The sequence below is a fragment of the Lysinibacillus cavernae genome (assembly GCF_009724685.1).
Taxonomy (GTDB): Bacteria; Bacillota; Bacilli; order Bacillales_A; family Planococcaceae; genus Lysinibacillus; species Lysinibacillus cavernae.
Genome location: NZ_WMEF01000001.1, coordinates 461372 through 576714 on the forward strand (window position 1 = coordinate 461372; position 115343 = coordinate 576714).

A 115343-nucleotide genomic window follows, 5' to 3' on the forward strand; every position below is an offset into this window, starting at 1 on the left:
TTGAAGAGAATAGAAATTTGAGGGAAGAGCTGGGAATACAAGCTGAAGATTTAGTGTTAGGACATATTGGCCGCTTTGTGCCAGTAAAAAACCATCCCTTTTTAATTGAACTTGCCGTAAATTTAAAACAACAAGGTATTCCATTTAAATTGTTTTTAATAGGGGATGGCCCTTTAGAGCAGGATATTCGCCTACTCGTCAAACAAAGAAACGTAGAGGACTGTGTTCGATTTTTAGGACAGCGTGCAGATATCATCAAGCTCCTTCAACTTTTTGATAAATTTCTTTTACCATCACAATACGAGGGTTTTGGGATTGTCCTTTTAGAGGCACAAGTCTGTGGAACACCTGCCATTGTCTCTTCAACTCTACCAAGAGAAGTAGATCTAAATATTGATTTAGTGCATTATTTAGATTTGCATGGGGATATAGATAGCTGGCTTCAGGCGATTGTTACCGAAAATGTGAAATTAGACCAACAAATCATTCGTAACAGTATCAAAAATAAAGGACTTGATGCAGAAGAAATTACACGCAGGTTGTGCGCACTCTACATATAACGAAGTCAAAGGATGAGACTATTCAAAAGAAGATAAAAATTACTCATATCATTACCACCATTGGTCTCGGTGGAGCGGAAGCAATGCTTTATCGCCTATTACAAAACATGGATCGGGATGTTTATGAGGTAGAAGTCATCTGTTTAACAGAGATGGGAACGTATGGTGAATTAATAGAACAGCAATTAAATATTAAGGTATCGATATGTAATATGCGTAGCAATAGTGTAAGTGCATTAATGAGCTGTTATAAATTATGTCGAGATAGTGATATTATTCAAACTTGGATGTATCATGCTAATTTTCTAGGTTATATCCTATCTTTTTTGCTAAAAAAGAAATTAATTTGGGGTATTCACCATAGTAATTTAACTAAACAGGATAATAAACGTAGGACTATTTTTATCGCAAAGCTTTGTGCAAGACTATCCAAACGTGTAGATGCCATTATTTCGTGTGGTCCAAAGGTAAAAGAAATCCATGAAGCGATTGGCTACGCCAGTGAGCAGCATCGAGTTATAGTGAATGGTATTAATACTGAGTTATATAAGCCGAGTAAGAAGAGACACTATTATATTGAACAATTTGGCATCCTGAATCAACCGATTTTATTGCATGTTGGCAGGTGGGATCCATTAAAGGATTATGCAAATTTGATAGCTAGTTTGAAACTGTTAAGACAGATAAGGCAAGATTTTTATCTATTTTTAGTTGGTTTTGAGATTGACGCCTCAAATAGGGATTTACTACAAATGATTGAAGATGCCCAGTTAGAGCGGGTGACATTCTTATTAGGTAGCAGAGAGGATATTCCACAATTAATGGCAGCAGCTGATCTCTTTGTTTTATCCTCAGCAGGAGAAGGGCTACCTAATGTGTTAGTAGAGGCTCTCGCTAGTGGAACATGCTGTGTGACAACAAATGTAGGGGATTGTGAATATTTAATAGGTAATTGTGGAGAAGTTGTAGCAGCCAAAGATGCAAAGGCTTTAGCAAAGGCGATTAATACGGCATTAAATTACAGTTCACAGCAATATGTACAAAAAGCAAGCCTTGGTCGTGAACATGTGTTAGCAAACTTTCAAATTCAACAGGTCGTTGCACAATATCAATCATTATATCCAGCTATTCTAAATATGAAAGCTCATCCTAGCTCATAGAAAGGTGTGCTCATGAAGGAAATTAAAATTGGGGCCATTCTTTCATATGTAACCATAGGCTGCACGATTATCTCTTCGCTCATTTTCACCCCTATTATGATTTCACTCCTTGGTCAGAAAGAATTTGGTTTATATTCCTTAATGATAGTACTTGTCGGGTATCTGTCCATTTTAGATTTAGGATTAGGCAATGCCATTGTACGCTATATTGCTAGAAATCGAGCAACGGCGGATAAGGTATTGGAAGCGTCATTAAATGGATTTTTTTTGAAATTATTTATCGGTATTGGCTGTCTTACTTTATTGATAGGCTTCTTACTATTTTCACAGGTGGATATTATTTTTGGACAAAGTTTAACGGGGGAACAATTAGAAAAGGCAAAAATCATGGGGTTTATTATGACCATTAGTTTAGCGATGCAATTTCCATTAGGTGTCTTTACTTCCATCTTACAAGCATATGAAAAATTTATTTTTATTAAATTGACAACATTATTACAGGTGATTGTACAACCTCTGACAATGTTGTTTTTTCTTTTACAGGGAACAGATGCGGTAACATTGATTTATATAATCGCTATTTATAACATACTTTTTTTAGCAGTGGATGCCATTTATTGTATAAAGGTACTCTCCATTAAATTTACATTTACCCTAAAGAATACAGCGCTTATAAAGGAAATTTTCATCTATTCTTTTTTTATTTTTATAACAGTTATCGTTGATAAAATCTATTGGCAAACCGATCAAGTGCTGTTAGGCATTTTAAAGGGAACAGAAGATGTTGCCATTTATGCAGTGGCTATTCAAATTGTGTTGATATTTATGTCATTGGCTTTAGCTATTAGTGGTTTGTTTTTACCTCGTATTTCTATGCTTGTTACAAAAGAAGAGGGGCTAGTAGAAATTAATCAGCTCTTCATTAAAGTTGGCGCGATTCAATTTTTAGTAGTTGGCTATATACTGGGTGGCTTTTTTCTTTATGGCCAAGAGTTTCTATTGTTGTGGCTAGGGAAAGATTTTATGGCCATTTATTCGATTGTACTCATTATAATGGCGCCATTTACTATTGATCTCATTCAAAATTTAGGTCTTAATGTGTTGAAAGCGAAAAATTTGTTTAAATTTAGAACCATTTTATTAATCATTGTAGCTGTCACAAATATTTGCGTATCTATACCAGCCATCTACTTTTATGGAAAAATTGGCACAGCGGTTATTACGGCGTGTTCATTATTTATAGGAAATGTAGTCATTATGAATATTTACTACCATAAAAAAATCGGTTTGGATATCTTTGGATTTTGGCGAACTATTAGCAAGCTAGTTCTCGCTTTTGTCATCGCTATTTGCTGTAGTCAGCTATTATGGAATGTGACAAAACCACCCATTACTTGGATGACCATTATTTTATCAATTTTTTATTATACGGTTCTGGCAGGAGTCAGCCTTTTCTACATAGGTCTGACGAAAGATCAGAGAACAAAGTGGATAGAGCTTTTCTGTAAAGGAGGCGCAAAGTTTTGGCGTCCAAAATCTTAGTGAGTGTTATTGTGCCAGTCTACAATGCGGAGAAATATTTGAATAAATGTCTTATGAGCATTTGTCAGCAAACATTAAAGGATATTGAGATTATTGCTATTAATGATGGTAGTCAGGATCAATCATTGTCCATTTTACAAAACTTCGCACAGATTGATGCACGCATAACCATTTTGAATATCGAGAATAGTGGTGTTAGTAACGCAAGAAATTTAGGAATTGAACATGCCAAAGGCCAATATGTCACCTTTGTTGATGCGGATGATTGGCTTGAGCTAACGATGCTTGAAGAATTATTTCAAGCATGTAGGCTGACAGGTTCTAATATTGCAAAATGCGATTTATTTTGGCAAGAGGCAGATGGTAGTAGGCAATTACATTACCCTTCAGATGCATACTGTACCTACAGTGCAATAGATTGTTTAAGTGAATTATTTACAGAAATAGGGGAAAAACATTTTGGGTTCGCAACCTGCAAATTATATGAGAAGTCCTTTTTAAATCTGCATAGACTACGATTTGATGTATCGATGAGCTTTGCAGAAGATACAGTTTTTCTGACGAGAGCCGTTATAAAAAATCAGTCTATTTGCTATGTGCCAAGACAACTTTATTATTATAATGTTACCAATCAAAGCTCCTTAACAACGAGAGCTATGATTAATTTACGTCATAATTATGATCTGTTGTATAAAAAGCTGCTAAAGGAATTACAAAATGGAAATGTATATGAAGAAGTAAGAAATAGCTTTCTAAATTACCAGTTTGAGGGGCTGCTGATTATCCTTCATCATTGTCCTGCTAAACCGCTGGCGATTAAGGTTGCGATTCAATCCTTTTTAGAAGCCTATCCGGATATACTAAAGGTTAAATTAATTAATCGTAATAGGAAACAGTTTGTTTTCTTAAAGCTCATTAAAATGAATTGGCTTACTTTATGCTCAGCACTAATCTACATGAATGTGAAAAAGCCTAAAGTGATATGGCCGCTGTAAGATTTATATTTTTTTTGCTTAATCATCCTCCTAGCGTTACAATTAATGATGTTATTCAAGGTGCGTTATGAAGTAAAGTCTCAGAAGAACAATGACATAGAGACGTAATGGAAAGAAAGAGTGGTTGAAAAAATGAAAGTTTTATTTATTGGCGATATTGTTGGTTCAATTGGTCGAGATGCGGTGGAAAAATACTTACCTCGCTTAAAAAAGAAATTTAGTCCTGATGTTGTGATTGCGAATGGTGAAAATGCTGCGGCAGGACGAGGAATTACTCGTACTATTTATAATAGCTTGTTACAAATGGGTGTAGATGTTATTACAATGGGCAATCACACATGGGACAATAAAGATATATTTGATTTTATTGATGATGCTGATTATTTAATTCGACCAGCCAACTTTTCAAGTGAGGCACCAGGCAAAGGCATGGTGCAAATTTCTAAAAATGGTGTGACACTATCTGTCATTAATTTACATGGACGTGTATTTTTACCTCCGCATGAGGACCCGTTCGCAATGGCAGAAAAATTGATTGAAGAGGCCCGTCAAATATCACCACTTGTTTTCGTGGATTTTCATGCTGAAGCGACAAGTGAAAAAATTGCCCTTGGCTGGCATTTAGATGGCAAGGCTTCAGCCGTTGTAGGGACGCATACCCATGTGCAGACAGCTGATGCAAGAATTTACCCGAATGGCACAGCTTATATTACGGATGTAGGAATGACGGGCCCATACGATGAAATTTTGGGCATGATGAAGGAAAGTGTTATTTATAAATTCCAAACAAATATGCCATCACGTTTTGAAGTACCGAAAAATGGGCGAGAGGTTTTAAGTGGCTTCTTTGTAGATATGGATGATAAAACAGGGAAAGCTATTTCCTGTGAACGTATTTATATCAATGAAGATTATCCATTTCAAGGATAAATAAGTCGAAGTATGTTTGTTTACGAAGGTATACAGGTTTCTTTGTGGAACTAGTCTATTCTCTTCTTGCGGAGCATAAAATGTGCTACGGACAATAACTTGAGGTCCAAAAAGGGGGACATGAGTTGTTGAGCGTAAACACTATTCGCGAAACGGGGAGGAATAATTGTGGATTCATTAAAAGTATCATCACGCTCTAATCCAAATTCAGTTGCAGGTGCATTAGTCGCGGTAATCAGAGAAAAAGGGCAAGCAGAAATGCAAGCAGTTGGGGCAGGTGCACTTAACCAAGCCGTGAAAGCAGTGGCCATTGCACGCGGATTTGTAGCGCCAAGTGGCACAGATTTAATTTGCGCACCGGCGTTTGCCGATATTTTAATTGCTGGTGAAGAACGTACAGCCTTAAAGCTGTTAGTGGAAAAACGTACTCGATAAAAAAGTAATGAAGTAAAATGTCTTGTCACATAATAAAGTGGCGGGGCATTTTTTTCTTGTGCCTTGAGGCTTTACATATGATAGATGTCACTTGAAATAGGAGAGCTATTTTGCTTAGATTTGAAAATTACAACTTTTTGAACAAGATTTTCAGTCAAAGGTCTGATTTTAGCCCAAATCGTTGAGAAACAATAGTGCAGACGGTTTCTTCGTGTTAAACTTATGAAGGAAAAATAATAGTACACATTGGATTTAAGGAGTTGTTGACATGTTACATCAGCTTTCATGGAAAGTCGGTGGGCAACAGGGTGAAGGGATTGAGAGTACAGGTGAGATTTTCTCAATGGCAATGAATCGTCTAGGTTATTTCCTATACGGTTATCGTCACTTCTCTTCTCGAATTAAAGGTGGCCATACGAATAATAAAATTACAGTTCGTCCAACAGAGGTACGTTCCATTGCGGATGATTTAGATATTTTAGTGGCATTCGATCAAGAAACAATCGATGTCAATTATAAAGAGCTTACTGAAAACGGTATTATTTTAGCGGATGCAAAATTTGATCCTGTTAAACCAGAAGATTCAAAAGCACCATTATTTGCGGTACCGTTTACAGAAGTAGCTGCAGAGCTTGGTACGTCATTGATGAAAAACATGGTGGCAATCGGATCAACGGCGTCATTGTTAAATTTAGATGATGCAGTGTTTCAAAATGTAGTTGATGATATTTTTGGTAGAAAAGGCGAAGAGGTCGTTCAGAAAAATATGGAAGCCATTACACGTGGCCGTCATATCATGAATGAGCTTTTAGGTGATCGTGTAGGCGAATGGGAACTTGCACCTGCTGATGGAAAACGCCGTATGTTTATGATTGGAAACGATGCTGTGGCACTTGGCGCCCTAGCAGCTGGGACACGCTTTATGGCAGCATACCCAATTACGCCAGCTTCTGAAATTATGGAATACTTGATTAAAAAATTACCGAAATTCGGTGGTACTGTCATTCAAACAGAAGATGAGATTGCTGCTGCAACAATGGCTATTGGAGCTAACTTTGGTGGGGTTCGTTCCTTTACAGCTTCAGCAGGACCAGGTCTTTCATTAATGATGGAAGCAATCGGTCTTTCAGGTATGACAGAGCAACCATTAGTTGTAGTGGATACACAACGTGGTGGCCCATCTACTGGATTACCAACAAAGCAAGAACAATCAGATTTAATGGCAATGCTTTATGGTACACATGGTGAAATCCCTAAAGTTGTCATTGCACCTTCTACAATGGAAGAAGCATTCTTTGATACAATTCAAGCATTTAATATTGCTGAGGAACTGCAATTACCTGTTATCTTAATGACAGATTTACAATTGTCTCTAGGGAAACAATCTGTAGAACCGTTTGATTACAATAAAATTGAAATTCGTCGCGGTAAAATTGTGATTGATGATCTTGAAGAAGCAGCAGATAAAGCATATTTCAAACGCTATGAAGATACAGAAGATGGTATTTCACCTCGTGTATTCCCAGGTAAACTACATGGTATTCACCATGTTACTGGTGTTGAACATGATGAAACAGGGAAGCCTTCTGAAGCAACTGGCAACCGTCAAGCACAAATGGATAAACGTTTCCGTAAATTAGATAATTTGAAATTTGATAACCCAGTGTTTGTCAATGCACCTCATGAAGCAGCTGATATTTTATTAGTAGGCTTTAACTCAACAAGAGGAGCTATTGAGGAAGTACAAGAACGATTAAACGCGCAAGGCATGAAGGTTAATCATGCACATGTTCGCTTAATTCACCCATTCCCAATCGCGGAGATGGCACCCCTTGTAGCACAAGCGAAAAAAGTAATTGTTGTGGAAAATAACTATACTGGGCAATTAGCCAATATTATGAAGATGAATGTTGGTGGTCACGATAAAATCGAGACAATCACTAAATATAATGGTACACCATTCTTGCCAGGTGAATTAGAAAATCGTGTGAAGGAGTTGACTCGCTAATGGCAACATTTAAGGATTTTCGTAATGCAGTGAAACCAAACTGGTGCCCAGGCTGTGGAGACTTCTCTGTGCAAGCAGCAATTCAGCGTGCTGCTGCAAACGTTGGAATTGAGCCGAATGAGCTTGCCGTCATTTCGGGAATTGGTTGTTCAGGTCGTATCTCAGGTTATATCAATTCTTATGGTTTCCATGGTATTCATGGTCGTGCACTTCCAATTGCACAAGGATTAAAAATGGCAAATCGTGATTTACATGTTATCGCTTCGGGTGGTGATGGTGATGGATTTGCTATCGGTATGGGGCATACAATTCATGCCATTCGCCGTAATATTGATGTTACTTATATAGTTATGGATAACCAAATTTATGGCTTAACAAAAGGTCAAACATCTCCACGTTCTGCTGCTGGATTTATTACTAAATCTACACCAGGTGGAGCAATTGAGCCATCATTGAAACCATTAGAGGTAGCCTTAACAAGTGGTGCTACATTTGTGGCACAAGGCTTCTCTACGGATATTAAAGAGTTAACAGCTTTAATTGAAGCAGGTATCAATCATAAAGGTTTCTCTTTCATCAATGTCTTTTCACCTTGTGTGACATATAACAAAGTGAACACATACGATTGGTTTAAAGAGAACTTAACAAAACTGGCGGATATTGAAGGCTATGATAACGCCGATCGAGGCAATGCGATGCGGACTGTGATGGAGCATGAGGGCTTAGTAACAGGAATTATTTATCATGATACAGAAACAACTTCGTATCAACAAAAAGTACCTGGCTACTCCGAGTTACCATTAACAGATATCGATATCAAAATGAGTGAAACAGACTTTAATGAATTAGTGAAAGAATTTATGTAAAAATGAAAGAAACGAAGCATTTGGGATGATGTCATTCCAAATGCTTTTTTATGCTTAAGTATGGAATCGCGAGTAAAAGTACAGCTTTCGCGGGTATTTAGTGATCAAACGCGGGTAAATGCATAGCTACAGCGAGTATTTAGTGACCAACCGCGGGTATTTGATTTTGAATCCTTATAAAATCCTTATAATTATTTTTTACACTAAGGTCATCGAAAGGATGATGACTATTATGAAAGATTTGATTTTGAAGACAGAACATCTTAATAAAGCGTTTAAAGGACAAAAAATAGTAGACAATGTATCATTAGAAATCCAACGTAATACGGTTTATGGTTTGCTGGGGCCAAACGGTGCAGGGAAATCTACAACATTAAAGATGATTACCGGCATGTTACGGCCAAATGCTGGGGACATCATTTTTGATGGGCATACCTGGAATCGAAATGATTTACGAGACATTGGTGTCTTAATCGAAACACCACCATTATATGAAAATTTAACAGCAATAGAGAATTTAAAGGTTCGAACGATCGCGTTAAATCTACCACCAAATCGTATCGAAGAAGTATTAGAAATTGTAGATTTAAAGAATACAGGGAAAAAACGAGCTGGTCAATTTTCTTTAGGTATGAAACAAAGATTAGGTATTGCGATTGCGCTGTTAAACAAGCCAAAGCTGTTAATTTTAGATGAACCTACAAATGGACTAGATCCAATTGGTATACAGGAGCTTCGTCAACTTATTCGTTCTTTTCCAAAGCAAGGCATCACTGTTATTTTATCTAGTCATATTTTGTCTGAGGTGGAACAAGTCGTGGATGACATTGGCATTATTGCTGATGGTAAGCTTGGCTATCAAGGATCGGCACCACAAGGTAAGGAATTAGAATCACTTTTCATGCAGGTTGTCTCTGCTAACAGAAAGGCAGGTCACTAGTATGATAGAAATAATGAAAGCGGAGCAATTAAAATGGAAGCGGACTTTTATCTTAAAATTACTATGGCTTACGCCCCTTGTGACATTGCTTTTAAGTGCCGTACTTATGGGTGGTACTTACTTTCAAACGGGTGCTTATAACTGGTGGTACACAATGCTGTTACCAGGAGCACTGACGATTTGCTGTGCCTTAGTAGTCGAAAACGATAAGAAAATGAAATACCAAAGTATACTTGCACTACCGGTTGATCTAAAAAAAATTTGGCTAGGAAAAATACTTGCATCAAGTGTTTGGTTACTCCTTATTACAGTTATATTCTTTATAGGAATCACGGTAGGAGGCTGGTTATTTGGTTTTAGTTTGCACATATCAAGTAGTTTATTAAGTACTGTGGTTATTTACCTGACGTTTTTGTGGCAAATACCTTTATGCCTTTTCCTAGCAGCCAAATTCGGCACCTATTTGGCCATTTTAATTAATTTAGTAGCCAATATTATAGGGATTGTTGCATTTGCAGACGGAGAATTATGGTATAGCTATCCATTTGCGATTGGCGCACGTTTGTTATGCGCAACAATTGGCATATTACCAAATGGTCTACCAGTACCTGAAGGAAGCACCTTATTCGATAAAGGTGTTATACTTCCAGGCTTACTGATTGCATTAACTTGGTTTATTATAGTTAGCTTCCTAACTGCAAAGTGGTTTCAAAAAAGGCAGGCGAAATAGGGGATGGACATGTTACGATTATTGAGAGTGGAATGTCTTAAAATAAAACGAACACCATTTCTGTTCACACATCTACTCGTACCTATTGCTATTTCCGGGTTGTTTTTAGCGTATTACTCCTATTCACCGTGGGATTTTCAAGGGAAAGTAACTGCCTATTTTCAGGGGTTAGCGTGTGGGCTACCTATTATTATAGGATTAGTGTGTGCAATGGCATCCGAGCAGGAGGCAAACGCAGGTCATTTTCAAGTAATGCTAGCCACAACGAACATAAAAATAAAGTCATTTATGAGTAAGCTATTATTGTTATTGTTGTTTAGCTTTGGTGCCATCTTCCTGTCTATTGCCATCTTTAGTATTGGCTTTAGAGAACTATTACATGAAGTAGATTTTGACTATTCATTTTATAGTACCGCCGCATGTATCCTATTTGGCAGTCATGTTATTTTATATATTTTCCATTTATTTGTGAGCTTACAATTTGGAAAAGGTGCTTCTATTGGATTAGGTGTTGTAGAATCCCTTGTGGTCGCCTTATTGCTTACAGGCTTAGGTGATAGTATTTGGCCATTTTTACCTTATGGTTGGAGCGGGCACTTCGTATCATTATGGATTTTAAAGTCAGTAGGAACAGACGTAACATTGCTTGAAACAAGTATCCATATTGGTATGATGGCGTGTTTAGGGGGTATAATGTTGGCCTTTGCACTTTCTTGTTTATGGTTTTGGAGATGGGAAGGTAGAGCATCGGAACAGTAGGAATGGATTGTTGGGAGATGAATTATGGCAAATATATTAGTAGTTGATGATGAAGTAGATATTTTAATGCTGATTAAAAATGCGCTTCGTAAAGAGGATCATTTAGTAACCATTGTATCCGAACCGATCAAAGTAGGAAAGATGGATCTAGGTTCCTTTGATTTAATTTTGCTTGATGTGATGATGCCTACTATTGATGGCTTTACATTATGTGGGCAAATTCGTCATGCTGTGGATTGTCCAATTCTTTTTCTTACGGCTAAATCCTTAGAGGAGGATGTTATGTATGGTCTAGGCTTAGGTGCAGATGATTATTTGATCAAACCATTTGGAATTGGGGAGCTACGTGCAAGGGTTAACGCCCATCTTCGACGTGAAAGAAGAGAGAGACGGAGCATCCTTTATATCGATAAAGTTCATTTTAATCTTTCTGGTAAAGAGCTTTTTGTTCATAATGAACGAGTCATGCTAACTAAAAGTGAGTATGAGATATGTGAATTTCTAGCACGTAATCGAGGGCAGGTTTTTTCAAAGGAACAAATATACGAAACGATTTTTGGCTTTGATGGTAAAAGTGACAGTACAGCGATAACGGAGCATATAAAAAACATTCGCTCAAAGCTGCATTCTTTTGACATAGATGTCATTGATACGGTTTGGGGGATCGGCTATAAATGGAGACCATAAAACCGAGGAAAGGAACACGACTCCACACATTTTTCCTGAGGTATTTAGTCTTTCTTTGCATAGGAATCATTTTATTAGTGGCACTAGTATTGGGTCTATTTATGTTTGCCTTTTCAGCTAATATTATTTTGCCAGCAAATTATGCAGAAACACAAATTACTTTAGCTAAAGATCGCATTGCTTCAAGCATGTCGGTTACAGCTGATATGATTCCAGATCTTGTAGACTACGCGGTGATTTCTAATCAAGGGGAATTCATATCAGGAAATTTAACAGAAAAGGAGGCTTTCCATGCATGGTATTTGATGCAAAAGGGTGAGACGCAAGGTAGCACTCGGTTTTATGCATTTATCGAGCGAGAACAGGAAGTGTGTATTTTAAGCTATCATTTAGTTCCTGAGTATCGCTCTGCTGTCATGAGAAAGTACTTGCCCAACCCACAATTAATGATTTTACTGTTATTTATAATAGGGGTAATTGTACAAGTAACAGTACTTGCTGTTCATTTCGGTAGAAGTCTCAAACGAAAAATGATGGGCTTACAAGAAGCCATTGAAAAAATCCAAAATCAGAATTTGGATTTTCAATTAAATCCTTCTGGTATTCGAGAAATAGATGATATTGCGCTCTCCTTCGAGCATATGAAGGAAGCATTAAATACTTCATTGAAACAACAATGGGAGGCTGAGAGGTCACGGAGAGAACAAATATCTGCACTTGCCCATGATTTGAAAACCCCACTTACCATTATCCGTGGAAATGCAGAACTTTTACTGGATACTGTTCAAGATGAAACGCAAAGAGAATATAACGAATATATAGTGAAAAATACCATTGAAATTGAAAAATTTACAAAGCAATTAATGGACATATCGAAGGTAGAACAAAGTGTTGTCAGTGCAAAAACGAATGTAGATATGGATTCTTTTATTCAACAGCTAGAACAACAAATGAAGGCTCTTGCATTAGAAAAAAGTCTTGAAGTAAGTGTAGAAAGTGATAAACTACCTGTTTCTTTTATGATAGAGGAGGAGCTTTTTTATCGAGCTCTGTTAAACCTGATTGTCAATGCTGTAGAGCATACACCAACTAAAGGAAAAGTCACTTTGTCCATTCAGGGAGAGACGAATTTCGTTCATTTTACCGTGATAGATAGTGGCGCTGGTTTTTCATCGAAAGATTTAAAGGAAGCAACCAAGCAATTTTATCGGGGAGATCCAAGTAGAAACGCAGCAAATCATCATGGCATGGGACTTTATATTGCTGAATCCATCATTCAAAAACAAGGTGGAACATTGTCGTTGGCTAATGATTTGATAACGGGAGGAGGAAAAGTGACAATTACTATTGCGACATCTTAATTATAAGATGTCCTTTTTTAATTGTATTCGAAAGTAAAAGAACAGCTTTCGCGTGTATTTAGTGATCAACCGCGGGTAAAAGAACAGCTACCGCGTGTATTTAGTGACCAACAGCGAGTAAAGGTATCGCGTTTCCGCGAGCATTCTATATCCAGTCGCGAGTAAATACACATGTAAAGGCTTCATGTAAAAATAGGAGGGGTCATTACAGGCATTGTTCCTTAAAAAAATGCTACAATAAAAGAAAAAAAGAGGCGATGACCGTGAATAACGTCATTGATTTTATTGCAAAGAAAAAGGAACGTGAAGAAAGAAAACGTGCTCAGGATTTAGAACGTTATGTAGCTACACACTGTAATTTTCAGCAACCTGAAAATATTGATGCTCTTGTAGATGACAAATTAATTGAAGTCAAGGATCATACGTTATTTCTTGGCTTTTTGTCCATTTTAAAGGATGAGCAAATAGAGCCGCTCACTATTTTTCAAGATGTCTTTGCATTAGATCCTTCTCGTTTTGAGATGACTTACAATATGAGATGGTGGTCAGTTGTGCAGCTAGCATTTACATTTTTAACAATTCTAAAGGAAAATGAGCCGCATACATATGCTGATTTCTTAGGTTTCTCCAAATAATCTAAGTATGCGTACGTCCATAAAGCTAACGTGCGCATACAAAACTAGATTTCTCCTCATTTCTAACACGCCTATTTACAATTCTTCTTCATTTAGTATGTACTTCATAGATTTTTATAATTCCTCAATAATTTTTACCAAATATTTTAAAGACCTCCATACTTGCTTAATGTTTGTTTTATAACATTACGAATGTAAGCAAATAAAAATAAACAAAAACAAATGGAGGGTCCAACACATGGCAATTCAAAAGTTATGGAAAAAAGGTTTAATCGGTGCATTAACCATTTCCATGTTGGCAGCTTGTTCTGACAGTTCATCTAGTGCAAATGAGGTAAACAAAGATTTATCGCTTGAAGAAATTACAGAAAAAGCAAAGGAAGAGGGCACTGTTAATTCCGTTGGTATGCCAGATACATGGGCAAATTGGGTGGAAACTTGGGAAGAGCTAGGAACCGAATATACGATTAAACATAAGGATACGGATATGTCGAGTGCGGAGGAGTTAGCAAAGTTTGAAGCAGAGAAAGATGATGCTACAGCAGATATTGGTGATGTGGGAATTGCTTTTGGACCAATTGCCAAAGGCAAGGGACTAACATTACCGTACAAAACTTCTTATTGGGATGACATACCTGATTGGGCTAAAGATGACGAAGGACACTGGATTGTAGGCTATACAGGGACTATTTCATTTTTAACAGATAAAAATAATGTAAAAAATGCCCCGACATCGTGGGAAGATTTGAAAAATGGAGATTACACGGTTAGCATTGGGGATGCATTAACAGCTAACCAAGCGCAGTTTGCTATTTTAGCAGCTGCTATGGCATTTGGCGGTGATGAATCGAATATCAAGCCTGGCATAGATTTTTTTGCTGAATTAGCAAAGCAAGGTCGTTTACAGGGAGATCCATCCGTAGCGAACTTAGAAAAAGGTGAAATTGATGTTGCTATCTTATGGGATTTTAATGCATTAGGCTATCGTCACCAAATAGATGAGAACCGTTTCGATGTAGTGATTCCATCAGAAGGATCTGTTACTTCTGGCTATGCGACAATTATTAATAAGTATGCGAAAAATCCACATGCTGCCATGCTAGCACGTGAATACATTTTATCTGATGCTGGTCAAGAGAATTTAGCAAAAGGCTATGCTCGTCCGATTCGAGATAAGGTGGAACTACCGCAGGAAGTGAAAGATTTACTATTACCAGCAGATATGTATACGAATGCACAGCCCGTAAAAGACCAAAAGAAATGGGAAGAAACAACGAAGCAAATCCCTCAATATTATCAAGAGCAGGTGTTAATCCATGCAAAATAACAAAGTGGTTCTCATTGTCATTGATGCATTGCGCTTTGATACGGCCTGTACACATATGGGGTTCTTACACCATTTAGTCGAACGCCAAGTAGCGGCTCGCTATAAAATTTGTTCAGAGGTTCCTTCATTATCCAGACCTTTATATGAGACGATTTTAACGGGGACACCACCGATTGTGCATGGTGTTACAAGCAATATGACTGTGCGGTTATCGAATCAAACAAGTGTTTTTCACGTCGCGAAAGAACATGGTTTGTCCACTGCCGCCTCCGCCTATTATTGGGTGAGTGAGCTTTATAATAGAGCACCATTTAACTATATGGAAGACAGATTACAGCTCGATACACAATGTCCAATTGAAAATGGTCTGTTTTATTTTGAGGATCATTATCCAGATAGTCATGTGTTTGCAGATGCAGCATGGTTAATGGATAAAAAGCAGCCGGATTTCCTTTATATTCATCCGATGAATGTTGATGATGATGGTCATAAGTTTACGGCGGATTCTGCACAATATCGTAATCGAGTTTTAGCGATGGATGCATTACTATCATTATTTATTCCTAAATGTATGGCACAGGGCTATGAAGTAATTGTTACGGCTGACCATGGCATGACAAGTGATGGCAATCATGGAGGAACAACTCATGAGGATCGTCATGTTCCATTGTTCGTTATTTCAGATTCCGTAAAGGCTGGCATTAAAGAGGGCATTATTTCACAACTACAAATTGCACCGCTGTGCTGTCACTTATTAAATATTGAACCTGCGGATGATATGGTGCCACTTTTGCTAGAAGGTATGTTTGTAGCAAAAGAGGTGTAACTATGAATAGTCGTTCCTTTTAGCATGGAGCGACTATTATCCCCCTTGAACCGCAAGTAACTATAGAAAGAAGTGGTTGTGTTGATATCGAAGCGGCAATCCATAGCCTGGCTTTCGCCTTTTCTGGTACTACTATTATTATTTTTCCTAGTCCCTTTATTGTATATGCTTATTACCAGCTTTCAAAACAGTGAAGGCTTTACACTGACGCAATATGAATCTATCTTTACGAATGATTATATATTACAAGGTTTTAAAAATAGTATTACATTGTCCATGATTTCGGCTGTCATCGCATTAATTGTCACATTGTTCGCTGCTTATGCCATGATGAAGTTTTCTGAGCCAGTTAGGGAGAAAATTTTAATCCTAACAAATTTAACATCTAATTTTTCGGGAATTCCGCTGGCATTTGCTTTTATCGTTTTACTTGGCAATAGTGGTCTATTCACACTGTTATTTGAAAAATGGGACATCGATGTATTGTCATCGTTTTCTCTTTATAGTTGGGGTGGATTATTACTCATTTACATTTACTTTCAATTGCCATTATCGCTCATGCTGTTATACCCCATCTATGATGGCATACAGCAACAGTGGAAGGAAGCAGCAGCACTTCTTGGGGCAACGAGCTGGCAATTTTGGAGGAAGATTGGTTTACCTGTCATGCTACCTGGAATTGTTGGAACTTTTAGTGTATTGTTCGCCAATGCAATGGGGGCGTATGCCTCTGCCTATGCATTGACAAGCAGTAATTATAATTTAGTGGCGATTCGAATTGGTTCATTAATAAAAGGTGACATTTTTGCTCAACCAGAGCTAGCCAGTGCGATTGCGGTCATTTTAGCGGTGACAATGGTGACGGCCATGCTTATAAGTGAGTGGAGCATCTCTAAAACAAGGAGGAAAGTAAAATGAAAAAGCGTGGCTTGGCCGATTTCTTTTTCCTTCTGTTAGTGGGGTATTTACTTTTGCCAGTGCTGGCAACGATGCTCTATGCTTTTGCATCAAAATGGAATAAAACCATCTTACCAGAAGGTCTTACATTAAAATGGCTCTCCACATTGTTTCAAGATACCGATTTTATTCAAGCATTTGGGCGCTCTGTTTTATTAGCAAGTGGAGCTGTTAGTATCGCACTCCTTGTTATTGTGCCAGCCATCTTCGTGATTGTCTTGTATTTTCCTACATACGAAAAATGGATACAGATGGCGGTTGTCATGGTCTATTCTTTCCCAGGAATTATTTTAGCAGTGGGGCTCATTCGTGTTTATAGCCAAATAGGTATACCAATGATTTTAGTTGTTTTAGGAGCCTATGTTGTAGGAATTCTTCCTTACATCTATCAAGGAACACGTAATAGTTTGCGAAATATAGATGCAAGGCAGTTACTTGATGCGGCTCAATTACTGGGTGCCTCTAAAAGACAAGCATTCAAAAAAATTTTACTGCCTACCGTATATCCAGGCTTATTTGCAGGAGCATTGCTCTCCTTCTCTGTACTATTTGGAGAATTTGTCTTGATAAATCTTGTGGTTGGTTCTCGCTTTGAAACAGTTCAAATTTATTTAATGAAAAAGCTAAGCACAAGTGGACATATTGCTAGTGCAGTCGTTTTCATTTATATCGTGCTAATGGGTCTTTTAACATTTGTCATTGCAATAGTAACGAAACGATCGAAAGGTGCTACAAATCTATGAGTTATCTTGTTATTGAAGGGCTTCATAAAAAATATGGACAATCAACGGTTTTAACAAATATTAATATGGACATTCAGAAGGGTGAATTTATCACACTGTTAGGTCCTAGTGGCTGTGGAAAGAGTACCATTTTGCGGATTGTCGCAGGATTAACAGATGCATCGGCTGGTAAGATTACGATTGAAGGAAAAGATATGAGTGGCGTGCAACCAAAGGATCGACAAGTTGGTATGGTCTTCCAATCCTATGCCCTCTTTCCAAATATGACTGTGCAAGAAAATGTTGCCTTTGGTTTGCGCATGCAAAAAGTCAATGCCACTGACATAGAGCAACGTGTTCAAGAAATGCTAGCGCTCGTGCATTTAAGTGAAAAAGCAAATGCATACCCGAAAGAATTATCTGGTGGTCAACAGCAGCGTGTTGCCCTGGCGCGTGCTTTAATTGTTCGCCCAAAAGTGCTTCTATTAGATGAACCGCTTAGTGCGTTAGATGCTCAAATTCGTAAGAAGCTGCAAGCAGATTTACGAGCCATTCAACGTAAATTAAATATGACCATGATTTTAGTAACACATGATCAAGAGGAAGCGATGGCTGTGTCAGACAGAATATTCGTGATGAATAATGGTAGTATTGCCCAAAATGGTACACCAACAGAGATATATACAAGACCTGATAATGAATTTATTGCCAACTTTATAGGGCATTATAATGTCTTTACGCGCCAAGCTTTAGAGCAAATGCTTGGGGTAACGTTGTTGGAGCATTGCTCTAAATTCGCCATTCGACCTGAAGCACTGCATCTCGATCAAAGAGATGGAGATATGTGTATTGCAGGGATAGCAAAACAATCATTAATGAATGGCAATATTATTCGTACTACGTTTGACGGTGAAACCATGTTTACAATGGAACAACTACATCAACAACAAGGATACTCGATTGAAATGGGAAAATCCTATAAGTGTTATGTCGCAAAAGAAGATGTGATTGCACTCTCATGACATACGCAAAAATAGAAAGATTTGAATTTATATTAAAACAATTGGATGTAGAAGGAAAAATTATTGTTGCTAATATTGCTGATGCTCTGCAAGTGGCACCAGAAACAATCCGCCGAGATTTTGATGAATTAGAGCAACAACATTTACTAACAAGAGTTCATGGTGGGGCTATTAACTATACGAACGTTCGCAACGAGCCTGTTTTTTTGCGCAAGCTACAAATGCAAAAAGAGGCAAAGCGTCAAATTGCTCGTATCGCTGCAAAACGTATTTGTGATGGAGACACCATTGCAGTTGATACAGGTACCACAACGGTTCATATAGCAGACTTTTTACTAGCTGTCGATGATATAACGGTTGTGACGAACTCTATTGCAGCAGCGATTCAGTTTAATTTAGCCATCGAAGAAAGACGCATGACAGGCAAGGTAATATTACTAGGAGGTACCGCGAATCCAAAACAATCTTCTGTCGCAGGCGCCATGACTTTAGAAATGCTAGATAATATGAATTTTGATAAAGCATTTTTATCTTGTGGTGGCATTAGTGAGGGCATTGTTTATGATTACGATTTGGATGAATCTCTTATTTCGAAGAAGATGCTAAAGCATAGTAAAGTGAGTTATTTATTAGCCGATGCATCCAAAATAAATGGGAAATCGTTTTTTCAAATCTGTCATCTTGACGAATGTACAGAAATTCTTTGTGAAAGCACTTGTCCATTAGAATGGCAGACTTATGAGGAAAAATGGCAGGTATGTAATGGAGGGAAGAGCTAATGACAATTGATTATCATGTACATTTAGAAGAAGGACCTTATTCATTTCGCTGGCTGGAGCGGACATCACAGGCACTTGAGTTTTTTCATCAGAATGATGCTACAGAAAAAGGTTCAAAAGAACAAATGACACGTCAGTTACAGCGGCTAGCAAATCGAGTGCAAAGTGGCTGTTATAGTGAAGAATGGTTGGATTTATATCTTGAACAGGCAAAGCAACTTGGATTGCGTGAGGTAGGCATTGTTGATCATTTATATCGTTTTAAGGAAACAAGAGCCTATTTCGAGCGCTTTATGAAGTTAGATGATAGTGAAATCGGTCAGATACAACGCTATTGGCTGGATCGTGTTATGACAGAAAATATAGATGTTTTTGTGTCTACGATCCAGCAGGCGAAGGAAAAATGGCATCAACATGGTATTGCCTTGAGGCTCGGTATCGAGGCAGATTATTTTAGCGGTGGGGAGGAGGAACTATCCTTTTTATTAGCTGACTACCCATGGGATTATGTTATCGGTTCTGTCCATTTTGTTGATGGCTGGGGCTTTGATAATCCACAAACACAACACCTTTTTGAGCAAATGGACCAGCCAGCTTTACAACAAAGCTATGAGCAATTTTTTAAGGTTGTTGAGACAATGATTCTTTCCAATATGTTTGATTTTGTTGCCCATTTAGACAACTTTAAAGTATTTAATTATCAGGTAGAGGATCAGGCTTTTCTTGAAGCTTGGTATAAACGTATAGCACAGGCACTGACATCAACACAAACTGCCACTGAAATTAACGCTGGGCTACATTATCGTTACCCTGTAAAGGAAATGTGCCCTGGACCCCGTTTTTTACAAACATTACTTGCACATGGAGTCGCTTTTACAGTATCCTCAGATGCCCATTTTCCTGATGATTTAGGTAAATACACCTTTGCCAATACAGAACTGCTAAAGCGTCATAGTATTCAATCCATTGTCGCCTTTGAACAGCGAGTCAAAAAATTTATAGAATTATAGTTATAGAAAAAAGGCACTAATGTTTCATTGTAGTGCCTTTTATCGTGTTACATAAGTACAAGTTAGCTTGCATACACATGATTAAATTCAATTCGTTTCATTGTTAATAAATAGTAGGGGATCTTTGTGAATCATTTAGCAAAATGTATATCTTCTCAGTCTACACCTTCCCGCTGAAGTAGTCGGAACGGAAATCAATCTAGTTTTGCCAAATAGCCATACTTTTGATTTAAGACCTTGATTTCATCTACAGTTTTCTAACAATATGAAATGATTAAATTCATTTTAAAATGTGAGGCGAGTCAACTTGACGTTAAAAAATGAACAACCTATTTTACCTATTATTATACAATCGGGTCAGCATGCTTACGGAGTAGCTCGCTCTTTTTATGAGGCGTATCGTATAAAAAGCCTTGTCATTGAGCCGGCTATAAAAGTGAGAACTATTCGCTCACTCTTTTTGAGCGGTACGCAAGGGATTGCCACACAAAATAGTGGCATTCTGGATTTTCAATATGTAGAGCATTTAAATGAACCTGCCTATTTTGTACAAGCTTTAATCGGAGTTGCCATGCAGTTCCAACATCAAAAATTGATTTTGTTAGTTTGTGACTGCTACTATGCGGAGCTTATTATTGAAAATAAAGAGGTGCTTGAAAAGTATTTTATTTTACCTTATATCGATCAGGTTTTACTAAAGAAGGTTCAAACGAAGGAAAAATTTTATCAGCTTTGTGATATGTATCAGTTAAAATATCCTAAGACGATGATCTTAACAAAGGAACATCAAGCAACCAGTGAACTCCCATTCCAGTTTCCCATCATCATTAAACCTTCCAATGCAGTGACGTATACGAGCTGTTCATTTCCTGAGAAGAAAAAAATATTTTTAGTTAATGATGCCAACGAGATGCAGCATATCGTGCGTTGTATTTATCGGTCTAGCTATCAAGATGCTTTAATTCTTCAAGAATTTATCCCTGGTGATGATTCTTATATTCGGGTACTAGATGTTTATGTGGGAAGGGATAACAAAGTAAAATTGATGTGTGTAAGCAACAAATTGCTTGAAGATCCATCCCCGCAAAACAAAGGTATTTCTTTAGCTGTTATGACTGATTACGATGAACAGCTAATGGATTCAATACGGTATTTATTAGAGGATATTGGCTATACAGGCTTTGCCAATTTCGATATGAAGTATGATGTCCGGGATGGGGAATATAAGCTATTTGAAATGAATTTGCGATCAGGTGCTTCTAGCTACTATGTGACAGCAAGTGGTCATAATCTAATGCAATATATGGTGGATGATTATTTATTCCATGTCAATCATGAACGAACGTATGTCCAGACTAAGCATTTATGGACACTACTCCCTTCAAAAACTTTATATAAATACATGCAGAATGAAAAATTAAAAATAGAAGCAAAGCGTTTAATTAGAGAGGGCCGATACACCAATGCATTATTTTATAAAGAAGATATGAATATAAAGCGTTGGATGAAGCTGAAATTATATAATTGGTACTTACATGTTAAGTATAGGAAATATTTTAATTAAAATGACGAATAACCGCAATTAGAAGGATAGTACGCCAAAACTGATGGATAACTACTTTCATTAACATGTAATTAAGTCGAAACCACGACATTTGAAGCGCAAACCTTGTAGGAAGTATCAACTATTCAGTATAATAATAAAATGGGAATTCAAGTGCATGGATTTCGTTTGAAAGGAGTTACCTGATTGCGATGAATGAGGAACAACGCTTAGCTAATCAACAGGTCAATCAACCAAAAAAAGAAGACAAGCCTGAAAAGGATTATAGTAAATATTTTGAGAAGGTTTTTACGGCACCTTCCTTAAAAGATGCTAAAAAACGTGGCAAAGAAGATGTGAAGTATCATAAGGATTTTAGCATTGCAGAAGAGTTCGCAGGAATGGGCAAAGATCGCACCTTCTATATTCGTACTTATGGCTGCCAAATGAATGAACATGACACAGAAGTGATGGCTGGGATTTTTATGCAGCTTGGTTATACACCAACAGAAGTGATAGAAGAGGCTGACGTTGTCTTACTGAATACATGTGCCATTCGTGAAAATGCAGAAAATAAGGTATTTGGAGAACTTGGTTTCCTGCTGAAATATAAACGAAAAAACCCTGAGATGCTTATCGGGGTTTGTGGCTGTATGTCGCAAGAGGAATCGGTTGTCAATAAAATTTTAAGAAGCTATCCACATGTAGATATGGTATTTGGAACACATAATATTCACCGTTTGCCAAACATTCTTAAAGAAGCCTACATGTCTAAGGAAATGGTCATTGAAGTTTGGTCTAAAGAAGGCGATGTCATTGAAAATCTGCCGAAAAAACGGCTTGGTGCCATTAAGGCTTGGGTTAATATTATGTATGGTTGCGATAAATTCTGTACGTATTGTATCGTTCCATATACACGTGGTAAAGAACGTAGTAGACGTCCAGAAGAAATCATAGCAGAAGTTCGTGAGCTAGCTGCTGCAGGCTATAAAGAAATTATGCTGCTCGGTCAAAATGTCAACGCTTACGGGAAAGATTTTGAAGATAGCAACTATCGTCTTGGCGATTTAATGGATGAATTAAGAAAGATTGATATTCCACGTATCCGCTTTACAACGAGTCATCCGCGTGATTTCGACGATCATTTAATCGAAGTACTTGCAAAACGTGGAAACTTAGTGGAGCATATTCATTTACCAGTACAATCTGGCTCTAATGATGTCCTGAAAATTATGGCTCGTAAATATACACGTGAGCATTTCCTTGCATTAGTAGATAAAATCAAAGCCGCAATTCCTGAGGTGACGTTAACAACAGATATTATCGTTGGCTATCCGAATGAAACTGAGGAGCAGTTTGAGGAAACATTGTCCTTATACCGTGAAGTTGGTTTTGAGGCAGCGTTTACGTATATTTATTCTCCACGTGAAGGAACACCAGCTGCGAAAATGGTCGACAACGTACCTGAAGAAGTGAAAAAAGAGCGTCTTCAACGTTTAAATGAAGTGGTGGGTGAATACTCACGCAAAGCATTAGAGCGCTTAAATGGTGAGGTTGTCGAAGTATTAGTTGAGGGTACAAGTAAAAGACGCGACGATGTGCTAGCTGGCTATACGCGTAAAAATCGTCTGGTTAACTTTAAAGCACCAGCAGAAGTAATTGGTCAATTAGTAAAAGTTAAAATTATAGAGACTACATCTTATTCACTTACTGGTGAATTTGTGGAAGTCGTAAAAAATGAAAAGGTGGAAGCATAAATGACACAAGTCTTATATACAAAAGAAGATTTAATTAAAAAATCACATGAAATTGCACATATGATTGCGAATACGCCAGAGGTAGAATTTTTCAAAAAGGCAGAAGCACAAATTAATGAAAATCAACAAGTTCGTGAACGAATTGCAAGTCTAAAAAGCTTACAAAAACAAGCAGTTAATTTCCAGCACCTAGGGAAAGAAAAAGCATTAAAAATGATCGAAGATAAAATTGCTAAAATCGAAGAAGAAATTAATGACATTCCAGTTGTTCAACAATTCAAAGAATCACAAGGTGATGTGAATGATTTATTGCAATTAGTATCAAATACAATTGCTAATAATGTAACAAATGAAATTGTCCGCTCAACAGGTGGCGATTTACTTCGTGGTGAAACAGGTTCGTACGTAGAAAATACTCAGCCTGGTAGCTGCTCTTAAAAGATTATAGAAATTAAAGCTCGAATGCTGTCATTCGAGCTTTTTTATGTTTCCTTCTATTGAAGCATTTCAACGCTATAGCAGACATCTCACTATAAAAGTTCTGAACGATACATTTCATTCTCTAAAAATATATGTTCACCCAATGGGCGCCACCTGCATATGATGGAGTGAAAAGAGTCGAAGGAGGAATTGCGCTGAAACGTTTACGACAAATCGTGACGAAAGCAGTAGTTGCCAAAGGGAAGAAGAGAACGGAAGAACATGTAACATTATCACCAACAAATAAACCGACAAGTATTTTAGGATGCTGGGTAATCAATCATACTTGCTCTGCAAAAAGAGTCGGGAAATTTGTAGAAGTAACTGGGAAGTTTGATGTCAATGTGTGGTATGCCTATAGTAATCATTCGAAGACAGCTGTGTTTTCCGAAACGGTTCACTATAAAGACAAAGTGAAGCTTCACTATCGAGAAGGTGAAATTAGCGTTGGTGATGATGTTCGTGTACGTGTGATACAAGAACCAAATTGTATTGAAGCAATCATCTCTCCATGTGGTACGAAATTTGAAATTGTAGTAGAACGTGAAGTGGTTGTTGAAGTAATGGGTGAAACAACAATTTGTATTAGTGTACATCCACTAGACTATGAAGAAGATTGGAGCTTAAATGATGAGAGTTCTTCATCATCGTCATCGAGCTCTAGTTCAAGCTCATCTTCAAGTGCTGATGGAGAAAGCAGGTATGTGTTAGAGTCCTCATCGTTTCCTGATGAACGACCAAGATAGTAAACATCATTTTTTGATACATGCGAAATGCTAGCATCTTAAAAAAGGTGAATGAAGCGTTTCGCATGTATCTTTTGTTATAATAAAAATATCTATTAGGTAAGAGCGAGGTAAATAGTTATATGACAACATATACACCAATGATGCAACAGTATCTACAGGTAAAGGAAGATTACAAAGATGCCTTTTTATTTTTTAGATTAGGTGACTTTTACGAAATGTTTTTTGAGGACGCAATTAATGCCTCACAAATTTTAGAGATTACATTAACGAGCCGTGATGCAGGCGCAAAAGAACGGATACCAATGTGTGGTGTGCCTCATCATTCGGCTAAAAATTATATTGAAACACTTGTGCAAAAAGGCTATAAAGTGGCGATATGTGAACAAACAGAGGATCCGAAGCAAGCAAAAGGTGTAGTCAAGCGTGAAGTGGTTCAGCTCATCACACCAGGAACAATTATGGAAGGTAAGGCACTTGAAGGTAAATCCAACCATTTTATTGGCGCAGCAGAGCAATTGGATGATGAAACATTTGGTTATGCTTATTTAGACTTATCGACAGGTGAAGCAGTGGCTTCTTCTATTGAAGGCGATGGTAAAGCTCTTTTAATGCAAATGCAGGCTTATGGTATTCGTGAGCTTATTGTTACGGATAGTTTGCAGCTACTGTTAGCAGAACATGCTGTCAATGCAGGTATTGTGCTTTCAGTTGAAGCTGATGAAATGGCTATGGACAAAGTAGCAAACTATTTAGAGGCTGTACCGCAACCATTACAAATTCCATGTCTTCGGTTGTTAGCTTATATCAATCAAACACAAATGCGTTCTTTATCACATATTCAAGCATTTACGTTTAATGAAATAAACAATTATTTACGCATTGATTCTAGCTCTAAGCGAAATTTAGAACTTATTCAATCGATTCGTGGCGGCGATCAAAAGGGGACACTTTTATGGCTACTAGATGATACCGTGACAGCGATGGGTGGGCGTAAATTAAAACAATGGCTACATCAGCCGCTTGCTACACGTCTGGCTATTGAAGCTAGATTGGCAATTGTGACAGATTTATTGGAAGCCTATTTTGTGCGAACAGAGCTACAAGCATCGTTAAAACAAGTATATGATTTAGAGCGTTTGGCTGGTCGTGTTGCTTTTGGTAATGTGGGTGGACGTGATTTAGCACAATTGCGTGATTCACTACGTCAGGTGCCGGCTATTCAGCAACAGTTAATGGATACTGATAAAGAAACACTTCAGCAACTAGGTGCAGGACTTGATACATGTACAGATGTTGAGGTTCTCTTAGCAAAAGCGATAACAGATAATCCACCTATTACCATTAAAGAGGGAGACGTCATCCGCGATGGCTACAATGAACGATTAGATGAGCTTCGCTACGCCGCTCGTAATGGTAAAGATTGGATTGCTCAACTCGAACAAGAAGAGCGTATGAAAACAGGCATTAAAAATTTAAAAATTGGCTATAATCGCATTTTTGGTTACTATATTGAAATTACAAAATCGAATATTCATTTAGCGGATTTAACACGCTATGAACGCAAACAAACGCTTGCTAATGCAGAGCGCTATATTACACAGGAACTAAAAGAAAAAGAAGCGTTAATTTTAAATGCTGAGGAAGAAAGTTTAACATTAGAGTACAACCTGTTTGTGGAAATTCGAGATACATTAAAGGCGTTTATTCCACGTGTACAAGCGTTGGCAGCAAGTATTAGTGAGTTAGATGTTTTACTAAGCTTTGCAAGTGTTTCAGAAAAATATCGTTTTACAAAGCCAGAATTCCATGGTGGACGTGCCCTCGAAATTATTGAGGGACGACATCCCGTTGTTGAAAAAATGCTGAATAAGCAAATGTATGTGCCAAATGATTGTGTCTTAGAGGAAAAGAACAATATGATGCTCATTACAGGGCCGAATATGTCTGGTAAAAGTACGTATATGCGCCAAGTTGCATTAATTGTGGTTATGGCACAAATGGGTTGCTATGTACCTGCTGAAAAGGCGAAATTGCCGATTACAGATCAGATTTTCACTCGGATTGGTGCAGCGGATGATTTAGCCGCAGGACAATCCACATTTATGGTAGAGATGCTTGAATCGCAACATGCCATTATGCATGCAACGAAAAATAGCTTAATGCTATTTGATGAAATAGGGCGTGGAACATCGACTTATGATGGCATGAGTCTTGCACAGTCTATGATGGAATATATTCATGACAAAATTGGAGCAAATACGTTGTTTTCTACGCACTATCATGAATTAACAGCACTTGAAAAGGATTTGCCACGATTACAAAATGTGCATGTATCAGCCACTGAAAAAAATGGCATGGTCGTGTTCTTGCATAAGGTAAAAAAAGGAGCTGCTGATAAATCCTATGGTATTCATGTGGCACAGCTTGCGCAATTACCAGAAGAAATTTTAGCAAGAGCCCGTGTTTTATTGGAGAACTTTGAAGCAGGGAAAGAAGTAGTTGCCGAAACACAGGAAATAGCTGAGCAACCAGTACAGATGTCCTTATTTACAGAGGAAGAGCCTATTTCGCCAGCGGAGGCAGAGGTCCTAAAAAAATTAGAGAAAGTGAATATTTTAGGGGCTTCACCAATGCAGGCAATGAATATTTTATATGAGCTACAGCAAGAGTTAATCAACGCTAAAAAGTAAAGGAGTGATACGTTAGTGGGAAACATACAAATTATGGACGAGTGGCTATCCAATAAAATTGCAGCAGGAGAGGTAGTAGAAAGGCCGGCATCTGTAGTCAAAGAGCTAGTGGAAAATGCTATTGATGCTGGGAGTACGTCCATTGATGTTTTTTTACTAGAAGCGGGTCTCACTTCTATTCAAGTAATAGATAATGGTAGCGGTATGGATGAAGAGGATGCATTAATGTCATTCTCTCGCCATGCTACTAGTAAAATTCATCAGGAACATGATTTATTTCGCATTCGTACATTAGGCTTCCGTGGGGAAGCATTAGCCTCCATTGCCTCTGTTTCTAAAATGACACTGATCACATCAAATGGTGAGTCTGGTACGCATTTAGAGCTCGAAGGTGGACATACCATAACAAACAAGCCTGGCCCTTTACGTAAAGGTACAGATTTAACAGTATCACAGTTGTTCTTTAACACACCTGCTCGCTTAAAATATATGAAAACTATTCAAACTGAACTTGGGCATACAATAGACCTGATGAATCGACTCGCACTGAGTAACCCACAAATTGCGTTCAGATTACTGCATAATGGCCAACAATTATTGCACACAAATGGGCGAGGAGATGTACAACAGGTTCTTGCTGCCATTTATGGTGTACATAATGCCAAGAAAATGGTGTCGTTCCAAGGGGAGTCACATGATTATCGAATTTCTGGCTTCGTGTCTTTGCCAGAGGTGACACGTGCTTCAAAAAACTATATGTCCTTATTTGTCAATGGTCGCTGGGTCAAGCATTATTTAGTACAAAAAGCAATTGTTGATGCCTACCATACGTATTTACCCATCGAACGTTTTCCAATTGTTGTTCTTTATATAGAGGGAGATCCATATTTAACAGATGTCAATGTGCATCCTGCGAAACATCAAATTCGTTTAAGTAAAGAGCCTGAGCTTTTGAAATTAATTGAAGAAACCATTCGTGAGAAAATACGGAGCGTAATTCGCGTACCACACATGGAGAAGAAAGAAAAAATCGTCAAACCATCTACTGAGCAATTAAATATTTGGAAACCTGCACCAAAAATAGATGTTGAGAAAATGAACGCTATCGTAGAAAAACTATATGATGTCCAAACCATTCAAGAAAACAATCGAGAAAATACGGTAGAGCGAGAGCCTATACCGACTATTATGGAGGATAGTTGGCAGCCTACACCACCAACAGAGCCTGAAATAGTTGAAGAAGTAACACTTGTTGCGCAACATGATGAATTAGTGGATGAGCCTACTAAGGAACCGTTTCCTGAGTTGGAAGTGGTAGGGCAAATCCATGGCACATATATTGTTGCACAAATGGAAGATGGCTTTTATTTAATTGATCAGCATGCGGCACAAGAACGAATTAAATATGAATTTTTCCGTGAAAAGGTAGGTCAAGTCAATCCACATGAACGTCAGGCATTATTGCTTCCACTAACATTCCACTACGCTGCAGATGAAGCACTTTTATTACGAGAACACATGCATGAGCTAGAAGCTGTAGGGGTATTTTTAGAGGAATTTGGTCAGTCTTCTTTCGTTGTACGTGAGCATCCAAGCTGGTTTCCTCCAGGTGAGGAGCAGGAAATTATTGAAGATTTAATTGAACAGGTGCTGACAACTAAGAAAGCAGATGTCAAAAAATTACGTGAAGCTGCAGCGATTATGATGAGCTGTAAAAAATCCATCAAAGCCAACTATTATTTGACAAAAGAACAAATGGAAATATTGTTGCGAGATTTACGTAATGCAGATAATCCATTTACATGCCCACATGGACGTCCAGTGCTTATTCATTTTACATCGTATGAAGTGGAAAAAATGTTCAAACGGGTAATGTAGTGAAAAGGGGGAACATGAATGGGCGAATTTATTTTAGCAATTGATCAAGGAACGACGAGTTCAAGAGCCATTTTATTTGATAAAAAAGGTGAAATTGTTCATGTAGCACAAAAGGAATTTCAGCAAATTTTTCCGAAGGCTGGCTGGGTAGAGCATAATGCCAATGAAATTTGGGGCTCAATTCTAGCGGTTATTGCGGCCGTATTAACCGAAAGCGGGCATGAAGCTAGTGAGGTCCATGCAATCGGGATTACCAATCAGCGAGAAACGACCGTTGTGTGGGATAAACATACTGGTCAGCCGATTTACAATGCCATTGTCTGGCAATCACGCCAAACACAGGACATTGTGAATGACTTAAAAGAACAAGAATATGGAGAACTTTTTCAACAAAAAACAGGATTACGCCTAGATGCTTATTTTTCAGCTACAAAAATTAAATGGATCTTAGACAATGTAGATGGCGCACGTGCAATGGCCAACAACGGAGATTTATTATTTGGAACGATTGATTCTTGGATTGTTTGGCGATTATCAAAAGGAAAGGCCCATGTTACGGATTATTCAAATGCATCTCGAACATTGCTCTACAACATACATGAATTGCAATGGGATGAGGAGCTTTGCCAGCTATTAGAAATTCCACTGTCAATGCTTCCTGAAGTAAAAAACTCATCAGAGATCTATACAGAAACGGCACCAAGTATTTTCTTCGGTGAAAAAGTTCCGATTGCTGGTATTGCAGGTGATCAGCAGGCCGCACTTTTTGGTCAGACTTGCTTTACAAAGGGCATGGCTAAAAATACTTATGGTACGGGCTGCTTTATGTTATTAAATACAGGACAACAGGCAGTAACCTCTGAAAATGGTTTGCTGACTACTATTGCTTGGGGAATAGATGATAAAGTGACCTATGCATTAGAAGGTAGTGTTTTTGTAGCAGGTTCAGCTATCCAATGGCTAAGGGATGGCCTCCGCATGATTCGAACTGCTGAGGATTCAGAAACCTATGCTAAAAAAGTGAATAATACAGATGGTGTCTACGTTGTCCCTGCCTTCGTTGGACTAGGTACACCGTACTGGGATACAGATGCTCGAGGGGCCATTTTTGGTTTAACACGAGGAACATCTAAAGAACATTTCATCAGAGCAACACTTGAATCATTAGCCTATCAAACAAAGGATGTACTAGATGCAATGGAAGGAGCAGCAGGTACTCCTATTGCCGTACTCCGTGTAGATGGAGGAGTTGTCAATAATCAATTATTAATGCAATTCCAAAGTGATATATTACAGTTACAAATAGAGCTAGCAAAGCTCAATGAATCAACAGCGCTGGGAGCAGCTTATTTAGCAGGGCTTGCCACAAATTTTTGGCCAAATCAAGAGGCCTTGTCTGCATTATGGGTGAGTGGTCAAAACTACCAACCACAGATGGATGGAACACAAGCTGCAGCTCTGTACTCAGGCTGGCAAAAGGCTGTAGAGGCCACAAGAATTTTTAAATTATAGCTATTGGGGGAAAAGGTATGTTTTCATTTGAGCATCGACCTAAAATTTTATATTATCTAGAGCACTATAGTTTTGACGTACTAGTCATTGGTGGAGGTATTACAGGTGCAGGTATTGCGTTAGATGCCGCCTCACGAGGACTTTCTGTTGCATTAATTGAAATGCAGGATTTCTCAGCAGGTACGTCGAGCCGTTCGACAAAGCTTATTCATGGTGGGCTACGTTATTTAAAGCAATTTGATGTTGGCGTTGTAGCGGAAGTAGGACGAGAACGTGAAATTGTTTATGACAATGCTGTTCACGTTACAACACCTGAAAAAATGCTATTACCTTTATATAAAAAGGGCTCACTTGGTCCATTTACAACATCTATGGCATTAAAGGTTTATGACCGCTTGGCAGGTGTCAAAAAAAATGAACGTAGAACGATGTTAAATGCCCAAGAAACTCTAGCATTAGAGCCTTTACTCAATCATGATGGACTTGTCGGTGGTGGCTATTATGTTGAATATCGTACGGATGATGCGCGTCTTACGATTGAAGTATTGAAAAAGGCTGCAGAACATGGGGCTCTTTGTCTCAATTATGCGGAGATGAAGGAATTTATTTACGAAAAGAAAAAGCTTGTTGGGATTAAGGTGAAGGATCATTTAAGTGGTAAAATACTCGACGTACATGCAGCACAAATTGTCAATGCTACAGGCCCTTGGGTAGATGAAGTTCGACAAAAAGATAAAGTAGCAGATAACAAGCAATTACGTCTGACAAAGGGTGTTCATATTGTCCTCAAGCAAAAGGATTTTCCATTAAAGCAAGCTGTTTATTTTGATATTGCTGATGGACGTATGGCTTTTGCTATTCCACGAGATGGCAAAACCTATGTAGGAACAACGGATACGGTCTTTGAGGGTGATCATGTACATCCAGTAGCAACACAGCAAGATGTGGATTATTTAATAGAGGCAGCTAAAAGCGTCTTTCCAACGGCTACAATTACAAGAGAAACGATTGAATCATCTTGGGCAGGAGTACGTCCACTTATTTATGAAAAAGGAAAGGACCCTTCTGAAATTTCAAGGAAAGATGAAATTTGGACTGCTCCAAGTGGTTTAATGACAATAGCAGGTGGAAAACTCACAGGCTATCGTCAAATGGCAGAAACGATTGTAGATAAAATTGTTAAAACTCGTCGCTATAAGCATGCAAGTTCATGTTTAACACGCGAGCTATCACTTTCTGGTGCAAAAGGGATCAATGCTATTAATTTCCCTGACTATATAGCATATAAAGCACGAGAAGGTGTACAATACGGCTTAAATTATGATGAGGCTAAACAACTTGTACAAAAGTATGGAACAAATATTGATGCATTATTTGATCGTGTGAAATATTTACATGAACATGGTAGTACAATGCCTCTTGCCTTGCATGCTATGTTACTGTATGGCATTGAAGCAGAAATGGTCTATACACCGAGCGACTTCTTTATTCGTCGTACTGGCTTGTTATATTTCGATATTGAAGCAGTAAAACTTTATAAGCAACAAGTGGTTCAAGTGATGCAACAGCACTTGAATTATACGGAGGAACAAAAAAATACGTATATTGCTGAACTAGAGCAAGCTATCATCGATGCGACAAATTTTGTGAAAGAAGGGGAATAAGGGATGGAGCGTTATATTCAAATGTCGGATGAACATTTTGTATTCACTCGAACATTAGAGCCAACAACGCCATGTATTGGGCATATTCACATTTTGCATGGTATGGCAGAGCACAGTGGTCGCTATTTAACATTTGCAAAAGCACTCAATGTAGCGGGCTATGTTGTGACGATGCACGATCATCGTGGTCATGGGGAAACAGCCGCCTATAATGGAACTTTAGGCTTTTTTGCTGAAGAGAATGGCTTTGAGCGTGTTGTAAAAGATGCCCATGAAGTGATAACGCAATTACATGCACCGTTCGCGGATGTACCATTCATTCTATTTGGTCACAGTATGGGATCATTCATTACTAGACGCTATATTCAATTGTATGGGGAGCAAGTAGACAATGTTATTCTATGTGGTACTGGAAATGTCACAGCCTTGCATGCAGTTGGAAATATCTTAGCTAAGGCATTAGCTAAGGGGCTCGGTAAAGAGACTGAAAGTAGACTGTTAAATCAACTGAGTTTTGGTAGTTTTAATAAACAGTTTTCGAATCCAAAGACTTCCTTTGACTGGCTATGCTCAGTACAACAAGAGGTTCAAAAATACATTGATGATCCATATTGTGGCTTTATTCCAACAAATCAATTTTTCGTAGATTTAACGACGGGCTTTGCAACGCTTAATCGTAAAAAAGAATTAGTAAAAGTAAGGAAAGATTTGCCAATTCTCTTAATTAGCGGTAGTAAAGATCCGGTTGGTGAGCAGGGGCTAGGCGTTTACTCAGTTGCCGAACAGTTGGTAGAGGTAGGCGTAGAAGATGTAACAGTTTATTTAATTGAGGATAAACGACATGAGATAGTAAATGAAGACAATCAAGAAGCGATTTTTAAAGTTTTATTACGGTGGTTAGAAAAATATGATACAAACTAAACTACAGCAGGTAGAGGTCGTAGCCATTGTGGGACCAACTGCCTCTGGTAAAACAGCTTTAAGCATTGAGCTGGCAAAAAAGTATAATGGTGAAGTCATTAACGGTGACTCCATGCAAATTTATAAAGGGCTAGATATTGGTACGGCTAAAATTACGGAAGAAGAGATGGAGGGCGTGCCTCATCATTTGTTAAGTTTTCTGGAGCCGACAGAATCTTTTTCAGTCGCAGATTATCAAAAGTTAGTGCGAGCAAAAATTGCAGAAATTCAATCTCGTCATAAGCTACCCATTATAGTAGGTGGCTCTGGTCTATATGTACAAGCTGTCCTATATGATTTCCAATTTACTGATGAGAAAGTAGATGAGGCAGCACGTAAAGCCTACTATGATGAATTAGCTAAGCTCGGCCCAGAGGCAATGCACGATAAATTAAAACAACTAGACCCTCGAACAGCGGAGACGATTCATCCTAATAATACACGCCGTGTCATTCGTGCATTAGAAATGCTGGAATTGAGTGGCGTATCCAAAGCAGCTGAAGCACAAAATCGGGGTGAAGTGCCTCTTTATAAGCATGTTGTTTTAGGGTTAGGTCAAAATATGTCACGAGAAGTGCTTTATGACCGCATTAACCGTCGTGTCAATCTGATGATGGAAAATGGTCTTTTAGATGAGGTAAGAGGGTTATGGCAGCAAAATATTCGAGGTGTGCAGTCTATTCAAGCAATTGGTTATAAGGAATTATATGATTATTTTGATGGTAAGTGTTCCCTAGACGAAGCTATTGACAGCTTAAAACAAAATTCACGCCGTTATGCAAAAAGACAACTCACCTATTTCCGTAATAAAATGGATGTCCATTTTATTACAACAGATGAACAATTATAATAATTAAGAAAAATTTCTAAAAATTACTAATTGATAAATTGGTAGAACATGCTACTATAGGAATGAAGAGGTAGAAAGTTAGTAGGGAGGCTATTTGATGAAATCAATCAACTTGCAAGATACGTTCTTGAACCAACTACGTAAAAACAGTGTTTTTGTAACTGTATTTCTGTTAAACGGATTTCAGTTAAAAGGGACTGTGAAATCATATGATAATTTTACAGTTTTATTAATGGATGCTGAAAATAAGCAGCACCTAATCTATAAGCACGCCATTTCTACATTCGTTCCAGCTAAACAAATAGAGTTTTTAGAGACAGAAGTATAAAAGATTGTTAAACAGTCAGTGTTCTCCACACTGGCTGTTTTTTTTGCTACAAGCTATAATGATAGGGAATTTGAAATTTTGGAGGACAATGTTTATGAAAACAATAGAAACAACACAATTATTAGACCTATTAGATGCAAATGAGGACCTATATATTATTGATGTGCGTGAAGAGGATGAAGTAGCGCATGGTATGATTCCTGGCGCTCAACATATGGCACTTGGGACAATCCCTGAACGATTAGAGGAATTGGATGTGGCAAAACCATATATTGTTGTTTGTAAGGCGGGTGCCCGTTCTGCTAATGCCTGCGCCTATTTAGAAGCCCAAGGATTTGACGTAACAAACCTTGAAGGCGGCATGCTTGCTTATGACGGTGAATTAGAATTTAAATAAAACAAGAAAAAAGAAAGAGCATGTACTCTTTCTTTTTTCATATGCTTATTTCGTCAGGGAGTTCATGATGAGGCTAAAATTCTCCTCAAATTGGTTGTAGATACTGACATTTTTTTGTCCCTGAATCTTTGAAGCATAACTAGCAAAGTTTAAACCAGCACCGTATATTTGTAATGCGCCATTCGCAAAATCCCCTTTTTGAAGAAGTTCAATGCCGTCTTTTAAGAAATTTTCACTCTCCTCGAAATGACACTCTGTAATGTATTTATTACCACTATAAAAGAACTTTAAGTTTTCTAGTATTTTGTTCGCTGTTTCTTCACTAATCGAAGCATCGACATTGATTAACAGCTGATTGATCGGTTTTACCAGTTGGGCATAGTGGCTATCATAATTTGCACATGTTTCAGCAATCTCATTTCTTAATTCTTTTGCATTCATCATAACTTCTCCTACCATTTATTTTTGTCCTACTTTACATTATATTGACTTCCAAGCTTATCTAGTATGCTGGTTTCATTTGTTTTTCTTGTATTTCGCAACATTACAAATTATTAAACATTCGAATATTGACATAAAAAACGTACTATCGTAGATTTAAAGTAGTTGAATAAAAGCATTAGGTGCCCATAGGGGAGAATAGGGAATAAAGTGAAAAGCTTTAGCGGACCCGCCACTGTAAAAGGGAATTTCATAGTAAATACCACTAGCAAACGCTGGGAAGGTACTTTGGAATGTTGAACTTGAGCCAGGAGACCTGCCTAATTGCTTTAAGATGATATAGACGATGGAAAAGTCTGTAGTTTATTTGTAATGACAATAAACTACAGGCTTTTTATTTTTGTCTTAATGTAAATTGAGAGGAGAAATCATCATGCAATTATTACAAGACACGATTCAAAACATTCAAGGTGCTGATGTAATTAGGATGAAAGAAGCAAGCAAGCGAATAGATGCACTATGTAAGCCCCCTGGTAGCTTAGGTAAACTAGAATCTCTTGCTGTACAACTTTCTGGTATCACAGGACAATTATTTCCGATGATTGACAAGAAGGTGATGATTGTCTGTGCAGCAGATCATGGCGTTTGTGAGGAAGGCGTGACAACGAATCCACAAGATGTTACTGTTTTTCAAACATTAAATTTTCCTAAGGGAGGTACAGGCGTTTGTGCAATTGCAAACATTACAAATGCAAAGGTTGTTACGGTAGATGTTGGAGTGAAAGAGGATATTCCACTTGATGCGGGCGTACTGATTCAAAAAATTAAATATGGTACAGATAACATGGCGAAAGGTCCTGCTATGTCCAGAGAAGAAGCCATTCAATCGATTGAAGTAGGAATCCGTGTGGCAACGGAGGAAATCACAAAAGGTGCCAATGTACTTGGGACTGGTGAAATGGGCATCGGCAATACAACACCGAGTGCGGCTATATTAGCTGTTCTGACTGGCTGTGACCCCATTGAAGTAACAGGGTTTGGGGCAGGAGTTGGCCAAGGGGGCATTGCACATAAAGCGGCAGTTATTGAAAGAGCTATTACCCTAAATAAGCCAAATCCTAAAGATGTAATGGATGTTTTAGCCAAAGTTGGTGGTTTAGAAATAGGGGCTATGGCAGGTATAATACTTGCCGCTGCTGTACATCGTAAACCAGTTGTCATTGATGGTTTTATTTCGACTATTGCTGCGCTTATTGCTTATAAGCTTGAACCTAAAGTAAAAGATTATATCATTCCTTCCCATGCTTCAGAAGAACCAGGGGCTAAAATTGCCGCTGCACTACTTGGCGTTGAACCGATGCTGTACATGAATATGCGATTGGGAGAAGGTTCTGGTGCAGCTTTAGCCTTTCCTATTTTAGATGCGGCATGCTCTATGATGAAGAATATGGTGACATTAGAGGAAGCGATGAATCTTTTAGCTAAATAGATGATGAAAGACAAATAAGCCCAAATTCAATTTGGCTTCAGACTGTAGACAAACTCAAAAAATTTGGGAGTTTGCCTATAGTCTTTTTATTTTTACAATGAAATAAAGTAAAGCCGTTGATTTCCACTACGGGCGGACGCTTTCCGCGGGCGGGGTCGAGCTGCTTCCCTCGCTTTGTTACTGCCGCTTCGCTTTCGTACAGAAAACATTCACTCAGTCCAGGATCTCGACTTTCCCGCTTTTCCCGCAGGAGTCGCCACCCTTCGTTCCAATCAACTTCTACATAAAGAACTCCCTATTCATATGTTGATAAAAAGTAACCTTTCGAAGTGATGAACCATGATGGCGAAGAATCAAATCCATTAGTAGAAAACTTCTATTCAGCTTATGGGCGTCCAAGTATTGATACTGTCGTTCTCTATAAAATGACGTTAATTCAATATGTCTTTGGCATTCGCTCCATGCGTCAAACTATCAAAGAAATCCAAACGAATATGGCGTATCGCTGGTTTTTAGGATTTGGTTCCATACAGAAGTCCCGCATATCTCTACCTTCGGGCGATGCTTACTTTTTAACCTTATTCATAGAAGAAAAAAAGACAAAAGGAATCGAGTATGAACTTCTCGATTCCTTTTGTCGACAGTCTGAAGCCAAAATTCATTTGGGCTTATCATTCAATCTAAATAGTCTATGCTCGATTTAACTTACGCAAAGGCAAGCGCCATTTCATCATATAGGAAAGGATGCGCAACGCCGTAATCACCGCGAATAAAATATAAAGGAAAATATCCCCTGTGAAAACCTCGAATCCAATCGTTAGCCCTGCGAGTGCAGCCCAAACACCGTAGACTTCATCGCGGAGAACTAATGGTTTTCGTCTAGCTAATAAATCTCGCACAATGCCACCACCTGAACCTGTTAGGACTGCAGCTACAACTACTGCACTAATAGGCATATCAAGCTTCACTGCATAGAGTGCACCTTGAATAGCGAACGCTGATAAGCCAATGGCATCTGTGAAATTGCCCCAACGATGCCAATGCTGGATTAGATGATGTGGAAAGATGAAAAATATAGTAATCGCAGCAAGCGCTATTTGAAACATCATATCCTGGCCCCATAATGTTGTGACAGGAAGCCCGATGAGTAAATTTCGAATAGCTCCCCCTCCAAAAGCAGTAACAATCCCTAATATATAAACACCGAATAAATCGTATTCTTCTTCCATGGCAATAATTGCCCCAGAAATAGCAAAGGCAATTGTTCCAATAATACTAAAAACCTCCCAAGCCATCCCTTTCACCCCTTCTATAAAAAATGAACGTTCTCCATCAAGTTAAAAGACTGTTTAAATTACAAAATCTATGAATTTATTAGCCAATTTTAGTCATTAAATACGCTTCTTGAAATAAGTCCGCACATTAGCTTAGCGTAAATTGCGCTTAGAAACAATAGGGAAGTTTTGCAGGTACCCATACAAATTGATAAGATAATATTGAAATAAAGAAAAACATTCGTCAAAAGCGTTGATATGCCAGTAATTGATTAGGGAATACTAAAGTGATTTAACTCAATTTAGATAGTAAATAGATCTTACTGATTGATATGCGAGACAATTGTGAAATGGAGAAGAAAAGAATGACGTTTACATCTAATTTATCAGCACAAACGCTATCCTTAGCGTCAAAAATAGAGGAGAAGGTTCGACCATATCATACAAAGGTAGAAGAAATGGCGTTTTATAATCAGCAGAAGGTACTAGCCGCATTTCGCAAGCATCAAGTAAGTGACTACCATTTACATCCATCCAATGGCTATGGCTATGACGATGAGGGACGCGATAATTTGGAGCGTGTCTATGCGGAAGTGTTCGGAGCGGAGGCTGCCATTGTACGACCTCAAATTATTTCGGGAACACATGCAATCACACTTAGTCTATTCGGGGTACTTCGTCCTGGTGATGAGTTACTTTATATTTCTGGGCAGCCGTATGATACATTGCAATCCATTGTCGATGGTGGTGACAAAGATACGGGCTCATTGAAGGATTATAAAATCGGCTATCGTCATGTGGATTTACTGGATAACCAATCCATTGATTGGGCAGGTGTAGAAGCGGCTATTACAGAGCATACGAAAATGATTGCTATCCAACGTTCAAAAGGCTACGCAACACGTCCATCTTTTACGATTGCAGAAATCGCTGATATGTGTGCAAGGGTTCGTGAACTAGCCCCACAAGCCGTTATTTTTGTAGATAATTGCTATGGTGAATTCGTAGAGGCGCATGAACCAACAGAGGTTGGTGCTGATTTAATGGCAGGCTCACTCATTAAAAATCCAGGTGGGGGATTAGCAAAAATTGGTGGTTATATCGCTGGTCGAGCAGATTTAGTGGAGAAATGTGCTTATCGCATGACTTCTCCAGGAATTGGGGCAGAGGCAGGAGCAACATTAAACACGTTAGGTGATTTTTATCAAGGATTTTTCCTAGCGCCTCATGTCGTATCACAAGCATTAAAAGGCGCTATCTTTACAGCAGCTATGTTAGAGGGAATCGGTATGAATACTTCTCCAAGCTACAATGCGAATCGTACGGATTTGATTCAATCCGTTTCCTTCCAAACGGCACAACAAATGATTGCCTTTTGTCGCGAAATACAAAACAACTCTCCAATAAATGCTCATTACGCACCTGAACCAGCGTATATGCCTGGCTATGAAGATGATGTCATCATGGCTGCGGGAACATTTATTCAAGGCTCTAGTATTGAGCTTACAGCAGATGGCCCAATACGTCCGCCATTTACTGCTTTTATACAGGGTGGACTGACGTATGAACATGTGAAATTTGCTATTTGTAGTGCTGTTCAAGCCATTCAAAAATAGTAACTTGAAAATAGATAAACCGTAAATTTGAATAGTTTTTTACAATTTTCTAGCGGTTTGAAAAAAATATAACATACTATGTTAGGAAACCTTACATGGTTGGTTGACAGTGAAAAAATTTCGTTATATGATTAGCGGGTATTGGAGGAGGACTTAAATGAGTCGTGAAATTAGACGAACGATGCCGTTATTATCAATGAGTATTGTGATGCAATTAACTGAGCTTTCGGCAAGACAAATTCGTTATTATGAAGAACACCATTTAATTGAGCCGCACCGAACAGAAGGCAACCGTCGAATGTTTTCATTAAATGACGTCGACACATTGCTAGAAATTAAAGACTACTTAGAACAGGGCATGAATATGGCAAAGATTAAAAAATTATTTGCTAAAAAGAAAGATCCTGTTGCTACAACTGAAGACCAAAATTTAAGTGATTCAGAATTACGTCAAATCATGCGCGAAGAAATGCGTCAAGCACAGCGCATGCAAAAATCATCCATCCGACGAGGGGATTTATCTCGATTCTATTAAAAATAGGGTAGGGTAAACATACAAGCTAGACAAATTATAGGAGTGTGGAAAACTGTGGGTAAATACACAAAAGAGGACATTAAACGTCTTATCGAAGAAAAAAACGTAAGCTTTATTCGTTTACAATTTACAGATATTCTTGGCACAATCAAAAATGTTGAGATTCCTGTAAGTCAATTAGACAAAGCATTAGAAAATAAAATGATGTTTGATGGCTCATCTATTGAAGGTTTCGTTCGAATCGAAGAATCTGATATGTATTTGTATCCTGATCTTGATACTTTCGTAGTATTCCCTTGGACTTCTGAAAAAGGGAAAGTTGCACGTTTAATTTGTGATGTATACACTGCGAAAGGCGAACCATTTGCTGGTGATCCACGTAACAACCTAAAACGTATTCTTAAAAAAATGGAAGAAATGGGCTTTTCAAGCTTCAATTTAGGGCCTGAGCCAGAATTCTTCTTATTCAAATTAGATGCAAAAGGCGAGCCGACGTTAGAAGTAAATGACCATGGTGGTTATTTCGACTTAGCTCCAACAGATCTTGGTGAAAACTGCCGTCGTGATATCGTATTAGAGCTAGAAGAAATGGGCTTTGAAATCGAAGCATCTCACCATGAAGTAGCTCCAGGACAACATGAAATCGACTTTAAATATGCAGATGCTGTTACTGCTTGTGACAACATCCAAACATTCAAATTAGTTGTTAAAACAATTGCACGTAAACATGGCTTACACGCTACATTCATGCCAAAACCACTATATGGTGAAGCGGGCTCTGGTATGCACTTTAACGTGTCACTATTTAAAGGTAAAGAAAATGCATTCTATGATGAATCTACCGAATTAGGTCTTTCTGAAACAGCAATGCAATTCATGGCGGGTGTTCTTTCACACGTACAAGGTTTCACAGCAGTTACAAACCCAACAGTTAACTCTTATAAACGTCTAGTACCTGGTTATGAAGCACCATGTTATGTAGCATGGTCTGCACAAAACCGTTCACCACTAATTCGTATTCCATCAGCACGTGGACTTTCAACTCGTGTAGAAGTACGTTCTGTGGACCCTTCAGCAAACCCATATTTAGCAATGGCTGTTATTTTAGAGGCAGGTCTTGAAGGAATTCGTCAAAACTTAACACCACCTGCGGCTATTAACCGCAACATCTATGTAATGTCTGAAGAAGAGCGCCAAGCAAATGGTATTGAAAACCTACCAGCAGCACTTGATGACGCTTTAACATTACTAGCAAAAGATAAAGTAGCTCAAGCAGCTTTAGGTGAGCATATTTACGCAAACTTTAAAGAAGCAAAAGAAATCGAGTTCGATATGTACCGTACGACAGTACACCAATGGGAACGCGATCAATATTTAAAAATGTATTAATCATAAGTGAAACCGAGTGCCTTAGATAGAGGCTACTCGGTTTTTTCTAATTCTACTGCATAACGATGGGGCAGCATTCCACCCCATCGTTATGTTATTAATAGCCCTTATGTTTATGATGGTGTGGCATATGACAATGGTTATGTGGCATACCGCAAAGGGTATGAGTTTCACAGCATTCATTTACGAAAGACTCTGTGCATGGGAAATAGTATTGATGATCAATCATATGTTTGTTCACTGTTGTGACATGTGCTGGTTGTACATGTGGAACGACTGTATGGATATAATTTGTGCGAACATATTGCTCAGGTGGTAAAAACTGTGGTGGATCATATTGCATTGGCATTGTTTGTGGCGGACAGCAGTGAGGACCTTTTGCCGGATGGCGTCTTCGTTGAAACATGTTATAACCTCCTGTTTTGATAAGTTGTAGTTCATTATTAAGATATGAGATATACGTTGATAGGGTCTATTTATTTGCCTATTAATGAATAGGTAAATCTAACAAGTTACTGAAATGGTAGAAAAACTACAATCAACTTGCTTTTATTGAAATTAAAGCAGAACAGATGAAAGTTTTTTTATAATTAACCATTTTCCTAGCGTCGACAACTCATTGTATAGAGCAATCGATTTGCATAAGTATCATGAAATTTTAATTAAAATAAAATATTATTAAAAAAGTATGTTTTTTGAAAAAATATTTATTGTCAATGTTACAAACGTACAGTATACTCTTTAATTGATAATGATTATCGTTGTTGATTATATTTTAGGAGGAAATGTATGTCGAAATTATCACTACGCAATAAAAATGTTTATATGCTTTTTGCACTATTCTTAACGTTCGCGCTTTTATTAGTGGGATGTGGAGATAAATCTTCGAACTCTAGTAGTTCACAAGAAAATGAAAATGATAAAGCGGAAGAAAGTAACACAGAATCTTCTAGTCGTGAGATTACACACGCAATGGGCACTACTACAATTGAAGGAACACCTACAAAAATCGTTACTCTATACCAAGGCGCTACTGATGTAGCAGTAGCGATGGGCATTAAGCCAGTAGGGGCAGTAGAATCTTGGGCTGAAGCACCTTTTTATAATTATATGAAGAAAGATTTAGATGGCGTTGCGGTTGTTGGACAAGAGACGCAACCAAATCTTGAAGAAATTGCGAAGCTTAAACCAGATTTAATCATTGCTTCAAAAGTACGTCATGAAGAAATTTATGATCAATTATCTCAAATTGCACCAACAGTTGCTCATGAAACTGTTTTTGATTTCAAAGGGACAGCTGAAATGATGGGTCAAGCAATGAATCAAGAAGATAAGGTCAAGGAGTTATTAGGTAAATGGGATACGCGAGTAGCTGATTTCCAAACAAAAATTCAAGAGAAACTAGGCGATAAATGGCCATTCCATGTTTCTGTTGTCAACTTTAGAGCAGACCATGCCCGTATTTATGTAACAGGGTATGCAGGTTCCATTTTATCAGAGCTTGGTTTCCAAGGACCTAAAAACTTAACAGATGACTCATTAGAAATCGTGAAGCTAACAGATAAGGAAAGCATTACACAAATGAATGCAGATGTTATTTATATGTTCATGGAAAATGATGAGGCAGTCAAAAAAAATTATGAAGATTGGACAAACCATCCGCTATGGAAAGAGCTTGATGCAGTAAAAGCAAATCAAGTATATCAAGTGGATGAAATTAATTGGAATCTAGCTGGTGGATTTATTAGTGCAAATTTAATGCTAGATGATATTTATGACAAGTTTGAATTAGAAAAATAGTGAAAGAGGCAAGGGCTGTTAAAAGTGTTATAGAATGCTTTAAGACAGCCCTCTCATTGTAGTGTTTTAGCAGATTAGAAACCTACAACCCTATTCATAAGATAAATTGTGAATATAGAAAGTTGGCGCAAAATGAGAATTATTCTTTCCAGTACCTCGATGAAACAAATAGGCTTACTTATTAGTTGTTTAATCCTTTTGCTGGCATTTATTATTAGCATAGCGATTGGTCAAACGTCCATACCATTCTCGTCAATCTATGATGCCATTTTTCATTATGATGCTGCTAATAAAGAGCATGTCATTATTCGAACATCTAGATTTACAAGAGCTGTTATCGCTACAGTAGTTGGCGCGAGCCTTGCCATTGCAGGGGCTTTAATGCGAGCATTAACAAGAAATCCATTAGCGGCTCCAGATATTTTAGGTATTAATGCAGGAGCTATATTTTTTATTGTCAGTGCTATTACTCTTTTTTCCATTAATTCTTTAATGAGCTATATGTGGATTGCCTTTTTAGGGGCAGGTGCTGCAGGGGCAATGGTATTTTTCCTAGGTTCATTAGGAAGAGATGGTTTAACACCGATTAAAATAGTATTAGCTGGTGCAGCGATTACAGCTCTATTTGTCTCGTTTACGCAGGGACTTTTAGTAATTGATGAACAAGGTCTACAAAGTGTTCTTTTTTGGTTAGCAGGATCTGTGTCAGGCCGTAGTATCGAAATGCTTGTACCTGTCCTACCGTTTATTTTAGTGGTAACAATCGTGGCAATATTTATGGGACGTTCGATAAATATTTTACAATCTGGTGATGATATTGCAAAAGGATTAGGCCAACGAACAATGATTACGAAAATCACACTAGGTATTATTATTATCATATTGGCTGGCAGTTCAGTATCCGTTGCAGGTTCAATCGGGTTTATTGGTTTGATTGTACCTCATATTGCCATCAATCTTGTAGGTACAGATTATCGTTGGATCATTCCATATAGTGCGGTATTAGGGGCGATATTGCTGCTGTTAGCTGATATTGCAGCTAGATATGTGATTATGCCGTTAGAAATGCCAATTGGTGTAATGACTGCCTTAATCGGAGCTCCTTTCTTTATTTATATTGCTCGAAAGGGGTTAGCGAAAAATGTCTAATTATATGACGGTTCGAACGAAATCAAATCGTATGTCTTTTCAAATTGCTAAAAAAACTAGTTGGATACTACTACTACTTAGCTTGTTATTAATCATCATAACGGTCCTTGGTTTATCTGCTGGTAGCGAGTTTATCCATCCTTTCACAGTGGTTAAAGAATTATTGGGCTATGGTAATGGAGAGTACGATTTTGTCTTACATACTTTAAGGCTCCCACGTGTGTTGATGGCATTATTAGTTGGCGCAGCTCTTGGAGTTGCTGGTTTAATTTTACAAGGGATTATCCGCAATCCACTTGCTGCTCCAGATATTATTGGTGTAACGAGTGGGGCATCAATGGGTGCAATCATCTTTATCGTATACTTTATGGGTTCTGTCAGCATTCAATTTTTACCACTAGCCGCTATTTTAGGTGCTGCCATTGTCTCCTTTATCATCTATCTTCTCTCGTGGAGAAAAGGCGTAACACCTATTCGTATGGTGCTTATTGGCATTGGTATCTCAGCGTTAGCAAAGGCAGTTGTGACCATGCTCCTCGTTATTAGTGAGGTGGCTGCTACGACAAAGGCATACTTATGGCTTACAGGTAGTTTGTATGGTGCGAATATGCAGGATGTCTATTTGCTATTACCATGGGTAGTTATTTTATTGCCACTGACATTTATTTTGGCAAGAACGGTGAATGTGAAGGAATTAGGAGATGAAATTGCGATAGGGCTAGGTGTAAAAGTTCAAGTGTATCGCTTACTTTTTTTACTCATTAGTGTGATGCTAGCAGGTTCAGCAGTAGCTTTTGCTGGTGGTATTGCCTTTGTAGGATTAGTAGCTCCTCATATGAGCAGAATGCTTGTAGGTCGTTCCTTCGCAGGATTAATTCCAGTGACAGCTATAATCGGTGGAATAATTGTAATTGTAGCTGACATAGTAGCACGAACAGCCTTTTTACCAAAAGATTTACCAACAGGTGTATTTACAGCTGCGATTGGCGCACCTTTCTTTATTTATTTACTATTTAGAACGCGCAATCAATAAGCAACATGATAAAAGAATTCGTGAAAGCGTCAGAAGAAGGTGACTGGATTTTGAAAAATGTCTTAGAAGCTCAAAATTTAAATGTAAGCTATGGTGAAAACCTTATTTTAGAGGATTTGAATCTTCAAATACCTAAAGGAAAAATTACGGTACTAGTAGGTGCCAACGGTTGTGGAAAATCCACCCTACTTCGAACGTTTGCACGACTACAAAAACCAAAGTCGGGTGAAATTTTCTTAGAGGATGATAAAATTGAAGCTATTTCTACCAAAGAGGTGGCAAAACGTTTAGCTATTCTGCCGCAGGGTCCTGTTGCACCAGAAGGATTAACAGTCCAGCAATTGATTAAACAAGGTCGTTATCCTCATCAGAGCTGGTTAAAGCAATGGTCTACTGAGGATGAAAAAATTGTGAATAATGCACTTGAAGTTACACAAATGCTGGAGTTTGCTGACCGACCAGTAGATGCCTTATCAGGTGGTCAACGGCAACGTGTGTGGATTGCCATGACATTGGCTCAAAAAACAGATCTTATTTTATTAGATGAACCCACAACTTATTTAGATATGGCTCATCAAGTAGAAATTCTAGATTTATTATTTGATTTAAACGTAAATGAAGGCCGTACAGTAGTCATGGTATTACATGATTTAAATTTAGCCTGTCGCTATGCTCATCATATTGTTGCTGTGCGTGATAAGCAAGTTTATGCGCAAGGCAAGCCTGAGGAAGTGGTGACAGCTGAGATGGTACAAGCTGTATTCCGAATGGACTGTACAATTATTAATGACCCACTATTTGGTACACCTTTATGTGTTCCGCACGGTAAGGGAAGATCAGTTATTGTAGAGAAATTAGAGGAGGTAGGGATCAGTTGAGCTTACACCTTTCAGCTGAAGAAATATCAGTGTTACTACGAGATTATAGATTGACGATAGAACCAGCCATAGACACAACCTACTCTCTTTTTGCTCAAGATTTACTGGATACTGAACAAACTGTAGAATATTTAAACAAGATTGCACCTTTCTTCCATTCTCCATCTACGCTAGTTACAGCATCTTTATTTGCTAAGCGCTATAGCGTTTTAACGATGGCTTCAGCATTCTATGTCATGTCTAGATATGATAAAGGACTATTTGTTGGTTTAGAGAATACTTGGGTTGAAGCGGAATATAATGCAAAGCCTTGGCTTCCAAACATTAGGTTAATTGATAGTACGGTGTCAGTACCAACATTAGACCGTGAAGCTTGGCGTGATGAGATTCTAAAAGGAATCTTTGCGGACAATCTAGCGAAAGTTTGGCAGTCATTAACGAAAATAAGTAAAATTCCAAAAACAATCTTATGGGAAAATACAGCTATTTATGTAAATTGGCTGTATGAAACGAAAATAAGAGAAGGAGCCAATGAACAAGAAATAGCTCGCATACAAGAAGATTATATCTACATTGTAAGCCAAGCGCCGGGTTCTCTTTTTGGAGAAAGAAAAAATCCATTGACAAACTATTGTGGGCCTAAAGTGATGATCGAGGAATCGGAGCAACCGGTACGCTTAAGAAAAACTTGTTGTTTCTATTATCATACTTCTGATGGAGTAAATGATTTTTGTATTTCCTGCCCAAAAATAAAAAGACCAAGCTAACCTCATAAAATTTTCTCCCACCACGAGTGAATAGACACCTTATAAAGTCATATTTGTGTTTATTCACTTATCCTATCTTAAAAAACTATCAATTAAACAAGGCAATAACACTTCATTTGAGCGTAACTCATATCTCTTCACGTTTAAAATCAATACCAGCCATTAAATAGGGAATTGTTGGTTTGATAAATTCTTCTGGGTGTTTCTCCTGACTACTATTTCTCCATTCTACAGAAGCGCCATAAATTCCCCAACTTAATATAACAGCAGTCATTTTTAGTGCTTCGTCCTCTTTCGTTCCATTTTGTTTTAACAACATTTTGTAAAAAATGATTTCAAGCTGATCTCTAATAATCCGAGCAATGGTATCTTCATAACCTCTGTGGCAACGAGTAGATAATGACTTTTGAAAATTTGTGATAGCCTGAAAGATACACACGAAGGCCTCCTCATTTAGCTCTTCATTCTGATAAGTATCAACATTTAAATTCACTAATAAAACCTCTGATAAAGCCTTTTCTAATAAGTCATAAATATCTTCAAAGTGATAATAAAAAGTTGCTCGATTAATCATGGCCTCTGAAGTTATATCTTTAACAGTAATAGCCTTGAATTCTTTTTTACTTGAAAGTTCAATGAAAGAATCCATGATTAATTTTCGGGTACGTAAAACTCTAAGGTCTGTCTTAGGTTGGGTCAATTATTGCCACTCCTTTTTTTAAACAATTTCTTTCATGTGTTGTATAAACAACGATTCGAATAGATTATTGGTTTATTGATGATTTTATTATGAATAAAATACAAATGTAAGGCAAATAAGAGCATAACCATTCTATTCTAACTTAAATAGAAACGAGGAAAAATAAATTGAAGAACAATAATAATATGATGTGTGATTTAGAAACAGGCGTATGTGGAGTAGCTGGAGAAGAAATGGAGATGATTGATTTTCATCTACCAAAAAAATCAATCGACTTATACTATGTTACCGATCCAATTTGCTCTCATTGCTGGGCACTCGAACCCGTTCTCCGCAGATTTATAGTGCAGTATGGCAGTTATTTTAACTTTCATACGGTTATGGGAGGATTGCTAGAAAAATGGGGTGACGATCCAGTTGATCCTGCAAACGGAATCTTTGGACCCGCAGATGTAGCTGGACACTGGAGGGAAGTTGGCGAGCATTCCCGGATGCCGATAGATGGGAGTATTATGATTGACAATCCAGTTCAATCATCGTATCCACCTTCTCGTGTATTTAAAGTGATTCAAAAAAATCATCATGATGAAGTAGCATATGACTATTTGCGACGTGCTAGAGAAGTGCTTTTCGCGTTTAATCAAAATATTTCAGATAAATCCGTCATGATAGAAATCTTAAATAACCTTGATCTTGATGGAAATGCACTAGTAAATGAAGCTGAACAACCCATAGGACAACAATTATTAAATGAAGACTTTCATCTTGCGAAGAGCCTTGGTGTGAGAGGTTTTCCTACTATTATCATGATTGATGAGGAAAATAAAGGAGTAAAAATTGTTGGTAGCCGTCCATTGGAATCCTACGTTGATGGATTAAAACAAGTGTTAAATAAAGAAGACATAAAGCCAAATAGACAACCATCTCTTTCTAAGTTAATGGAGAAAGAAAAACTTCTATTTTCGAAAGAAATTGAAGTAATGTACGATATTGAAAAATCAGAGGTTTCCTCTTTTATTGAAAAAGAGCTTTCACCAGGACGTTATGAAGTGAAGGGAATTTTAGGAGAATCTTATATTACAGCTACTCAATCACAAGGAGAGTGACAATGACCTACGTATTACAAGTAGACTTTAAAATGGATGGACCATTTGGAGATGAAATGGCAGGGGCTTTTACTCATTTAGCAAAAAGTATTAATGACGAAGAAGGATTGCTATGGAAAATTTGGACAGAGAGCCCTGAAACAAATGAAGCTGGAGGAATTTATCTTTTTGAAACAAAACAAACAGCTGAAAACTATATAGAAATGCATTCAAAAAGATTAGCTGGATTTGGCATCACAACGATCAACGCAAAAATCTTTACGATCCATTCAAAACTTACTGAAATCACGAAAGGCCCAGTAAAATAATTTAATAACTGCTGATATGCATAAGAGAGGAATGAATACCTCTTATGTGGTTGCCTTCAGAAGCAGAAAAAGTCTATTTTCTTACTAAGAAATTAGGCTTTTTTACAATTTTAATGGTATAACAAACGTGAGATGCACACCCTTCCACCGCATAATCTGATAAACTAATAAATATTCAGAAAATTGTGAGGTTGAACCATGTGTATTGTAGAGTTTACAATAGTTTTATAACACAATGATTTTATAAAAACATGAATGGAACGAGTGTTTTTCTGTGTAAAACGGAAAAGTTCATCGTTTTTACAATAGTTACATAACAGCGGGAGGGATGAGTTATTGAATGAAATATAACATATTGGGTACGTAAAATATTACGATAATCGTAATCTAATAGCTTATAAACATTATTTACATTGTTGTAATGCAAAATACATAAGCTACAAACTATGCGATAAAAAGAAATGAGGTTTTATAAAAAAATGAAAAAGTATTCTGTTGATACATATTTTTACTTCATCATTCCTTCTTTAATTGGTATTTTCCTATTTATGACACCCGTATTAACCGATGAGGGGTGGAAGGTACCAATTGCTATTTTAGCAAATGTCTTAGCTGGTATAGTGGCTCCTGTTATTAGTTATTTTACGATTATCATGTTTGCGATTTCAGCGATTGGCGCACTTATCGCTAAATTTATTCCTCGTAAAAATGTTAAAGAGCCTAGTATTTTAGATACATTGTTTTATGTCAATTGGTTTTGGACGATTACACGCTGTATCGGTTTAGTTTTTGCTTCGATGGTAGTCTTTAACATTGGTCCCTCTGCCATCAACAATGAAAATACTGGTGGACTACTTATGGATCCAAACGGGGGACTTGTGACGTTTTTATTTACCATATTTTTGTTTGCTGGTTTTCTTTTGCCTTTTTTAACAAACTTTGGTTTACTTGAGTTTTTCGGTACGATGATGGTGAGAATTATGCGTCCACTTTTTAAAAGTCCAGGACGTTCTTCAATTGATGCTCTTACGTCATGGGTCGGTGATGGAACGATTGGTGTGTTAATGACGAGTAAACAATATGAGATGGGGAACTACACAAAAAAAGAAGCAGCAATTATTGCGACAAGCTTCTCAGTAGTATCCATTACATTCTGTATCGTAGTATTGGATACCGTGCACTTAGCTCGCTATTTTATTCCTTATTACTTAACTGTTGTACTTTGTGGCATTGTGTTAGCGATTATTATGCCTCGAATCTATCCACTTGCAAAGAAGGAAGATACGTATATAGATGGCACGCCAGTAGACTATTCGCGTGAGGTATTACCAAAAGGCTATAATTCTGTCACACATGGCTTAGAAAATGCTCTTGCTATTGCCCATGCCAATCGTGATCCCCGTCAATTTGTAAAAGATGGATCTAGAAATGTCATCGATTTATGGGTTGGTGTTGCGCCTATCGTTATGGCTTTCGGTACAATTGCCTTAATGCTTGCTGAATTTACAAGTATCTTTGCGATTTTAGGAAAACCATTTGAGCCCATTTTAACAGTACTTGGCTTGCCTGAAGCGGCAGAGGCGGCGCAAACAATGGTCGTTGGATTTGCAGATATGTTCCTACCGTCTATTTTAGGTGCAGGAATTGAATCAGATGTTACTCGATTTGTCATTGCCGTTGTTTCTGTTTCGCAGCTCATTTATATGTCTGAAGTAGGTGGACTTATTTTAGGGACAAAAATTCCATTGAAATTTTTCGATTTAGTAGTCATATTTTTATTACGAACACTTATCTCACTACCAATTGCAGCGTTGGTCGGTCACTTACTCTTTTAATGAAAATGCCAAGTCCTAGATGGACTTGGCATTTTTCATGTAATTCGTAGCATTGCCTTTTTTTACACGTTTCCATAAAAGAAGCATATACACAAATAGCACAAAAATAATGAGATAACCACTTAGCATCGAGCTTTCCATATTGCCCATGAAGTTAAAGAAATTATTAAAGCCATGGAAAAGAATCGTTATGATAATCGATTGACCGTCCAAAATAAGTAATGATAAAACAAGACCCACTAAAAGGGCATAGATAATTTGGATAAACGTATCTTCTAGTGATTGGCCACCAAGTAATTGAAAAGCATGTGTGATACCAAACAAAATACTAGAAACCCACACAGCAGTAAATGCTCCTTTAGCTAAAAGCATTCGTAGCATAATGCCTCTAAATACAGTCTCTTCGATAAAAGCTACAATGAACATTTGCATGATGAGCATGACAAGGAGATCGCTAATAGATGTAAAATTTAAACCATGAGTGCTGACTAAGATGATACATAATACGAAAAGTAGCGGTAGGATGATGAAGAAATGATTCTTTTTAATGGAATGAAAGAAATACATTTGCCAGCTTTTTTTCTTTGCGATATAAATGAAAAGCCCTAATGCTAGTGGAATTAACATTGCAAACTGTAGGAAAGGGCTTGTTGGTTGTTTAATAGAAACAAAGGCTCCATTTAAAACATAGAAAAATATGAGAAGAAATTCTAAACCAATTATTTTCATAATCATTTTGTTAATTTCCTCCTGTTCGTTATACGGGACTCACAGAAATCTTACGTAGGAAAGCAGTGATAACTAAATAGAGTAAGACACTAAAAACTAAAATACATCCTAAGATTGCGAATATGGACGAATTGGCGAAAAGGTTAAATAGGGGGGAATACCACTGAAAAATGACCATTATAATGGGAATCAACACAAGCAACCCAATAAAACTATAGCCACCCAGTATACCTAAGCGATAAAAAACAACATTAAGGAGAAGGCCTGAACTGAGACAAAATAAAAGTAAGACTGTATCCATTGCTACTGTTTGTAAAAATGAATGGGCATTATTAAAAAATAAAATAGGATGAATGATAATAATATCTTTTACATTTAAGAGGTTAGAAATATAGACAATGATTTTATGTGCACTTGCAATAATCAATGCACCAACTAGGCTCGCGCTAATAAAAAAGAGCCCGACATTCAACAGATATTGCTGGCGACTTACCCCTAGCTTTAAAAAATAGGGTAAAGTTCTATTTAAAAGCTTAGCCGCCATTAAACTGTAAAAAATATAAACAGGAATTGAAATGGTAATGGCAAATGAAATATATTGACCAAAGAAAGTATCTAAGAAAAATGACAATAGCACGATAGAAAATAAAATGCTCCAAAAAATAATGTTTTGCTTCTTATAGCTTTGAAATAAAATATAAAAGCTACCTTTTATTGTATTCATTTACCTGACCTCACTTTCTGTTTACTTAAATACACGAGCATATCTTGAAGAGAAATTGATGTAAGTGTTATGTTCTGACCTTCTATGGGTTCACCATTTGCATAGACAACTGCTGTCATTTCTTGCATAAACATATGCTCATAGATCACGTCTAAGCCGCTGATTGCTAAAGCAACATCATTGGCATTTCCTTTTACAGCAACAATATGCTCGCGCCATTCATCAGCTGTTTTTTTAAGTAATAACTCACCTTCATGTAGAATGAAAATTTCCTCAAATAGCTTGCTAGCCTCATCGATTAAATGAGTGGACAAAATAAATAATCGTGGATCTTCAGTTTGTTGTTCGATTAACAAATCATAAAATGTATTGCGAGCAGCGACATCTAAGCCGATATAGGGTTCATCAAAGATGGTAATGGATGCTCGACTCGCAAAGCCCGTAATGATTCCAAGTGCAGATACCATCCCTTTTGATAAACTACGTACTTTATCTTTTGGATTCAAAGCAAATACTTGTAGCAGCTCCTGAGCAAACTCTTCATCCCATTTTGGATAAAAGAAGCGATTAGCCTTTAATGTTTGAGCAATGGTCATTTCTCCTTGAAAATTGCCACTTTCAGCGATAAAGCAAATATCACGTAAAGTAGAAGGAGCATTAAAGATACTTTCTCCGTTGACTAAAATTTCTCCTTTTGTTGTAGCAGTGAGCCCTGACAATAGATTTAAGAAAGTTGTTTTGCCAGCTCCGTTATGACCTAAAAAACCAATAATTTTTGGGCCTTCCATCGTGAAAGTGACATTTCGTAAAGCGGATTTATGTTTATAGGACTTCGTGACATTGTTCACATTGATTTTCATTCAGTATCTCCCTTGTATCAAATTTTGTAATTCCTCATCTGAAATACCTAAACGTCTAGCCTCCATTTTCAATGGTTCAATATGTTGTTGAAAAAAATTTTCTTTACGTTCAGTAATTAAAATTTTTCTAGCATCCTCATGTACAAACATTCCGACACCTCGTTTTTTATAAATGACACCCTTATCCACTAATTCATTCACGCCTTTCCCAGCAGTTGCAGGATTAATCTGATATTCTTTTGCAAACTCATTCGTAGATGGAATGCGATCTTCGGGCTGTAGCTGTCCATCCAGAATGGCATCTTCTATTCTTTCGCGAATTTGTTGGAAAATGGGCTTTTCGTTATTTAAAGAGTGAATCACAATCCACCTCACTTGTTATATAGTTAATTACTTGTGTAACTAACCATATAACGTGTGGAATCTTTTGTCAATCTTTTTGCAGGAAAATCTATGGAAATGTATAGAACAAATAAAGTTGGAATCTGTGGATAAGTTTCTAATTTCACCTTTTTTTGAATAAATCTAAAACTTGTATTCAACAGGCTACCGTATTGGTGAAGTTGTAAAATTAAATCGCGAAGATATCGATTATTAAACGAATTCAGTTATTGTACAAAGGAAAGGTGATAAAGAAAGGGAAGTGTACTTTAATACCCGCTGTTCCATTTGGTTAAAAAGGTATTTAGATGAACGAGAGGATAAGGAACCTTGTTTGTTTATTACGGACAGAAGGCCGAAAAGGAGGATGGGAATTGATAATTTAAGAAATGTTATCAAGCGAATATCGAATCGAGCTGGTATAAAAAAGAGTATACATCCACATCAATTACGACACAGCTATGCAACGCATATGATTAATAATGGTGCGCCAATTGATGTCATTCAAAGTAAAGTGCGTTTAAAACACAAGCTGTAAAGATAAAGACCAAGATGGCTTACTTGTCATCTTGGTCCTATGCTACGTTATATTGAATTAACAATACGGTCGCAAAACGTATAATAAAAGAGTCTCTAAATTATCTTACTAGCAGGGAAGACAAATATCACCATTTAGTGTGTAGAGGATTTGGCCCCGCATGTGATGGGAAGAGCGGTAGTACTTCCTCTGCCAACTCTTGAATCACATCAGCAGGTGGTCGGCTCGAAAACTGAATTCCGAGTGCAGCGTGGTTGACACCAACTGCCTGCCATTCTTTCAAAAGTTCAATCAAACCCTTTCGACCTGTTCGTAAAATAAATCCGCCACGGATAGGTGTTCTTGGATAATCGGGATCTTCAATAAGATCAATCCATTCGTTAGTCATGTGCGGCTTGAATAATCCGTCTGGTATTTTTTTACGCCAGGAGTCTATTTTTTCCGAAAGCCTCTGGGGACCAGATGCATCTGCTGTTGCTCCGGGATAAGTGAGCCAACCATCGCTATTTTCCGCGATCCAGCCAACCGATTGTTGGCTGGATCCTGTAACAATAAGTGGAATATCACCGGTTGCAGGTTTAGGAAGCATTTCTCCCCCCTTAACTTGCCCAAGGGACGATTGAATTGAAGGTCGCTGATGTTGAACGAGGTTGCGGAAAAATTCAACCGTCTCCCGGAACCGCACATCACGGTGGTTGGCATCGATTCCGTAAGCCGGAAATTCTATGGCTCGGTCACCTGAAGCAACTCCAAGAATAAGACGCCCACCAGACAGCACATCGATAGATGATGCTGATTTTGCCAAGTCCATGGGATGGCGTAGTGTGAAAATAGCACTTCCGGTTGCTAAGGATACATTCTTTGTCCTTGCAGCAAGATAGGCTAAATAGACAAATGGATCGAAGACCTGTCCAGCATCCCCAAAATTAGGATCAAACAGGGGTACATCCCGTACCCAAATCGATGCAAAATTCAGTTGATCGATCATTTCCACGATTTCAGCTTGGCCTTTTAAGTCAGCCATCTGACCCTTATAGAACTTAATCGGCAGAAAAATACCGATTGTGAGTTTATTTGGGGCGAACATCCGACGATAGCCAGGGTGTTCGTTGAACTTTCCAAATGTTGAAGTTGATTGCTGTCTTTCATGATGAGATTCGTTATTTTTTGATTTTATTTCCAATTCATTCTCCTCCTAAACAATGGGTAAACCAATCATCAGATACAGGCACGCTGTTCCTTTACAATACGGGAGTTAACTAAAGTCGTATATTCGACTGGTAATGATATAATTGTAAAAATCAACTGGCTCCATGGGTAGTGACAAATCTAAATGTTATTTTGGGGTCAGTAAAGGGCGTAAGGAGGCTAGTATGATCGAAATTACGATATTACTAAAGGAAAAGTCTGAAGAGCCGTTATATTTCCAAATATATCAGCACATCAAAAAAGATATTATAAGAGGAAAACTGGTGGCTAAGACACGATTGCCTTCTATCCGTGCACTTTCATCACATCTACATATTAGCCGCAATACGGTTGAATCGGCCTATCACAGATTGATAGACGAAGGATATGTCCAAAGTAGGCCAAGGAGTGGTTTGTATGTAGTCGAATTGGAATTAGACAAGTTACCTACGCTGTATTCAAATAAAAGAAAGCCTGTTGAATTAATCGAACCGGACACTGCTCCCATTCAATATGATTTTTTATATGGTGATGTGGATATTGCGCACTTTCCGCTTGCTACTTGGCGCAAGTTAACTAATCTAAGCTTACAATCCGAACAAGTGGAGTTGTTCTCTTATGGGAATCCTCAAGGGGAACATGGTCTTCGTGTAGAAATTGCTAAATATCTGTATGATTCTAGAGGGGTGAACTGCTCACCTGAACAAATAATTATAGGAGCAGGTATTCAGTATCTGCTTAACATATTATCTAGTTTAATTGGAAGTACTAACAGCAACATCGCGATTGAAGAACCAGGCTACGATGGAGTTCGTACGATTTTTCGAAATAATGGATTCAGTATCCATCCTATATTTTTAGATAAGGATGGTATTAACATTTCCAAGTTATATGAGAGCAAATCTAGGATTGTCTATATTACCCCATCTCACCAGTTTCCATACGGAATGGTCATGCCTATCGCCAAGAGAATACAATTACTTAAATGGGCACAAGACCTAGATGGCATTATCATTGAAGATGATTATGATAGCGAGTTTAGATATGTCGGGAAACCAATTCCTTCTCTCCAAAGTCTAGATGCAAATCAACGCACTGTCTATCTTGGAACATTCTCCAAATGTCTTCTGCCCTCTCTGCGCATCGCTTATATGATACTGCCCCCAGATTTAATAGCACTTTATAATAAGCAAGATTATAGATTGTATGATCAAACAGTATCATGGTTTCATCAGAAAACACTGGAACTGTTTATGAGTAAAGGGCATTGGGAAGCTCACATTCGTAAAATGCGGAATGTGTATCATAAAAAACATTTCACTCTGATTGAGACGATTCGGGAGTTAATGGGTGAAAAAGTTACGGTAATAGGAGAGAATGCTGGGCTGCATATTTTATTGCGTGTGCATAACGGTATGGATGAAAAGGAGTTAATTAGAGCAGCGGCTCAAAAGGGAGTCAAGGTTTACGAAGTATCCCGCTATTGGGAGAAACAAACCCAGGCTGAGGCGTCAATGGTGCAAATTGGTTTTGGCGGATTAAGCAATGAAGATATCGTTTTGGGAATTCATTCTCTTTTCCGAGCTTGGTTTTAACCAGTCAATACTAGCCATCTTGGTAGTTAAAAAACTAAAAAAAGTATGCACAGAAGATTAAATCGTACTTCGACCAAAATGTGCAATAGAAAAAAAGGCACTTGTTCAACTAACGGGAGCTTATCTGTAATAAAGAAAGCGTCAGATTGCGGTATAAGATTCCTAACTGGAGTCTTGTTAAAAGAAGTGTGTCAGTACCAATGAAGCTAACAAGCTGGCAGTGGGTTTATAATAGTGTGGATAGCTAGCCGATTGGGACATATGGAAAGGGTAAATTAGCAGGAGCGGAGAAAACCAGTCAGTGGTAAATCTATAAGAAACTTATTTCTCAAAAATCTGTTTCTTTTCAAATGTAAATTCAGAGGTAATCATGCATATGATTGCCTCTTTTTTAATTGAATTTTGTAACAACTCTAGTAAAGAAAGTAAACAAAAGGATATCTGATATTTTAAAACAATCCTTCTCTTAATAAAAAAATTTCTATTCGATAGAGAACTCTTATTCGTTTAAATCTGAAATGTCCCATACCTTTAGAATAATTTCAATGCAAAAAGGAGATGAATAAGAATAAATTAATTAGGTAGGTTAAATATGGAATTTTATAAAGAAAAAGAAATCTATTGCTACAGTTGTCGTAAAAAAACGATATTTACTTTTAGAGATATGCATAGAAAGAATGGGATAGACAGTCATTGTAGTGAATGTTCTGGGATTTGGTTTGAATGGCAAAATAGAGCTGTTCAGAGGGAGATGGAAAAGTGGATTGAATATAATAAACATCTTATCAAATAACTAATTGGTTTTATACCTAAAACTAATCGAAAAATAATTACTAGAAGCTCTGTAAAGAATGTGTCTGCAGAGCTTTTTTACTTATCCAGCTCGTTTAGATAATGAATTATGAAAAAGGTAACAACCATGACCACCGCTTGGAAGTCTTTTTTATAGGATTTTTTTGTAGTTTTGTGAAGTTCAAAATAAGTTAATCTCTTTTTACATACACTCCACTAGATATTACACAGCTTCAAGTAAGTATTTCGAAACAACGTGTTACATTATATATATTTGGAAATAGAAGAGCTAATTTTCATTTGGCTCTTTTTTAATTTTTTACAAATTTTCTTATACAAGGTATCAGAATGAAATGTGAGTAACTTAATTGGTTCCAATTTTATTTGTTCTATACCAGGTAAAGGATATTGTTTTTCTTTCCATGAAAAAAGCCCTCTCAATTACGAGATGGCTGTTTTTGATGAGACTTTCCTATCAAATACGCGCTAAAAGGTACAAAAGAAATGATTTTTATAAGCAACATACAGACGAGTAAACTGGACAGAAAAAGAGCCATGACTTGAAGGAAAGGGCTAGGAAGTAATGCGCTATAGGGTGCTAGATATTCTTGAATCAGCCAGTGAATTAAAAAGATACCAAAGGAGTAGCGGCTTAGAATATGGATGAAGGGGAGCTTGGGCAAAATTTGAGCAAATGCTAAAATACAAAACGTCATTGCCAATACGAATAGCATGATATCGATTCTTCTCGATGTAATCTGTTGAGCACCTAAATAATAGTTTGTATATAAAATAGCTATTGCAAGTATGACGGATAGTACTGTGAAGAATTTATATTTGACGAGGTACTTAGCGATTTTTTCATAATGACTACCAATAAGATACGCTATTGCAAAATAAGGGAGCCAGCCTATAAAGAGTAAGCGCATAACATGCTCATTTTGTATGAAATAGTCGATATTCAAATTCGCAAGAGTCATATAGAAAATTCCGAGTAAGAACAAAATGGGTGTGAACCAAATGCTGGATAGCTGATATTTTTTTATAACAAAGAAGAGAATATAAAGCTGAAAGATGGTCATAACAAACCATCCTGAAAAGTCTCCTAAAACAATATGTCGATATAACGCATCCAAAAAGCTTTCATTATAATGAAAGGCTGCGTTTGCTGCATATAAAATACCTGCAGCTACAAACGGTATGACAATAAACTGAAAACGTCGCCATAAAAAATGAGGAGGTAGCTGGTGTTGATAGCGTTTAGCTAAAATCAAAATGGATAATAAGATAAAAGTTGGTGTAGCGAAACATAACAATAGTCTAAAAAACTGATAGTATGGCTGATCGATATAGCCATTAATAATTTCAATATTGGTCGTAGCATGTAATAACACAATACTTAAGCAAGCAACTACCCTCACTGTGTTCCACTCATACACCATTTTAATCACCCTCGTTTTCAGTTAATTGGTGGGCATCTGTTACAAGATGCAACCTAACTAAATATATGAGCATGACATTAGTGATAAAACCTGCCTAGCCGTCCAACTGAAAATAGTTTAGGCCGCAAAATATTATTAAAAATCCCTAGTAACTTGGCAAGAGTTCCATTTTTGCATATGTGTCACATAACCATTATGCATATACTGTGGCAAGAGGGGGGGAGGTGAGCTTTTATGAGAATTAATTGGAAGGTTCGTCTTCAACATATACCATTTCTACTAGGGCTATTTTCATTGTTACTCCTACTCGCACAACAAGTGGCGGCTATTTTTGGCTATGATTTAACAGGTGCGATGAGTGAGCAAATTTCTTCTATTTTAAATACAGTTTTATCCATTCTTGTGTTAATCGGCGTTATTGTGGATCCAACGACAAGAGGCACCAGTGATAGTGAGCGTGCCTTAATGTATCGAAGACCGAGATAAATTAAACGAAAAGTGTAATTTTACAATAAGGATAAATATGTTATAATGTTAGAAAATTGATAAAGTTGGGAGGATGATTGAATGTCCCTTGAATTGGAGCGAAGAATTGCTAAGCTCGAGGAGGAAATGGCAGATTTACGTCAGGAGTTGTCTTCGTTAAAAGGTACTCAAAATACTGAAAAAATAAATACTCTTGATGCCAGACAGTCGATGATCAAGCAATCAGAACCAATAAAACCAATAAAACCAAAACCGTCATTGGAGTCGAAGCCTATACCGACCAAAGTAACGGAAAAAGAAGTGCAACCACAGCCATCGATGGAGGAGCGTGTTATGTGGGCACTGCCAAAAGTATTCATGGTTATTTTAGTGATGGGCGTACTTTGGGGTCTAAAACTTGTCAGTGATTATGGTTATTTATCGAATGGCGTGAAAATCATCCTCGCCTTTGCGTTATCGGTGGGATTGGCGGTAATCGCCTACGTATTGGAACGTAGAAAAGTTGGCTCACCAGCTATCACCATTTCATTATATGGTGGGGCATTTATTGTTGGTATTTTAACTACTGCAGCTAGTGCCATTTTATACGAAATCATTGCTCTGACACCGGCATTAGGTATTACGATTCTGTATATTGGCTATGGTATTGCGATTAGCTACTTTAAGAAAAATGAAGCACTTACCATTTTTGTTGCCTTTACATCGTTATTACTACCTTATTTACTAGAATATATGGATTTTAGTGCCGTCATTATCTTGCTTTTTGTGATGATATTATTTGCTTCATTGCAAGTGGTCATTTATCAGCACAAGCAAAAGCTGGCTCTCTATATCGCCACATTCTTCTCTGTGCTAGCAGTAAGTGTTGTAGCATTTATGAATACTGACAAGCAAGTTGTTTTCGCACTTGGTTTACTTGTGATTCTAGCAATCTTTTATGCAAGTTGGTGTCTATTGTATAACGCACAATCCAAATGGAAGCCTCTTCATATAGGACTTCAATTTTCCTTAGGCTCATTTAGCTTATTGCTGATGAATCTTATCATCCGTACGCTTGACTACGGTGAAATGCTACTACTTATCTTCATCGGTTTATTTGGCGCATTAGCGTTTTATAGCTATCGCCAAAAATGGCAAGAAGTATTTGATAGTGCTGTAACACTCGCATTTATCACACTATGTAATACGATACTTTTAATGAATATACCAAATAAAGTAGATGATTTACTGTATCCGTTGATTGCATTTGCAGGTGTGATGATGAGTTTGCGCATACGGGCAAGTATGATGAAGGTCGTCACTTCGTTTTCCCTTGTGATAACATTCTCGCTAAACTTTGTCTTTCATGAACCAACACCATTTTTCAGCGTTAATCATCTAAGTTTGTTCATGCCGATTATCTATCTAGTCTTACTATACTTATATGCAAGAAGACCAAAAGGGACTTTAACACCTTTTGAAAAGGCCATGAAGGATTTGTATATCATTGATATTTTAGCGGTGGTCACAACTGGTTATTTCTTAGCTTATATTGGCAAACTAGATTCTGTTTATTTTACGACAACAAATGGAATTCCTTATATGATGTGTATCGTGTTAGCTGCACTATTTGCAGGCTCACTGTTAGTAGCTGAATCATACAAAGGGCAGGCATTAACCCCTGTTCTCGGCGCATTTTTCCTGCTATTCTCATTAATGATCAGCACCAAGACGACCATGATGGAAAGCTTAAATATTATGACAAGATTCGTATATATCGCGGTACTAGTAGCAATCATCGTGGACATTCTTGTAAAAGGACTTATTTATCGATTGTACGAAGAACGTCTAGGGAAATATGTAGATGCTATTGTAAGTGCTGGTATCGTGCTCACGATGATCTCTATTTGGGGGCTTATCCATCAATTTACGTATAACAACGTACTTGATTGGAAGCTGAGCATCGCTTTCACAACCATAACATTATTCTTGACGGCAAGTGTGTCGCTATGGATTGGTGCCACACATCAATTAAAAACACTACGTACGACAGGTTTTATTATTTTAGTCTTTGCGTTTATTAAGCTTATTTTCTTCGACTTATCTGCACTTGATTTATTAATTAGAGCGATTCTATTTATTACGATTGGTGGTATTGGCATGCTGCTGTCGGGTAGGTTGTTGAGGAGATAAATAAAAAGAGATTCCATTTTGGAATCTCTTTTTTCTATTGTTCTACTAATTCATTTTCCTTTATTAAAGTGATAGGATCGCCAATTTCGGTATGTCCTGAAGAAGGTGGTTGAATGGTGCCTTCTGTAAATGTAACGGAAGTACCTCCATTAGCCATTAAATTATCTGAAATAATAGCTCCTTTAATATGAGCACCACCTTCTAAAATGACAGAAGCATTTGGTGCGATAATATGTTGACCGATTGAGTTCGAACCACCATTGAAAGTAACTTTATTTGCTCCTGTATATATATTACCTGTTAATCCTATGCCCCCTGTGAATGTTAAATTGGCTTGTTTAGAATAAAGAGAGGCAGCACTTTGTGTTTCTCCTGCGACAGTGATAGCTGATGTTCCATTATAATATAAATTTATTTGATTAGCATTCCCGTTCTTGTTTAAAGATCCTTTTAAATTTAAAGTATTATTAATAAATACATTTAGCTTTCCTGTTCCTACAATTTTAATATGCCCTTGTAGTATATTAAAATCTTCGATATATAGATTTTTATCTGTATCTCCTACATTTATAGTCAACGTATTATTTTGATCAACTTTGAATTGTTTGAAATGTGTATCACCATTTAAATGTAAAGTATAGTTATTAGTCATCCAATTATCAGCTAAAAAATGTCCATTATTAATAATTAACGTTTTGTTGTGTGGATCTTTGATGACTTCTTGATTTGGAGGAACTGGTAATTGTGATAATTGGTGCATTTTCTCAATAGGGAATAAAGGCAGGATACTTGAATCAGGATATTTACTACTTTGAGTAAGTTTGCTTGATAAATCCCCCATCCAAGATGGGTATTGGAAATTATCACTTGAAGCACCTACAGTACCAGAAATAGATGAACCACCATCCAAGGAAATTATACCGGTGTCAGTAGCTACATCTCCCTTTATTGATGCCCCACCTGTTAGCTTAATATTGCCCTTAGTTTGGACAGCAAAGTCAGGAGTAACAGTATTTATATTTTCCTCGTCATTTCCGCCATTATTTTTAGTTGTTTCGGCATCAAGTACAAAGTCTACACTTTGCTGTAGTTCTCTTTTTTGTAACGGGGACTCTTCATAAGTACCGATAGAAGTTATCCAATATCGAAGATCCTTATCTGAGTCTTTTTTAAGGGTAATATGGGCGGTAGGCTGCATTCCTAATTGTTTTTCAAAATTATTTATAGTGCTTTTAGCACTTAATAGTGGTTCAATGATACTTTTAATATTTTCTTCATATAGTTCCACAAATTTTTCATATTTTTTTTGTTGAATTGGTAAACGATCGTATTCTGCTTTTGCACTTTGATAAGCTTCATTCGCTTTTTCTAATAAAATTGCTTTTTCGTAATTGACTCCTGCCTCAGCAATGTAATAAATGGATTGATCTTCTCGCTCGTGCTTAGAGAGCTTTAAGGAATTTGAGGATACTGCAAGTAAGCCTAGACCTAAAGTCGTCACTAATATAATGGTTAAAAAAACTAATAAAAATGAAAAGCCTTCATCATTTAGTAGGTTTTTCTTCATCTTTTGCACCGTCACCACTCCTAAAGGATAGTTGTGTAGAGATTGTATGTTCGTTATTACTTTCAATATTTATGGAAATGGAGTCGCCAATTCTTGTTAAAGAAAATGAATGAATATTAGTGGCAATAATTTCGTTGTTACGATTAATCGTATTTTTTTCAGTATCAAAGATATATGTGTATTGAACAGAACCATCTCTGTTTTTAAATGTTGAATTAGTAGGATCATATGTAATAGTTTTTCTCATATCTTTCGTAATGAGTTTTAAAACATAAGACATCTCTGTTAGCTGATCATTATTTTCAAGTTGTTTATTATTTGTTTCTTTACTAGACACAAGTATACTAAAAAGAATAGTTGAAACAATGCTTAAAATTAAGATAGCTGCAAGTACCTCCACGAGTGTAAAACCTCTGTTGTTTTTTATTAACCACATATATTTCACTTCCTACTATAAATATTTTCTATCTTGCTTTTTAATACTTCTTTCTCATAAACTTCGATAACAATACTATTGAGATATTCATATTGACAATGGCGCTTGATAGTTAGAATAAAACGTCTACCTTCCAACTGTTTTTCATAGCTCCAAATTGTTGAAAATTTATTATTCTTACTACAACTAATTTTTTGAGGATTGTCTGTACTTGTATAGAGTAATTGTGCAGCTAATTGTTCTTCTGTTCTGCCTTTGATTTCTCTAAATATATTTTCCATTTCATTTTGAGCTAAATAAGTAGAATCTACAATTGTGCTAGAAGTTTTGGAGGTTTTGTTAGATTGAATAAATAACCCGAAAAATGAAAGCAGTATTATTGTAATTAGAATTAAAGAAGAAACGACCTCAATTAATGAAAAGCCACCTTCATTTTTTAAAGATTTTTGCAATAATATCGCCCCTTAATAAGTTTTTGTACTAAATGAACTAATTAAAAATTTAGTGTATGATGTTTTGATAAAAGAGTGATTCCATAAGTATGATTCATATCGACTAGTAATAAAGTATTTATAACGATAATATAACATTATCTAAAAGATAAACTAGTCTAATTCGTGAAATTTCTATAGATATTGAGAAGAAAATTAAAAATATATTAGGTTTATAGTAGTGTAATGTAGTAAAAAATAATGTATCCTAATATTTGAATGAGTATAAAGTTTTAAATTAGGAATTTGCGGTGTTTAAGGGGGATTGACAGATGAAAAAAAATATAACCATTACTGTATCATTGATAGGGATATTTATCCTAGCTGTAGTCTGTCTTCCGAATTTTATAATAAACGGGAAAGTTTTTGCTAGTGGAGAGACAAAGAGTTCAACAATTGGTAGTGTAAAAGTCTCTGATATTAATAGTGCAAATTTATTACCAACTGTGGAACAGGCAATTTTAGACTGGCAACAAACAGAAATAACTGTTAAAGGTACTGATGTCACCAAGACAATTGACCCAAAACAATTAATTTTTGATACTACTGCAGCTATTTCTCAGTTTGAAATGCTGACAAAAAAACCTTGGTATGCCTTTTGGAAAAATGACAAAGTAGTACATATCCCCATCCCTGTAACTGTCAATGATACTGTTATTCAGGAACTAAATGAAATGGGTATTTTAGATACTAATAAAACACTTCAAAAAATAATAATACAAGCAAGTTATTTGAAAGAGCATGAGGTTGAAGCAGTAATCAATGCTGATGCTTTGCAAATGAAAGAAAGGATTTCCTTTCAAATGGAGGATTTACCAGCGAATGAACAAGGGGTTGCAAAACTAATTCCGTTATTAAATGATGTCACTCTTATACCAAATCAATCATTTTCTTTGCTTTCACTTTTAGGTGAACAGGCAGGAACTGTAAATGATGCTAGTTTAGATTTTGTGGCATCCATCCTCTATAGTGTGATTCTCCAAACAGAGTATGAAATTTTAGAAAGACATTCTCAACAAATAAAACCAAGCTATTTACAACTCGGAATTGAAGCGGATATCAACGCTGCATTAGCGAAAGACTTACAATTTATCAATCGCTCTAATCAATTAGGCAAAATGAAAGCTACAATTGAGGGCAATCAATTAAAAATAGAACTATTTACAGCAGAAAAAGATAAAGATATTACGGTTCGTGTAAGTAAAGATAAAATCGTTAAGCCACGAACTATTTACCGTTATTCAGATAATTTAAAGGCTGGTCAAGAACGTGTGGAACAAGAGGGCAAAGAAGGGGTGAGAGTTGAAGTTCATCGTTCCATTGTAGAGAACGGTGCAACGGAAGAACAGTTCATCAGCAGAGATTACTATGCACCAAAAAATCGCATTATTACACGTTCATCACAGGAGCCTATTACTGTCACTCCGCCAACAAAAAACGCAGGACAAAGTGTATCAGATCCTGATCTAGAGATGGATTTAGATGGCAATGGTTTACATGATATAACACCTTCAACACCAGAAGAAGATGGACCAGAAATTGTCTATGGTTATTATGATAAAGGTGGTAATTTTATACAAACAAGTCCGTGATAATTTGGAGGTATTTTTATGGCAATGAAGTCAGGTCGTAAACGTTTAGGGGATTTACTTGTTGAATCAGGCGTTATTACAGCTGAACAACTAGAGTACGCATTAACTACTAAGTTGAAAAATGAGAAGTTAGGTGATTTTCTAATTAAAGAAAATTTCTTAACGGAGCAGCAACTCATTGAAGTACTAGAATTTCAACTTGGTATTCCTCATATTAGTTTAAATCAATTTTCAATCAGTCCTGAATTATTGCAATTAATTCCTGCTGAGTTGGCTAAGCGGACAAATATTATGCCTATCCGCAAAGAGAAAAATAAATTATTTATTGCGATGGAAGATCCGATGGATTATTTTGCTATCGAAGAAGTCCGTATGACGACAGGCTGTCAAATCGAGACAAGTATTGCAGCGAAAGATGATTTATACCGCACGATTACAAAATACTATGATTTGCAGGAGTCGATGGACGCTGCGATGTTAGATTTAGCAGCAACTAATACTGAAACGCAAGACGAGATTGAGAATGATGACTCACCAATTGTTCGCTTAGTGAATCAAATTATTGCCAATGGTGTAGCACAAAGAGCAAGTGATATTCACTTTGATCCACAAGAAACAGACCTACGTGTACGTTATAGAGTAGATGGTGTGCTTCGTACGGAGCGATCATTACCAAAACATATGCAAAACGTCGTATTGGCTCGTATTAAAATTATGGGCAATTTAAATATTACAGAAAATCGTATTCCTCAAGATGGACGTATAAAAACGAACGCCAATTTCAGACCAGTTGATATACGTTTAGCTACATTACCGACCGTCTTTGGAGAAAAAGTTGTCATGCGTATTTTAGATTTGACCAATTCTTCCAATGATATTGATAAATTAGGCTTTAGCGCAACAAATGAAACACTTTTTAGGACAATGATTGCCCGACCAAACGGTATGATGCTTATTACGGGACCAACAGGCTCTGGTAAATCCTCTACACTATATGCAGCGTTATCTCATTTAAATGAAGAAGGAGTCAATATCATTACGGTTGAGGATCCTGTGGAATATCAGTTAGATGGTATTAACCAGATTCAAGTAAAAGAAGATGTTGGCTTAACGTTTGCGGTGGGGTTACGTTCGATTTTACGACAGGACCCTGATATTGTAATGGTTGGTGAAGTCCGAGACCTTGAAACGGCTCAAATTGCTATACGTGCCTCACTTACAGGACATTTAGTGTTAAGTACGCTGCATACTAATAGTGCAGTAGAATCCATCTCACGTTTACATGATATGGGCATTGAACCGTTTTTATTATCCTCCTCACTTGTAGGTATTATGGCTCAACGACTTGTACGTAAAGTTTGTCGTGATTGTGCTGAACCATATGTATTCACCTCACGTGAACTAGAAATACTAGAGGTAAATGGGGTGGAAGGTGTTACCCAAGGTAAGAAAGGACGTGGTTGTCCGGCATGTAACAACACTGGCTACCGAGGACGTATAGCGATTCATGAAATCCTTCCAGTTGATCGCCAAGTGAAAGATATGATTTTAAATCATGTAGGTGATTTGGTTCTACGTGATTATATGAACGAAAAAGGCTATCACACCTTATTAGTAGATGGACTATTAAAGGTTGTAGCAGGTCAAACAACAACGTCAGAAATTTTACGTGTTGCAAGTGTAGAGTAGGGGTGATAAAAATGACATCATATTCAATCGTCGAATTATTAACACGTGCGTTTGAAGAAAAAGCATCGGATCTTCATTTAACAAAAGGTATTCCACCAGTCTATCGTATTCATGGGAAGTTGGAACATTATGGTGCAGAACCATTAGATTCAGAAGAATTGAAGGAAATGGTTCATACCATTCTTCCTGTACATAAACAACGGGAGTTTGAGGAAAAGGGAGAAACTGACTTTAACTTTTCATTGCCTGGGAAATGTCGATTCCGTGTAAATGCTTATCATCAGCGAAATGAAGTGACGATAGCTGCTCGTCTAATTGAGGCAAAAATTCCTTCCATTGAAGCACTTAATATGCCGCAGGTATTATATAAGCTTGCAGAAAAACCACAAGGTTTAATTTTAGTAACTGGCCCAACAGGCTCAGGTAAATCAACTACATTAGCAGCAATGATTGATCATATCAACGAGACAAGATCAAAGCATATTATTACGTTAGAGGATCCAATAGAATACTTGCATACTCATAAAAAGTCTATTATCAATCAGCGTGAGGTAGGTGTTGATACAATAAGCTTTGCAAATGGTTTACGTGCTTCATTGCGTCAAGACCCAGATATTATTTTAGTTGGGGAGATGCGAGACTATGAAACGATTTCAACGGCTATCACGGCTGCTGAAACCGGACATTTAGTAATGGCAACGCTTCATACAAGTAGTGCACCAACTACAATCGACCGAATTATTGATGTATTTCCACCACATCAGCAAAGTCAAATTCGAGTCCAGCTTGCGAATGTCCTGCAAGGTATTATTTCTCAGCGTTTATTTGTTCGTAAAGATGTAAAAGGGCGCATTGCTGCGACAGAAATTTTAGTTCAGGCTCCTGCCATTTCGAATTTAATTCGTAATGAAAAAATTCACCAAATACCAAGTGTAATGCAGACAAGTAAAGCATTAGGCATGCACACATTGGAATCTTCTATGCAGCATCTAATTGCTACAGGGAAGATTACGCTAGAGGATGCACGACCATACATGAACGCTGGTGATTATAGTTGACTGTATTTCGTTATAGTGGTCGCACCAAAACTGGGGCACCTAAAAAGGGAATTATTGAAGCACCGAATAAAAAAATTGCTATGGAAAAGCTTCGTGCACAAGGAATAAATGCGCGAGAACTTCAAGAATCAAATAGCATTTTACATAAGGACATTGCCATTGGTACAAAAGTGAAGCATCAAGATTTTGTAATTTATTGTCGGCAATATGCGACATTAATTCGTGCTGGTGTCCCTGTTGTTGAAGCAACGCATATTTTGGGTGAGCAAACACGGAGTAAACCGCTAAAGCGAGCATTGATGCAGGTTGAAGAGGAAATTCGAAGTGGGACTGCATTCTCAGATGCAGCAGGTAAACATCCCAAAGTGTTTCCATTGCTTTTTGTCAATATGATGCGTGCAGGAGAGGCTACTGGTAACGTTGACGATACATTAGATCGCCTGTCAAGCACACTTGAAAAGCAATATAACATCAAGAAAAAGATACAATCAGCAATGACCTATCCAGCAATATTGTCTCTTTTAACACTGGTGGTAGGCATGTTTTTAATGGTTTTTATTGTGCCTACCTTTATGGACGCTTTTAAAGAAATGAATTTGGAAATGCCGTTAATAACGGTAATTGTTGTAGGTATTAGTGATTGGCTCATTCAATTTTGGTACCTTGTGATTTTAGGGTTATTAGTATTAGTAGTGGGATCACGCTATTTCTATAAAAATAATAAAGAGTTTCATTATGCAGTTAATGTTTTTTTACTTCGCATACCTATCTTTGGACAGCTTTTGCAAAAGGATGTTATAGCGAGAATGACAAGAACTTTGTCAACGCTTTTTAGCAGCTCAGTGCCTATTCTACAAGCATTAACAATCGTCGAAAAGGTTGGTGGCAATCCGGTTATGGGAAAAGTAGTGCTGGAGGCCCGCGATAATTTAGAGAAGGGTGGCACATTATCGGAGCCACTTGAAAAAAGCTGGCTGTTTCCACCTCTTGTTACACAAATGACATCAATTGGTGAGAAAACAGGCTCCTTGGATTATATGCTTGAAAAGATTGCTGATTTTTATGAAGAAGAGGTAAATCGTGGCGTAGATACAATCAAGTCATTAATAGAGCCATTAATGATTGTAGTGCTGGCCCTTGTAGTAGGCGTAATCGTTGCGGCTATATTCTTACCAATGTTCCAATTATATGAAAATATGTAAATTGTAATTAACTAAAACCTATTCAGAAATTGAATTAGAAGACCGTGTTTTCACACTTCATATAAAACTATCAAGGAGGAATTCTCTATGTTTAAAAAATGGAAAAATAAAAAACTATTGAAAAATGAGAAAGGTTTAACGTTGGTTGAACTTTTAGCTGTAATTGTTATCCTAGCAATTATCGCAGCAATCGCTGTACCTGCAATTGGTAATATTATTGCTAAATCTAAGGACCGTGCTATTTTAGCAGAGGCTTCAAATATTCTAGCTGGAGCTAAGATTGCTTATATTGATGGGGCTTGTGGAATAGATGAAACATGTGCAGCAACTGAATTAGAAGATTTTGTAGATGGAATTATATTAGACAGTAATACAGAGGTTACTTATAAAAGTAAAGTATGGTCAATTACTTACCCTAAATTCGGTGATATGAAAACTGATCTTAAATTGAAAGAAAAAACGGTATCTGAAGCAGACCTAAATAAGGCATTAACAAGTGCAGGAGAAAAACCGGCTGGAGGAGATACTACAACTCCTTAATCAGTCCTCCCAACCCATCCAGAGACGCAAGTTTTCTTGTGTTTCTGGCTGGGGAATGGATGACTAATTGATAAAATCATTTTACTGAGTAGGAAAAGGAGGTCTTTTCACATGTTTAAGAGAAAGAGAAAGTCGCATGTATCGATTGAACTGAAGGATTATGTGCTACGTGCGATTGTGGCGAAAGGACCAGAGCCCAGTCATTGGCAAGGCTATGAATACCCTTTACCAGCTGACATCGTTGAAAATGGAGCAATCGTAGATGAAGTGTCCCTTTTTGAAATTATTAAAGAACAGGTTGTGAAATGGACAGGAAAAAAACAGGCTGTTCGTATGTTTGTCCCTGATACAACTGTTTTATTAAAAAGTTTTGAGCATCCTAAAGATGTTAAACCTCAGGAATTACGAGGATATGCTGAAATGGAATTGGGCCATTCCATTCATTTACCTTTTCAGGACCCTTTAATTGATGTTTATGATCCCGATGCGGAGGACGGCAAGGCAATATTATTTGCAGCACCTTCAGAGGAAATTACGAAAATGGTAGGGATGTTGTTAGATGTCTCTTTGGACCCTGAAGCTGTCGATATTCGCGCATTATGCAATATACGTTTATTAGAACATATGTCAATGTTAGTGCCAAATAAAACATATTTAATTGCTGAATGGTCTATTAATGAACTTTCCATCAGTATCTTTTCAAACGGACAAGTTGAGTTTTTACGTTATCAATCGATTGAAACTGATATGGCGCAATGGCAGGGCAAAAACGTCAATGAGTTTAGCTACCAATTCCTTTACAATGGTGAAACAGAAGATTACCAGATGGTCGTTATGGATCAGGTTTTAGAAATCGATCGAATGATGAACTTCTTTAAGTTTTCTTTACATAAAGGGGAAAAAACAGTAGATGAAATCATAATGCTTGGCGATAACCCATTACTCAAATCAATAGGAACCCTATTATCTTCTAATTTAGAGACACCTTTGATGATTGTTGATGAAGCAATAATTGAGAAGTTCTTTCCTCACTTTAAAAAAGAATTTTCAACGTTGCTAGGCTTAGCTTTGAAGGAGGTTCATTAATGGTTCCAGATATAAACCTCTTACCACAACTTGAGAAAAGGTCTACTACTCCAAAGCTTTTTTATAGCTTGGTAACGGTCATTGTAGGTCTAATAGTCGCTTATTTACTATTTTTATTTTTCACATCTAAGAGTGATTTTTCACGTTTGTCTGCTGAGGAAAAGACATTAACAACACAATATGAACAATTACAGCAAGAGCTAGATGCAAGACAAAGTGTTAATCACGGGTCACTGGAGGAGTCTGTTACCTTTATTCAAGGTGTTTCATATCCCGTAACCCCATTAATTGATGAAACGAAAACTTTACTACCAACTCAAACATATTTGCGTAGCTACGTTTTTGGGGAGAATACAGTTAATATTGAAGTGGATTTTGAAACGATGACTGATATATCGAAATATATAGAGCGACTTTTAAAGAGTAGTTATTTTACGGACGCACAAATTAATACAGTGTCAAATTTTGATATAGAGATTGGTGAACATAAGGAATTAACGCCTGAACAAAAATTTAAAGAAGTGCCACGTTATTCAGTGTCCATTACAGCTACAATCGACTTTATGTATTTAGCTGGAGGAGCACGCTCATGAATAAATTAACGAGTAGTAAAAATTCATCTATTATGTTGTTACTGGCTCTTATATTCGCTATTTTATTTGCGCTTTATTATTATTTATTATTACCCAAGTTAAATGAAGTAGAAGCAAAAGAGAGTAGTGTATCACAGATACAGCAAGAGATTTCTAATGTAAAAGAACAATTAGCTCAATTAGACAAGGAGCAGGGCCAGCCGACTATCAATGTTTTAGCGTTAAGGCAGAAACTACCTGCTACAAGAGCAGTTGAAAAAATCATACTAGATTTAGCTGAGATCGAAGAGGTGACAGGGACACGCATAAAGTCATTAACAGTTCAGAATGATGATGCGGCTTTTTCACAAGCAGATGTATCGGAAGACCTTACTATGTTGGAGCAAGCTGAAGAAGAGGTTAATGGTGAACAGGATAACAAGATTACTAGGTCACCGATTTCATCTATTTCAAAGGATTCGTTACCATCTAATTTAAAGCTCATTACTTTTATATTAGAGGTTGGGGCGCTTGATTTTAATTCTCTAGAGAGCTTCTTACAGGAAATTGAACAATTAGAGCGTGTGATGAAAACTGATACCATCGAATTCAAATTACCTGGGGAAAAGGACCAATTAGAAAAAGATGCGGATCTTACTTTACAAGCTACCATACAAGTGACAACCTTCTATTACGAAGAACAACAATAATTGCATGGATAGGCGTACCATACTTCATTTGTATGGGCGCCTATTGGTTTAGGAGGAAAATAAATTGGAAATGGCTTATACAATCTTCATATTTTTATTTGGGCTTGTCTTTGGCTCATTTTTTAATGTGGTAGGCTTACGTGTGCCACAAAAGGAGTCGATTGTACATCCTCCTTCACATTGTACTAAGTGTCAGAGGCAACTGACGGCGCTGGATTTAGTGCCAGTCTTATCTTATGTGTTTTTGGGAGGTAAATGTCGGAGTTGTGGCAATAAAATAGCTTGGATTTATCCAGTAATCGAATTATCAACAGGATTTTTATTTGCCTTTGCTTATTGGCAGCTAGGTTGGAGCATAGAATGGATAGTAGCGCTATTTTTTATCTCCTTGTTAGTCATTATTATCGTTTCGGATTTGGCCTATATGTTGATTCCAGATAAGGTGCTTTTATTCTTTTTACCCTTTCTCGTTATTGGACGAGTATTGTCACCATTAACACCCTGGTGGGACTGTCTTGTCGGTGCAATTGTCGGTTTCGGCATATTATATATTATTGCTGTGATATCGAACGGTGGTATGGGTGGAGGCGATATTAAATTATTCTTTTTAATTGGATTCGTTCTTGGTACAATTCATACACTGTTAACGTTATTTTTAGCTGCAATCATTGGCATGATTGTCGGGCTTGTCGTGCTAACTAAGAACAAGCAGGGGAGAAAAACACCCATTCCTTTTGGGCCGTCTATTGCATTAGCCGCTGTCATTGTTTATTTCTATGGTGATTCATTAATCAATTGGTATGTAGGCTTTTGGTAAATGTTGAATCTTCAAGTATGTGGAGGGAATCAAGTGAAACCAATTATTGGCATTACAGCTTTTGTGGAGGATGATTTGTCCTCTCGTTTAAATGCTGCTTACAGCAAAAGTATCATTGAGGCAGGTGGGATCCCACTGATAATCCCGCTAGGCGTTGAGGCGGATGCTACCCAAATTCTTGCCCTTACAGACGGCTTGTTGTTATCGGGGGGCTATGATGTTCATCCCTTTTTATTTGGGGCAGAGCCTTCACCTAAACTAGGGAGAATTCATCCAGCGAGAGATACAGTTGAGTTAGCGTTAATTGAAGCAGCTTTCATTCGTAAAATGCCTATTTTTGGTATTTGTCGTGGTATTCAAATGTTAAATGTTGCATTAGGTGGTACTTTGTATCAGGACATTGATAGTGACCATTATAGTACCAAGCTGCTCAAACATGTGCAGCAATCAGATCGAGCTGTAGCTACCCATTATGTACAGATTATTGCTGATAATTTATTAGCAACTATCTTAGAACAAGAGAAAGTTGCTGTAAATTCGTTTCATCATCAGGCAGTGAATGTATTAGCTGAGAAATTAAAAGTGGCAGCAAAATCAAGTGATGGTATTATCGAAGCGGTGGTTCATGAGGAACTACCATTTTGCTTGGCTGTTCAGTGGCACCCTGAGGAACTAGCCATAGCAGGAGATGAGCATGCACAAAAACTTTTTTCAGCATTTGTTGAAGCTTGTTTAAAATTTAATAAGGAAGCATAGAATGGGCGTCATACAAAGAATCCAATCGTAAGGATTCTTTTTTTTGCGTAAAAAAGAGGATACATGCTCTTAAAAGGAACACATAATCCTCAAAACCTAATTTACTCATTAATGCACACGACGATAAAGCCCTACAACTTGTCCTAAAATGGAAACTTGATCGACGATAATAGGTTCCATTGATGAATTTTCAGGTTGTAAACGGAAATGGTTTTTTTCCTTGAAGAAACGTTTGACTGTGGCTTCATCCTCTGCTGTCATTGCCACAACAATATCTCCGTTATTTGCTGTTGCCTTTTGCTTCACAATAACTAAATCGCCATCTAAAATTCCCGCTTCAATCATAGATTCACCCATAATCTCTAACATGAATAACTGATCTTCACTTGTACCATACGTATCTGGAAGTGGGAAATATTCTTCAATGTTTTCAATAGCTGTAATAGGAGAACCGGCTGTAACCTTCCCTACAAGTGGCACATGAATGACTTTTTGCTTTTGAATAGATTCCTCAGGTTCTAGAATTTCAATGGCACGTGGCTTTGTTGGATCTCGACGAATAAAGCCTTTTTGCTCTAGTCGAGCTAAATGACCATGAACAGTTGAACTTGAAGCAAGTCCAACGGCTTCGCCAATTTCACGCACAGATGGTGGATATCCCTTAGCACGCACCTCTTCCTTAATGAAAGCTAAAATGTCCTCTTGCCTTTTCGAAACTTTTTTCATGATTGCTCACCTCTTTTTTCTAATATCATTCTTCTTATTTGATAGTATAGCAGAATGCGAACACGTATGCAAACATAGGTTCGAAAAGTGTTTGACAAAAACATTTGTTCGCTTTATTATGAGAACATACATTCCGAACAAACATTCTAGAAAAGGGGTAACGATGATGACTTGGTTAAAGAAAAATACACATATCTCAATTTTATTAGGAGCTTGTCTGCTATTTGCAGGATACCTTTACATAACTGATCCGGGAGATGTTAATTACGCAGAAATTCAAATCGAACATGGAGATAGCTTGTGGTCGTTAGCAGAACAATACCGTGGTAAAATGAATACAGATGATTGGATTAAGCTTGTTAAAACAGAAAATGAATTAGCGGATATTAAAATCGTGGCAGGAAAATCTTTGGTCATTCCTGTAGTGAATGATCAAGCCAATCCCATCAATACTATCGAAATTGCGAGAAATGAATAATGATAAATAATCAATTGTCGGCTGTTGTCTATTGCCGTGTAAGTACTGAAAAAGAAACACAAAGCTCCTCATTAGAGCGCCAGCAGGAAGAGTTACTGCGCTACGCTAGAGAGCAAGGCTATGAGGTGAAAGGTGTTTTTAAGGATAAGCATAGCGGCTATGATGTAGAACGCCATGGCCTACTAGAAATGCTGGATTTCATTAAAGAAAAGGGGATTAATGCTCTTTTTGTACAGGATGAAACACGTTTAGGACGTGGGAACGCAAGGATGGCGGTGTTGCATTTATTGCAAAAATCAGCAACAGATGTTTTTTCAATGCGTGATGCTGGACCAGTTCAACTAAATGAAATGGATACAATGCTGCTTGAGATTTTAGCAATTGTAGAGGAGTATCAGCGTAGAATCCATAATGCTAAAATACGTCGAGGTATGCGCCGTGCTGTAGAAAATGGCTATCGTCCTGAAAATAATTTATCGAATCGGGGTAATCCACATGGACAGGAGCGGAAGGAACTACCCGTCGAAGAAATTGTGAAGCTACGAAAACGTGGATTTACTTTTGAGGAAATTTCTATAACGCTTAGAGGGTTAGGCTTTGAAGTAAGTAAAGCGACTGTGCATCGTCGATTCCAAGAGCACCAAGAAAGATTAGCAGGCAAATAATACGTCTGCTAATCTTTTTTCATTGAATACCTCATCAGTAAAAAATGCTACTGAAATGAAGAAAGGCTTTCAATTATAATGTTTGTTGGTAGTTTAAAAGGGTTTTCTTTGTTTATTCTGTCATAAAACATAATACCATTTAAATGATCGATTTCATGTTGCACAACGATTGCACCATAGCCTTGTAACTGTACAATAAACTCTTGTCCTTCAATGTCATAAGCTTTGACCTTAATTCGCTCATATCTCGGTACAAAACCATGGACAGGTCGATTAACAGACAGACAAGCTTCTCCTTCAGGTAAATAAATCATATTTAGTGAATGACTCATAATCTTAGGGTTAATGAACATTAATTCGGTGCCATTAAAAAGGACAGCAAACATTCGTCTATCTACACCGATTTGGTTAGCAGATAGTCCACTCCCAGGTCGAAGCTTATATTTTGTTGCTAGATTTGGATCTTGACTGTTTTTTAAATATTGTAGCATCGCGAATAATGTATGTCTGTCCTCTTTAGTCACAGGTATCGTAACCTCTTGGGTTTGTTGTCGTAATAAAATCGAGTGTTCTTTAACGAAATCTTTCATGGTGATCATGTATTCAGGATGAAACTTAGTCATAGATAAACACCTCGTCAATTCGACTATTTAGTGATTTTAAAAGCTAATTAAAGGGGTGGATCGTTCTTATCGTTTTCAATACAATAGATTGACTGTGGGATATCCCTAGTTTTTTTTTATGAAATTTTGATCATATTCGTCAGGTTTGTCCCTCCGTTTTATCCAAAGCAGTATACATTTATCCTGTAATATAATTCTTTTCTAACAATCATATAACACGGTGATGTCATGTAGATTTGTTCCATTCTTCTTGTAATACGGCGTAATAGTACTCATCCCACCAAGCATCTCGATGTGGTATGCATTTTTTAAAGAATCCTTCACGTCGCATTCCTATCTTTTCCATGACCCTAAATGAAGCAATATTTTCTGGCTGACATGTTGCTATTATTCTATGAAGCTTCATTTTAGTAAATCCATAGTCTATTACAGCATGAGCAGCTTCAGATGCAAATCCATGATTATGGTAAGTAGGATTTAATACCCATCCTACTTCATAGGTGTGTTCGCCAAAGTATCGGTGGAAAACCATATGACCGATAACTTGTTGTTGATCACGTAAAACTATTGCGTAATGTTTGGCTTGTTCCCCGCTATTTTCTGTAATAAATTTTTGTACCTGCGCTTCATTTAAAACACCTTCAGGCATATAGTGCATTACATTTTTATCTGACATATAACTATAAATGGCTTTCACATCTTGTGCTTCAAATGTTCGGATCAGTAATCGCTGTGTTGTGATGTTCACATTATTTCCTCCAATATATATAATTTTTTCCTTTTATTATTATTTATACACCCTTAACATCTGTAAGTCATGTAAATTATGTCCAAGAAGTGTTATTAAGGGTTGGTATAACTGCATTTTAAGGGAAACCGTGCTATACTTTGCATACTGAAGTAATTAAGCTAGGTACTGAAAGGTGTGTAATCATGTTATCAAAAGAAAAAATTAACCGAATTAATGAACTTTCTGCTAAAGCAAAAAATGGACAATTAACAGATGCAGAGGCAAAGGAGCGAACAGCGCTTCGTAAGGAGTACTTAGATACGTTCAGAGCAACAATGCGTGATACGATTGAAAACGTAAAAGTGGTGGATACAGAAGGTAATGATGTAACACCAGAAAAGGTAAGACAAGCGAAAAAAAATAAATTTCTAAATTAATGTGACACAATTTAATAAAGTATGTAATAAAACGCAAATAGTATAACAAAAGCATTGTTTTCTAAAGCAATGTTGACTAAACTGTAGAAGAACAATATATAGGACGAGAAAGGATGTCACAATATAATGACTCAACACGCGGATCTATTAGCAATTAATGCTATCCGAACTTTGTCAATCGATGCGATTGAAAAAGCAAATTCTGGTCACCCAGGTTTACCAATGGGGGCAGCGCCAATGGCTTATACGCTATGGACAAAACAATTACGCCATAATCCAGCAAACCCAAAATGGTATAACCGTGATCGTTTTGTATTATCAGCTGGTCATGGTTCCATGCTTCTATACAGCTTACTTCATCTTGGGGGCTATGGTTTACCAATGGAAGAAATTCAAAACTTCCGCCAATGGGATTCATTAACACCAGGACATCCTGAATATGGTCATACAGTAGGTGTAGAGGCAACGACTGGTCCTCTTGGACAAGGGATTGCCATGACTGTAGGTATGGCAATGGCTGAGCGTCATTTAGCAGCTACTTACAATAAACCAGGTCATGACATCGTTGACCATTATACATTTGCACTATGTGGTGATGGTGACTTAATGGAAGGTGTAGCGGCTGAGGCTATTTCATTAGCAGGTCACTTAAAACTTGAAAAATTAATCGTACTTTACGATTCTAATGATATCTCTTTAGATGGTGACTTAGAAAAGTCATTCTCCGAAAACGTGCAAAAACGTTTTGAATCTTATGGCTGGAACTATTTAAAAGTAGCAGACGGCACAGATGTAGAGGAAGTCAATAAAGCTATTGAAGAGGCGAAAAAATCAACTGGCAAACCAACTTTAATTGAAGTGAAAACAGTGATTGGTTTCGGTTCTCCAAATAAATCTGGTAAAGCAGATTCACACGGTGCGCCACTTGGTACAGATGAAGTTGTATTAACGAAAGCTGCCTATGAGTGGGCACACGAACCATTCCAAATTCCTGCTGAAGTATACGATACATTTAATGCTGCTGCAGAAGTACAAGGAGCACAATCAGAGGAAGCTTGGAATACTAAATTTGTAGCCTATAAACAAGAATTCCCAGAATTAGCTGCACAATTTGAAAAGGCTATGAATGGTGAATTACCAGAGGACTTTGCTTCTGAATTACCTGTATATGAAGCAGGTAAATCTGTAGCGACTCGTTCTTCTTCAGGTGATGCGATTAATGCTATTGCGAAGAAAACACCTTCATTCTTTGGTGGGTCTGCTGACCTTGCAGGCTCAAACAAAACAACAATGAAGGGGGCAGGGGACTTTTCGGCAGAAAATTATGCAGGTCGCAATATCTGGTTTGGTGTTCGTGAATTTGCAATGGGCGCGGCTATGAACGGTATGGCTCTTCACGGTGGTTTAAATGTATTTGGTGGTACGTTCTTCGTATTCTCTGACTATGTACGTCCAGCTGTTCGTCTTTCTGCATTAATGGGTCTTCCTGTAACGTATGTATTTACACATGACTCTATTGCTGTAGGGGAAGATGGTCCGACACATGAACCAATCGAGCACCTTGCGTCATTACGTGCAATGCCAAACTTATCTGTTATTCGTCCAGCAGATGCAAATGAATCGGCAGTTGCTTGGGAGCTTGCAGTAGCATCACAAAAAACACCAACAGTTTTAGTATTATCTCGTCAAAACCTACCTGTTCTTGACGCTTCTATTGAAACGGTACGTGAAGGTGTTACGAAGGGTGCTTATACAGTTTCTCCTGCTACAAAAGAAGTAGCAGATGCTATTTTACTTGCAACAGGCTCGGAGGTTTCACTTGCGATTGAAGCACAAAAAGCATTAAAAGCAGACGGTGTGGATGTAGCAGTAGTGTCAATGCCATCTATGGATCGCTTTGAAAAACAAGACGCAGCTTACAAAGAATCTGTTCTACCAAAAGCTGTAACAAAACGTCTTGCGATTGAAATGGGTGCATCATTCGGCTGGCATAAATATACTGGCTTTGATGGTGACGTTCTTGCAATTGACAAATTCGGCGCATCAGCACCAGGTGAATTAGTAATGGAAAAATACGGATTCACTGTAGAAAATGTAGTAGCTAAAGTGAAAGCACTATAATAATTTGCATTTAAATACCGCAACACTCAGCGTACGTAAACATCGGCTGAGCGTTGCGGTACTTTTTTATAATTTTTCATAGTAGCAATCCATAAAGTGAAGCATTGAGTGACAAATATACCAATGAAAAGCATGGAGCTCTTTGAACTACCACCTATACCTAACTCATCGACAATAATGCCAGAGAACCAAAGAGCTACCAGAAACAATGATTGTCTAAGTTAAAGCAACAGGGATACCTATTAGCCATTGTGACATCAAAGCCAACTGTATTTGGTGAAGAAATTTTAAAATATTTCCAGCTTGAGCCGTTTTTCAATCTTGTAGTAGGCAGCCATTTAGATGGTTCACGTTCTGCTAAGAGTGAGATTATTTTAGACGTGCTACAGTATTTTTCCACTTATCCAAGAGAGCAATTTATCATGATTGGTGATCGAAAATACGATATGGTAGGGGCTCGTGATAATCAAATTGACGCTATTGGTGTGACATATGGTTATGGATCATTAAATGAGTTAGAAAATGAAAATCCTACCTACATAGTTGATTGTGTGAATGACTTGATAAACTATCTCTAAAATGTGAAAAAACTGCATAATCACATGCAGTTTTTTATGTAGGAGTTATTTAGCAAGACCGTTCTGAAATGCGTAGACAACTGCTTGTGTACGATCTTGAACTTCTAGCTTCGCTAAAATATTGCTAACATGTGTTTTCACCGTTTTTAAGGCGATGAACAGATCATCGGCAATTTCCTGATTGGCTTTGCCCTGCGCCATCAACAACAATACTTCCATTTCACGGTCAGTGAGTTGCTCGTAAAGTGGTGTACTATTGCCATGGCGCATACGATGCATCATTTTTGATGTGACCTCTGGCTCTAACACGGTTTCGCCACCTATTGTTTTACGAATGGCATCGGCAATTTGTTTGGCATTGGATGTTTTTAAAATATAGCTCACTGCACCTGCCTCTAAAGCAGGGTAGACTTTGTCATCATCTAAAAAACTCGTTACCATCATGATCTTTGCCTCAGGCCATGCTGCTAAAATTTCTGCTGTTGCCTCAGCACCTGTCATAATCGGCATTACATTGTCCATTAAGATAATATCTGGACGTAAAGAAAGTGCTTTTTCAACAGCCTCTTTACCGTTTTCAGCCTCGCCTACAACTGTAATATCTTGCTGTGCTGTTAGGTACGCTGAAACGCCAATCCGCACCATTTCATGATCATCCACTATGAGCACTTGTATCATCGTCATTGACCTCCTCCTTATGTAGTGGAATTTTAACCTCCACAATCGTTCCTTCTCCAGGCACTGACACAATTTTATATGTGCAGCCAATCTCAACTGCCCGTTCAGCTATATTTTGTAAGCCGTATGAAGTTGATTTATCTGCCTCCACATCAAACCCTAAACCATTATCTTGAATTCGTAAAATGGCTAAGTCGTCCCGTGCAACAAGCAACAATTCCACCTCGCTTGCTTTAGCATGACGGAGTGTATTGGAGAGGGCTTCCTGTGCAATACGGAATAGATGATCTTCTTCAGCTTTCGTTAATGCCATTTCCTCAAGCTCATATTCAATATGGAAATATACTTTTTGCTGAAGCTCAATAATTAATTCCTCTAAGCCTTGTGCCAGTGTTTTATTGTGTAAAGCAACAGGTCGTAAGTGTAGTAGTAATGCACGCATCTCTAACTGTGCCTGCTGAACAATTTTTTCTACTTGTTTTAGGCTATTGGCATTTTCGTCATTTTCAGTTAAAGCAGAGAGCAACATTGAGGCTGCAAACAATTGCTGTGACACTGAATCATGTAATTCTCTGGCTAGACGTTGGCGTTCAGCAATAATACGCTCCTGAATAATTTTATCATGGGCCTCCGCACGTTCATTGGACAACCGCTGTAAACTTTTACGCTGTGTATCGATTAATTCACTTGTTTGGACGATCGCCTTTTTTAATGGCTTTGGAAGAGATTGCTTTTTGGAAAGGACAAAATCAGGCTCAATTAATTGCTTTACAATGCGCGTTGCCTGAGCTTCTCTCGCACGAGCAGTCATGCTGATCCAGCTTGCAAACAGAAAGCTGAGAGCAAATAGGCTGACAACGATGATTCCACCTAGAGGAATATTATCGTAAGTTTGTTGCCATAAAGGTTCCCATGTTTTTTCATCTGGATTTCCCCATACCGCCACAAGTAGACCGAACGCAGCACTCATTAAAATGAAAAATAAGGTAAATACCCTTGAAATAAAGGCAATCATTTTCGTAGCACCTCCAAATCTCCAAGCCATGTTGCAACATGAATAATCAAAATGCGTTTTGCATCCTCAGGGTTGCCATCGGAGAAGCTAACACTTTCATTTAATATTCGTTGTGGCCCTAGATGTAAGCAGTTAAGCTCACCAAAAAGCGTTGTATAGTGTAAACGAAAAGGTATTTCATAAGGAAGACAGATTTGAACTTTGCCGATACCTTGTCGAATCGTAATGAGACTAGTGCCAGCAGGTAAGATCGTTTGCGTCGTATCAATTGTAATATCCCCTGCAAGACGTTGAATTTGCACATCTTGCCATTTATACGCTTCCGTAGGCGCTGGCATTGTGCCAATTAAGTCATTTTTCGTCGCAGGGAGTTTTTCAAAAAGCTCTGCACCCACTATTTTCGGTTCGTTTTCTCGTTGTAAGTATTGATAAAGCATATATAAGAGCATGATCACAACGAATAAACGTAAGCTCCACATAGTGAATAGCGCGATCGCAATGAAGAAAATTCCCGTCCATTTAAAAAAACGAACTTTCTTGGAAAAGCTTAAATAAAGAAGTACTGCCCCAATCAATAAACAGAAGGCGCCGCCATTATTAAAAATTGTAAGCTCCACAAAAACGAGTAAAAAGAAGCATAGTACCCAAAATGTGAGCTTGTTTGTTGTGAAATTTTGCAAGAGGGTCACCCTTCCTTCTACTAATAGTATAAGAGAGGGAATGGGTCCCTCTATTTTATAACGTGAAAGAATGCGCCTTATAAAGTTGGCGCATTGCTTTCATTATACCATGTTATTTATTTTCAATTAGCAGTGGTGAGCTATCTTCTACTGCTTTTTTTTCTAATTCTGCCAGTCTTGCTTCAAACGTTGTAATCTCATGATCTTTATCAATTTGATAAGCCAATTTATCGATATAGGATTCTAAATCTTCAAAGTTTGTTTTATTGTTTTTGGCAATCATCCCGTCCATTTGGTGGTGGGCACGTGTTACATTTTCTTTCCCCATCAGCTGTAATTGACGTACTTTCATATCTTTAATTTTATGTTTCATTGTTTCGAATTTACGCTCTAGCTCGAAGTATTCACGTGTACTTGCTTCAATACTTGCTTGCAATGTATGGTTACGAGCTGTGTAAGCTGATACTTCATCCGTAGCGAAATCAATTAAATCCTGCTCATTACTAGTTGTTGCTAGCTTTAGTTGAGATTCACGTTTAGCTAGTAATTCTGCATTTTCTTTATATTCTTGCTCTAGCTTTTCTTGTAATTGCCCTTGTCGCTCTAATAATTTACCTGTTTGTTCAGTTTGTTTTTCAGCCTCGCGAATGTATTGATTTAACATCGCAATCGGATTTTTTTGTTCCTTTTTATCAAATAATTGATGTAAGTCTGCCTCTACTGTATATCTAAAACGTTGAAATAAATTCATTTAAATTCGCTCCTTTTATTTTGTTAAATTTGACCATTCTTTTTCGAAGTTTGTAAACGGATCTTCTTCTTTTTTTCCTTCAACTGTAGGGATTTTTACATTTTCGCCATTCCATTTTTTATAGATGACATAGACAACAGCGATTGCTGCAAGACCGACCATTGCTGGAATGTTTGACACTGCTGATAGGACGCCGATTAGACCAACGGTAGCCCAGAAAATTTTACCGAATGTAGATTTGCTTGCAATGTAGAAGTGCATGCCAAGTGCTACAAATAATCCAGAGAACAGTAAGCCTGCCAGTGGACCGATTAAGGCAAGTGCAACACATGCTGCGATGACGCCTCCAGTTAATAAAAGAAATTTTTTCATTTGTTTTAGCTCCTTTCGTTTGTATCTTTATGTTACCTATTTACGGGATTGTCTAAAACGGACTCGAAATTGATTTTGTACTAGGTCTTGAGGCTGAGATCCTTCTAAGCAGCAGCAAATGAGGGTTTATGTAGAGGTCGATGTGTTGCTTTTTCTTGTTTCTGGAAAATGTTTGTTCTCTTTTAGTAGGAAAATAACATCTGCCATAAAGTCATTTTTAGAACCGAAACTAGAATTTTTTCGACAAAAATAGAAGATAGATCCCTCCTTCGTTTGACAAATTAACAAGATGGGATGAGCTATACTTATGGAAAAGAAGCTGAGCGAAGGAGGATTTCTGGTGAGAACCTATTCCATATATAAGATAAAAGAAGAGCATTTAACGTTTATTTTTGGCAGAGAGCGTAAATTGTTAGAAATGATGCAAGGCTGTGAAGACGCCAATGAGAAATCCTTAAAAGAACTTGCATATATATGTGAATCCGTTCGTTTTGATGAAATTGCAGCGATGTTGGAGCATCAACTTGATTCCAAATATGCACATTTAGAAAGAGCTCGCAATGCTTTATTTTTAGAACATCCGATAAAAGGCAAAATGGCTATATATTTGGTCGATCGTAAAATTTGTGTTTATTGTGAAGGTTCCCGAATGCTAGATTTAGATCTATTTCAAATGCTTGCAAAAATGAGCGAACGATTTATTGCTTTCAATAAACAAGATAATGAGTGTGGGTGGTTAAAGCCGATGAAGTATACAATGCACTAGGAAAATTCACTACAATATATAGTAACACGCTATCATTTGGTGTATAATGGAGCGTGGAGAGTTTTTTCTCGGTATATTGTAGTGGAGGAGGTTGGTTGTATGCCTACATGGGGCTGGATTATTATCGTAATTATCGCATTAGCAGCGGGCGCGGCACTTGGTTTCTATTTCGCTCGTCAAGCTATGATGAAATATTTAAAAGAAAACCCACCTATTAATGAGCAAATGATTCGTATGATGATGGCACAAATGGGTCGTACGCCGTCTGAAAAGCAAGTACGTCAAATGATGGCACAAATGAATAAATTCCAAAAGTAATTGGAATGATGAGAGCAACTAGTTCAAACATAACTAGTTGTTTTTTTTGTATTTTTTACAGCATTTAAATAATTCTTAAAAATCATACAATTCTATCGGGAAACTATGTATAATAGAGTTACCATACGGAAAGGGGTTGTGTATTTTGCAAAAAGAAAAGACAAATGTAGAAAGTTTTGATCTGGATCATACAAAAGTAAAGGCGCCATATGTTCGTTTAGCGGGTGTTAAAACTGGGAAAAATGGTGACGAAGTGTATAAATATGATATTCGCTTTAAACAGCCAAATAAAGAGCATATGGAGATGCCTGCTTTACATTCTTTAGAGCATTTATCAGCTGACATTATCCGCAATCACTCTGACCATATTGTTGATTTCAGTCCTATGGGTTGCCAAACAGGCTTTTATGTATCACTTATTAATCACAATGATTATGAGGATCTATTAACCATTTTAGAGAAAACATTTACTGATGTGACGAATGCAACTGCTGTGCCTGCATGTAATGAGGTGCAATGTGGCTGGGCTGCTAGCCATAGCTTGGAAGGGGCACAAGCATTAGCTAAAGAATTTTTAGCAAAACGTGATGAATGGCATATCGTGTTCGAAGAATAAATAAATTAAATTTTAAAAACCTTGCGTGATTAAATCAGCAAGGTTTTCATTTGTGTTAAAAATGGAATGGAATAACATTGGAGGAGGAAGAATCCCGATTTATTTTTTGATAAATAAAATTTTCTAGAAAATCATGAATTAAATCTTCATATTCATCCATATTTTCATTAAAGGATTGTGCATGTGCGCCAGTTTCAAATAGTTTTAATTTTTTAGGACCTGCTTTTTTGTTGTACAAATCTAGCGACATGGACGCTGGAATAAACGTATCGGGAATACTATGGATAAAGAGAACGGGTTTTTCAATACGTGTCGCTGCTTCAGCAGGTGTTACACTTTTAAAAGAGTAGCCATCTCGAAGGCGTACAAAGAAATCAGCAAAACGAATAGGAATAATGGAACCATATTTAAATTCTGTTTTAGCGATTTGCTTGAGTAGCATCGAAAAGTCGGAGAATGCACAATCTGAAATATAAAAATCAGCACCATCTTCTACGGTTCCTGCATAGAGTAACATCGTTGCCGCACCCATGGATTCACCGTGAATCCCAAGAATAGCATCTTCGCCAATCATAGCTTTCACTGTTTTCACTACCGCATCAAGATCGTTTTTCTCATAGTAGCCGTAGCTAGTTGTTTTGCCACCAGATTCTCCGTGACGACGATGGTCAAAAATAACTGAATTATAACCAAGTCTTTCAAATAATCGGGCATATTTCACAGAATTTATTTTATTTTCGGTAACCCCATGACAAATGATGATTGTGTTATTCGTTTGCAATGGCTGAAACATAATTCCTCGAATTGTATAGCCATTTGGCGAATCAACATTTAGTTCAGATTTCAGATTTTTATTGTACCAAGCTTCGTCAAAGCGCTTTGCTGTCGTTTCACGTTCACGAACAAACTCAGGATCTTTTTGCTGAATATACATTAATTTATTGGAAAGCGCGAAGCCAAACAGACCTGTTGCAGCTGCGGCCAGCGTTGTTGTAATACCAGAGAATAAAAGCATCTTCTTTTTTTTCATCATTAAACACCTCCACATGCTGTTTCTTATTTGTAATGTTCCCAACTAAGATTGTTTAAAACACGTCAACATTTTACAATAACTTTGGCAAAACTGCGATTATTTCTATTATCGAAAATCGTCAAAATATTTGTTAAAATATACATATCTGCTAGTAGCATATGCATGCAGTGTTGATTTTTGAACGGGGAAAAGGGGAGAATGATTATGTCAAACGAGGTAGTAATAGTAAGTGCTGTACGGACAGCCATTGGCTCATTCCAAGGGTCATTGAAAGATGTACCAGCAACAACTTTAGGTAGTATTGTTATTAAAGAGGCATTAACACGTGCAGGGGTAGCAGGGGAACACGTTGATGAGGTCATTATGGGGAATGTCTTATCGGCAGGGCTTGGACAAAATCCAGCTCGACAGGCAGCAATAAAGGCTGGTTTACCACATGAGGTCTCTGCTTTTACAGTTAATAAAGTATGTGGATCTGGTTTAAAGGCAGTTCATTTAGCAACACAGGCAATTTTAGCTGGTGATGCCGATATTATTGTTGCAGGTGGTTTTGAAAATATGAGCCAAGCGCCTTATGTCTTAAAAAATGCGCGAGAGGGCTTCCGTATGGGCGATCAAAAAGTAGTGGATACAATGATTCATGATGGCCTATGGTGTGCTTTTAATGATTACCATATGGGGATTACAGCAGAAAATTTATGTGATAAATATCAAATTTCACGAGAAGAGCAAGATGCCTTCGCAGCTCGTTCTCAGCAACGGGCAGAGGCAGCAATGACAGCTGGTAAGTTTGAAGATGAAATCGTCGCTGTAGAGATTCCACAGCGTAAGGGAGAGTCTATTTATTTTGATAAAGATGAATTCCCACGAGCAGGCGTGACTGCGGAGTCATTAGCAAAGCTACGTTCAGCATTCAAAAAGGATGGCTCTGTAACAGCAGCGAATGCATCTGGCATTAATGATGGAGCTGCGGCGGTTGTAGTGATGTCAAAGGAAAAAGCACAAGAGCTAGGTATTCGACCAATGGCAAGTATTACAGCTAATGCTAGCGCTGGTGTTGATCCTGCCATTATGGGAACAGGTCCTGTCACAGCAGTCAAAAAAGCACTGACAAAAGCAGAGACAACTTTAGAAGATATCGATTTAATTGAAGCAAATGAAGCATTTGCAGCACAATCGATAGCTGTAGATCGTGAATTAAGCTTTAATCATGATAAACTAAATGTTAACGGGGGGGCAATTGCTCTTGGTCACCCAATCGGTGCAAGCGGTGCTCGTATTTTAGTGACGCTGTTACATGAGATGGAAAAACGTGATGCAAAAATGGGCTTAGCAACATTATGTATCGGTGGTGGACAAGGCGTAGCAACGGTTGTCAAGCGCCCTTGATGTCAATAAGAAGGTGAATGTAATGGGAAAGAAAAGAAAACAGCAACAACATGCAGGCAATAGCATGACAGCTAGCTTGCCAAAGCAAGAGGCTGTCACATTAGCGGATCAGCTAGGTGGCGATGTGTTAGCAAAATTAAAAGCAGCTAAGCAAGATTTAACAGCTAAAGAACAGGCAGCAGAAGAAGAACGCCAAGCAAAGCTAGCTTTTGAGCGCAAACAACGTGAAAAAAATAAATCGTTTGAAGAACTACTGAACGAATACGGCGATAAAGGCTCTAAATTTTAAGAATAAAACAGTGAATTCACACAGGTGGGTTCACTGTTTTTTCTTTTATAGCATTTAAATTATGTAGTAATAGTCGATATACAAAGAGAGATTTTTGAAATTAATGGAACGGGAGACGCTGCCAATAACATATACCTAATTGTAGTTTAGTATTAATTAAATTATGTTAGGAGAACAACATGGTAGAATTACAGACAGAAAGAGTAAGATTAATACCTTTAAACGCCAAGTATTTAGAATTACTAATAGAGCATGAGGAACAAATGGCAAAGGATTTATCGTTAAGTAAGAGTGAAGGGAGTTTAGACTGCGAGCTTAAACAAGCATTGTATTTTAGACTTTCCAAAGTATTAGAAGATGAGCAAAACTATCTGTGGCATACGAATTGGTTACTTGTATTAAAAGAAAAAAATTGTGCTGTTGGTGGCATAATGCTTAAAGGTATTCCAAATGAGCAAGGTGAAGTTGTAATCGGGTATTATACTTTTCCTCATTATCAGGGGCAGGGCTATATGACAGAATCAATTATAGCTCTTAAAAACTGGTTACTTCATCAGCCAAATGTAAAATACGTAATTGCAGATACCGAAAATGATAATGTGGCATCCCATCGAGTTTTAGAAAAAGCAGGAGCTGCCTTGTATAAAGAAACAAACTCCCTCTATTTTTGGAGGTTCCAACTTTGAAATAGACTAAGGTAAAAAGGCTTTTGCAAAGGTTCTACAAATAAAATGAAGGTATTTACTACTCGTTTTATTGATGGTTGCTGTGACTAATCACTTCCCCACATTGAAAATAAGAGCGTAACTTTTTACTAAAAATAGAAATAAAGGGCTATGTTGTTCACAACTGCTAGAATGAAGGACAAGGAAATGACAAATTGAAGCGAACGGAGTGAGTGAAGCTGTTCATCGGCCTCCATTGAAAGGATGCTGGTGGAGCGGAAATCAACCATCGCCATCGCCTTGCCAAAAGGTCTTTCTACTAGTGACATTATTTTTTCAACAACATGGAAAGACAAAAGGCTATTAGAGTGCCTTTTGTCTTTTATTTTTAAGCATTTTTCTCAGCACTGCAACAGCTCCAACAAAAACAATGGCCCCAGCTGTATCGACAAGCACATCTTGACCGCTCATTGTGCGACCTGGTGTAAAGCTCTGACGAAATTCATCAAGTATAGCGATAACTGCTGTTCCACCAATGGCAATACTTACTGCGAAATGACGTTTTCCCCATGCAAAATACAGACCAAGTGCAATACATCCAAACCCAATAAAATGTGTTAATTTACGGATTAAAAACTCTACAAAAGGAAAATAACCACGTTCTTCAACTGATACAATCGTACCCCAATAAGGGATTTTTAAAACGGCTAGTTGTTCTTCAAAAGGTTTGTGGGACAGTAAATCTTCTAATTTTGGAAGTATACTTTGTTGTTCATAGGTCATGCTAGAGGAAATCACCAGCACAACTAAACAGATGATGAAGATTAGCCATTTTTTCATCGGTGTTCTTGATACTGCTCATTTTTTGTCAGTTTATTGACTATATTAAAATCTGTTATTGAATCTATTTTCTCGTAGGCTGCAAGCGTTTGTGCTAGCTGTTGTTGTGAGCTTGTGCCAATTACAGTTGAAGCGATGGTAGGCTCTTTTAGATTAAAAGCGATAGCCAGTGCGTGTAAATCATCATATTGAAAAGCTAAGTTTGTTAATGTTGTAGTTAAATCTTGTGCTGTATACGTGTTGAACCCATTAACATGCTGAAGTCGTTGTTGCCAGTTTTTCGTTAGTAAGCCCTTCGCGACTGTGCCACGTGTTACAACAGAAGCACCTTCATTCGCAATAAACTCAAACCATTCTTCAGGCCGGCGATCTAAGGCGCTATATTGCATCATGACACTTTTAGCTGAACTTGCGGGTAAAAAACGTTGTAACACGTTTGGTCGAATGGAGGAAATGCCATATTCCCGGATGAGCCCGTCTTTTTTCAATCCTTCAAATGTGTTGATGATTCCATCCCAGTCATCCTCGATTGTACCTCCGTGTAACTGATAGACATCAATGTAGTCAGTACCTAAACGTTTTAAGCTAGCATGGATAGCATCTTTTATATAGGATGGGGATGCATCCCAATGCCAGCCATCGACACCTTCTGTCCAACGATTACCTACTTTTGTAGCTAGCACTACATCATGCCGGCGTTTTCCTAGCGTTGCTCCAATGATTTCCTCATTCGTTCCAAAATCATATAAATCAGCTGTATCAATATAATTAATGCCTGCATCTAAGGCCATATCGACAATTGCAGCTGCTTGCTTTTTATCAGTCGAAAGAGACATGCCTCCTAAACTAATCTCTGAAATAAACAAATCACTTGTGCCAAGCTGTCTTTTTTTCATGCGATCAACCTCCTTCGATTTCTCTACTTGTAATGGTACAATGAACATATCTGAAGAACAAGCGAGGTTATCGTCAATGAAAAAGTTTGAGGAAAAAACAACTAAAACGACACCGATCTATGACGGAAGAATAATAAAACTACAAATTGATGATGTAACTTTACCAAATGGTCAGGTTGCGAAACGTGAAATTATTAAGCATCCAGGTGCCGTAGCAGTCATTGCCGTTACTGCCGAGGGTAAACTAGTATTGGTAGAACAATATCGTAAAGCGCTTGAACGTTCAATTATAGAAATTCCAGCAGGAAAACTTGAACCTGGTGAGGAGCCAGTGATGACAGCACGCCGTGAATTAGAGGAAGAGACGGGCTACGGAGCGCAAAGTCTTACTTTTTTACAAACTTTTGCAACTTCACCAGGCTTTGCGGATGAGGTTATTCATCTGTTTGTGGCAAAGGGATTATATAAAATTGACAATAAAGCAGATTTAGATGAAGATGAATTTGTCGAACTATTAGAAGTTTCGTTGGAAGAGGCACAATTAATGATAGCAGATCAGCGTATATATGATGCTAAAACAGCATTTGCAGTACTCTGGCTTGCGGCAAATTTAGAAAATAATCTTTTAGCATAATAGAGACGGACGAGCATAAGCTGTACAAACCTTGATAGAAAAGGAGCATGTTTATGTCTCGTACGGTGTCTATATTTTATCACGCTTCCATCATCGCAGTAAGTTTTGTTTGTGGCGTTATTTTCTTTCATATTATTGGTGGACCGAAAGCGGAACCATTTATTTTATTTATAGAGCCTCGATTAGTAGATGGGGACAGGCAATCCATTTTTCGTTTAGTACTGCCTGTCGCCATTTCCATAGGTCTTGTATTATTACTAGCAACACATAGCGTTTTAAAAGTTTTAGTGCGTGTGACAGTAGCCATACGTGCCACTTTTTTTGGCTTTAGTTCAGTTTTTTTATTACAAAAACTTGAAGCTTTTTGGCTTTATACGATTTGGTGGTTTCCATTTCAGCTCATCTATTGTATATTGTTGCTAGTCCTATGCAATTTACTTGTACCCGCTTGGTCAAAGCGAAAAATCGGGAAACAAGTATCTGGTCGGACAATTTTGTTGAATTTTATCGCATTTTTCATCATAATAGTTGCTGAGTTTATTGTTATTTCTTATGTGTTAAAATGATGGATTGAATGGACAGAAATTGTGATCAGATGAAAAAGTAGAAGCATGTTAGAAATCTATTCACTATCTTGTAATAGGATTTACTCCTTTGGTATAATGGAAAGAGTTTAGGGGGGCGTCACATGGAGAGCCGAATTGATCGTATAAAAAAACAGTTGCATAGTGCTAGTTACAAGCTGACGCCGCAGCGAGAAGCGACAGTTGCTGTCTTGCTTGAGCACGAAGAGGATCACCTGAGTGCCGAAGATGTGTATCTTTTAGTAAAAGAAAAGGCACCAGAGATTGGTCTAGCGACTGTTTATAGAACGTTAGAATTATTAACGGAGCTCAAAATTGTCGACAAAATCAACTTTGGCGATGGCGTATCGCGCTATGACCTACGCCAAGAGGGAGCTGCCCATTTCCACCATCATCTTGTTTGTATCGAATGTGGTGCTGTAGATGAAATTCAAGAAGATTTGCTTGAAGATGTGGAAGCCGTTGTTGAAAAACGTTGGAACTTTATCATAAAAGATCACCGACTAACTTTCCACGGCATATGCTGGCGCTGTCATGATAAAAACGACGAATCGAATGAAGAAAAATAACGAAAAACTGTCTGTTTTAATCTTTGGTATAGATTGAATCGGGCAGTTTTTTGTTTTATTTTGATTCAGCAAAAGAGCACTCTATAGGGGAGTCTTCTGACGATTTTAGGTTAACTGCTACTCCTCAGCTCGAAAAAATCTGGACACAAACGTAATTGATTTAACATATGGCTTCAACGACATTGTGGTGGATTATGTCGAATGGAGGGTGCTTTAGCACATTTTTTCTGGCCGTGCTAAAATAGAGAATAATTGACAGTGAGGGGGCGTTGTGATGAATGAGTTTCAATATGCAGTAGAGGACTATATCCATTTTATACAGGTGGAAAGGCAATTATCTGTTAATACATTAGCATCCTATCGCCGTGACTTAGAAAGCTATGTGTTTTTCTTGAAGGAAGCTGAGGGGATGGCTGATTTTAGCCGAGTAGAACGAACAACTATATTGCGGCATTTAGAGCAATTACGTGCACAAGGGAAGACAAGCCGTACCGTTGCTCGTCATATCTCTTCCATTAGGAGTTTCCATCAATTCTTACTACGAGAAAAACGTGCAGAAACAGATCCGACAGTTCATTTGGAAATGCCAACGATTGAGCAAAAGTTGCCGAATATCCTATCTATCGAAGAAATTGAAGCTTTACTGACAGCTCCGAATCGAAGTAAGCCACAAGGTATACGTGATCTAGCGATGCTAGAGTTATTATATGGATCTGGCATGCGAATCAGTGAGCTCATTGCACTTGATCTAGCAGATATTCATTTAACAATGGGCTTTGTACGTGTATTTGGGAAGGGTGGCAAGGAAAGGATTATTCCACTTGGCAAAAGTGCGCTTTCCGCAATTAATGCCTATTTAAATGGTGCTCGTGGTCAGTTGCAAGGAAAGCATCCAAAAACAGATGCGTTTTTTATTAATCAAAGAGGGAAACGTTTAACAAGGCAGGGTTGTTGGAAATTAATGAAGGAGCATGCTTTAAAGGCAGGCATCCAACATGAATTAACACCCCATATTTTGCGTCATTCTTTTGCCACACATTTGGTCGAAAATGGAGCCGATTTACGAGCGGTGCAGGAGATGCTTGGACATGCAGACATTTCTACAACGCAAATTTATACACATATTAGTAAAACAAGATTATCTGAAGTCTATAAGCAATTTCATCCACGTGCTTAAAATTTTTTCTATTAGGAAAATATTATATTTTAGTCGGATGTCTGACCTTTATTTTTCGCGTTTTTTTGGTAAAATAGAGTCATGAGATTAGGAGGCAACCATTATGAATAAACCGTTTAACAAAATCCATGTCGTTGTCATGGACTCCGTAGGAATTGGTGAAGCACCAGACGCAGCAGATTTTGGTGATGTTGGCGCACATACATTGGGACACATCGCTGAAAAAATGAATGGGCTTACAATGCCAGTAATGGAGTCCTTTGGTTTAGCGAATATTGAACCACTGCAAGGCATGCAAACAACTAATGAGCCAAAAGCATACTTCGGTAAAATGCAAGAAGCGTCTGTTGGTAAAGACACGATGACGGGTCATTGGGAAATCATGGGGTTAAATATCGATAAACCGTTTAAGGTGTATCCAGAAGGGTTTCCTGCGGAGCTTATTACAGAGCTAGAGAAACGTACAGGTCGTAAAGTGCTTTGCAATCAACCAGCAAGTGGTACACAAGTAATTGATGATTTCGGTCAGGAGCATATGGAAACTGGTGCAATTATTGTCTATACATCAGCAGATCCAGTTTTACAAATTGCTGCACATGAGGAAATCATTCCATTAGAAGAAATATATAAAATTTGTGAAATAGCTCGTGAATTAACATTACAGCCTGAATTTTTAGTGGGGCGCGTAATCGCACGTCCATTTGTTGGGACGCCAGGAAATTTCACTCGTACGTCCAATCGTCATGACTATGCATTAAAACCATTTGGTCGTACAACGATGAATGTTATGAAGGACGCTGGTTTAGATGTAATTGCTATTGGAAAAATCTCTGATATTTTCAACGGTGAAGGTGTCACGGATGCAGTACGTACAAAAAATAATATGGATGGTATGGATAAGTTTGCTGAAGTTGTAAGACGTGACTTCCGTGGTATGAGCTTTTTAAATTTAGTAGACTTTGATGCCAATTTTGGTCATCGTCGTGATCCATTAGGTTACGGACAGGCATTACAAGAATTTGATGCACGACTACCAGAAATTACGGATGCTATGTCAGAAGACGATTTATTAATTATTACAGCAGACCATGGAAATGATCCAACCTTCCATGGTACGGATCATACACGAGAATATGTTCCATTAATTGTCTACTCTCCGCGTTTCGATGGTGGAGCTGAACTTGCACTTCGTGTAACTTTTGCGGATATTGCAGCGACAGTTGCTGAAAACTTTAATGTAGAAGCACCACCATTTGGCAAAAGTTTCTTACCTGATTTGAAATAAGGAGGTTTTTCGTATGAATATGGTTCAATTGTTTGAAAAGAAAAAACAAGGGTTGGAGCTATCTCAAGCTGAAATTCAATATTTTGTCGAAGGCTATACGACAGGTTCAATCCCGGATTATCAAGCAAGTTCACTTCTAATGGCGATTCGCCTACTAGGTATGTCTGATGAAGAAACATTTTATTTAACAAAGGCAATGATCGAATCAGGTGATGTCATTGATTTAACGTCTATTGAAGGCTTTAAAATTGATAAACACTCTACAGGAGGTGTTGGTGACAAGGTAACACTTGTTGTAACACCAATTATTGCTTCTCTAGGGATTCCAGTAGCGAAATTTAGTGGTAAAGGTTTAGGTATTACCGGAGGAACAATCGATAAATTAGAATCGATTCAAGGCTTCAAAACCGAGCTTTCATCACAAGAATTTATCGATAATGTCAATACTCATAAAATTGCAGTTGCAGGACAAACAGGTAATCTTGTACCAGCTGACAAAAAGTTATATGCATTACGTGATGTAACAGGGACTGTCGATTCTATTCCATTAATCGCTGCCTCCATTATGAGTAAAAAAATCGCAAGTGGTGCCGATGGTATTGTCCTAGATGTAAAGTGTGGTTCTGGTGCGTTTATGAAGACGCAAGAAGAAGCCCAGCTATTAGCGGATACAATGACGGCCATTGGAGAAAAACTTGGACGTAAAGTTGTTGCACATATTAGCGATATGGATAATCCATTAGGCAAAATGATTGGTAATAAGCTCGAAGTAGTGGAAGCTTATGCATTATTAAGTGGTCGTTTAGAAGAAACACATGAGGATTTATTGGCTGAATGTGTTGTGATTGCTTCCTTAATGTATCAGGTTGCCGCTGGCGTGAATGAAACAGAAGCAACTGCTGCTGTTAAGCGAGTGCTTGCAGATGGTTCTGCAGCTGCAAAATTTGAGGAGTTTATTGTTGCGCAAGGTGGAGTTGCCACTGATATTGTACAAAATGAAACAGCTCATAAAGTAGCAGTGACGGCAGTAAAACAGGGCACTGTGGAAACAATCAATGCATTATTAGTTGGCGAAGCTAGCGTTAGTCTAGGTGCTGGACGTTTAACGAAAGAATCGGAACTTGATTATGATGCAGGTATTCAGCTGATTGCTAAAAAGGGTGACCATGTAAATAATGGCGATACAATAGCTTATTTATATTCAAATAATCCAATTGCTGAAGATACAATCAAAAAAGTACAGAAGGCTTATACAATTGCATAAACGTTCGTTAGCGAGAGCTCTCACTTTAAGAGAGCTCTCGCTTTTTTGTCGTTCTATGGATAGAACAATCAAAGTGACAGATAGGCCCATAAAACAAAAGGATAGAAAATCAAAAGTGATGATTGAAACAATCAAACTTTAGGAATCAATTGCGTTTAGAAAATGTTGAATTATCCCATACTGCACTTAACCTAAAAAGCTATAAGTATGTCGATTAGACACTATTTCGGAAGACTTTGCACTAGTTCTGTCAGCCGCAAGGATTCACCGTAAGGAATGTGGAATTGCACGAGGAGGAGGCGATGTTCATGCATTATCAATTAGAAATGGTCACAAGAGAGACAGTCGTTATACGTTTGTTTGGGGAGCTCGATCATCATGCAGTAGAACAAATTCGAGCGAAAATTTCTGCAGCAATTTTTCAAGGCACTGTGACGACCATCATATGGAACTTACAAGGGCTATCTTTTATGGATAGTTCAGGAGTTGGCTTAGTGCTTGGTCGTATGCGTGAGTTAGAAGCAGTTGCTGGGCGAACTATTTTATTGAATCCATCGCCAACAATGCGAAAAGTATTTCAATTTTCAGGATTAGGGCCATGGATGATGGATGCAACAGAGGAACAAGCGATTGATCGCGTAAGGGGGATTGTAAATGGATAACGAAATGACATTAACTTTTTTAGCACTTAGTGAAAATGAAGCCTTAGCGCGTGTGGCTGTCACAGGCTTTATTGCACAATTAGATCCAACTATTGATGAGCTATCAGAATTTAAAACAGTTGTCTCAGAAGCGGTTTCCAATGCCATTATTCATGGCTATGAAGAAAATGGTAAGGGTGTTGTTACAGTTCATGCGAAACGTGAGGATGATATTGTAACGGTATCTGTCATGGATAAAGGTGTAGGGATTGAGGACGTTAGCCGAGCAATGGAGCCGTTATTTACAACAAAAAGTGCTATGGAGCGTTCGGGTATGGGCTTCACGATTATGGATAGTTTTTCTGATCAGCTGACAGTTATGTCTAAATGGCAAGAAGGAACAACTGTAACGTTTACGAAGAAATTTTACACAGTTCGCACAGCGGTAATGTGAGGTTGAGACCGTGAAGCCGTTAGAACAGTCGTCCGATAAGCTATTGTCTCAGGAGGAAATGCGTGATTTAATAGCACGCGCACAGCAGGGCGATCACGAGGCTCGTAAACGAATGGTAGAAGGCAATACGAGGCTTGTGTGGTCCATTGTTCAACGTTTTACAACGAGAGGTGTTGAGCTCGAGGATTTATTCCAGATTGGCTGCATAGGGCTCATGAAATCTGTGGATAAATTCGATTTAACATATGATGTAAAATTTTCAACCTATGCTGTACCAATGATCATTGGTGAAATTCAACGCTTTTTAAGAGATGATGGCATGGTGAAGGTGAGTCGTTCTATTCGTGAGCTGAATTTTAAAATCCGTCATGCTACTGATGAATTTATTAAAAAGAACGAACATCCACCAACCATTCAAGAACTTGCTCAGGTGCTAGGTGTGACAACGGAGGAAATTGTCACAGCATCAGATGCATTGAGAGATCCAGCATCTCTACATGAGCAATTGTATGAAAGTGAAGGGGATTCCATTACATTAATGGATCAAATGAAGGATGAAAAATCTGAGCAGCCATTTGATTATATCCCACTGAAAGAAGTACTGACGAGACTTGAACCGAGGGAGCAGTCTATCATTTATTTACGTTATTTTTCAGATTGCACGCAAACAGAAATTGCGAATAGGTTGGGAATATCCCAAGTGCAAGTATCTCGTTTAGAGAAAAAAATCCTTGCCCAGCTGAAAAGTTGGATGGCTACAAGTGCTACAGTCGAGAGCGAAGAACCAGTAAAAAAAGACATCTAAGAAAATGGTGACAGCATGACAAATAAATTATTTAACAGCTTAGAAGAAGCCGAAGATTTTCTTATAGAACATTTTGGTGACGGCGAATCATTTGACGTTGGTATCAAACACTTATATGTCAAAGATTTGCCGGTCCTTTGTGCATATATTAGCGGGCTTGTGGACGGAGAAGCCTTAACGCAATTACTTTCTAACATGCTCCCTGATGAGGATATTGAAATTGATGTTGAGGATGAGAAAGCGTATTTTGAGTCCTATTTTAATTTTCATGGACGTTCAGAGGAAACAGAACGAAAAGCCTATTTATTAGCAATTTTAAGTGGGCAAGTAACCTTTATTACTAAAAGTGGTTTCTGCTACGTTGGGGAGCTAAGAAACTACCCAGGTCGTTCGCCAGAAGAACCTGATAATGAAAAAGTTATACGTGGTTCAAGGGATGGTTTTACAGAGTCGATTTCTCAAAATACAGCTTTAATCCGTAGGCGAATTCGCAATAGTAATTTACGTTTCGAGCTACATAAAATATCCAAAATCGGTCAAACCGACGTGGCAATCACATTTATGAAAGATGTTGCCAATGAAGATATGCTCGAAAGTTTACGAAAGCGCCTTGGACAAATTAATCACGATGGCTTGACGATGGCCGATAAATCATTAGAAGAATGGCTTTTCAAACAAAAGTTCCATCCGGTTCCATTTGTACGTTATACGGAAAGACCAGATATTACTGCAGCTCATCTACTTGAAGGGCATATAGCTATCCTTGTAGATACTTCTCCATCGGTTATTCTCGTGCCTGTTACCGTGTTTCATTTATTACAGCATGCGGAGGAATATAGACAGGCGCCAACAGTTGGGACGTTTGTGCGTTTTATGCGGTATTTTGGCTCCGTAATGGGATTGCTTTTATTACCATTATGGTATGTCTTTGCAACAAACGAATCATTACTTCCGGATGCCTTATCCTTTTTAGGTACAGAGGAAAAATCGCACGTACCATTATTACTGCAAATCCTTATTGCAGATATTGGTATTGAGTTTTTGAGGATGGCCGCCATTCATACTCCGTCACCACTATCTACTGCCATGGGTTTGGTTGCGGGGGTAATCATTGGTCAAATTGCCATTGATGTTGGATTATTCTCTGCGGAAGTTGTCCTCTATACAGCAGTTGCAGCTATACTCATCTTTATTATTCCGTCCTATGAGCTCAGTATCTCCATTAAGATTTTTAGATTATTGCTATTAATCATGACGGGGCTTTGGGGTGCTAATGGATTATTTATTGGCATATTTTTATTGTTTACGTATTTATGTTCATTGCGACCAATGCAGGCGCCTTATTTATGGCCTCTTGTGCCATTCTTTCCAAAGGCGATGCTTCGTGTCCTTATTCGTTTCCCGATGACTTCGGATGCATTAAGACCTTATGTAGTCGCTTCCAAACAGCGAAAAAGATCATAGGAGCCGTTGCACTCGTTTTTTTCATGTGATAAAGTTCACATATAGTATTTTGTGATTTTTGCAAAAATTATTTTCATTCAAGAAAAAGCTAATTTATACATTTGCCTTTTCATACTTGATGGAAATAATTTCTTGATGAGATGCATCTATTTGAAAAGGATCGATCTCGCTATCAAAACGTAAAAATAACAAAATGGAACGATGTGAAAAGGGAGAGATGCACATGCATTTATATGGAACACAAGCAATTTCTGAAGACGGTCATTTAACAATTGGACAGATAGACACACTAGAGCTAGCAAAAGAGTATGGTACACCACTTTTCGTGTATGATACTGCACTTATTCGTAAACGTGCACGTAGCTTTATCGATACGTTTAAAAAGCTAGGCGTAAAAGCAGAAGTAGCCTATGCTTCAAAAGCATTTGCATGTGTAGCGGTGTATCAATTAGCAGCAGAAGAAAATTTATCATTGGATGTTGTATCAGGTGGAGAATTATATACAGCTTTAAAGGCAGGATTCCCCGCAGAGCGCATCCATTTCCATGGCAATAATAAAAGCATTGCTGAAATAGAGCTAGCTTTTGACTCCAATATTGGATGTATTGTTGTAGATAACTTCTATGAAATACAGCTTTTAAAAGAAATTTCGGAGCGCCGTCAGCAAAAAATGCGTATTTTATTACGTGTTACACCAGGTGTTGAAGCACATACGCATGATTTCATTACGACAGGTCAAGCAGATTCAAAATTTGGCTTTGACTTAAACAATGGTCAAGCAGATGAAGCTTTCCAACAAACATTTAACCATGCATTCCTAGAGCTATTGGGCTTACATTGCCATATTGGCTCGCAAATTTTTGACACCGCTGGCTTTGGTTTAGCAGGAGAAAAGTTGATTGACAAAATTTCTGACTGGAACAAGACTCACGAATTTACGTGTACTGTGTTAAACTTAGGTGGGGGCTTTGGTATTCGTTATACTGAAGAAGATGCACCATTAGAACCACAAGTGTATGTAGAAGATATGATTACAGTTGTAAAAAATAAAGCAACTGTACTTGGGCTGAAGATGCCAGAAATTTGGATTGAACCAGGTCGATCACTTGTAGGTGATGCAGGAACATCTCTTTATACAATCGGATCACAAAAAACAGTACCAGATGTGCGCAAATATATTGCTGTTGATGGTGGTATGAGTGATAACATCCGCCCAGCATTATACGACGCTAAGTATGAGGCAGTCATTGCAAGTAAAGCGAATAAGCCGAAAAATGAACTATATACAGTTGCTGGTAAATTATGTGAATCTGGCGATAAATTAATTATTGATGCTAAACTACAAGATGCTGCTTCAGGCGATGTTTTAGCCATTTTCTGTACGGGTGCATATGGTTATTCAATGGCTAGTAACTATAATCGTGTTCCAAGACCTGCTGTTGTATTTGTAGAGAACGGACAGCATCAACTAGCTATTCGCCGCGAAAGTTATGAAGATATTGTGCAAAATGATCTCCCGCTAACTTTAAAAAAGGGTGAGTAAATTTGAGGAAAAATAAGTGGGTATTACTAGGGTCCATTTCAACTTTTATTTTGTTGTGGGGCGTTGTCTATTGGGTGTTGGCGTCTAAAGGTATTCTCGGACCTGGTTCGTAAGACAGAAATTGGCTTGCGGTAAAAGTACAAATCGTGTAGGATAGTCAAAGATTATGTACAGCTAGAAAAAGAGGGAATAGACAAATATGTTAATTCGATATAAAAAAGCTTTAGAGAAAATAGCAATGGGGCTACTTTCGTTTATGCCTAACGAAAAAGACGTAAAAAAGCTTACAGAAACCATCCACTCCTATGAAAATGACGATAATTGGGTTTTATATTTATGGAAAAAGAATGATGAATATGTTGGTATTGTAGGGCTTGTAATAGATGAGCATAATGCAGCTATCATCCAGCATGTGTCGGTTGTCCCATCTTATAGAGGTGAGGGTGTAGCAACGGAAATGCTTCAGGAAGTGGCAGAATTTGGCCAATATGAAAGTGTACGTGCTACCGATGAAACACGAAGCTTCGTTCAAAAATGTATCCATTGTATCGATGAAAAAGCAGACGATTAACAACGTCTGCTTTTTCTTTGTTTGCTTTCATGTCGCTCTGCAAGAATATGTGAGCGATCTCGTAGCATATGTTTATGAAGAAGATAGTTTGAGCTACTAGGTGGCAATAGCTGTATACGTGCTCTTGCCAACTCCAGCAAAGTGTGTGAAAGAGGGAGCTGGAAGGCTTGAAAGGATTTGCCTGTTTGAATAGCAGCGAGTGTCATTGTTACTTGTGTTAGGAGTTGATGGTAATCAATTTCTTGGAATAAAATATGACCTTCATTTACTTGGAAATTATGAAGTGCTTTTCCTAAAATTCGTTGAGCACCAGTATTGTTACCACGTCGCCAATGATAGAAACCTGTTGCAAGCTGCACATAGCCAACTAGTGGATGCATTTTATCACCAGGCGCAATTTCCTTCCAATATTCCTCGAGCACTTCATGGCATTCAAAAAAATCTTGATTGCCATTAAAATATGCACAGTAATCAATAAATAAAGTATGATGCTGTGGATGCATTTTGGACTCCTTTCCACTATACTAAAAGAACATAGAATCTCAGGGTGGTAAAATAATGTCTTATGAAGTAAAATTAGAAGCCTTTTCAGGGCCTCTTGATTTATTATTGCATTTAATTCACAGATTGGAAATTGATATCTATGATATCCCAATGGCTGAAATTACACAACAATACATCGACCATATACATGCAATGCAAGTACTGGAATTAAATGAAGCAAGTGAATATTTAGTAATGGCAGCAACGTTGCTGGCGATTAAAAGCCGTATGCTATTACCGATTCATGAAGGAGAAATGGATGACGCAGAATTAGAAGTGGACGGTCCAGACCCTCGTGAAGAACTCGTACAACGATTAATCGAATATAAAAAATACAAGGAAGCAGCTACTAATTTGCAAGAGCTTGAAACGGATCGAGCACAAGTATTTACAAGGTCCCCAGCTGATTTAACAGGGTTAGCCTCAGAGGAACAAATGGCTTTGTTTGATTTGAATGTAAATATTTATGACATGCTTGGAGCATTTCAAAAATTGATGCGTCGAAAAAAATTAAAGAAACCACTAAAAACGACAGTAGCAAGACAGGAACGATCAGTAAAAGATCAAATGCGTTCTGTTGTTGATTCTTTACGGTCAACAGGTGGACGTGCATCATTTTTCGAGCTTTTTCCCTATGAAGATAAGCCGACACTTATTCTGACGTTTGTATCCCTTCTTGAATTAATGAAACGTCAGGTCGTCATCGTAGAGCAAGATGGTAACTTTGAAGAATTAATGGTTACCTTACAGAAGGAGGAATGGGAAAATGACGAAAACATTGATGATACAGAGTAAAATTGAAGCTTTATTGTTCGTTGTTGGAGATGATGGCTTAACGATTAAACAACTATCACAACTTTTAAGTGAACAGGAAGAGCTTATCATTCAGGCAATGAGCGCATTAAGTGAAACATATGATGAAGATTTAGCAAGAGGAATTACCGTGAAAGAAATTGCTGGCGTTTATCAGCTCATTACAAAATCTGAATTTGCGGATACGATTCAAAGATTAGTAGAAAACCCAACGGCACAATCCTTATCTCAAGCTTCCCTCGAAGTGTTAGCGATAGTGGCTTACAAACAACCAATTACCCGTGTAGCGATAGAAGATTTGCGTGGTGTAAAATGTGAACGTCCAATCCAAACATTGGTTTCACGAGGGTTAATCAAAGAGGTGGGGCGTTCAGAGGGAACTGGACGTGCCATCCTTTATGGAACAACAAAAGAATTTTTACATTATTTTGGCTTAAATAGTATAGAAGAAATGCCACCTCTTCCTGAAGAGGACCTTGTTGAAACAGAACAAGAAACAGATTTATTTATGACTAAATTCCAAGAGACATTTAGTGGTGCAAAATAATGGTTAGGTATAATGCGTAGCCTTCAACATAAATAGTAATCTATACTTTTCTATCATATTGAATAAGGAGTGGCTTGTTGCTTCGGATATTTCGTTTAACTCTGTTCATGTTCATTGTGCTAATGGTAATGCTTCCACAAATCAGCTTTGCTAGAGGAGGAAGTGGCTATGCTGTCTTAGATGGCGATACAGGTCGGGTTTTAATAGGATCGAATAGCGATGCACGGTTACCGATTGCTAGCTTAACAAAAATTTGGACAGCTCTCGTAGCAATCGAAAATAGTGACTTGCAAGATGAAGTCATTATATCATCAAAGGCTGCTACGTCTGAGGGCAGTTCTATTTATTTACAAGCTGGCGAAACGGTGACTGTAGAAACGTTATTGTATGGCTTAATGCTGCGTTCAGGCAATGATGCTGCTACAGCTTTAGCAGAACATGTAGGGGGCTCTGTTGAAGGGTTTGTGAAATTAATGAATGAAAGAGCTGTCATTGCTGGCCTTACCAATACCGTTTTTATGAATCCTTCTGGCCTCCATCATGAGGAGCATTTATCTTCAGCAAGAGATACAGCTGAGATGTTGAGAATTGCCTTGCAAAATAAAACATTTGAGAAAATTGCTTCAACGGTTCTTTATCGTGCGAATACGGTAAACGGAATGTTATGGGAAAATAAACATCGGTTATTAAGAGAAGGTTCAGGGGCGACTGCGGAAATAGATGATGATACGGAGCAGCCTGTAAATTCTTTAAGGTCAGCCACTGGAACGGCATTTGCAGGAAAAACAGGCTTTACAAAGGTTGCTGGACGTACGCTTGCAACTGCCTTTCAAAAGGACGGGCAAACCTGCATTGTCGTAACGTTAAATGCATCAGACGATTGGAATGTACATCGAGGCTTGTCCAATAAAGTATGGCAAGATTATAGCCTTGAAACCGTAGTGAAAAAGGGAAAGTACAATGTCAATAAGAAATTGGCTATACGTTTAGAGCAGCCCATCCGCCTACAGTTAAATAAAGAAGAAAAAGAACACGTACGGCAAGTTTTACACGTTTCAAGAAAACGTCAAGAAGCTGTCTTGTCAATCTTTATTGGTGAAGAGCGTATCTATGCAATACCAGTGAAAGTTGAATCAGCGGATCGTTAATAACGATTCGTTGATTTTTTTGTTTGCTTTAAAGGAATATCCTAGAAAATAGTAGATAATACGATTCACTTTTTTTTGAAATGAGTATACTTAATATAAGGGATTGTTCCTCAAAAAAATAGCAAGTGGATTTAGAAACTAGCTAAAGAAAAATTATTACGAATACTCTAAAAATAAATGTGAAATTTGTTTTTCTTTAATAATGCTTAAAAGTATGACATAATTTTCACAGATTAGCGGGAAAAATAACCCTATTCATTGGATCGAAATCGAATGATGACGAAAGTGTCAATGTGAAAGAAAACTAGAGGTGAAAAAATGGAAAGATTACAAAAAGTCATTGCATATGCTGGGGTTGCCTCAAGGCGCAAGGCAGAGCAATTGATTTTAGAAGGCAAAGTAAAAGTGAACGGTGTAGTTGTTCGTGAGTTAGGAACAAAGGTATCAAATTCCGATACAATTGAAGTAGAAGGCGTGAAACTTGAAAAAGAAGATAAGGTTTATTACTTACTTTACAAACCACGTGGAACAATTTCAGCTGTAACAGATGATAAAGGACGCAAAACTGTCACAGATTTATTTCATCATATTCCGCAACGTATTTTCCCAGTTGGTCGTCTTGATTATGATACATCTGGATTATTGCTATTGACAAATGATGGGGAATTTTCCTATATGTTGACACATCCGAAGTTTAAAATTGACAAAACGTATATCGCTCGTGTCAAAGGTGTTCCAACAATTGAAGGGCTTAAAAAGCTTCAAAGAGGTATTAAATTAGAGGATGGTAAGACAGCACCAGCTAAGGTGAGTATGATGTCCTTTGACGAAAAAGCTGGCAAAGCGATTTGTGAAATCACCATTCACGAAGGGCGCAATCGCCAAGTCCGTCGTATGTTTGAAGCAATTGGTACACCTGTTGTCAAATTAAAACGCGAACGCTTTGCTTTTTTAGATTTATACGGCCTTACTCCAGGAGAATTCCGTGAATTGTCAAAGCATGAAGTAAAGCAACTACGCGTGTTAGCAGAGACAGGAAAGCTTGATTAAAGGAACTTTGCCAAAAGAAAGTGTGGATACCACAAGCGGTATTTGAATGTTTACACTTTCTTTGTGGTGAAATCGTTCATAAATCATTCATAATTAATAGCTAAGTGTTTTTGTATCATTTTGCTATAATAGGTGAGAATAGTACACCTAGTAACAGTTTGTACAAAAAGAACTGTTGCATAGCTAATCTGGTATTGTTGACGTCAATTTGAAAGAAGTTTTTGCATACATAAAGACGTATATAAAATTAAAAAGTTCTATTGAGTCTTTGTAATGTAAAAGCTTTGCGTCTACAAAGTTTACGCTGAACCGTAATTGATAGGGGGTTTATTAACTTGGAGAAAAAGAAAAAGCGTCTCGTACTGCGAACTGTCATTTTAGCAGTGTTAGCATTGGCAATCGGGTACACAGTATATGGAACAGCGACAAAGGAAAAAGTAGAGTTAGTGGCAGTAGGCTCTGAAGCACCTGACTTCACGTTAGTAGATTTAAACGGTGAAAAACATAAATTGTCGGATTATAAAGGACAAGGGGTATTTTTAAATTTCTGGGGAACTTGGTGTAAACCTTGTGAGAAGGAAATGCCTGCGATGGATAATCAGTATCAAGTGTTTAAAGATCAAAATGTACAAACATTAGCTGTTAATATCGCTCAAACGGATTTTGAAGTGCAGAACTTTGTCGATCGATATAATTTGACATTCCCAGTAGTCATTGACAAAACGAAAAGTGTTATGACTGCATACAATGTAGGTCAATTACCTGCTACAGTGTTAATTGATCCAGAAGGCAAAGTGGCAAAAATTATTACAGGTGAAATGACGGAGGAAGATATTGCTTCGTACATGGAATTAGTGAAGCCGAAATAAGGAGTAAATGACGATGGAAAAAATCATTTGTGCTTGTGGTCATAGTAACCCATACGGCACGAAGCTCTGTGAGAAATGTGGTCGTCCTTTAACCGAAGAAGAAAAGCAAAATAAAGTAGTTGATATGCGATACGATGGCATGGCCATTCGCTCTAAAACATACAACAAATCATTTGTTGATAAAATATGGAATTTCTTCTCTAGTGTTAAAGTTGGTATATCCTTAATTATTACCACATTAATTGCTGCTTCAATCGGAACATTACTACCACAAGAGTTTTACGTAAAAGCTTCTGATATGGAGAAAGGTGCTTATTACGCAGACGTATATGGTACATTCGGTAAAATTTATTACAAATTGGGCTTATCGGATTTATATAGCTCATGGTGGTTCCAAATTTTAGTTGGTATGCTGGCTGTATCGATCATAGTGGCGAGTCTTGACCGAGGAATCCCACTTTATAAATCATTAAAGAATCAACGTGTGAAAAGACATGAGAGCTTTATGAAGCGTCAACGCATTGTTGCAGAAGGACAAGTGACAGCAAGTGCAGAGGAAACGCTTGATAAAGTGGCACAAAAAATGACTGAGATGAGATATTCTGTTCGTCGAGATGGTAGCGCTCTCTTAGCTGAAAAAGGACGCTTTTCTCGTTACGGTCCGTACATAAACCATGTCGGTCTCATTATCTTTTTAAGTGGGGTCATGCTACGTCTAGTCCCAGGCTTCTATGTTGATGAATCGATATGGGTTCGTGAGGGCGAGACACGTGCGATTGCTGGCATGGACGGTTATTTCATTGAAAACCGTGATTTCGTTTTAGAGACACATGATAATACACCGCAGGGAGAGCAAGTCAAACAGGGTGTGAATGTAGTTGCTAAAAATTTCCAAACTGATATTACATTATACAAACAGCCTGATGACGCACTACCGGGTGATACAGAAAATCTAGAAAAAGTAAAAGATTATTCGATTCGTGTAAACCATCCTTTGAAAGAAGATGGCTTTGCTCTTTACCAAATGGATTATCGTTTAAATGAATTAAAGCAAATGAATTTTGAATTAATCAATAAGACAACTGAAAAATCACTTGGTGAGGTTGAAATTGATTTAACAAACCCTAAGAAAGAATACGATTTAGGCAATGGTTCTTCAGTTCAGATTCTTGTCTATACACCAGATTTTGATGGCTTTGAAAATGGTGAGCCACAAACAAAAACATCTATTCCAAATAATCCAGCATTTTTATTTAAAATGACAACGCCAGAAACACCAGAAGGCGAAGTTAGTTTTGTTGAAATTATGCAACCTCCTTTAGAGCCGCTTGGTGAAAATAAATATAGAATGAAATTTGCAGCAGCAGAGATGCGTGATATGTCAGGTATTACAGTTCGTAAAGATAGTACTATTCCTATCCTATTTGTTGGGGGCGTCATCTTTATGATTGGTGTTGCGATTGGTTCTTACTGGAATCACCGTCGTTTATGGCTACAGGTAGAACCAGATGGCCGGGTGTTAATGGCTGCTCATGTCAATAAAAATATGTTCAGCATGAAAAAGGATTTAGATGCTGTCACTACATTTGCTGCATTGCCTTCGTATAATGATCAGTTAGAGAAAGATGAGGCTGGCGAAGAGTCCACAAATGGTGGCAATAAAGAAAAGGAAGGTGACAACACCTTATGAGTTTGATTGACATAAGTGGAAACCTATTATTTGTAGCGTTTATTGCTTATCTAGTTGCGACGTTATTATTTGGTGGTTCAATTAAGCAAACAAATGCTACTGGTAAGAATACTGGTAGATGGGGCCAGCTTGCCATTGTGGTAACCATTATTGGATTCCTATCACAGCTTGGCTATTTTATTACGCGTTGGATCTATACAGGACATGCGCCAGTAAGTAATATGTTTGAATTTACGACTGCCTTCGGTATGTTTATCGTTGGTGCGTTTATCTTAATTTATTTTATTTATCGTCTGACTGCACTTGGATTAGTAGCATTGCCTGTAGCACTTTTAATCATTTCTTATGCAGCAATGTTCCCGAAAGAAGTAAGTCCATTAGTACCTTCGTTACAAAGTCACTGGCTAACGATTCACGTAATTACAGCAGCATTAGGACAATCTATTTTAGCCATTAGTGCTGTGGCAGGGCTTATTTACTTATTAAAAGTAGTAGACTTATCAAAGCCTTCAAAACAACGATTTTGGTTAGAAGCCGTGATGTACTGTCTAGTAGTAGTTGTTGGTTTTGTCGCAGTGACATCTACATTCAGTGCCATGGATTATGAGTCTAGCTATAATTATGTTGATAAAGAAGGGACTTCTCGTAAAATTATTTACAACTTACCGCCAATTTTCGGTATGAATGAGTACGAAGTGGTTGAAGAACATGGTATGTCACCATTAGTAGAAATGCCAGCATTAATTAATGCTAAAAAATTAACAACTGTGGTTTGGTCATTATTGGTAGGGTCTATATTATATTTATTAATTCGTTTAATCGCTCGACGACGAATTAGTGCCATTTTCCAACCACTTGTTAAACGTGTTAATTTACAATTACTTGATGAAGTTGGTTATCGTTCAGTGCTTATTGGTTTCCCTGTATTCTCCCTAGGTGCTCTAATCTTTGCGATGATTTGGGCACAAATTGCTTGGAGTCGTTTCTGGGGTTGGGATCCAAAAGAAGTATGGGCTCTTATTACATGGTTATTCTATGCAGCATTCCTGCATTTACGTTTATCAAAAGGCTGGGAAGGTCGAAAATCGGCTTGGTTAGCATTAATTGGTTTCGGTATAATTTTATTCAACCTAATTGCTGTTAACTTAATTCTTGCTGGTTTACACTCCTACGCGTAACCTGTGAAGCAACAAGCCTTTTCGCTCTAGCGAAGAGGCTTTCTTTTCTTTTCAATATGTGTCACACCATGTACAATAGAAGTTAAAGAAAGATTGGAAGAGAGGGATCGTGAAAGTGTCAGAAAATATTTCAGTATTAGTAGTAGACGATGAGGATCGTATTCGCCGCTTATTAAAAATGTATCTAGAGCGAGAAGGATACCTTGTTGACGAGGCAGAAAATGGTGAAGAAGCGATCGAAAAATCTTTAGAAAAAGAATATCACTGTATTTTACTTGATATTATGATGCCTGAAAAAGATGGGCTAGAAGTGTGTGCTGAAATTCGAGAACGCGCAGCAACACCAATTATTTTATTAACTGCAAAAGGCGAGGAAGCGAATCGTGTACAAGGCTTTGAGCTTGGCGCAGATGACTATATTGTAAAACCATTTAGTCCTCGTGAGGTTGTGTTACGTGTGAAGGCTATTTTACGCCGATCACAGGCATTCTCACCAACGACAAATGCATCCACTTCAAAAGATTTAGTGGTGTTCCAGCATCTAATGATCGATCATGATGCACACCGTGTTACAGCAGAGGGTATTGAGGTCAATTTAACGCCGAAAGAGTATGAATTACTATACTTCTTAGCGAAATCGCCAGACAAAGTATTTGACCGTGAACAACTACTGAAAGAGGTTTGGCATTATGACTTCTTTGGTGATTTACGTACAGTTGACACACACGTAAAGCGATTACGTGAAAAGCTCAACCGAGTTTCTGAGAACGCTGCTAAAATGATTGTGACAGTTTGGGGCGTTGGTTACAAATTTGAGGTTGTCAATGAATAGAATATGGAACAGTGTTGTCGGGAAGCTATGGGTAACCATATTGCTTCTCGTTTCATTTGTATTATTTGTTTTCACGGTATTGATGCTTGAATTTCTTCAAAACTACCATATGCAGCAAGCTGAAATTTCCTTGCGTCAAACGGCTGCAACTGTGGCGAGTATAGTGGACGACAACGAAACAGCAGAATCTACTTCGGAATTATTAAAAGATATATTACCTAAAGGTACCAATGCATTAATTGCTATTAGCCATGTTGAAGTATCCTTTGCAATGCAAGAGGGTGTGAATAAAAAAGAAATACAAGATACCATTTTAGCAAATAAATCTTTTCATGAAGTTTTTCAATCAGATGAACCAATCACCAAAGAAATGATGATGCCTTCTTCGACCGATCAAGAAAAAATGGAATCCTATGTTGTGCTTGGTTTCCCGTTGAATGTTGAAAATGCAGTACATGGAGCTGTCTTCATCTATCAAAGCCCAGATGCGCTACATAAAACGTCTAAGGAAACAACGAAAATTGTATTTTTGGCGGCATTCATTGCCTTTGTGTTGACAACATTTTTTGCGTTTTTCCTTTCTTCACGTATTACGTCACCACTAAGAAAAATGCGTGAGTTAGCTTTTGAAATTGCTAAAGGTAATTTTGAAGCAAAAATGCCGACAACTCAAAATGATGAAATTGGTCAGCTTGCCGTTGCTTTTAACCAAATGGGTCGTCAATTAAAACACAATTTAGAGGTCATCAATCAAGAGAATGAACAGCTTTCAAATATTTTGACATCTATGACAGATGCGGTTATTACATTTAATCGTGACCGTACAATATTATTAAGTAATCCACCAGCGGAACGCCTTATGCAAAAATGGTTTGTGAACAAAGGCTCACAAAGTGCAAAACCAATTCCGCCAGAGTTGTATCATATGCTTGATCATGTGTTGATGTTTGAGGATAAACTAGAAGAGGAAATTGAAATGGATGGGAACTACTATACCTTTACAATTAGCCCTCTTTACAGTGGAGAAATGATACGTGGTGCTGTTGCTGTTATTCGTGATATGACCGAACAACATCGCTTAGAAAAACTAAGATCCGATTTTATTGCCAATGTCTCTCATGAACTACGTACACCAATTGCCATGCTGCAAGGATATTCTGAAGCATTGATGGATGATTTTATTCAGGATCAGGAAGAACGTAATGAGATAACAAAAATCATTTATGATGAATCCAAACGGATGGGCAGACTGGTTACGGATTTATTAGATTTGGCTCGAATGGAATCAGGGCATATGACGCTCTATAAAGACGAATTACCGATTAATTCTACATTCGAACGAATCACGCAAAAATTTGCACAGGTGGCAAAGGAAAAGCATGTTCGTCTAACATTTGACAGTGAATTTAATGACGATGCCATCATTAATATAGATGAGGATCGTATTGAACAAGTGCTTACGAATTTAGTTGATAATGCACTAAGACATACAGATGAAGGGGCAGTCACTGTAAAAATTGAGCAGGAGCCCACATTTGCAAAAATATCTGTACAAGATACAGGTCATGGCATTCCTCAAGATGATTTACCATATGTTTTTGAACGTTTTTATAAAGCAGATAAGGCACGTACACGTTCCAAAGGTGGTACTGGTCTCGGCTTAGCTATTGCTAGAAATATTGTGAAGGCACACTCAGGAACTATTATGGTAGACAGTGTGCTAAAGGAAGGCACGACCTTCACTTTTTATTTACCGTTCGATTAATAACGTGTATTGCTATTAATTGGCTGTAACTTATATGAATGTAAGACGACAAATATTATAGAACGGGGGTGGAGTGCTTTGAATGACTCCGTGTTCCATCGACTATACGATGCATATCACCAAGACGTATTCCAGTTTTTAATATATTTAGTAAAAAACCGTACACTTGCTGAGGATTTAGCGCATGAAGTTTATGTACGAGTATTGCGCTCATATGATCAATTTGCAGGTAATAGTAGTGAGAAAACATGGCTTTTTGCTATTGCCAAAAATGTTGCGATTGATCATTTTAGAAAGCAAGCTGTACGCCAAAAGCATTCACTTGATTTCTTTGACTGGGAAACGGAACAGCTCCATTCAACCACACCATCACCGGAAGATATGTTACAGGCCAGTGATGATTTTATGCAGGTAGCGTCAGCACTTGAACACTGTACAGGCGACCAAAAAATGGTTATTGTTATGCGCTATTTTCAGGATTTATCAATTGCCGAAACGGCGCAAATACTAGATTGGACAGAAGCTAAAGTAAAAACAACCCAGCATCGAGCCATTAAATTTTTAAGGCAACAGCTACAGCCGATTAGAGAACAGGAGGCGAAACGGCAATGACGCATAAGCCATTTGATGATGAGCAACTTGAACATGTATTGAACAATGCCCCTAAGCTTTCTGACCACCGTTCAAAAGCAGAAATATTAAATCGGTTAATGGCAGATGCTCGCTTGCAGGATAATATTCACCTTCAGGAAGCTATACAACAACCAATAGAGGATGAACAAACGCAGGAACAAAGTAATCCTTTGATTCAAGAACGATCAACATCTAAGCTTCGAAAAATGCAAATTTTTATGAGTGTTGCAGCAGTTTTTGCGTTAACCATACTCGTAGGCTCGATGGTAATGAATAATAATATTGAGCACAAAGATCAAGCTAGTAATGCCGAAATGGCTCAATTTTCTACTGTGCAGGAAGATCAATCAGCAAAGGACGCTGCTCCTCAAGACGAGGCACTCCAATCAAATATTGTATCAGAGCATGAGCGCATGTTATCTTTACGCACATCTGTTTATGAAGAAGATGTGAAAGATGCTGTCGTTTTCCGTATTGGTTTGGCAGGACGAGACGCAGAAAGTGTTCCAATGACGTATGTGGTACCAAATGAGCGTGTAGCAACTGATTTTGGAACAGAGGAGAAACCTTCTACCTTACAGGTGTATGAAAAATACGCGCCTCAAATAGATGAGGAAGCCAAAGGGTTTACGGATTACCATCCTTATAAAGGTGAACTAAAGGAAAAAGATGATAAGATTGTCCATGTATTACCTAAGGATAATGACTACGATGTTGCTTCAGCTACTGTAAATGAGTACAAAGGAACTTTGGAAGATACATTCTCAGATTCTGAGTATACAGAAGTTGAGATTCAAAATGAAGATGGAACACCATATGAATTTTCTCAAGAAGGTGAGCCAAGTCAAGGTATGTCATTAACGAAAGCTAAACAATATAATTACTATTTATACCAAGATCCTAATGGAGCTGAATATCTATCACCAGATTTCCGTCAAACATTTGCTAATGTTACAGAGGCACTTACACTGATGAAAAATAAAAATGATGATGTCTATGTGACTGTTGTCCCTGAAAACGTGACATACACAGTCAAAGAGGAAGCAGAAGGTGTAGTCGTTACATTTGATATTCCACTTGATTTAACATCAATGGAACCAATCCGTGCAACACAACTGATCGAGGCCATGATGCTTACTGCTGCTAGCTTTGATCAACAACTACGCTTAGATAATGTTGTACAAGAAAGCTGGGAAGGTTTCGATTTAAAAACTTATTTGCCAAAACCTGTTGGGCCAAATAAACAATATATGCCTTAGTCTAAGAAAATAAAGCGAAAAATGGAGCATCCCTGTATGGTGGGGATGCTCCATTTCGATTCACAATACATACAAATCTAATAGGATTTTTTTGAGCAGAACTATTTACTTTTTCTTAATAATTATTTATAGTAAGGCTGTAGAATAAAATAATATGATTCATCTTCGGGGCAGGGTGAAAATCCCGACCGGCGGTAATAGAGTTATAAATCGTTAATGATTTTTCATTAACTCGAGTGGTTTATGCTAAACTCTTCAGCCCGCGACCTGTGCAATTTTTTTTGCATGGCTGACTTGGTGAAATTCCAAGGCCGACAGTTAAAGTCTGGATGGGAGAAGATGGAGGTACGATCGTCATTCATTGTTATGAAATAAACTATGACCGAGCGCTCTTTTGTATGATTTTATAAAATAGTGCTTAAAAAATAGTTTATGATGACGCTTATTCGTCATGCCTTTCTCCCTTATGCTTATCGATGCGTAAGGGTTTTTTCATGCTAACAATTGAAAGATCGTCACCTTTCTTCTTGCGAGATTGAATCAGCAAAGAGGAGAGA

117 protein-coding genes, 2 pseudogenes and 2 riboswitches (1 of these 121 cut by a window edge) are annotated in these 115343 nt (G+C 37.7%); of the genes and pseudogenes, 94 read left to right on the top strand and 25 right to left on the bottom strand.

The features are described from left to right. The 33 genes from GJU32_RS02240 to GJU32_RS02400 form a co-directional block, all read left to right on the top strand. A protein-coding gene (locus GJU32_RS02240; protein ID WP_155590313.1) for a glycosyltransferase crosses the window boundary here: on the top strand, positions 1 to 560 show its 3' portion. The gene continues 526 nt to the left of window position 1, outside the view; 560 of the gene's 1086 nt are visible here — the last part of the coding sequence; the start codon falls outside the window, past its left edge; the stop codon is at positions 558 to 560. After that, on the top strand, positions 542 to 1720 hold the full coding sequence (locus tag GJU32_RS02245) for a glycosyltransferase (RefSeq protein WP_230874897.1): 1179 nt from the start codon (positions 542 to 544) through the stop codon (positions 1718 to 1720). The genes GJU32_RS02240 and GJU32_RS02245 overlap by 19 nt, the downstream gene beginning before the upstream one ends. Positions 1721 to 1732: 12 nt before the next feature. Next, positions 1733 to 3262 carry an oligosaccharide flippase family protein gene (locus GJU32_RS02250; protein WP_155590315.1) on the top strand — a complete coding sequence of 510 codons (1530 nt, stop codon included), beginning with the start codon at positions 1733 to 1735 and terminating at the stop codon, positions 3260 to 3262. Beyond that, complete coding sequence (locus GJU32_RS02255; protein WP_230874898.1) at positions 3244 to 4257, top strand: glycosyltransferase family 2 protein; 1014 nt, start codon at positions 3244 to 3246, stop codon at positions 4255 to 4257. The genes GJU32_RS02250 and GJU32_RS02255 overlap by 19 nt, the downstream gene beginning before the upstream one ends. Positions 4258 to 4389: 132 nt before the next feature. After that, positions 4390 to 5187, top strand: coding sequence for a TIGR00282 family metallophosphoesterase (locus tag GJU32_RS02260; RefSeq protein ID WP_155590316.1), 798 nt, complete (start codon positions 4390 to 4392; stop codon positions 5185 to 5187). A 168-nt stretch (positions 5188 to 5355) separates the two neighbouring features. After that, positions 5356 to 5622: a stage V sporulation protein S gene (locus tag GJU32_RS02265; RefSeq protein ID WP_053594284.1), complete on the top strand. Its 267-nt coding sequence runs from the start codon at positions 5356 to 5358 to the stop codon at positions 5620 to 5622. Between the two features lie 268 nt (positions 5623 to 5890). Next, positions 5891 to 7630, top strand: a complete 1740-nt coding sequence (locus GJU32_RS02270; protein ID WP_155590317.1) for a 2-oxoacid:acceptor oxidoreductase subunit alpha — start codon at positions 5891 to 5893, stop codon at positions 7628 to 7630. Continuing rightward, positions 7630 to 8496 carry a 2-oxoacid:ferredoxin oxidoreductase subunit beta gene (locus GJU32_RS02275; protein WP_155590318.1) on the top strand — a complete coding sequence of 289 codons (867 nt, stop codon included), beginning with the start codon at positions 7630 to 7632 and terminating at the stop codon, positions 8494 to 8496. The genes GJU32_RS02270 and GJU32_RS02275 overlap by 1 nt, the downstream gene beginning before the upstream one ends. Positions 8497 to 8728: 232 nt before the next feature. After that, positions 8729 to 9436, top strand: coding sequence for a lantibiotic protection ABC transporter ATP-binding protein (locus GJU32_RS02280; RefSeq protein WP_155590319.1), 708 nt, complete (start codon positions 8729 to 8731; stop codon positions 9434 to 9436). Position 9437: 1 nt separating this feature from the next. Next, positions 9438 to 10166, top strand: coding sequence for a lantibiotic immunity ABC transporter MutE/EpiE family permease subunit (locus GJU32_RS02285; protein ID WP_155590320.1), 729 nt, complete (start codon positions 9438 to 9440; stop codon positions 10164 to 10166). A gap of 9 nt (positions 10167 to 10175) precedes the next feature. Continuing rightward, positions 10176 to 10925: a lantibiotic immunity ABC transporter MutG family permease subunit gene (locus GJU32_RS02290; protein WP_230874899.1), complete on the top strand. Its 750-nt coding sequence runs from the start codon at positions 10176 to 10178 to the stop codon at positions 10923 to 10925. Between the two features lie 24 nt (positions 10926 to 10949). Further along, a complete protein-coding gene (locus tag GJU32_RS02295; protein WP_155590322.1) occupies positions 10950 to 11612 on the top strand; it encodes a response regulator transcription factor in 663 nt (220 codons plus the stop codon). A 77-nt stretch (positions 11613 to 11689) separates the two neighbouring features. Continuing rightward, positions 11690 to 12973: a sensor histidine kinase gene (locus GJU32_RS02300; protein ID WP_230874900.1), complete on the top strand. Its 1284-nt coding sequence runs from the start codon at positions 11690 to 11692 to the stop codon at positions 12971 to 12973. 257 nt (positions 12974 to 13230) lie between these two features. Continuing rightward, the gene (locus GJU32_RS02305) at positions 13231 to 13608 is read left to right on the top strand and encodes a 2-oxoglutarate ferredoxin oxidoreductase subunit beta (protein ID WP_230874901.1); all 378 of its coding nucleotides are present in this window, start codon (positions 13231 to 13233) and stop codon (positions 13606 to 13608) included. A 238-nt stretch (positions 13609 to 13846) separates the two neighbouring features. Next, positions 13847 to 14935 (top strand): ABC transporter substrate-binding protein, encoded by a 1089-nt coding sequence (locus GJU32_RS02310; RefSeq protein WP_155590325.1) that lies wholly within the window; start codon positions 13847 to 13849, stop codon positions 14933 to 14935. Continuing rightward, positions 14925 to 15761 (top strand): alkaline phosphatase family protein, encoded by an 837-nt coding sequence (locus tag GJU32_RS02315; RefSeq protein WP_155590326.1) that lies wholly within the window; start codon positions 14925 to 14927, stop codon positions 15759 to 15761. The genes GJU32_RS02310 and GJU32_RS02315 overlap by 11 nt, the downstream gene beginning before the upstream one ends. Before the next feature lie 72 nt (positions 15762 to 15833). After that, entirely contained in the window at positions 15834 to 16679 is an 846-nt protein-coding gene (locus GJU32_RS02320; RefSeq protein ID WP_196426558.1) for an ABC transporter permease, read from the top strand. Continuing rightward, a complete protein-coding gene (locus GJU32_RS02325; RefSeq protein ID WP_155590327.1) occupies positions 16676 to 17461 on the top strand; it encodes an ABC transporter permease in 786 nt (261 codons plus the stop codon). Before GJU32_RS02320 ends, GJU32_RS02325 begins: the two co-directional genes overlap by 4 nt. Further along, positions 17458 to 18462 carry an ABC transporter ATP-binding protein gene (locus GJU32_RS02330; protein WP_155590328.1) on the top strand — a complete coding sequence of 335 codons (1005 nt, stop codon included), beginning with the start codon at positions 17458 to 17460 and terminating at the stop codon, positions 18460 to 18462. The genes GJU32_RS02325 and GJU32_RS02330 overlap by 4 nt, the downstream gene beginning before the upstream one ends. Further along, positions 18459 to 19241, top strand: coding sequence for a DeoR/GlpR family DNA-binding transcription regulator (locus GJU32_RS02335; RefSeq protein WP_155590329.1), 783 nt, complete (start codon positions 18459 to 18461; stop codon positions 19239 to 19241). Before GJU32_RS02330 ends, GJU32_RS02335 begins: the two co-directional genes overlap by 4 nt. Beyond that, positions 19241 to 20251: a histidinol phosphate phosphatase domain-containing protein gene (locus tag GJU32_RS02340; RefSeq protein WP_155590330.1), complete on the top strand. Its 1011-nt coding sequence runs from the start codon at positions 19241 to 19243 to the stop codon at positions 20249 to 20251. Before GJU32_RS02335 ends, GJU32_RS02340 begins: the two co-directional genes overlap by 1 nt. A gap of 307 nt (positions 20252 to 20558) precedes the next feature. Continuing rightward, on the top strand, positions 20559 to 21815 hold the full coding sequence (locus GJU32_RS02345; RefSeq protein WP_155590331.1) for a carboxylate--amine ligase: 1257 nt from the start codon (positions 20559 to 20561) through the stop codon (positions 21813 to 21815). Between the two features lie 191 nt (positions 21816 to 22006). Then, on the top strand, positions 22007 to 23551 hold the full coding sequence (gene miaB / locus GJU32_RS02350) for a tRNA (N6-isopentenyl adenosine(37)-C2)-methylthiotransferase MiaB (protein ID WP_155590332.1): 1545 nt from the start codon (positions 22007 to 22009) through the stop codon (positions 23549 to 23551). Then, positions 23552 to 23989 carry a YlbF/YmcA family competence regulator gene (locus tag GJU32_RS02355; protein WP_155590333.1) on the top strand — a complete coding sequence of 146 codons (438 nt, stop codon included), beginning with the start codon at positions 23552 to 23554 and terminating at the stop codon, positions 23987 to 23989. A gap of 134 nt (positions 23990 to 24123) precedes the next feature. Beyond that, complete coding sequence (gene cotE / locus GJU32_RS02360; RefSeq protein WP_230874902.1) at positions 24124 to 24777, top strand: outer spore coat protein CotE; 654 nt, start codon at positions 24124 to 24126, stop codon at positions 24775 to 24777. A gap of 122 nt (positions 24778 to 24899) precedes the next feature. Next, positions 24900 to 27470 carry a DNA mismatch repair protein MutS gene (gene mutS / locus GJU32_RS02365; protein WP_155590334.1) on the top strand — a complete coding sequence of 857 codons (2571 nt, stop codon included), beginning with the start codon at positions 24900 to 24902 and terminating at the stop codon, positions 27468 to 27470. Positions 27471 to 27485: 15 nt separating this feature from the next. After that, on the top strand, positions 27486 to 29348 hold the full coding sequence (gene mutL / locus GJU32_RS02370; RefSeq protein ID WP_155590335.1) for a DNA mismatch repair endonuclease MutL: 1863 nt from the start codon (positions 27486 to 27488) through the stop codon (positions 29346 to 29348). Between the two features lie 18 nt (positions 29349 to 29366). Further along, a complete protein-coding gene (glpK, locus tag GJU32_RS02375; protein ID WP_155590336.1) occupies positions 29367 to 30860 on the top strand; it encodes a glycerol kinase GlpK in 1494 nt (497 codons plus the stop codon). A gap of 17 nt (positions 30861 to 30877) precedes the next feature. After that, a complete protein-coding gene (locus GJU32_RS02380; RefSeq protein ID WP_155590337.1) occupies positions 30878 to 32524 on the top strand; it encodes a glycerol-3-phosphate dehydrogenase/oxidase in 1647 nt (548 codons plus the stop codon). A gap of 3 nt (positions 32525 to 32527) precedes the next feature. Further along, on the top strand, positions 32528 to 33445 hold the full coding sequence (locus GJU32_RS02385; RefSeq protein WP_155590338.1) for an alpha/beta fold hydrolase: 918 nt from the start codon (positions 32528 to 32530) through the stop codon (positions 33443 to 33445). Further along, positions 33432 to 34334 carry a tRNA (adenosine(37)-N6)-dimethylallyltransferase MiaA gene (gene miaA, locus GJU32_RS02390; RefSeq protein WP_155590339.1) on the top strand — a complete coding sequence of 301 codons (903 nt, stop codon included), beginning with the start codon at positions 33432 to 33434 and terminating at the stop codon, positions 34332 to 34334. The genes GJU32_RS02385 and miaA overlap by 14 nt, the downstream gene beginning before the upstream one ends. Before the next feature lie 97 nt (positions 34335 to 34431). Further along, on the top strand, positions 34432 to 34662 hold the full coding sequence (gene hfq / locus GJU32_RS02395; protein ID WP_155590340.1) for an RNA chaperone Hfq: 231 nt from the start codon (positions 34432 to 34434) through the stop codon (positions 34660 to 34662). Between the two features lie 94 nt (positions 34663 to 34756). Beyond that, on the top strand, positions 34757 to 35059 hold the full coding sequence (locus GJU32_RS02400) for a rhodanese-like domain-containing protein (protein ID WP_155590341.1): 303 nt from the start codon (positions 34757 to 34759) through the stop codon (positions 35057 to 35059). A 45-nt stretch (positions 35060 to 35104) separates the two neighbouring features. On the opposite strand, the gene GJU32_RS02405 is transcribed toward GJU32_RS02400, so the two are convergent. Further along, the gene (locus GJU32_RS02405) at positions 35105 to 35500 is read right to left on the bottom strand and encodes a hypothetical protein (protein ID WP_155590342.1); all 396 of its coding nucleotides are present in this window, start codon (positions 35498 to 35500) and stop codon (positions 35105 to 35107) included. A 163-nt stretch (positions 35501 to 35663) separates the two neighbouring features. Then, positions 35664 to 35838, top strand: a riboswitch (cobalamin riboswitch). A gap of 95 nt (positions 35839 to 35933) precedes the next feature. Here GJU32_RS02405 and cobT point away from each other — a divergent pair. Continuing rightward, entirely contained in the window at positions 35934 to 36989 is a 1056-nt protein-coding gene (cobT, locus tag GJU32_RS02410) for a nicotinate-nucleotide--dimethylbenzimidazole phosphoribosyltransferase (protein WP_155590343.1), read from the top strand. A 362-nt stretch (positions 36990 to 37351) separates the two neighbouring features. Then, a pseudogene (locus tag GJU32_RS02415) lies at positions 37352 to 37551 on the top strand (transposase); the annotation flags it as partial. A 127-nt stretch (positions 37552 to 37678) separates the two neighbouring features. On the opposite strand, the gene GJU32_RS02420 reads toward GJU32_RS02415, so the two are convergent. Next, positions 37679 to 38284 (bottom strand): trimeric intracellular cation channel family protein, encoded by a 606-nt coding sequence (locus GJU32_RS02420; RefSeq protein ID WP_155590344.1) that lies wholly within the window; start codon positions 38282 to 38284, stop codon positions 37679 to 37681. A gap of 344 nt (positions 38285 to 38628) precedes the next feature. Between GJU32_RS02420 and GJU32_RS02425 the strand changes: the two genes are divergently transcribed. From GJU32_RS02425 to glnA, 3 genes are all read left to right on the top strand, one after another. Next, positions 38629 to 39879, top strand: coding sequence for a methionine gamma-lyase family protein (locus GJU32_RS02425; protein ID WP_155590345.1), 1251 nt, complete (start codon positions 38629 to 38631; stop codon positions 39877 to 39879). Positions 39880 to 40036: 157 nt separating this feature from the next. Further along, positions 40037 to 40414 (top strand): MerR family transcriptional regulator, encoded by a 378-nt coding sequence (locus GJU32_RS02430; protein ID WP_155590346.1) that lies wholly within the window; start codon positions 40037 to 40039, stop codon positions 40412 to 40414. Between the two features lie 54 nt (positions 40415 to 40468). Further along, a complete protein-coding gene (glnA, locus tag GJU32_RS02435) occupies positions 40469 to 41803 on the top strand; it encodes a type I glutamate--ammonia ligase (protein WP_155590347.1) in 1335 nt (444 codons plus the stop codon). Between the two features lie 97 nt (positions 41804 to 41900). On the opposite strand, the gene GJU32_RS02440 is transcribed toward glnA, so the two are convergent. Then, positions 41901 to 42209 (bottom strand): CotD family spore coat protein, encoded by a 309-nt coding sequence (locus tag GJU32_RS02440; protein ID WP_155590348.1) that lies wholly within the window; start codon positions 42207 to 42209, stop codon positions 41901 to 41903. Between the two features lie 383 nt (positions 42210 to 42592). Between GJU32_RS02440 and GJU32_RS02445 the strand changes: the two genes are divergently transcribed. From GJU32_RS02445 to GJU32_RS02465, 5 genes are all read left to right on the top strand, one after another. Further along, positions 42593 to 43603, top strand: a complete 1011-nt coding sequence (locus GJU32_RS02445; protein ID WP_155590349.1) for an ABC transporter substrate-binding protein — start codon at positions 42593 to 42595, stop codon at positions 43601 to 43603. Between the two features lie 132 nt (positions 43604 to 43735). Next, entirely contained in the window at positions 43736 to 44752 is a 1017-nt protein-coding gene (locus GJU32_RS02450) for a FecCD family ABC transporter permease (protein WP_196426559.1), read from the top strand. After that, complete coding sequence (locus GJU32_RS02455; RefSeq protein WP_155590350.1) at positions 44745 to 45785, top strand: FecCD family ABC transporter permease; 1041 nt, start codon at positions 44745 to 44747, stop codon at positions 45783 to 45785. The genes GJU32_RS02450 and GJU32_RS02455 overlap by 8 nt, the downstream gene beginning before the upstream one ends. A 5-nt stretch (positions 45786 to 45790) precedes the next feature. Further along, positions 45791 to 46663, top strand: a complete 873-nt coding sequence (locus GJU32_RS02460; RefSeq protein ID WP_230874903.1) for an ABC transporter ATP-binding protein — start codon at positions 45791 to 45793, stop codon at positions 46661 to 46663. Continuing rightward, on the top strand, positions 46660 to 47430 hold the full coding sequence (locus GJU32_RS02465; protein ID WP_155590352.1) for an IucA/IucC family C-terminal-domain containing protein: 771 nt from the start codon (positions 46660 to 46662) through the stop codon (positions 47428 to 47430). The genes GJU32_RS02460 and GJU32_RS02465 overlap by 4 nt, the downstream gene beginning before the upstream one ends. Before the next feature lie 127 nt (positions 47431 to 47557). Here GJU32_RS02465 and GJU32_RS02470 read toward each other — a convergent pair whose 3' ends face one another. Then, positions 47558 to 48130, bottom strand: coding sequence for a TetR/AcrR family transcriptional regulator (locus GJU32_RS02470; RefSeq protein ID WP_155590353.1), 573 nt, complete (start codon positions 48128 to 48130; stop codon positions 47558 to 47560). Between the two features lie 185 nt (positions 48131 to 48315). Here GJU32_RS02470 and GJU32_RS02475 point away from each other — a divergent pair, with 185 nt between their 5' ends. The 3 genes from GJU32_RS02475 to GJU32_RS02485 all read left to right on the top strand — a co-directional run bounded on the left by GJU32_RS02475 (position 48316) and on the right by GJU32_RS02485 (position 51379). Then, a complete protein-coding gene (locus GJU32_RS02475; RefSeq protein ID WP_155590705.1) occupies positions 48316 to 49236 on the top strand; it encodes a DsbA family protein in 921 nt (306 codons plus the stop codon). Between the two features lie 2 nt (positions 49237 to 49238). Further along, positions 49239 to 49544 carry a monooxygenase gene (locus GJU32_RS02480; RefSeq protein ID WP_155590354.1) on the top strand — a complete coding sequence of 102 codons (306 nt, stop codon included), beginning with the start codon at positions 49239 to 49241 and terminating at the stop codon, positions 49542 to 49544. 479 nt (positions 49545 to 50023) lie between these two features. Further along, on the top strand, positions 50024 to 51379 hold the full coding sequence (locus GJU32_RS02485; protein ID WP_155590355.1) for a YjiH family protein: 1356 nt from the start codon (positions 50024 to 50026) through the stop codon (positions 51377 to 51379). Between the two features lie 15 nt (positions 51380 to 51394). Here GJU32_RS02485 and GJU32_RS02490 read toward each other — a convergent pair whose 3' ends face one another. Genes GJU32_RS02490 through GJU32_RS02505 form a run of 4 tightly spaced genes read right to left on the bottom strand, consistent with a single transcriptional unit; the run spans position 51395 to position 54055 of the window. After that, positions 51395 to 52114: a CPBP family glutamic-type intramembrane protease gene (locus GJU32_RS02490; RefSeq protein WP_155590356.1), complete on the bottom strand. Its 720-nt coding sequence runs from the start codon at positions 52112 to 52114 to the stop codon at positions 51395 to 51397. Between the two features lie 22 nt (positions 52115 to 52136). Further along, positions 52137 to 52832 (bottom strand): hypothetical protein, encoded by a 696-nt coding sequence (locus GJU32_RS02495; RefSeq protein ID WP_155590357.1) that lies wholly within the window; start codon positions 52830 to 52832, stop codon positions 52137 to 52139. After that, positions 52829 to 53692, bottom strand: coding sequence for an ABC transporter ATP-binding protein (locus tag GJU32_RS02500; protein WP_155590358.1), 864 nt, complete (start codon positions 53690 to 53692; stop codon positions 52829 to 52831). The genes GJU32_RS02495 and GJU32_RS02500 overlap by 4 nt, the downstream gene beginning before the upstream one ends. Next, the gene (locus tag GJU32_RS02505) at positions 53693 to 54055 is read right to left on the bottom strand and encodes a GntR family transcriptional regulator (protein ID WP_155590359.1); all 363 of its coding nucleotides are present in this window, start codon (positions 54053 to 54055) and stop codon (positions 53693 to 53695) included. A 169-nt stretch (positions 54056 to 54224) separates the two neighbouring features. Here GJU32_RS02505 and GJU32_RS02510 point away from each other — a divergent pair. Further along, positions 54225 to 54584, top strand: a pseudogene (locus tag GJU32_RS02510) (tyrosine-type recombinase/integrase); the annotation flags it as partial. Between the two features lie 154 nt (positions 54585 to 54738). Here the strand turns inward: GJU32_RS02510 and GJU32_RS02515 are convergent. Next, complete coding sequence (locus GJU32_RS02515; protein WP_230874904.1) at positions 54739 to 55794, bottom strand: LLM class oxidoreductase; 1056 nt, start codon at positions 55792 to 55794, stop codon at positions 54739 to 54741. A gap of 190 nt (positions 55795 to 55984) precedes the next feature. Between GJU32_RS02515 and pdxR the strand changes: the two genes are divergently transcribed. Next, positions 55985 to 57394, top strand: coding sequence for a MocR-like pyridoxine biosynthesis transcription factor PdxR (pdxR, locus tag GJU32_RS02520; RefSeq protein ID WP_155590360.1), 1410 nt, complete (start codon positions 55985 to 55987; stop codon positions 57392 to 57394). A 1229-nt stretch (positions 57395 to 58623) separates the two neighbouring features. On the opposite strand, the gene GJU32_RS02525 is transcribed toward pdxR, so the two are convergent. Continuing rightward, on the bottom strand, positions 58624 to 59628 hold the full coding sequence (locus GJU32_RS02525; protein WP_230874905.1) for an acyltransferase family protein: 1005 nt from the start codon (positions 59626 to 59628) through the stop codon (positions 58624 to 58626). Between the two features lie 234 nt (positions 59629 to 59862). On the opposite strand from GJU32_RS02525, the gene GJU32_RS02530 reads away from it, so the two are divergent. Both GJU32_RS02530 and GJU32_RS02535 read left to right on the top strand, forming a co-directional pair. Continuing rightward, on the top strand, positions 59863 to 60114 hold the full coding sequence (locus GJU32_RS02530) for a phage holin (RefSeq protein WP_155590362.1): 252 nt from the start codon (positions 59863 to 59865) through the stop codon (positions 60112 to 60114). A gap of 81 nt (positions 60115 to 60195) precedes the next feature. After that, a complete protein-coding gene (locus GJU32_RS02535; protein ID WP_155590363.1) occupies positions 60196 to 62286 on the top strand; it encodes a DUF2339 domain-containing protein in 2091 nt (696 codons plus the stop codon). 34 nt (positions 62287 to 62320) lie between these two features. Here the strand turns inward: GJU32_RS02535 and GJU32_RS02540 are convergent, their stop codons facing one another. From GJU32_RS02540 to GJU32_RS02550, 3 genes are read right to left on the bottom strand one after another with little or no spacing between them, the layout of a single operon-like run. Then, entirely contained in the window at positions 62321 to 63853 is a 1533-nt protein-coding gene (locus tag GJU32_RS02540; protein ID WP_420798364.1) for a DUF7305 domain-containing protein, read from the bottom strand. Beyond that, on the bottom strand, positions 63831 to 64289 hold the full coding sequence (locus GJU32_RS02545) for a PilW family protein (protein WP_155590365.1): 459 nt from the start codon (positions 64287 to 64289) through the stop codon (positions 63831 to 63833). The genes GJU32_RS02540 and GJU32_RS02545 overlap by 23 nt, the downstream gene beginning before the upstream one ends. Positions 64290 to 64294: 5 nt before the next feature. Next, positions 64295 to 64741, bottom strand: a complete 447-nt coding sequence (locus GJU32_RS02550; protein ID WP_155590366.1) for a hypothetical protein — start codon at positions 64739 to 64741, stop codon at positions 64295 to 64297. A 311-nt stretch (positions 64742 to 65052) separates the two neighbouring features. Here GJU32_RS02550 and GJU32_RS02555 point away from each other — a divergent pair, with 311 nt between their 5' ends. The 10 genes from GJU32_RS02555 to GJU32_RS02600 all read left to right on the top strand — a co-directional run bounded on the left by GJU32_RS02555 (position 65053) and on the right by GJU32_RS02600 (position 74802). Next, the gene (locus tag GJU32_RS02555; protein ID WP_155590367.1) at positions 65053 to 66372 is read left to right on the top strand and encodes a G5 domain-containing protein; all 1320 of its coding nucleotides are present in this window, start codon (positions 65053 to 65055) and stop codon (positions 66370 to 66372) included. Positions 66373 to 66390: 18 nt separating this feature from the next. Then, positions 66391 to 68061: a GspE/PulE family protein gene (locus tag GJU32_RS02560; protein ID WP_420798361.1), complete on the top strand. Its 1671-nt coding sequence runs from the start codon at positions 66391 to 66393 to the stop codon at positions 68059 to 68061. An 11-nt stretch (positions 68062 to 68072) separates the two neighbouring features. Further along, complete coding sequence (locus tag GJU32_RS02565; protein WP_155590368.1) at positions 68073 to 69119, top strand: type IV pilus twitching motility protein PilT; 1047 nt, start codon at positions 68073 to 68075, stop codon at positions 69117 to 69119. Then, a complete protein-coding gene (locus GJU32_RS02570) occupies positions 69116 to 70321 on the top strand; it encodes a type II secretion system F family protein (RefSeq protein ID WP_155590369.1) in 1206 nt (401 codons plus the stop codon). The genes GJU32_RS02565 and GJU32_RS02570 overlap by 4 nt, the downstream gene beginning before the upstream one ends. Before the next feature lie 87 nt (positions 70322 to 70408). Further along, entirely contained in the window at positions 70409 to 70861 is a 453-nt protein-coding gene (locus tag GJU32_RS02575) for a prepilin-type N-terminal cleavage/methylation domain-containing protein (protein ID WP_155590370.1), read from the top strand. Positions 70862 to 70972: 111 nt separating this feature from the next. Continuing rightward, a complete protein-coding gene (gene pilM / locus GJU32_RS02580; protein WP_155590371.1) occupies positions 70973 to 71947 on the top strand; it encodes a type IV pilus biogenesis protein PilM in 975 nt (324 codons plus the stop codon). After that, complete coding sequence (locus GJU32_RS02585; protein WP_155590372.1) at positions 71947 to 72540, top strand: PilN domain-containing protein; 594 nt, start codon at positions 71947 to 71949, stop codon at positions 72538 to 72540. Before pilM ends, GJU32_RS02585 begins: the two co-directional genes overlap by 1 nt. Continuing rightward, positions 72537 to 73229: a hypothetical protein gene (locus tag GJU32_RS02590; protein ID WP_155590373.1), complete on the top strand. Its 693-nt coding sequence runs from the start codon at positions 72537 to 72539 to the stop codon at positions 73227 to 73229. Before GJU32_RS02585 ends, GJU32_RS02590 begins: the two co-directional genes overlap by 4 nt. A gap of 64 nt (positions 73230 to 73293) precedes the next feature. Continuing rightward, the gene (locus tag GJU32_RS02595; RefSeq protein ID WP_155590374.1) at positions 73294 to 74046 is read left to right on the top strand and encodes a prepilin peptidase; all 753 of its coding nucleotides are present in this window, start codon (positions 73294 to 73296) and stop codon (positions 74044 to 74046) included. Positions 74047 to 74079: 33 nt separating this feature from the next. Further along, the gene (locus GJU32_RS02600) at positions 74080 to 74802 is read left to right on the top strand and encodes a gamma-glutamyl-gamma-aminobutyrate hydrolase family protein (protein ID WP_155590375.1); all 723 of its coding nucleotides are present in this window, start codon (positions 74080 to 74082) and stop codon (positions 74800 to 74802) included. Between the two features lie 108 nt (positions 74803 to 74910). Here GJU32_RS02600 and lexA read toward each other — a convergent pair whose 3' ends face one another. Next, positions 74911 to 75528, bottom strand: coding sequence for a transcriptional repressor LexA (gene lexA, locus GJU32_RS02605; protein WP_155590376.1), 618 nt, complete (start codon positions 75526 to 75528; stop codon positions 74911 to 74913). A 118-nt stretch (positions 75529 to 75646) separates the two neighbouring features. On the opposite strand from lexA, the gene yneA reads away from it, so the two are divergent. Then, the gene (gene yneA / locus GJU32_RS02610; protein WP_230874906.1) at positions 75647 to 76006 is read left to right on the top strand and encodes a cell division suppressor protein YneA; all 360 of its coding nucleotides are present in this window, start codon (positions 75647 to 75649) and stop codon (positions 76004 to 76006) included. Next, positions 76006 to 76671 (top strand): YneB family resolvase-like protein, encoded by a 666-nt coding sequence (locus GJU32_RS02615; protein WP_155590378.1) that lies wholly within the window; start codon positions 76006 to 76008, stop codon positions 76669 to 76671. The genes yneA and GJU32_RS02615 overlap by 1 nt, the downstream gene beginning before the upstream one ends. Positions 76672 to 76718: 47 nt before the next feature. Here the strand turns inward: GJU32_RS02615 and def are convergent, their stop codons facing one another. Together def and GJU32_RS02625 are read right to left on the bottom strand one after the other, a co-directional pair. Next, a complete protein-coding gene (def, locus tag GJU32_RS02620) occupies positions 76719 to 77294 on the bottom strand; it encodes a peptide deformylase (RefSeq protein ID WP_155590379.1) in 576 nt (191 codons plus the stop codon). Positions 77295 to 77520: 226 nt separating this feature from the next. Further along, complete coding sequence (locus tag GJU32_RS02625; protein ID WP_155590380.1) at positions 77521 to 78042, bottom strand: GNAT family N-acetyltransferase; 522 nt, start codon at positions 78040 to 78042, stop codon at positions 77521 to 77523. Between the two features lie 185 nt (positions 78043 to 78227). Between GJU32_RS02625 and GJU32_RS02630 the strand changes: the two genes are divergently transcribed. The 3 genes from GJU32_RS02630 to GJU32_RS02640 all read left to right on the top strand — a co-directional run bounded on the left by GJU32_RS02630 (position 78228) and on the right by GJU32_RS02640 (position 81160). Next, the gene (locus GJU32_RS02630; RefSeq protein ID WP_155590381.1) at positions 78228 to 78461 is read left to right on the top strand and encodes a DUF896 domain-containing protein; all 234 of its coding nucleotides are present in this window, start codon (positions 78228 to 78230) and stop codon (positions 78459 to 78461) included. A gap of 126 nt (positions 78462 to 78587) precedes the next feature. Then, the gene (tkt, locus tag GJU32_RS02635) at positions 78588 to 80582 is read left to right on the top strand and encodes a transketolase (RefSeq protein WP_155590382.1); all 1995 of its coding nucleotides are present in this window, start codon (positions 78588 to 78590) and stop codon (positions 80580 to 80582) included. Between the two features lie 212 nt (positions 80583 to 80794). Continuing rightward, on the top strand, positions 80795 to 81160 hold the full coding sequence (locus tag GJU32_RS02640; protein WP_155590383.1) for an HAD hydrolase-like protein: 366 nt from the start codon (positions 80795 to 80797) through the stop codon (positions 81158 to 81160). A gap of 45 nt (positions 81161 to 81205) precedes the next feature. Here the strand turns inward: GJU32_RS02640 and GJU32_RS02645 are convergent, their stop codons facing one another. The 5 genes from GJU32_RS02645 to GJU32_RS02665 form a co-directional block, all read right to left on the bottom strand. Further along, positions 81206 to 81838 carry a response regulator transcription factor gene (locus GJU32_RS02645; RefSeq protein ID WP_155590708.1) on the bottom strand — a complete coding sequence of 211 codons (633 nt, stop codon included), beginning with the start codon at positions 81836 to 81838 and terminating at the stop codon, positions 81206 to 81208. Then, positions 81813 to 82853: a sensor histidine kinase gene (locus GJU32_RS02650; protein WP_155590384.1), complete on the bottom strand. Its 1041-nt coding sequence runs from the start codon at positions 82851 to 82853 to the stop codon at positions 81813 to 81815. The genes GJU32_RS02645 and GJU32_RS02650 overlap by 26 nt, the downstream gene beginning before the upstream one ends. Beyond that, a complete protein-coding gene (liaF, locus tag GJU32_RS02655; protein WP_155590385.1) occupies positions 82850 to 83533 on the bottom strand; it encodes a cell wall-active antibiotics response protein LiaF in 684 nt (227 codons plus the stop codon). Before liaF ends, GJU32_RS02650 begins: the two co-directional genes overlap by 4 nt. 112 nt (positions 83534 to 83645) lie before the next feature. Then, positions 83646 to 84284, bottom strand: coding sequence for a PspA/IM30 family protein (locus GJU32_RS02660; RefSeq protein ID WP_155590386.1), 639 nt, complete (start codon positions 84282 to 84284; stop codon positions 83646 to 83648). A gap of 15 nt (positions 84285 to 84299) precedes the next feature. After that, on the bottom strand, positions 84300 to 84656 hold the full coding sequence (locus GJU32_RS02665) for a lmo0954 family membrane protein (protein WP_155590387.1): 357 nt from the start codon (positions 84654 to 84656) through the stop codon (positions 84300 to 84302). A gap of 307 nt (positions 84657 to 84963) precedes the next feature. Between GJU32_RS02665 and sirA the strand changes: the two genes are divergently transcribed. The 3 genes from sirA (at position 84964) to GJU32_RS02680 (ending at position 86356) form a co-directional block, all read left to right on the top strand. Continuing rightward, complete coding sequence (sirA, locus tag GJU32_RS02670; RefSeq protein ID WP_196426561.1) at positions 84964 to 85422, top strand: sporulation inhibitor of replication protein SirA; 459 nt, start codon at positions 84964 to 84966, stop codon at positions 85420 to 85422. A 99-nt stretch (positions 85423 to 85521) separates the two neighbouring features. Continuing rightward, positions 85522 to 85740, top strand: a complete 219-nt coding sequence (locus GJU32_RS02675) for a YneF family protein (RefSeq protein ID WP_004232154.1) — start codon at positions 85522 to 85524, stop codon at positions 85738 to 85740. A 145-nt stretch (positions 85741 to 85885) separates the two neighbouring features. Next, entirely contained in the window at positions 85886 to 86356 is a 471-nt protein-coding gene (locus GJU32_RS02680; RefSeq protein WP_155590388.1) for an S-ribosylhomocysteine lyase, read from the top strand. Between the two features lie 55 nt (positions 86357 to 86411). Here GJU32_RS02680 and GJU32_RS02685 read toward each other — a convergent pair whose 3' ends face one another. Further along, the gene (locus GJU32_RS02685; protein ID WP_155590389.1) at positions 86412 to 87386 is read right to left on the bottom strand and encodes an alpha/beta hydrolase; all 975 of its coding nucleotides are present in this window, start codon (positions 87384 to 87386) and stop codon (positions 86412 to 86414) included. 207 nt (positions 87387 to 87593) lie between these two features. On the opposite strand from GJU32_RS02685, the gene GJU32_RS02690 reads away from it, so the two are divergent. From GJU32_RS02690 to GJU32_RS02700, 3 genes are all read left to right on the top strand, one after another. Then, positions 87594 to 88778 (top strand): acetyl-CoA C-acetyltransferase, encoded by a 1185-nt coding sequence (locus GJU32_RS02690; protein ID WP_196426562.1) that lies wholly within the window; start codon positions 87594 to 87596, stop codon positions 88776 to 88778. Positions 88779 to 88800: 22 nt separating this feature from the next. Continuing rightward, complete coding sequence (locus GJU32_RS02695) at positions 88801 to 89067, top strand: YqkE family protein (protein ID WP_155590390.1); 267 nt, start codon at positions 88801 to 88803, stop codon at positions 89065 to 89067. A gap of 179 nt (positions 89068 to 89246) precedes the next feature. Continuing rightward, positions 89247 to 89753 (top strand): GNAT family N-acetyltransferase, encoded by a 507-nt coding sequence (locus GJU32_RS02700; RefSeq protein WP_155590391.1) that lies wholly within the window; start codon positions 89247 to 89249, stop codon positions 89751 to 89753. Positions 89754 to 90095: 342 nt separating this feature from the next. Here GJU32_RS02700 and GJU32_RS02705 read toward each other — a convergent pair whose 3' ends face one another. Continuing rightward, positions 90096 to 90572, bottom strand: a complete 477-nt coding sequence (locus GJU32_RS02705; protein ID WP_155590392.1) for a VanZ family protein — start codon at positions 90570 to 90572, stop codon at positions 90096 to 90098. Then, the gene (locus GJU32_RS02710; protein ID WP_155590393.1) at positions 90569 to 91468 is read right to left on the bottom strand and encodes an aldo/keto reductase; all 900 of its coding nucleotides are present in this window, start codon (positions 91466 to 91468) and stop codon (positions 90569 to 90571) included. Before GJU32_RS02710 ends, GJU32_RS02705 begins: the two co-directional genes overlap by 4 nt. Positions 91469 to 91544: 76 nt before the next feature. Between GJU32_RS02710 and GJU32_RS02715 the strand changes: the two genes are divergently transcribed. The 12 genes from GJU32_RS02715 (at position 91545) to GJU32_RS02770 (ending at position 102459) form a co-directional block, all read left to right on the top strand. After that, on the top strand, positions 91545 to 92102 hold the full coding sequence (locus GJU32_RS02715; protein WP_155590394.1) for an NUDIX domain-containing protein: 558 nt from the start codon (positions 91545 to 91547) through the stop codon (positions 92100 to 92102). Between the two features lie 53 nt (positions 92103 to 92155). Next, entirely contained in the window at positions 92156 to 92668 is a 513-nt protein-coding gene (locus GJU32_RS02720; protein WP_155590395.1) for a hypothetical protein, read from the top strand. A gap of 122 nt (positions 92669 to 92790) precedes the next feature. After that, positions 92791 to 93255, top strand: a complete 465-nt coding sequence (fur, locus tag GJU32_RS02725) for a ferric iron uptake transcriptional regulator (RefSeq protein WP_004232171.1) — start codon at positions 92791 to 92793, stop codon at positions 93253 to 93255. Positions 93256 to 93529: 274 nt separating this feature from the next. Then, positions 93530 to 94432, top strand: coding sequence for a site-specific tyrosine recombinase XerD (gene xerD, locus GJU32_RS02730; protein WP_155590396.1), 903 nt, complete (start codon positions 93530 to 93532; stop codon positions 94430 to 94432). Positions 94433 to 94535: 103 nt separating this feature from the next. Beyond that, positions 94536 to 95717 carry a phosphopentomutase gene (deoB, locus tag GJU32_RS02735; protein WP_155590397.1) on the top strand — a complete coding sequence of 394 codons (1182 nt, stop codon included), beginning with the start codon at positions 94536 to 94538 and terminating at the stop codon, positions 95715 to 95717. Between the two features lie 13 nt (positions 95718 to 95730). Further along, positions 95731 to 96981, top strand: a complete 1251-nt coding sequence (locus tag GJU32_RS02740; RefSeq protein WP_155590398.1) for a thymidine phosphorylase — start codon at positions 95731 to 95733, stop codon at positions 96979 to 96981. Positions 96982 to 97289: 308 nt separating this feature from the next. After that, positions 97290 to 97643, top strand: a complete 354-nt coding sequence (gene spoIIAA, locus GJU32_RS02745; protein ID WP_155590399.1) for an anti-sigma F factor antagonist — start codon at positions 97290 to 97292, stop codon at positions 97641 to 97643. Beyond that, positions 97636 to 98076 (top strand): anti-sigma F factor, encoded by a 441-nt coding sequence (gene spoIIAB / locus GJU32_RS02750; protein ID WP_155590400.1) that lies wholly within the window; start codon positions 97636 to 97638, stop codon positions 98074 to 98076. Before spoIIAA ends, spoIIAB begins: the two co-directional genes overlap by 8 nt. A gap of 58 nt (positions 98077 to 98134) precedes the next feature. Continuing rightward, the gene (gene sigF, locus GJU32_RS02755) at positions 98135 to 98881 is read left to right on the top strand and encodes an RNA polymerase sporulation sigma factor SigF (RefSeq protein WP_420798365.1); all 747 of its coding nucleotides are present in this window, start codon (positions 98135 to 98137) and stop codon (positions 98879 to 98881) included. A 15-nt stretch (positions 98882 to 98896) separates the two neighbouring features. Continuing rightward, positions 98897 to 100345: a spore germination protein gene (locus GJU32_RS02760; RefSeq protein ID WP_155590402.1), complete on the top strand. Its 1449-nt coding sequence runs from the start codon at positions 98897 to 98899 to the stop codon at positions 100343 to 100345. Positions 100346 to 100568: 223 nt separating this feature from the next. Then, a complete protein-coding gene (gene lysA, locus GJU32_RS02765; protein ID WP_155590403.1) occupies positions 100569 to 101888 on the top strand; it encodes a diaminopimelate decarboxylase in 1320 nt (439 codons plus the stop codon). Between the two features lie 199 nt (positions 101889 to 102087). Then, entirely contained in the window at positions 102088 to 102459 is a 372-nt protein-coding gene (locus GJU32_RS02770) for a GNAT family N-acetyltransferase (protein WP_155590404.1), read from the top strand. Here GJU32_RS02770 and GJU32_RS02775 read toward each other — a convergent pair. After that, complete coding sequence (locus GJU32_RS02775) at positions 102456 to 102962, bottom strand: DUF309 domain-containing protein (RefSeq protein ID WP_155590405.1); 507 nt, start codon at positions 102960 to 102962, stop codon at positions 102456 to 102458. The genes GJU32_RS02770 and GJU32_RS02775 overlap by 4 nt on opposite strands. A gap of 55 nt (positions 102963 to 103017) precedes the next feature. Between GJU32_RS02775 and GJU32_RS02780 the strand changes: the two genes are divergently transcribed. From GJU32_RS02780 to GJU32_RS02830, 11 genes are all read left to right on the top strand, one after another. After that, a complete protein-coding gene (locus GJU32_RS02780; RefSeq protein ID WP_155590406.1) occupies positions 103018 to 103797 on the top strand; it encodes a segregation/condensation protein A in 780 nt (259 codons plus the stop codon). Beyond that, on the top strand, positions 103769 to 104362 hold the full coding sequence (scpB, locus tag GJU32_RS02785) for an SMC-Scp complex subunit ScpB (protein ID WP_155590407.1): 594 nt from the start codon (positions 103769 to 103771) through the stop codon (positions 104360 to 104362). Before GJU32_RS02780 ends, scpB begins: the two co-directional genes overlap by 29 nt. 77 nt (positions 104363 to 104439) lie before the next feature. After that, a complete protein-coding gene (locus GJU32_RS02790) occupies positions 104440 to 105510 on the top strand; it encodes a D-alanyl-D-alanine carboxypeptidase family protein (RefSeq protein WP_155590408.1) in 1071 nt (356 codons plus the stop codon). 318 nt (positions 105511 to 105828) lie between these two features. Then, positions 105829 to 106560 (top strand): pseudouridine synthase, encoded by a 732-nt coding sequence (locus GJU32_RS02795; protein ID WP_155590409.1) that lies wholly within the window; start codon positions 105829 to 105831, stop codon positions 106558 to 106560. A gap of 335 nt (positions 106561 to 106895) precedes the next feature. Next, entirely contained in the window at positions 106896 to 107429 is a 534-nt protein-coding gene (gene resA, locus GJU32_RS02800) for a thiol-disulfide oxidoreductase ResA (RefSeq protein ID WP_155590410.1), read from the top strand. Between the two features lie 13 nt (positions 107430 to 107442). Continuing rightward, complete coding sequence (resB, locus tag GJU32_RS02805; protein ID WP_155590411.1) at positions 107443 to 109119, top strand: cytochrome c biogenesis protein ResB; 1677 nt, start codon at positions 107443 to 107445, stop codon at positions 109117 to 109119. Next, positions 109116 to 110297, top strand: a complete 1182-nt coding sequence (ccsB, locus tag GJU32_RS02810) for a c-type cytochrome biogenesis protein CcsB (protein ID WP_155590412.1) — start codon at positions 109116 to 109118, stop codon at positions 110295 to 110297. The genes resB and ccsB overlap by 4 nt, the downstream gene beginning before the upstream one ends. Before the next feature lie 115 nt (positions 110298 to 110412). Next, positions 110413 to 111129 carry a response regulator transcription factor gene (locus GJU32_RS02815; RefSeq protein WP_155590413.1) on the top strand — a complete coding sequence of 239 codons (717 nt, stop codon included), beginning with the start codon at positions 110413 to 110415 and terminating at the stop codon, positions 111127 to 111129. Continuing rightward, the gene (locus tag GJU32_RS02820) at positions 111122 to 112894 is read left to right on the top strand and encodes an ATP-binding protein (RefSeq protein WP_155590414.1); all 1773 of its coding nucleotides are present in this window, start codon (positions 111122 to 111124) and stop codon (positions 112892 to 112894) included. The genes GJU32_RS02815 and GJU32_RS02820 overlap by 8 nt, the downstream gene beginning before the upstream one ends. A gap of 78 nt (positions 112895 to 112972) precedes the next feature. Beyond that, the gene (gene sigX / locus GJU32_RS02825; protein WP_230874907.1) at positions 112973 to 113506 is read left to right on the top strand and encodes an RNA polymerase sigma factor SigX; all 534 of its coding nucleotides are present in this window, start codon (positions 112973 to 112975) and stop codon (positions 113504 to 113506) included. Further along, complete coding sequence (locus tag GJU32_RS02830) at positions 113503 to 114786, top strand: RNA polymerase subunit sigma (protein WP_155590415.1); 1284 nt, start codon at positions 113503 to 113505, stop codon at positions 114784 to 114786. The genes sigX and GJU32_RS02830 overlap by 4 nt, the downstream gene beginning before the upstream one ends. 157 nt (positions 114787 to 114943) lie before the next feature. Further along, positions 114944 to 115131: riboswitch (FMN riboswitch) on the top strand. The last annotated feature ends 212 nt before the right edge of the window (positions 115132 to 115343 follow it).

Bases quoted from the DNA above. Each gene is read 5' to 3' on its own strand.
- xerD (WP_155590396.1), top strand. From the start codon at position 93,530: ATGAATGAGTTTCAATATGCAGTAGAGGACTATATCCATTTTATACAG.
- GJU32_RS02560 (WP_420798361.1), top strand. From the start codon at position 66,391: ATGGCAATGAAGTCAGGTCGTAAACGTTTAGGGGATTTACTTGTTGAA.
- GJU32_RS02705 (WP_155590392.1), bottom strand. From the start codon at position 90,572: ATGAAAAAATGGCTAATCTTCATCATCTGTTTAGTTGTGCTGGTGATT.
- GJU32_RS02270 (WP_155590317.1), top strand. From the start codon at position 5,891: ATGTTACATCAGCTTTCATGGAAAGTCGGTGGGCAACAGGGTGAAGGG.
- GJU32_RS02315 (WP_155590326.1), top strand. From the start codon at position 14,925: ATGCAAAATAACAAAGTGGTTCTCATTGTCATTGATGCATTGCGCTTT.
- GJU32_RS02290 (WP_230874899.1), top strand. From the start codon at position 10,176: ATGTTACGATTATTGAGAGTGGAATGTCTTAAAATAAAACGAACACCA.
- GJU32_RS02340 (WP_155590330.1), top strand. From the start codon at position 19,241: ATGACAATTGATTATCATGTACATTTAGAAGAAGGACCTTATTCATTT.
- GJU32_RS02830 (WP_155590415.1), top strand. From the start codon at position 113,503: ATGACGCATAAGCCATTTGATGATGAGCAACTTGAACATGTATTGAAC.
- scpB (WP_155590407.1), top strand. From the start codon at position 103,769: ATGACGAAAACATTGATGATACAGAGTAAAATTGAAGCTTTATTGTTC.
- GJU32_RS02445 (WP_155590349.1), top strand. From the start codon at position 42,593: ATGTCGAAATTATCACTACGCAATAAAAATGTTTATATGCTTTTTGCA.
- GJU32_RS02250 (WP_155590315.1), top strand. From the start codon at position 1,733: ATGAAGGAAATTAAAATTGGGGCCATTCTTTCATATGTAACCATAGGC.
- lysA (WP_155590403.1), top strand. From the start codon at position 100,569: ATGCATTTATATGGAACACAAGCAATTTCTGAAGACGGTCATTTAACA.
- GJU32_RS02530 (WP_155590362.1), top strand. From the start codon at position 59,863: ATGAGAATTAATTGGAAGGTTCGTCTTCAACATATACCATTTCTACTA.
- GJU32_RS02330 (WP_155590328.1), top strand. From the start codon at position 17,458: ATGAGTTATCTTGTTATTGAAGGGCTTCATAAAAAATATGGACAATCA.
- sirA (WP_196426561.1), top strand. From the start codon at position 84,964: ATGGAAAAGAAGCTGAGCGAAGGAGGATTTCTGGTGAGAACCTATTCC.
- GJU32_RS02275 (WP_155590318.1), top strand. From the start codon at position 7,630: ATGGCAACATTTAAGGATTTTCGTAATGCAGTGAAACCAAACTGGTGC.
- GJU32_RS02405 (WP_155590342.1), bottom strand. From the start codon at position 35,500: ATGAATGCAAAAGAATTAAGAAATGAGATTGCTGAAACATGTGCAAAT.
- GJU32_RS02455 (WP_155590350.1), top strand. From the start codon at position 44,745: ATGTCTAATTATATGACGGTTCGAACGAAATCAAATCGTATGTCTTTT.
- GJU32_RS02565 (WP_155590368.1), top strand. From the start codon at position 68,073: ATGACATCATATTCAATCGTCGAATTATTAACACGTGCGTTTGAAGAA.
- GJU32_RS02760 (WP_155590402.1), top strand. From the start codon at position 98,897: ATGACAAATAAATTATTTAACAGCTTAGAAGAAGCCGAAGATTTTCTT.
- GJU32_RS02820 (WP_155590414.1), top strand. From the start codon at position 111,122: ATGAATAGAATATGGAACAGTGTTGTCGGGAAGCTATGGGTAACCATA.
- GJU32_RS02615 (WP_155590378.1), top strand. From the start codon at position 76,006: ATGATAAATAATCAATTGTCGGCTGTTGTCTATTGCCGTGTAAGTACT.
- GJU32_RS02740 (WP_155590398.1), top strand. From the start codon at position 95,731: ATGAATATGGTTCAATTGTTTGAAAAGAAAAAACAAGGGTTGGAGCTA.
- GJU32_RS02540 (WP_420798364.1), bottom strand. From the start codon at position 63,853: ATGAAGAAAAACCTACTAAATGATGAAGGCTTTTCATTTTTATTAGTT.
- GJU32_RS02660 (WP_155590386.1), bottom strand. From the start codon at position 84,284: ATGAATTTATTTCAACGTTTTAGATATACAGTAGAGGCAGACTTACAT.
- GJU32_RS02645 (WP_155590708.1), bottom strand. From the start codon at position 81,838: ATGATACAAGTGCTCATAGTGGATGATCATGAAATGGTGCGGATTGGC.
- glpK (WP_155590336.1), top strand. From the start codon at position 29,367: ATGGGCGAATTTATTTTAGCAATTGATCAAGGAACGACGAGTTCAAGA.
- GJU32_RS02700 (WP_155590391.1), top strand. From the start codon at position 89,247: ATGGTAGAATTACAGACAGAAAGAGTAAGATTAATACCTTTAAACGCC.
- GJU32_RS02335 (WP_155590329.1), top strand. From the start codon at position 18,459: ATGACATACGCAAAAATAGAAAGATTTGAATTTATATTAAAACAATTG.
- miaB (WP_155590332.1), top strand. From the start codon at position 22,007: ATGAATGAGGAACAACGCTTAGCTAATCAACAGGTCAATCAACCAAAA.
- GJU32_RS02695 (WP_155590390.1), top strand. From the start codon at position 88,801: ATGGGAAAGAAAAGAAAACAGCAACAACATGCAGGCAATAGCATGACA.
- GJU32_RS02665 (WP_155590387.1), bottom strand. From the start codon at position 84,656: ATGAAAAAATTTCTTTTATTAACTGGAGGCGTCATCGCAGCATGTGTT.
- tkt (WP_155590382.1), top strand. From the start codon at position 78,588: ATGACTCAACACGCGGATCTATTAGCAATTAATGCTATCCGAACTTTG.
- GJU32_RS02295 (WP_155590322.1), top strand. From the start codon at position 10,950: ATGGCAAATATATTAGTAGTTGATGATGAAGTAGATATTTTAATGCTG.
- cotE (WP_230874902.1), top strand. From the start codon at position 24,124: ATGTTCACCCAATGGGCGCCACCTGCATATGATGGAGTGAAAAGAGTC.
- lexA (WP_155590376.1), bottom strand. From the start codon at position 75,528: ATGAAAAAAGTTTCGAAAAGGCAAGAGGACATTTTAGCTTTCATTAAG.
- GJU32_RS02590 (WP_155590373.1), top strand. From the start codon at position 72,537: ATGAATAAATTAACGAGTAGTAAAAATTCATCTATTATGTTGTTACTG.
- GJU32_RS02495 (WP_155590357.1), bottom strand. From the start codon at position 52,832: ATGAATACAATAAAAGGTAGCTTTTATATTTTATTTCAAAGCTATAAG.
- GJU32_RS02795 (WP_155590409.1), top strand. From the start codon at position 105,829: ATGGAAAGATTACAAAAAGTCATTGCATATGCTGGGGTTGCCTCAAGG.
- cobT (WP_155590343.1), top strand. From the start codon at position 35,934: ATGCAATTATTACAAGACACGATTCAAAACATTCAAGGTGCTGATGTA.
- yneA (WP_230874906.1), top strand. From the start codon at position 75,647: ATGAGAACATACATTCCGAACAAACATTCTAGAAAAGGGGTAACGATG.
- GJU32_RS02650 (WP_155590384.1), bottom strand. From the start codon at position 82,853: ATGATTGCCTTTATTTCAAGGGTATTTACCTTATTTTTCATTTTAATG.
- GJU32_RS02775 (WP_155590405.1), bottom strand. From the start codon at position 102,962: ATGCATCCACAGCATCATACTTTATTTATTGATTACTGTGCATATTTT.
- GJU32_RS02500 (WP_155590358.1), bottom strand. From the start codon at position 53,692: ATGAAAATCAATGTGAACAATGTCACGAAGTCCTATAAACATAAATCC.
- GJU32_RS02285 (WP_155590320.1), top strand. From the start codon at position 9,438: ATGATAGAAATAATGAAAGCGGAGCAATTAAAATGGAAGCGGACTTTT.
- GJU32_RS02480 (WP_155590354.1), top strand. From the start codon at position 49,239: ATGACCTACGTATTACAAGTAGACTTTAAAATGGATGGACCATTTGGA.
- spoIIAA (WP_155590399.1), top strand. From the start codon at position 97,290: ATGCATTATCAATTAGAAATGGTCACAAGAGAGACAGTCGTTATACGT.
- GJU32_RS02770 (WP_155590404.1), top strand. From the start codon at position 102,088: ATGTTAATTCGATATAAAAAAGCTTTAGAGAAAATAGCAATGGGGCTA.
- GJU32_RS02710 (WP_155590393.1), bottom strand. From the start codon at position 91,468: ATGAAAAAAAGACAGCTTGGCACAAGTGATTTGTTTATTTCAGAGATT.
- GJU32_RS02685 (WP_155590389.1), bottom strand. From the start codon at position 87,386: ATGAAAAAAAAGAAGATGCTTTTATTCTCTGGTATTACAACAACGCTG.
- GJU32_RS02305 (WP_230874901.1), top strand. From the start codon at position 13,231: ATGACCGTGAATAACGTCATTGATTTTATTGCAAAGAAAAAGGAACGT.
- GJU32_RS02310 (WP_155590325.1), top strand. From the start codon at position 13,847: ATGGCAATTCAAAAGTTATGGAAAAAAGGTTTAATCGGTGCATTAACC.
- GJU32_RS02460 (WP_230874903.1), top strand. From the start codon at position 45,791: ATGATAAAAGAATTCGTGAAAGCGTCAGAAGAAGGTGACTGGATTTTG.
- GJU32_RS02380 (WP_155590337.1), top strand. From the start codon at position 30,878: ATGTTTTCATTTGAGCATCGACCTAAAATTTTATATTATCTAGAGCAC.
- GJU32_RS02280 (WP_155590319.1), top strand. From the start codon at position 8,729: ATGAAAGATTTGATTTTGAAGACAGAACATCTTAATAAAGCGTTTAAA.
- spoIIAB (WP_155590400.1), top strand. From the start codon at position 97,636: ATGGATAACGAAATGACATTAACTTTTTTAGCACTTAGTGAAAATGAA.
- GJU32_RS02490 (WP_155590356.1), bottom strand. From the start codon at position 52,114: ATGATTATGAAAATAATTGGTTTAGAATTTCTTCTCATATTTTTCTAT.
- resB (WP_155590411.1), top strand. From the start codon at position 107,443: ATGGAAAAAATCATTTGTGCTTGTGGTCATAGTAACCCATACGGCACG.
- GJU32_RS02430 (WP_155590346.1), top strand. From the start codon at position 40,037: ATGAGTCGTGAAATTAGACGAACGATGCCGTTATTATCAATGAGTATT.
- GJU32_RS02525 (WP_230874905.1), bottom strand. From the start codon at position 59,628: ATGGTGTATGAGTGGAACACAGTGAGGGTAGTTGCTTGCTTAAGTATT.
- GJU32_RS02420 (WP_155590344.1), bottom strand. From the start codon at position 38,284: ATGGCTTGGGAGGTTTTTAGTATTATTGGAACAATTGCCTTTGCTATT.
- GJU32_RS02575 (WP_155590370.1), top strand. From the start codon at position 70,409: ATGTTTAAAAAATGGAAAAATAAAAAACTATTGAAAAATGAGAAAGGT.
- GJU32_RS02780 (WP_155590406.1), top strand. From the start codon at position 103,018: ATGTCTTATGAAGTAAAATTAGAAGCCTTTTCAGGGCCTCTTGATTTA.
- GJU32_RS02715 (WP_155590394.1), top strand. From the start codon at position 91,545: ATGAAAAAGTTTGAGGAAAAAACAACTAAAACGACACCGATCTATGAC.
- pilM (WP_155590371.1), top strand. From the start codon at position 70,973: ATGTTTAAGAGAAAGAGAAAGTCGCATGTATCGATTGAACTGAAGGAT.
- GJU32_RS02535 (WP_155590363.1), top strand. From the start codon at position 60,196: ATGTCCCTTGAATTGGAGCGAAGAATTGCTAAGCTCGAGGAGGAAATG.
- GJU32_RS02325 (WP_155590327.1), top strand. From the start codon at position 16,676: ATGAAAAAGCGTGGCTTGGCCGATTTCTTTTTCCTTCTGTTAGTGGGG.
- GJU32_RS02400 (WP_155590341.1), top strand. From the start codon at position 34,757: ATGAAAACAATAGAAACAACACAATTATTAGACCTATTAGATGCAAAT.
- pdxR (WP_155590360.1), top strand. From the start codon at position 55,985: ATGATCGAAATTACGATATTACTAAAGGAAAAGTCTGAAGAGCCGTTA.
- fur (WP_004232171.1), top strand. From the start codon at position 92,791: ATGGAGAGCCGAATTGATCGTATAAAAAAACAGTTGCATAGTGCTAGT.
- GJU32_RS02675 (WP_004232154.1), top strand. From the start codon at position 85,522: ATGCCTACATGGGGCTGGATTATTATCGTAATTATCGCATTAGCAGCG.
- GJU32_RS02720 (WP_155590395.1), top strand. From the start codon at position 92,156: ATGTCTCGTACGGTGTCTATATTTTATCACGCTTCCATCATCGCAGTA.
- deoB (WP_155590397.1), top strand. From the start codon at position 94,536: ATGAATAAACCGTTTAACAAAATCCATGTCGTTGTCATGGACTCCGTA.
- sigF (WP_420798365.1), top strand. From the start codon at position 98,135: ATGCGTGATTTAATAGCACGCGCACAGCAGGGCGATCACGAGGCTCGT.
- GJU32_RS02440 (WP_155590348.1), bottom strand. From the start codon at position 42,209: ATGTTTCAACGAAGACGCCATCCGGCAAAAGGTCCTCACTGCTGTCCG.
- hfq (WP_155590340.1), top strand. From the start codon at position 34,432: ATGAAATCAATCAACTTGCAAGATACGTTCTTGAACCAACTACGTAAA.
- miaA (WP_155590339.1), top strand. From the start codon at position 33,432: ATGATACAAACTAAACTACAGCAGGTAGAGGTCGTAGCCATTGTGGGA.
- GJU32_RS02585 (WP_155590372.1), top strand. From the start codon at position 71,947: ATGGTTCCAGATATAAACCTCTTACCACAACTTGAGAAAAGGTCTACT.
- GJU32_RS02355 (WP_155590333.1), top strand. From the start codon at position 23,552: ATGACACAAGTCTTATATACAAAAGAAGATTTAATTAAAAAATCACAT.
- GJU32_RS02450 (WP_196426559.1), top strand. From the start codon at position 43,736: ATGAGAATTATTCTTTCCAGTACCTCGATGAAACAAATAGGCTTACTT.
- def (WP_155590379.1), bottom strand. From the start codon at position 77,294: ATGACTAAGTTTCATCCTGAATACATGATCACCATGAAAGATTTCGTT.
- GJU32_RS02260 (WP_155590316.1), top strand. From the start codon at position 4,390: ATGAAAGTTTTATTTATTGGCGATATTGTTGGTTCAATTGGTCGAGAT.
- GJU32_RS02545 (WP_155590365.1), bottom strand. From the start codon at position 64,289: ATGTGGTTAATAAAAAACAACAGAGGTTTTACACTCGTGGAGGTACTT.
- GJU32_RS02475 (WP_155590705.1), top strand. From the start codon at position 48,316: ATGATGTGTGATTTAGAAACAGGCGTATGTGGAGTAGCTGGAGAAGAA.
- GJU32_RS02690 (WP_196426562.1), top strand. From the start codon at position 87,594: ATGTCAAACGAGGTAGTAATAGTAAGTGCTGTACGGACAGCCATTGGC.
- GJU32_RS02425 (WP_155590345.1), top strand. From the start codon at position 38,629: ATGACGTTTACATCTAATTTATCAGCACAAACGCTATCCTTAGCGTCA.
- GJU32_RS02630 (WP_155590381.1), top strand. From the start codon at position 78,228: ATGTTATCAAAAGAAAAAATTAACCGAATTAATGAACTTTCTGCTAAA.
- ccsB (WP_155590412.1), top strand. From the start codon at position 109,116: ATGAGTTTGATTGACATAAGTGGAAACCTATTATTTGTAGCGTTTATT.
- mutS (WP_155590334.1), top strand. From the start codon at position 24,900: ATGACAACATATACACCAATGATGCAACAGTATCTACAGGTAAAGGAA.
- GJU32_RS02555 (WP_155590367.1), top strand. From the start codon at position 65,053: ATGAAAAAAAATATAACCATTACTGTATCATTGATAGGGATATTTATC.
- GJU32_RS02385 (WP_155590338.1), top strand. From the start codon at position 32,528: ATGGAGCGTTATATTCAAATGTCGGATGAACATTTTGTATTCACTCGA.
- GJU32_RS02485 (WP_155590355.1), top strand. From the start codon at position 50,024: ATGAAAAAGTATTCTGTTGATACATATTTTTACTTCATCATTCCTTCT.